The 112,832-nt window shown below is 66.1% G+C and carries 115 protein-coding genes and 2 tRNA genes (2 of these 117 running past the window's edge); 72 read left to right on the top strand and 45 right to left on the bottom strand.

The annotated features are described in order from the left end of the window. Together MF607_RS02145 and MF607_RS02140 are read right to left on the bottom strand one after the other, a co-directional pair. Nucleotides 1-406, bottom strand: partial view of a M48 family metalloprotease gene (locus MF607_RS02145; RefSeq protein ID WP_242115817.1) — the 5' portion only. It extends 1,013 nt beyond the left edge of the window; 406 of the gene's 1,419 nt are visible here — the first part of the coding sequence; its start codon is at nucleotides 404-406; its stop codon lies beyond the left edge, outside the window. 63 nt (nucleotides 407-469) lie between these two features. Then, complete coding sequence (locus MF607_RS02140) at nucleotides 470-1,540, bottom strand: PA0069 family radical SAM protein (RefSeq protein WP_242115816.1); 1,071 nt, start codon at nucleotides 1,538-1,540, stop codon at nucleotides 470-472. 56 nt (nucleotides 1,541-1,596) lie between these two features. On the opposite strand from MF607_RS02140, the gene MF607_RS02135 reads away from it, so the two are divergent. Then, nucleotides 1,597-1,926, top strand: coding sequence for a VOC family protein (locus MF607_RS02135; protein WP_242115815.1), 330 nt, complete (start codon nucleotides 1,597-1,599; stop codon nucleotides 1,924-1,926). Nucleotide 1,927: 1 nt separating this feature from the next. On the opposite strand, the gene moaB is transcribed toward MF607_RS02135, so the two are convergent. The 3 genes from moaB to MF607_RS02120 are packed head-to-tail and all read right to left on the bottom strand — an operon-like array spanning nucleotide 1,928 to nucleotide 4,930. Beyond that, a complete protein-coding gene (moaB, locus tag MF607_RS02130) occupies nucleotides 1,928-2,455 on the bottom strand; it encodes a molybdenum cofactor biosynthesis protein B (protein WP_242115814.1) in 528 nt (175 codons plus the stop codon). After that, on the bottom strand, nucleotides 2,445-4,184 hold the full coding sequence (locus tag MF607_RS02125; RefSeq protein ID WP_242115920.1) for a lytic transglycosylase domain-containing protein: 1,740 nt from the start codon (nucleotides 4,182-4,184) through the stop codon (nucleotides 2,445-2,447). The genes moaB and MF607_RS02125 overlap by 11 nt, the downstream gene beginning before the upstream one ends. Before the next feature lie 29 nt (nucleotides 4,185-4,213). Continuing rightward, nucleotides 4,214-4,930 (bottom strand): uracil-DNA glycosylase family protein, encoded by a 717-nt coding sequence (locus MF607_RS02120; protein WP_242115813.1) that lies wholly within the window; start codon nucleotides 4,928-4,930, stop codon nucleotides 4,214-4,216. A gap of 120 nt (nucleotides 4,931-5,050) precedes the next feature. Between MF607_RS02120 and MF607_RS02115 the strand changes: the two genes are divergently transcribed. From MF607_RS02115 to MF607_RS02075, 9 genes are all read left to right on the top strand, one after another. Further along, on the top strand, nucleotides 5,051-6,712 hold the full coding sequence (locus MF607_RS02115; RefSeq protein ID WP_242115812.1) for an electron transfer flavoprotein-ubiquinone oxidoreductase: 1,662 nt from the start codon (nucleotides 5,051-5,053) through the stop codon (nucleotides 6,710-6,712). A gap of 70 nt (nucleotides 6,713-6,782) precedes the next feature. Next, nucleotides 6,783-8,282 carry a tetratricopeptide repeat protein gene (locus tag MF607_RS02110; protein ID WP_242115811.1) on the top strand — a complete coding sequence of 500 codons (1,500 nt, stop codon included), beginning with the start codon at nucleotides 6,783-6,785 and terminating at the stop codon, nucleotides 8,280-8,282. A 4-nt stretch (nucleotides 8,283-8,286) separates the two neighbouring features. Next, nucleotides 8,287-9,114 (top strand): 4-(cytidine 5'-diphospho)-2-C-methyl-D-erythritol kinase, encoded by an 828-nt coding sequence (locus MF607_RS02105; protein ID WP_242115810.1) that lies wholly within the window; start codon nucleotides 8,287-8,289, stop codon nucleotides 9,112-9,114. 148 nt (nucleotides 9,115-9,262) lie between these two features. Continuing rightward, nucleotides 9,263-9,997: an enoyl-CoA hydratase/isomerase family protein gene (locus tag MF607_RS02100; RefSeq protein WP_242115809.1), complete on the top strand. Its 735-nt coding sequence runs from the start codon at nucleotides 9,263-9,265 to the stop codon at nucleotides 9,995-9,997. Then, a complete protein-coding gene (locus MF607_RS02095) occupies nucleotides 9,994-10,713 on the top strand; it encodes an N-formylglutamate amidohydrolase (RefSeq protein WP_242115804.1) in 720 nt (239 codons plus the stop codon). The genes MF607_RS02100 and MF607_RS02095 overlap by 4 nt, the downstream gene beginning before the upstream one ends. Nucleotides 10,714-10,722: 9 nt before the next feature. After that, entirely contained in the window at nucleotides 10,723-12,444 is a 1,722-nt protein-coding gene (ilvD, locus tag MF607_RS02090) for a dihydroxy-acid dehydratase (RefSeq protein ID WP_242115802.1), read from the top strand. Nucleotides 12,445-12,511: 67 nt separating this feature from the next. Beyond that, nucleotides 12,512-12,901: a hypothetical protein gene (locus MF607_RS02085; RefSeq protein WP_242115800.1), complete on the top strand. Its 390-nt coding sequence runs from the start codon at nucleotides 12,512-12,514 to the stop codon at nucleotides 12,899-12,901. Further along, the gene (locus MF607_RS02080) at nucleotides 12,898-14,286 is read left to right on the top strand and encodes an NAD(P)H-hydrate dehydratase (protein WP_242115797.1); all 1,389 of its coding nucleotides are present in this window, start codon (nucleotides 12,898-12,900) and stop codon (nucleotides 14,284-14,286) included. The genes MF607_RS02085 and MF607_RS02080 overlap by 4 nt, the downstream gene beginning before the upstream one ends. Continuing rightward, the gene (locus MF607_RS02075; RefSeq protein WP_242115795.1) at nucleotides 14,277-15,479 is read left to right on the top strand and encodes a class I SAM-dependent RNA methyltransferase; all 1,203 of its coding nucleotides are present in this window, start codon (nucleotides 14,277-14,279) and stop codon (nucleotides 15,477-15,479) included. The genes MF607_RS02080 and MF607_RS02075 overlap by 10 nt, the downstream gene beginning before the upstream one ends. Nucleotides 15,480-15,587: 108 nt before the next feature. On the opposite strand, the gene truA is transcribed toward MF607_RS02075, so the two are convergent. Next, complete coding sequence (truA, locus tag MF607_RS02070; protein WP_242115792.1) at nucleotides 15,588-16,331, bottom strand: tRNA pseudouridine(38-40) synthase TruA; 744 nt, start codon at nucleotides 16,329-16,331, stop codon at nucleotides 15,588-15,590. Continuing rightward, the gene (gene fmt, locus MF607_RS02065; protein ID WP_242115773.1) at nucleotides 16,328-17,233 is read right to left on the bottom strand and encodes a methionyl-tRNA formyltransferase; all 906 of its coding nucleotides are present in this window, start codon (nucleotides 17,231-17,233) and stop codon (nucleotides 16,328-16,330) included. Before fmt ends, truA begins: the two co-directional genes overlap by 4 nt. A 53-nt stretch (nucleotides 17,234-17,286) precedes the next feature. Between fmt and recR the strand changes: the two genes are divergently transcribed. From recR to MF607_RS02050, 3 genes are all read left to right on the top strand, one after another. Next, nucleotides 17,287-17,883: a recombination mediator RecR gene (gene recR / locus MF607_RS02060; RefSeq protein WP_242115765.1), complete on the top strand. Its 597-nt coding sequence runs from the start codon at nucleotides 17,287-17,289 to the stop codon at nucleotides 17,881-17,883. Nucleotides 17,884-17,914: 31 nt separating this feature from the next. Beyond that, a complete protein-coding gene (gene def / locus MF607_RS02055) occupies nucleotides 17,915-18,439 on the top strand; it encodes a peptide deformylase (RefSeq protein WP_242115754.1) in 525 nt (174 codons plus the stop codon). A 224-nt stretch (nucleotides 18,440-18,663) separates the two neighbouring features. Beyond that, nucleotides 18,664-20,088: a DNA recombination protein RmuC gene (locus tag MF607_RS02050; RefSeq protein WP_242115744.1), complete on the top strand. Its 1,425-nt coding sequence runs from the start codon at nucleotides 18,664-18,666 to the stop codon at nucleotides 20,086-20,088. 4 nt (nucleotides 20,089-20,092) lie between these two features. On the opposite strand, the gene MF607_RS02045 is transcribed toward MF607_RS02050, so the two are convergent. The 8 genes from MF607_RS02045 to MF607_RS02010 form a co-directional block, all read right to left on the bottom strand. Further along, nucleotides 20,093-21,037 carry an arginase family protein gene (locus MF607_RS02045; protein WP_242115732.1) on the bottom strand — a complete coding sequence of 315 codons (945 nt, stop codon included), beginning with the start codon at nucleotides 21,035-21,037 and terminating at the stop codon, nucleotides 20,093-20,095. A 30-nt stretch (nucleotides 21,038-21,067) separates the two neighbouring features. After that, on the bottom strand, nucleotides 21,068-21,865 hold the full coding sequence (locus tag MF607_RS02040) for a TrmH family RNA methyltransferase (protein WP_242115729.1): 798 nt from the start codon (nucleotides 21,863-21,865) through the stop codon (nucleotides 21,068-21,070). Between the two features lie 8 nt (nucleotides 21,866-21,873). Beyond that, the gene (locus MF607_RS02035) at nucleotides 21,874-22,095 is read right to left on the bottom strand and encodes a hypothetical protein (RefSeq protein WP_242115727.1); all 222 of its coding nucleotides are present in this window, start codon (nucleotides 22,093-22,095) and stop codon (nucleotides 21,874-21,876) included. Nucleotides 22,096-22,161: 66 nt separating this feature from the next. Then, nucleotides 22,162-23,415, bottom strand: coding sequence for an N-succinylarginine dihydrolase (locus MF607_RS02030; RefSeq protein WP_242115726.1), 1,254 nt, complete (start codon nucleotides 23,413-23,415; stop codon nucleotides 22,162-22,164). A gap of 2 nt (nucleotides 23,416-23,417) precedes the next feature. After that, nucleotides 23,418-24,431 (bottom strand): arginine N-succinyltransferase, encoded by a 1,014-nt coding sequence (locus MF607_RS02025; protein WP_242115725.1) that lies wholly within the window; start codon nucleotides 24,429-24,431, stop codon nucleotides 23,418-23,420. After that, nucleotides 24,428-25,633 (bottom strand): hydrolase, encoded by a 1,206-nt coding sequence (locus MF607_RS02020; protein ID WP_242115724.1) that lies wholly within the window; start codon nucleotides 25,631-25,633, stop codon nucleotides 24,428-24,430. The genes MF607_RS02025 and MF607_RS02020 overlap by 4 nt, the downstream gene beginning before the upstream one ends. A 27-nt stretch (nucleotides 25,634-25,660) precedes the next feature. Further along, nucleotides 25,661-26,557 (bottom strand): DUF481 domain-containing protein, encoded by an 897-nt coding sequence (locus MF607_RS02015; protein ID WP_242115723.1) that lies wholly within the window; start codon nucleotides 26,555-26,557, stop codon nucleotides 25,661-25,663. Between the two features lie 64 nt (nucleotides 26,558-26,621). Beyond that, on the bottom strand, nucleotides 26,622-27,101 hold the full coding sequence (locus MF607_RS02010; protein WP_242115722.1) for an RNA pyrophosphohydrolase: 480 nt from the start codon (nucleotides 27,099-27,101) through the stop codon (nucleotides 26,622-26,624). A gap of 62 nt (nucleotides 27,102-27,163) precedes the next feature. Between MF607_RS02010 and MF607_RS02005 the strand changes: the two genes are divergently transcribed. Genes MF607_RS02005 through MF607_RS01995 form a run of 3 tightly spaced genes read left to right on the top strand, consistent with a single transcriptional unit; the run spans nucleotide 27,164 to nucleotide 30,689 of the window. Continuing rightward, on the top strand, nucleotides 27,164-28,072 hold the full coding sequence (locus tag MF607_RS02005) for a histone deacetylase family protein (RefSeq protein ID WP_242115721.1): 909 nt from the start codon (nucleotides 27,164-27,166) through the stop codon (nucleotides 28,070-28,072). Nucleotides 28,073-28,082: 10 nt separating this feature from the next. Continuing rightward, on the top strand, nucleotides 28,083-29,447 hold the full coding sequence (locus MF607_RS02000; RefSeq protein ID WP_242115720.1) for a cryptochrome/photolyase family protein: 1,365 nt from the start codon (nucleotides 28,083-28,085) through the stop codon (nucleotides 29,445-29,447). Between the two features lie 42 nt (nucleotides 29,448-29,489). Next, a complete protein-coding gene (locus MF607_RS01995; protein WP_242115719.1) occupies nucleotides 29,490-30,689 on the top strand; it encodes an SAM-dependent methyltransferase in 1,200 nt (399 codons plus the stop codon). Here the strand turns inward: MF607_RS01995 and MF607_RS01990 are convergent. Continuing rightward, entirely contained in the window at nucleotides 30,678-31,145 is a 468-nt protein-coding gene (locus MF607_RS01990; RefSeq protein ID WP_242115718.1) for a hypothetical protein, read from the bottom strand. The genes MF607_RS01995 and MF607_RS01990 overlap by 12 nt on opposite strands. Further along, a complete protein-coding gene (hisI, locus tag MF607_RS01985) occupies nucleotides 31,142-31,501 on the bottom strand; it encodes a phosphoribosyl-AMP cyclohydrolase (RefSeq protein WP_242115717.1) in 360 nt (119 codons plus the stop codon). Before hisI ends, MF607_RS01990 begins: the two co-directional genes overlap by 4 nt. Nucleotides 31,502-31,617: 116 nt before the next feature. Here hisI and purF point away from each other — a divergent pair, with 116 nt between their 5' ends. The 3 genes from purF (at nucleotide 31,618) to MF607_RS01970 (ending at nucleotide 34,421) form a co-directional block, all read left to right on the top strand. Then, a complete protein-coding gene (gene purF, locus MF607_RS01980) occupies nucleotides 31,618-33,078 on the top strand; it encodes an amidophosphoribosyltransferase (RefSeq protein ID WP_242115716.1) in 1,461 nt (486 codons plus the stop codon). Then, nucleotides 33,075-33,782 (top strand): SDR family NAD(P)-dependent oxidoreductase, encoded by a 708-nt coding sequence (locus MF607_RS01975; RefSeq protein ID WP_242115715.1) that lies wholly within the window; start codon nucleotides 33,075-33,077, stop codon nucleotides 33,780-33,782. The genes purF and MF607_RS01975 overlap by 4 nt, the downstream gene beginning before the upstream one ends. Before the next feature lie 258 nt (nucleotides 33,783-34,040). Then, nucleotides 34,041-34,421, top strand: coding sequence for a hypothetical protein (locus MF607_RS01970; RefSeq protein ID WP_242115713.1), 381 nt, complete (start codon nucleotides 34,041-34,043; stop codon nucleotides 34,419-34,421). Between the two features lie 176 nt (nucleotides 34,422-34,597). Here MF607_RS01970 and MF607_RS01965 read toward each other — a convergent pair whose 3' ends face one another. From MF607_RS01965 to MF607_RS01950, 4 genes are all read right to left on the bottom strand, one after another. Then, nucleotides 34,598-35,290 carry a prolyl hydroxylase family protein gene (locus MF607_RS01965; protein WP_242115919.1) on the bottom strand — a complete coding sequence of 231 codons (693 nt, stop codon included), beginning with the start codon at nucleotides 35,288-35,290 and terminating at the stop codon, nucleotides 34,598-34,600. Between the two features lie 46 nt (nucleotides 35,291-35,336). After that, entirely contained in the window at nucleotides 35,337-35,753 is a 417-nt protein-coding gene (mce, locus tag MF607_RS01960) for a methylmalonyl-CoA epimerase (protein WP_242115712.1), read from the bottom strand. 141 nt (nucleotides 35,754-35,894) lie between these two features. Beyond that, entirely contained in the window at nucleotides 35,895-37,421 is a 1,527-nt protein-coding gene (locus MF607_RS01955; RefSeq protein WP_242115711.1) for an acyl-CoA carboxylase subunit beta, read from the bottom strand. A 75-nt stretch (nucleotides 37,422-37,496) separates the two neighbouring features. Continuing rightward, nucleotides 37,497-38,294, bottom strand: coding sequence for a DODA-type extradiol aromatic ring-opening family dioxygenase (locus MF607_RS01950; RefSeq protein WP_242115710.1), 798 nt, complete (start codon nucleotides 38,292-38,294; stop codon nucleotides 37,497-37,499). Between the two features lie 114 nt (nucleotides 38,295-38,408). Between MF607_RS01950 and MF607_RS01945 the strand changes: the two genes are divergently transcribed. From MF607_RS01945 to MF607_RS01900, 10 genes are all read left to right on the top strand, one after another. Beyond that, on the top strand, nucleotides 38,409-38,951 hold the full coding sequence (locus tag MF607_RS01945; protein WP_242115709.1) for a (2Fe-2S)-binding protein: 543 nt from the start codon (nucleotides 38,409-38,411) through the stop codon (nucleotides 38,949-38,951). A gap of 110 nt (nucleotides 38,952-39,061) precedes the next feature. Beyond that, nucleotides 39,062-40,039, top strand: coding sequence for an RcnB family protein (locus tag MF607_RS01940; RefSeq protein ID WP_242115708.1), 978 nt, complete (start codon nucleotides 39,062-39,064; stop codon nucleotides 40,037-40,039). A 101-nt stretch (nucleotides 40,040-40,140) separates the two neighbouring features. Next, nucleotides 40,141-40,917, top strand: coding sequence for an enoyl-CoA hydratase-related protein (locus tag MF607_RS01935; protein WP_242115707.1), 777 nt, complete (start codon nucleotides 40,141-40,143; stop codon nucleotides 40,915-40,917). Nucleotides 40,918-40,965: 48 nt separating this feature from the next. After that, nucleotides 40,966-43,095, top strand: a complete 2,130-nt coding sequence (gene scpA / locus MF607_RS01930) for a methylmalonyl-CoA mutase (protein WP_242115706.1) — start codon at nucleotides 40,966-40,968, stop codon at nucleotides 43,093-43,095. A gap of 2 nt (nucleotides 43,096-43,097) precedes the next feature. Beyond that, nucleotides 43,098-44,219, top strand: coding sequence for a biotin synthase BioB (bioB, locus tag MF607_RS01925; protein ID WP_242115705.1), 1,122 nt, complete (start codon nucleotides 43,098-43,100; stop codon nucleotides 44,217-44,219). A 33-nt stretch (nucleotides 44,220-44,252) separates the two neighbouring features. Further along, on the top strand, nucleotides 44,253-46,370 hold the full coding sequence (locus MF607_RS01920) for an acetyl-CoA carboxylase biotin carboxylase subunit (protein ID WP_242115704.1): 2,118 nt from the start codon (nucleotides 44,253-44,255) through the stop codon (nucleotides 46,368-46,370). Between the two features lie 34 nt (nucleotides 46,371-46,404). Beyond that, the gene (locus tag MF607_RS01915) at nucleotides 46,405-47,970 is read left to right on the top strand and encodes an alpha-amylase family glycosyl hydrolase (RefSeq protein WP_242115703.1); all 1,566 of its coding nucleotides are present in this window, start codon (nucleotides 46,405-46,407) and stop codon (nucleotides 47,968-47,970) included. Further along, nucleotides 47,970-48,980, top strand: coding sequence for a glycosyltransferase family 4 protein (locus MF607_RS01910; protein ID WP_242115702.1), 1,011 nt, complete (start codon nucleotides 47,970-47,972; stop codon nucleotides 48,978-48,980). Before MF607_RS01915 ends, MF607_RS01910 begins: the two co-directional genes overlap by 1 nt. 54 nt (nucleotides 48,981-49,034) lie before the next feature. After that, complete coding sequence (locus tag MF607_RS01905) at nucleotides 49,035-49,328, top strand: plasmid stabilization protein (RefSeq protein WP_242115701.1); 294 nt, start codon at nucleotides 49,035-49,037, stop codon at nucleotides 49,326-49,328. Further along, nucleotides 49,325-49,864, top strand: coding sequence for a CinA family protein (locus MF607_RS01900; RefSeq protein WP_242115700.1), 540 nt, complete (start codon nucleotides 49,325-49,327; stop codon nucleotides 49,862-49,864). Before MF607_RS01905 ends, MF607_RS01900 begins: the two co-directional genes overlap by 4 nt. On the opposite strand, the gene MF607_RS01895 is transcribed toward MF607_RS01900, so the two are convergent. Genes MF607_RS01895 through MF607_RS01885 form a run of 3 tightly spaced genes read right to left on the bottom strand, consistent with a single transcriptional unit; the run spans nucleotide 49,828 to nucleotide 52,819 of the window. Next, entirely contained in the window at nucleotides 49,828-51,075 is a 1,248-nt protein-coding gene (locus tag MF607_RS01895; RefSeq protein ID WP_242115699.1) for an adenosylmethionine--8-amino-7-oxononanoate transaminase, read from the bottom strand. The genes MF607_RS01900 and MF607_RS01895 overlap by 37 nt on opposite strands. Then, nucleotides 51,072-51,701 (bottom strand): dethiobiotin synthase, encoded by a 630-nt coding sequence (bioD, locus tag MF607_RS01890; RefSeq protein WP_431311888.1) that lies wholly within the window; start codon nucleotides 51,699-51,701, stop codon nucleotides 51,072-51,074. The genes MF607_RS01895 and bioD overlap by 4 nt, the downstream gene beginning before the upstream one ends. Continuing rightward, on the bottom strand, nucleotides 51,692-52,819 hold the full coding sequence (locus MF607_RS01885) for an 8-amino-7-oxononanoate synthase (protein ID WP_242115918.1): 1,128 nt from the start codon (nucleotides 52,817-52,819) through the stop codon (nucleotides 51,692-51,694). Before MF607_RS01885 ends, bioD begins: the two co-directional genes overlap by 10 nt. Nucleotides 52,820-52,982: 163 nt before the next feature. On the opposite strand from MF607_RS01885, the gene MF607_RS01880 reads away from it, so the two are divergent. The 4 genes from MF607_RS01880 (at nucleotide 52,983) to MF607_RS01865 (ending at nucleotide 55,910) form a co-directional block, all read left to right on the top strand. Continuing rightward, nucleotides 52,983-54,236, top strand: coding sequence for an AI-2E family transporter (locus tag MF607_RS01880; RefSeq protein WP_242115697.1), 1,254 nt, complete (start codon nucleotides 52,983-52,985; stop codon nucleotides 54,234-54,236). 21 nt (nucleotides 54,237-54,257) lie between these two features. Continuing rightward, a tRNA-Asp gene (locus MF607_RS01875) sits at nucleotides 54,258-54,334 on the top strand. Nucleotides 54,335-54,527: 193 nt separating this feature from the next. After that, complete coding sequence (locus MF607_RS01870) at nucleotides 54,528-55,754, top strand: carbohydrate porin (RefSeq protein WP_242115696.1); 1,227 nt, start codon at nucleotides 54,528-54,530, stop codon at nucleotides 55,752-55,754. 79 nt (nucleotides 55,755-55,833) lie between these two features. After that, nucleotides 55,834-55,910, top strand: a tRNA-Asp gene (locus tag MF607_RS01865). Nucleotides 55,911-55,930: 20 nt separating this feature from the next. Here the strand turns inward: MF607_RS01865 and MF607_RS01860 are convergent. The 4 genes from MF607_RS01860 to MF607_RS01845 form a co-directional block, all read right to left on the bottom strand. Continuing rightward, nucleotides 55,931-56,146 carry a DUF2842 domain-containing protein gene (locus tag MF607_RS01860; protein WP_242115695.1) on the bottom strand — a complete coding sequence of 72 codons (216 nt, stop codon included), beginning with the start codon at nucleotides 56,144-56,146 and terminating at the stop codon, nucleotides 55,931-55,933. Next, nucleotides 56,143-56,697: a 5-formyltetrahydrofolate cyclo-ligase gene (locus MF607_RS01855; protein ID WP_242115694.1), complete on the bottom strand. Its 555-nt coding sequence runs from the start codon at nucleotides 56,695-56,697 to the stop codon at nucleotides 56,143-56,145. The genes MF607_RS01860 and MF607_RS01855 overlap by 4 nt, the downstream gene beginning before the upstream one ends. A gap of 184 nt (nucleotides 56,698-56,881) precedes the next feature. Then, nucleotides 56,882-57,181 (bottom strand): cell division protein ZapA, encoded by a 300-nt coding sequence (locus MF607_RS01850; RefSeq protein WP_242115693.1) that lies wholly within the window; start codon nucleotides 57,179-57,181, stop codon nucleotides 56,882-56,884. Beyond that, entirely contained in the window at nucleotides 57,181-57,372 is a 192-nt protein-coding gene (locus MF607_RS01845; RefSeq protein ID WP_242115692.1) for a hypothetical protein, read from the bottom strand. The genes MF607_RS01850 and MF607_RS01845 overlap by 1 nt, the downstream gene beginning before the upstream one ends. Before the next feature lie 122 nt (nucleotides 57,373-57,494). On the opposite strand from MF607_RS01845, the gene tkt reads away from it, so the two are divergent. The 32 genes from tkt (at nucleotide 57,495) to MF607_RS01685 (ending at nucleotide 87,237) form a co-directional block, all read left to right on the top strand. After that, nucleotides 57,495-59,474 (top strand): transketolase, encoded by a 1,980-nt coding sequence (tkt, locus tag MF607_RS01840; RefSeq protein ID WP_242115691.1) that lies wholly within the window; start codon nucleotides 57,495-57,497, stop codon nucleotides 59,472-59,474. A gap of 13 nt (nucleotides 59,475-59,487) precedes the next feature. Continuing rightward, entirely contained in the window at nucleotides 59,488-60,495 is a 1,008-nt protein-coding gene (gene gap / locus MF607_RS01835; protein ID WP_242115690.1) for a type I glyceraldehyde-3-phosphate dehydrogenase, read from the top strand. Nucleotides 60,496-60,499: 4 nt separating this feature from the next. After that, the gene (locus MF607_RS01830; RefSeq protein WP_242115689.1) at nucleotides 60,500-60,976 is read left to right on the top strand and encodes an MOSC domain-containing protein; all 477 of its coding nucleotides are present in this window, start codon (nucleotides 60,500-60,502) and stop codon (nucleotides 60,974-60,976) included. An 89-nt stretch (nucleotides 60,977-61,065) separates the two neighbouring features. Next, a complete protein-coding gene (locus MF607_RS01825) occupies nucleotides 61,066-62,256 on the top strand; it encodes a phosphoglycerate kinase (protein ID WP_242115688.1) in 1,191 nt (396 codons plus the stop codon). Nucleotides 62,257-62,636: 380 nt separating this feature from the next. Next, entirely contained in the window at nucleotides 62,637-62,873 is a 237-nt protein-coding gene (locus MF607_RS01820; protein WP_055755878.1) for a ribbon-helix-helix protein, CopG family, read from the top strand. Between the two features lie 8 nt (nucleotides 62,874-62,881). Then, a complete protein-coding gene (locus tag MF607_RS01815) occupies nucleotides 62,882-63,196 on the top strand; it encodes a type II toxin-antitoxin system PemK/MazF family toxin (protein ID WP_200913147.1) in 315 nt (104 codons plus the stop codon). Between the two features lie 28 nt (nucleotides 63,197-63,224). Beyond that, on the top strand, nucleotides 63,225-64,130 hold the full coding sequence (locus MF607_RS01810) for a fructose bisphosphate aldolase (RefSeq protein WP_242115687.1): 906 nt from the start codon (nucleotides 63,225-63,227) through the stop codon (nucleotides 64,128-64,130). Between the two features lie 230 nt (nucleotides 64,131-64,360). Next, a complete protein-coding gene (gene thiE, locus MF607_RS01805) occupies nucleotides 64,361-65,044 on the top strand; it encodes a thiamine phosphate synthase (protein ID WP_242115686.1) in 684 nt (227 codons plus the stop codon). A gap of 58 nt (nucleotides 65,045-65,102) precedes the next feature. Next, entirely contained in the window at nucleotides 65,103-66,098 is a 996-nt protein-coding gene (locus MF607_RS01800) for a L,D-transpeptidase family protein (RefSeq protein WP_242115685.1), read from the top strand. Nucleotides 66,099-66,108: 10 nt separating this feature from the next. Further along, complete coding sequence (locus MF607_RS01795) at nucleotides 66,109-66,693, top strand: M23 family metallopeptidase (protein ID WP_242115684.1); 585 nt, start codon at nucleotides 66,109-66,111, stop codon at nucleotides 66,691-66,693. A gap of 38 nt (nucleotides 66,694-66,731) precedes the next feature. Next, nucleotides 66,732-67,295, top strand: a complete 564-nt coding sequence (gene efp, locus MF607_RS01790; RefSeq protein WP_242115683.1) for an elongation factor P — start codon at nucleotides 66,732-66,734, stop codon at nucleotides 67,293-67,295. 126 nt (nucleotides 67,296-67,421) lie between these two features. Next, nucleotides 67,422-68,237, top strand: a complete 816-nt coding sequence (locus tag MF607_RS01785; RefSeq protein ID WP_242115682.1) for an inositol monophosphatase family protein — start codon at nucleotides 67,422-67,424, stop codon at nucleotides 68,235-68,237. Nucleotides 68,238-68,443: 206 nt separating this feature from the next. Continuing rightward, the gene (locus tag MF607_RS01780) at nucleotides 68,444-68,818 is read left to right on the top strand and encodes an NADH-quinone oxidoreductase subunit A (protein ID WP_056400661.1); all 375 of its coding nucleotides are present in this window, start codon (nucleotides 68,444-68,446) and stop codon (nucleotides 68,816-68,818) included. Beyond that, nucleotides 68,809-69,378 (top strand): NuoB/complex I 20 kDa subunit family protein, encoded by a 570-nt coding sequence (locus tag MF607_RS01775; protein ID WP_055755898.1) that lies wholly within the window; start codon nucleotides 68,809-68,811, stop codon nucleotides 69,376-69,378. The genes MF607_RS01780 and MF607_RS01775 overlap by 10 nt, the downstream gene beginning before the upstream one ends. After that, nucleotides 69,375-70,232: an NADH-quinone oxidoreductase subunit C gene (locus MF607_RS01770; RefSeq protein ID WP_242115681.1), complete on the top strand. Its 858-nt coding sequence runs from the start codon at nucleotides 69,375-69,377 to the stop codon at nucleotides 70,230-70,232. Before MF607_RS01775 ends, MF607_RS01770 begins: the two co-directional genes overlap by 4 nt. Continuing rightward, nucleotides 70,232-71,455: an NADH-quinone oxidoreductase subunit D gene (locus MF607_RS01765; RefSeq protein ID WP_242115680.1), complete on the top strand. Its 1,224-nt coding sequence runs from the start codon at nucleotides 70,232-70,234 to the stop codon at nucleotides 71,453-71,455. Before MF607_RS01770 ends, MF607_RS01765 begins: the two co-directional genes overlap by 1 nt. Continuing rightward, nucleotides 71,452-71,784 carry a nuclear transport factor 2 family protein gene (locus tag MF607_RS01760; protein ID WP_242115679.1) on the top strand — a complete coding sequence of 111 codons (333 nt, stop codon included), beginning with the start codon at nucleotides 71,452-71,454 and terminating at the stop codon, nucleotides 71,782-71,784. Before MF607_RS01765 ends, MF607_RS01760 begins: the two co-directional genes overlap by 4 nt. Beyond that, a complete protein-coding gene (locus MF607_RS01755; RefSeq protein WP_242115678.1) occupies nucleotides 71,784-72,464 on the top strand; it encodes a complex I 24 kDa subunit family protein in 681 nt (226 codons plus the stop codon). The genes MF607_RS01760 and MF607_RS01755 overlap by 1 nt, the downstream gene beginning before the upstream one ends. Further along, nucleotides 72,461-72,631: a hypothetical protein gene (locus MF607_RS01750; RefSeq protein WP_242115677.1), complete on the top strand. Its 171-nt coding sequence runs from the start codon at nucleotides 72,461-72,463 to the stop codon at nucleotides 72,629-72,631. The genes MF607_RS01755 and MF607_RS01750 overlap by 4 nt, the downstream gene beginning before the upstream one ends. A 2-nt stretch (nucleotides 72,632-72,633) precedes the next feature. Continuing rightward, complete coding sequence (nuoF, locus tag MF607_RS01745; RefSeq protein ID WP_056452184.1) at nucleotides 72,634-73,938, top strand: NADH-quinone oxidoreductase subunit NuoF; 1,305 nt, start codon at nucleotides 72,634-72,636, stop codon at nucleotides 73,936-73,938. Further along, entirely contained in the window at nucleotides 73,938-75,953 is a 2,016-nt protein-coding gene (gene nuoG, locus MF607_RS01740) for an NADH-quinone oxidoreductase subunit NuoG (protein ID WP_242115676.1), read from the top strand. The genes nuoF and nuoG overlap by 1 nt, the downstream gene beginning before the upstream one ends. After that, a complete protein-coding gene (nuoH, locus tag MF607_RS01735; protein WP_242115675.1) occupies nucleotides 75,950-77,005 on the top strand; it encodes an NADH-quinone oxidoreductase subunit NuoH in 1,056 nt (351 codons plus the stop codon). The genes nuoG and nuoH overlap by 4 nt, the downstream gene beginning before the upstream one ends. After that, entirely contained in the window at nucleotides 77,002-77,487 is a 486-nt protein-coding gene (gene nuoI / locus MF607_RS01730; protein ID WP_242115674.1) for an NADH-quinone oxidoreductase subunit NuoI, read from the top strand. Before nuoH ends, nuoI begins: the two co-directional genes overlap by 4 nt. A gap of 112 nt (nucleotides 77,488-77,599) precedes the next feature. After that, a complete protein-coding gene (locus MF607_RS01725; protein ID WP_242115673.1) occupies nucleotides 77,600-78,211 on the top strand; it encodes an NADH-quinone oxidoreductase subunit J in 612 nt (203 codons plus the stop codon). After that, on the top strand, nucleotides 78,208-78,513 hold the full coding sequence (gene nuoK / locus MF607_RS01720) for an NADH-quinone oxidoreductase subunit NuoK (protein ID WP_055755914.1): 306 nt from the start codon (nucleotides 78,208-78,210) through the stop codon (nucleotides 78,511-78,513). The genes MF607_RS01725 and nuoK overlap by 4 nt, the downstream gene beginning before the upstream one ends. A gap of 34 nt (nucleotides 78,514-78,547) precedes the next feature. Then, complete coding sequence (gene nuoL, locus MF607_RS01715) at nucleotides 78,548-80,644, top strand: NADH-quinone oxidoreductase subunit L (protein ID WP_242115672.1); 2,097 nt, start codon at nucleotides 78,548-78,550, stop codon at nucleotides 80,642-80,644. Nucleotides 80,645-80,681: 37 nt separating this feature from the next. Further along, the gene (locus MF607_RS01710; RefSeq protein WP_242115671.1) at nucleotides 80,682-82,250 is read left to right on the top strand and encodes an NADH-quinone oxidoreductase subunit M; all 1,569 of its coding nucleotides are present in this window, start codon (nucleotides 80,682-80,684) and stop codon (nucleotides 82,248-82,250) included. Beyond that, on the top strand, nucleotides 82,250-83,695 hold the full coding sequence (gene nuoN, locus MF607_RS01705) for an NADH-quinone oxidoreductase subunit NuoN (RefSeq protein ID WP_242115670.1): 1,446 nt from the start codon (nucleotides 82,250-82,252) through the stop codon (nucleotides 83,693-83,695). The genes MF607_RS01710 and nuoN overlap by 1 nt, the downstream gene beginning before the upstream one ends. Then, complete coding sequence (locus tag MF607_RS01700) at nucleotides 83,662-84,390, top strand: biotin--[acetyl-CoA-carboxylase] ligase (protein WP_242115669.1); 729 nt, start codon at nucleotides 83,662-83,664, stop codon at nucleotides 84,388-84,390. Before nuoN ends, MF607_RS01700 begins: the two co-directional genes overlap by 34 nt. A gap of 98 nt (nucleotides 84,391-84,488) precedes the next feature. Beyond that, on the top strand, nucleotides 84,489-85,280 hold the full coding sequence (locus MF607_RS01695) for a type III pantothenate kinase (protein ID WP_242115668.1): 792 nt from the start codon (nucleotides 84,489-84,491) through the stop codon (nucleotides 85,278-85,280). A 45-nt stretch (nucleotides 85,281-85,325) separates the two neighbouring features. Continuing rightward, complete coding sequence (locus tag MF607_RS01690; RefSeq protein ID WP_242115667.1) at nucleotides 85,326-86,966, top strand: ribonuclease J; 1,641 nt, start codon at nucleotides 85,326-85,328, stop codon at nucleotides 86,964-86,966. Between the two features lie 10 nt (nucleotides 86,967-86,976). Further along, nucleotides 86,977-87,237, top strand: a complete 261-nt coding sequence (locus MF607_RS01685) for a DUF1467 family protein (RefSeq protein ID WP_242115666.1) — start codon at nucleotides 86,977-86,979, stop codon at nucleotides 87,235-87,237. A 577-nt stretch (nucleotides 87,238-87,814) separates the two neighbouring features. On the opposite strand, the gene MF607_RS01680 is transcribed toward MF607_RS01685, so the two are convergent. Next, complete coding sequence (locus tag MF607_RS01680; protein ID WP_242115665.1) at nucleotides 87,815-90,088, bottom strand: coiled-coil domain-containing protein; 2,274 nt, start codon at nucleotides 90,086-90,088, stop codon at nucleotides 87,815-87,817. A gap of 96 nt (nucleotides 90,089-90,184) precedes the next feature. Here MF607_RS01680 and MF607_RS01675 point away from each other — a divergent pair, with 96 nt between their 5' ends. After that, nucleotides 90,185-90,475: an Hpt domain-containing protein gene (locus MF607_RS01675; protein WP_242115664.1), complete on the top strand. Its 291-nt coding sequence runs from the start codon at nucleotides 90,185-90,187 to the stop codon at nucleotides 90,473-90,475. A gap of 3 nt (nucleotides 90,476-90,478) precedes the next feature. On the opposite strand, the gene MF607_RS01670 is transcribed toward MF607_RS01675, so the two are convergent. The 8 genes from MF607_RS01670 to MF607_RS01635 all read right to left on the bottom strand — a co-directional run bounded on the left by MF607_RS01670 (nucleotide 90,479) and on the right by MF607_RS01635 (nucleotide 99,927). Next, the gene (locus MF607_RS01670; protein WP_242115663.1) at nucleotides 90,479-91,657 is read right to left on the bottom strand and encodes a vWA domain-containing protein; all 1,179 of its coding nucleotides are present in this window, start codon (nucleotides 91,655-91,657) and stop codon (nucleotides 90,479-90,481) included. A gap of 10 nt (nucleotides 91,658-91,667) precedes the next feature. Further along, a complete protein-coding gene (locus MF607_RS01665) occupies nucleotides 91,668-93,053 on the bottom strand; it encodes a hypothetical protein (protein ID WP_242115662.1) in 1,386 nt (461 codons plus the stop codon). After that, complete coding sequence (locus MF607_RS01660) at nucleotides 93,053-93,595, bottom strand: CHAP domain-containing protein (protein WP_242115661.1); 543 nt, start codon at nucleotides 93,593-93,595, stop codon at nucleotides 93,053-93,055. Before MF607_RS01660 ends, MF607_RS01665 begins: the two co-directional genes overlap by 1 nt. A gap of 85 nt (nucleotides 93,596-93,680) precedes the next feature. Beyond that, nucleotides 93,681-94,526 carry an AAA family ATPase gene (locus tag MF607_RS01655; RefSeq protein ID WP_242115917.1) on the bottom strand — a complete coding sequence of 282 codons (846 nt, stop codon included), beginning with the start codon at nucleotides 94,524-94,526 and terminating at the stop codon, nucleotides 93,681-93,683. A gap of 50 nt (nucleotides 94,527-94,576) precedes the next feature. Next, nucleotides 94,577-95,236, bottom strand: coding sequence for a DUF6975 family protein (locus MF607_RS01650; protein ID WP_242115660.1), 660 nt, complete (start codon nucleotides 95,234-95,236; stop codon nucleotides 94,577-94,579). A gap of 188 nt (nucleotides 95,237-95,424) precedes the next feature. Beyond that, nucleotides 95,425-97,464, bottom strand: a complete 2,040-nt coding sequence (gene rpoD, locus MF607_RS01645) for an RNA polymerase sigma factor RpoD (RefSeq protein ID WP_242115659.1) — start codon at nucleotides 97,462-97,464, stop codon at nucleotides 95,425-95,427. Nucleotides 97,465-97,629: 165 nt separating this feature from the next. Next, nucleotides 97,630-99,435, bottom strand: a complete 1,806-nt coding sequence (dnaG, locus tag MF607_RS01640; RefSeq protein WP_242115658.1) for a DNA primase — start codon at nucleotides 99,433-99,435, stop codon at nucleotides 97,630-97,632. 39 nt (nucleotides 99,436-99,474) lie between these two features. After that, nucleotides 99,475-99,927 (bottom strand): GatB/YqeY domain-containing protein, encoded by a 453-nt coding sequence (locus MF607_RS01635; RefSeq protein WP_242115657.1) that lies wholly within the window; start codon nucleotides 99,925-99,927, stop codon nucleotides 99,475-99,477. Nucleotides 99,928-100,072: 145 nt separating this feature from the next. On the opposite strand from MF607_RS01635, the gene carA reads away from it, so the two are divergent. The 4 genes from carA (at nucleotide 100,073) to MF607_RS01615 (ending at nucleotide 106,122) form a co-directional block, all read left to right on the top strand. Continuing rightward, entirely contained in the window at nucleotides 100,073-101,269 is a 1,197-nt protein-coding gene (carA, locus tag MF607_RS01630) for a glutamine-hydrolyzing carbamoyl-phosphate synthase small subunit (RefSeq protein WP_242115656.1), read from the top strand. Between the two features lie 284 nt (nucleotides 101,270-101,553). Next, nucleotides 101,554-104,886, top strand: coding sequence for a carbamoyl-phosphate synthase large subunit (carB, locus tag MF607_RS01625; RefSeq protein WP_242115655.1), 3,333 nt, complete (start codon nucleotides 101,554-101,556; stop codon nucleotides 104,884-104,886). An 84-nt stretch (nucleotides 104,887-104,970) separates the two neighbouring features. Further along, nucleotides 104,971-105,447: a transcription elongation factor GreA gene (greA, locus tag MF607_RS01620; RefSeq protein WP_242115654.1), complete on the top strand. Its 477-nt coding sequence runs from the start codon at nucleotides 104,971-104,973 to the stop codon at nucleotides 105,445-105,447. Between the two features lie 6 nt (nucleotides 105,448-105,453). Then, complete coding sequence (locus tag MF607_RS01615) at nucleotides 105,454-106,122, top strand: rhomboid family intramembrane serine protease (protein WP_242115653.1); 669 nt, start codon at nucleotides 105,454-105,456, stop codon at nucleotides 106,120-106,122. A 156-nt stretch (nucleotides 106,123-106,278) separates the two neighbouring features. Here the strand turns inward: MF607_RS01615 and MF607_RS01610 are convergent, their stop codons facing one another. The 5 genes from MF607_RS01610 to MF607_RS01590 form a co-directional block, all read right to left on the bottom strand. Next, nucleotides 106,279-106,500: a DUF4170 domain-containing protein gene (locus MF607_RS01610; protein ID WP_242115652.1), complete on the bottom strand. Its 222-nt coding sequence runs from the start codon at nucleotides 106,498-106,500 to the stop codon at nucleotides 106,279-106,281. 92 nt (nucleotides 106,501-106,592) lie between these two features. After that, a complete protein-coding gene (locus tag MF607_RS01605) occupies nucleotides 106,593-107,039 on the bottom strand; it encodes a hypothetical protein (protein WP_242115651.1) in 447 nt (148 codons plus the stop codon). A 4-nt stretch (nucleotides 107,040-107,043) separates the two neighbouring features. Beyond that, nucleotides 107,044-107,355 carry a hypothetical protein gene (locus MF607_RS01600; protein WP_242115650.1) on the bottom strand — a complete coding sequence of 104 codons (312 nt, stop codon included), beginning with the start codon at nucleotides 107,353-107,355 and terminating at the stop codon, nucleotides 107,044-107,046. Next, the gene (locus MF607_RS01595; protein WP_242115649.1) at nucleotides 107,355-107,687 is read right to left on the bottom strand and encodes a phage holin family protein; all 333 of its coding nucleotides are present in this window, start codon (nucleotides 107,685-107,687) and stop codon (nucleotides 107,355-107,357) included. The genes MF607_RS01600 and MF607_RS01595 overlap by 1 nt, the downstream gene beginning before the upstream one ends. 8 nt (nucleotides 107,688-107,695) lie before the next feature. Then, the gene (locus tag MF607_RS01590; RefSeq protein WP_242115648.1) at nucleotides 107,696-108,229 is read right to left on the bottom strand and encodes a hypothetical protein; all 534 of its coding nucleotides are present in this window, start codon (nucleotides 108,227-108,229) and stop codon (nucleotides 107,696-107,698) included. A gap of 144 nt (nucleotides 108,230-108,373) precedes the next feature. Here MF607_RS01590 and eno point away from each other — a divergent pair, with 144 nt between their 5' ends. Beyond that, a complete protein-coding gene (eno, locus tag MF607_RS01585) occupies nucleotides 108,374-109,648 on the top strand; it encodes a phosphopyruvate hydratase (protein WP_242115647.1) in 1,275 nt (424 codons plus the stop codon). Nucleotides 109,649-109,785: 137 nt separating this feature from the next. On the opposite strand, the gene MF607_RS01580 is transcribed toward eno, so the two are convergent. Together MF607_RS01580 and MF607_RS01575 are read right to left on the bottom strand one after the other, a co-directional pair. Then, nucleotides 109,786-110,451, bottom strand: coding sequence for a DsbA family oxidoreductase (locus MF607_RS01580; protein WP_242115646.1), 666 nt, complete (start codon nucleotides 110,449-110,451; stop codon nucleotides 109,786-109,788). A gap of 2 nt (nucleotides 110,452-110,453) precedes the next feature. Further along, nucleotides 110,454-111,098 (bottom strand): NAD(P)-dependent oxidoreductase, encoded by a 645-nt coding sequence (locus MF607_RS01575; protein WP_242115645.1) that lies wholly within the window; start codon nucleotides 111,096-111,098, stop codon nucleotides 110,454-110,456. A 120-nt stretch (nucleotides 111,099-111,218) separates the two neighbouring features. Between MF607_RS01575 and MF607_RS01570 the strand changes: the two genes are divergently transcribed. Beyond that, the gene (locus tag MF607_RS01570; RefSeq protein WP_242115644.1) at nucleotides 111,219-111,593 is read left to right on the top strand and encodes a winged helix-turn-helix transcriptional regulator; all 375 of its coding nucleotides are present in this window, start codon (nucleotides 111,219-111,221) and stop codon (nucleotides 111,591-111,593) included. Nucleotides 111,594-111,636: 43 nt separating this feature from the next. Here MF607_RS01570 and MF607_RS01565 read toward each other — a convergent pair whose 3' ends face one another. After that, nucleotides 111,637-112,832 carry the 3' portion of a TonB-dependent receptor domain-containing protein gene (locus MF607_RS01565; RefSeq protein ID WP_242115643.1) on the bottom strand. 1,267 nt of this gene lie beyond the right edge of the window, so the window shows 1,196 of its 2,463 coding nt (coding positions 1,268-2,463); its start codon lies beyond the right edge, outside the window; it ends in the stop codon at nucleotides 111,637-111,639.

Raw genomic sequence — 112,832 nt, 5'->3', positions numbered from 1 at the left:
GGGTGCTGCGCGAATTGCTGTGCCGCGCGGCGACATGGCCGACCTCATGCCCCATCACCGCCGCGAGTTCCGCCTCGCTGTTCATCAGCGCCAGCAACTGCCGGGTGATATAGACATAGCCACCGGGAATGGCGAAGGCGTTCTCGACCGGCGAATTGAGCAGCGCCACCGTGAAGTCGCCGCTGGCGTTCGACAGGCCCGATTGCACCGCCACCCGCTTGCCGACGCGCTCGACATAGGCCGACTGCGGCCCCGAATATTTGCCGCCATATTGCGCCAGCAGCTGCGGATTGGCCTGTGCCCCCTGCGCCCGGTCGCTCTGCGAGATCGATCGCGTCTGCGCCGTCGCGGGAGCGGTGATCGTCGCGGCACACAGCATGGCCGCGGTCCAGATCCGTGTCGTCATCGTTCGGCAGTCCCCGTTCAGTCTCGTTCGGAATACGTTGCGATACGACAACGGTTCCGTCGCTCAGATGAACAACTCGCCCTGTGCGCCAGCAGGCGGGCGGAAAAGATCGCACCGCAACGGCGCATGACCGCCGGTCAGTCCGTGCCGGCGACAGGCGATGGCGAAGCGGGTCGCCAGCAACTCCCCCCACACCCCTTGCCCGCGCATCCGCGAATGAAAGTGGGGATCGTTATCGCGCCCGCCGCGCAGCGACCGGACGATCGCCATCACCTTGCCTGCCCGATCGGGAAAATGCGTTTCCAGCCAGGCACGAAACAACGGCGCGACCTCGTGCGGCAGTCGCACCGGCAGAAAATACGCGCCTCTCGCGCCCGCTTCGGCCGCCCGTTCGATCAGATGCTCGACCTCGTGATCGGTGATCGCGGGAATGACCGGCGAGATCGAGACATAGGCCGGGATCCCCGCCGCGCTCAGCTTCGCCACCGCCTCCAGCCGTTTGAGCGGATGCGGCGCGCGCGGCTCCAACGTCCGCGCGACGAGCGGGTCGAGCGACGTCACCGACAGGGTGACGCTGACCAGTCCCTTCGCCGCCATCGGAGCCAGCAGATCGATATCGCGCACCACCCGGTCCGACTTGGTCGTGATCGTCAGCGGATGATTCGTCTCCGCCAGCACCGCGATACAGTCGCGCGTGATCCGCCATTCGCGCTCGATCGGCTGATAGGGATCGGTGTTCGTCCCCATCGCGATCGGCCGTGCGACATAGCCGGGCTTGGCCAGTTCGCTCCGCAGCAACGCCGCCGCTTCGGGCTTGGCGAACAGCTTCGTCTCGAAATCCAGCCCCGGCGACAGGTCGTGATAGGCATGGGTCGGCCGCGCGAAACAGTAGATGCAGCCATGCTCGCAGCCCCGATAAGGATTGATGCTCCGGTCGAACGGCATGTCCGGCGAGCTGTTGCGCGCGATGATCGTGCGCGGCTGTTCGATCGTCGCCGTCGTGCGCAGCACCGGTGCCGCGCCGTCCACCGTCTCGCGCCAGTCGAGCCAGTCGCCGTTCGCATCCCGCACCGGCAGCGCGAAGCGACCGCTTACGGCATTCTCGGTCGCTCCACGGGCAGGACGGTTGCGCATTGCACGATGCTACCGGCTTCGATAGAACGAAGCAAGAACATCAACGGGTGGACGATATGGCGCGCCTGAACTATCTCGAACTGCCGGTCGCGTCGACCGGACCGGCGGCGGACTTCTATGCGAAGGTGATGGGCTGGACCTTCACCGATTACGGACCGGATTATGCGGCGACGACGACCGGCGATACCGATGTCGGGCTGGACGCCGATACGACGCTGAAGACCATGCTGCCGGTCATACAGGTCGACGATCTGGAAGCGGCGCTGGCTGCCGTCGAAGCCGCGGGCGGCATCATCGTCGAGCCGATCTTCGCCTTCCCCGGCGGGCGGCGGTTCCACTTCCGCGATCCCGACGGCCATGTGCTCGCAGCAATGGTGCCCGAATAAGCTACCGCTCGAGCAGGCGCGGCATCAGTTCGACAAAGTTGCAGGGTCGGTGGCGGCTGTCCAGCTGTTCGGCGAGGATGCCGTCCCACCCGTCCTTCACCGCCCCGGTCGATCCGGGCAGCGCGAAGACATAGGTACCGCGCGCGACACAGGCGATGGCACGCGACTGGATCGTCGACGTGCCGATCTTTGCATAGCTTTGCCAGCGGAACAGTTCGCCGAAGCCGGGGATCAGCTTGGTCGCGACCCGCTCGACCGCCTCGGGCGTCACGTCGCGTCCGGTGACTCCGGTGCCGCCGGTGGTGATGACGCAATCGATCGCCGGATCGTCGATCCACTGGTCCAGTTGCGCGACGATCGTGTCGATATCGTCGCGCACGATCGCACGGGCGGCGAGGACATGGCCCGCCCCCTCGACCCGCGCGACCAGCGTGTCGCCCGAACGATCCTCGGCCAGCCCCCGCGTGTCCGACACCGTCAGTACCGCGATCCGCACGGGCACGAACGCCCGGCTTTCGTCAATTGGCATCGGCGACCCGCGTCCGGCCGGTCTTGCTCACCCGTACGGCGGCGGCACCCGGCAGGCCGGGGAATTTCGGCCACATTCCCTGCGCCAGCGCCGACCGACTGGCCGACGGCTTGCCTGCCTGCTTTTCGTACATCCAGTAATTGCGCAGCACGGTCATGACGTAACCACGCGTCTCCCAATAGGGGATCGATTCGATGTACAGCAGCGGATCGCCGCCGTCCTTCAACTGCACGTTCCACGCCTCGACCGGGGTCGGCCCGGCATTATAGGCGGCGATGACCTTGGGCAGCAGCCCGCCGGTGAACGGCCGGTCGCGCAACTGTTCGAGATAGCTCTGCCCGACCGCCATATTGACCTGAGGCTTCGACAGCGAAGACTTCTCCAGTTGCAAGCCGTGCGCGCGTGCATAGTCGGTCAACGCACCCGGCCGGATCTGCATCAGCCCCGTCGCCCCGGCGGGGCTGACGACGCCGGCATCGAAGCGCGATTCCTGCAGCGTGTGTGCGAACACCAGCGCCTTGTCGACGCGCCACCCGCCTTCGGGCGTCCAGTCGGGGGCGGGATAGCGCGCCTCGACCAGCGGGCGCGCGCCCTGCGGCCCGTTATGCGAAAGCCAGAGCTGCGTCGCGGGCAGGTTCAGGCTGCCGCACAGCCGGGTCAGCGCCGCATAGTCGCTTGCCCCCCCGATCCGCGCCTGATGGCGCAGCAGCTTGTCGGCCAGCGCGCCTTCGCCGATTTCGGTCAGCGCGGCGGCGACCTTGACGTTCGAGCGCCGCTCCAGCGCGCGCCAGTCGTCGGTCGCGGGCGCGCGGCCATTGGCATCGGCCCCGTCGATCAGCCCCAGCGCCTGCCGCGCCAGCAACCCGTAATAGGTCTCGCCATATTGCGCCGCGGTCTGCAACCGGCCCTGCACCAGATCGGGCCGGCCGCAGGCGATGTCGGCGCGCGTCGCCCAGTACAGTCCGGCCGATCGCAATTCGGTATCGCCCGCGCGCTGCGCCACGCTGGCGAACGCACTCTGCGCCGCCGCGCAATCCTGTTGCCGCCATGCCGCCAGCCCCTGCGTCCAGTCGGCCTGCGCCGCCCAGTCGCCCGATCCGCGTTGCGCCACCGCCGCCAGCCGCCGGGCATTGGCATCGTCGCCCGCCACGAAATAGATCCACGCGACCCGCCCGCGCATTTCGGTCAATGCTTCGGGCGTCAATTCCGATTCGCGCGGGCCGATCAGCGCTTCGGCGGCGGCACCGTCATCGGCCTTCACGAACGGCTTCATCGCTTCGAGCAGTTGCGCGGCGGCGGCATCGCTGCGCGCCGCCTTCGCCCGCACGCGCACCGGCGCGGCATCGAACCACACCAGCTTCTGCGGCGTCGGCAGTTCGGGCACCGCGTCCGCTCCCCGCAGCTTCGCGAGCCGTGCCAGATCGGGCGCCTGCGGCAGGTCGGGTGCCTCGGCGAGCAGCGCCAGCAATTGCGGCAGTTCGACCTTGGGCGACCCCTTCGCCGTATAAAGTTCGGCGCGGGCCACGGCATGCAGCGGGCCCGGCTTCATCGCATCCAGCCGCAATTGCGCATCCGCCCAGCGCCCGCCACGAATCGCCGCGAACACCTGCGTATACGCGTCGCGGTCCTCGGCCGACAATTGCGGCGGCACCCGCGCCTCGACCGGTGTCCGCGCGACGCTCCCCAGCGTCGGGGCCTCGCCGGCATGAGCGGGAAGGGCGGGCAACATCAGCGCCGCGAACACGATGGGGGTCAGCTTCACGTGGTCGTTTCCCTGGTAAGCAACTGTAGGTGCCGCCAGCTTTCCGCCTTGGCCAAGGGCCGCTCCAACAGGAAGCGCGGATGGAAAGTGGCGATGGCGGGGCAGTCTATGCCATCATGATGAAGGGTGCGTAAACCACCGCGTTGCCCGTCTGGCCCCAGCAGCGCCCGGCACGGTTCCACCCCGAACAACAACAACTTGCGCGGAGCCACCAGCGTCACCAGCCGCTGCGCCAGATCGTCGAGCACGGCCTGCGCGTCGCCCGGTACGCGCCCGGTCAGCGGCCGTGCCTGCGCGACCCCGGCGATCGTCACCACATTCCGGTCCAGCCCGATCGCCGCCAGCATCCGGTCGAGCAACACCCCGACCGGCCCGGTCATCCACCCGGCCTCCGCCGAATCATCGGCTTCGGGCAGGTCGGTCAGAATCATCAGCGCCGGATTTTTTGTCGCGACGACCGGCATGCGTTCGGCATTCCATCCGGCCTCCGGCACGGCATCGCCCATCCGCCATGCCAGAAACGCATCGAGCGTGTCGGGTGGCAGGTCGGCGACCGGCGTCGACGCTACGGCAGCGGGCGCCCGCGCCGGTGCGGGCGCTGCGAACCAGTCGCGCAGTTCGTCCTCGACCAGCGTGTCGACACCGGCGTCCTGCCACCATTCGAGTGCGCTGGCTGCGGCTTCGTGCCACTGGATATGCTGGTCCGCCCCCATGCCGCCTTTAACGCTTGCCTTGACCTCCCCGTCAATCTGCCCAAATCGTGCGGGAGGACAGGGCGTGGCAGTAGCGCGACGAGGTTGGGGCGCTCGCGGCGCCCGCGATGAGGATGGAAGATGAGCGAACGGGAATCGATGCCCTATGACGTCGTGATCGTCGGCGCGGGGCCTGCCGGCCTGTCCGCGGCGATCCGGTTGAAGCAGATGGCGGGTGAGTCGGGCGACGAGATCGCCGTCTGCGTCCTCGAAAAGGGGTCGGAGGTCGGCGCCCATATCCTGTCGGGCGCGGTGTTCGATCCACGCGCGATGGACGAACTGCTCCCCGACTGGCGGACCATGGGCTGTCCGATGGCCGAAGTTCCGGTGACCGAGAACCATCACTGGCTGTTGTCCGAAACCGGCAGCAGCGAAGTGTCGCACCGCATCCTGCCGCCGTTCATGCAGAACAAGGGCACCTATACCGGCTCGCTCGGTAATATGTGTCGCTGGCTCGCCGAACAGGCCGAAGGGCTGGGCGTCGAGATCTTCCCCGGATTTGCGGCGGCGGAAATCCTCTATCACGAAGACGGTTCGGTAAAGGGCGTCGCGACCGGCGACATGGGCGTGGCGCGCGACGGCACGCGCAAGCCCGACTGGCAACCCGGCCTCGAACTGCACGCCAAATACACCTTCTTCGCCGAGGGCGTGCGCGGGCACCTGTCGAAGCAGATCATCCGTACCTTCGACCTCGCGCGCGACAGCCAGCCGCAGGTCTACGGCCTCGGCATCAAGGAATTGTGGGACATTCCCGCCGAAAACCACGTCCCCGGCCGGGTAATCCATACGCAGGGCTGGCCGCTCAGCGAAACGCGTGAGTCCAATGGCGGCGGTTTCCTCTATCATCAGGCGAACGGGCAGGTGGCCTTGGGCTTCGTCACCTGGCTCAACTATTCGAACCCCTATCTCTCGCCCTTCCACGAGATGCAGCGGTGGAAGACGCACCCGGCGATCGCCGCGATTCTGAAGGGCGGCAAGCGCGTGTCCTATGGCGCGCGCGCGATCAACGATGGCGGCTGGCAGTCGGTGCCGAAGCTGACCTTCCCCGGCGGCGCGCTGGTCGGCTGTTCGGCGGGTTTCCTCAATGTGCCCCGCATCAAGGGCATTCATACCGCGATGAAGTCGGGCATGATGGCCGCCGAAGCCGCCTTCACCGCCGTCCGCGACGGGCGGCAGGGCGACGAACTGACCGCCTACACCGCCGCCTATGAGGCGAGCTGGGTGTATGAGGAACTGCGCAAGGTCCGCAACGTCGTGCCGCTGGTCAAGAAATTCGGCGATTTCGTCGGGTCGGGCGTCGCCAATGCGACGATGTGGGCGGAACATTGGGGGCTGCGCATGCCCTTCACCATGGGCCACCATCCCGATCACGAAAGCCTGTGGCGCAAGGATCAGGTGCAGCCGATCGCCTATCCCAAGCCCGATGGGGTGCTGAGCTTCGATCGGCTTTCGTCGGTGTTCCTGTCGAACACCAATCACGAAGAGGATCAGCCGGTCCATCTGACGCTGAAGGACCCCGACGTTCCGGTCGCCTACGACCTGCCGCTCTATGACGAACCCGCGCAACGTTATTGCCCGGCGGGCGTATATGAAATCGTGGGGGCGGAGACGGATAGTCCGAAATTCGTCATCAACGCGCAAAACTGCGTCCACTGCAAGACGTGCGACATCAAGGACCCGACGCAGAACATCAACTGGGTCGTGCCGGAAGGCGGCGGAGGACCGAATTATCCGAACATGTAGTCTCGGCATCCTCGCGGCGGCGCTGTTCGCGTCGCCGGCCCTTGCCGCCGGTACTCCGCTCGCCGCCTATATGCGGGCGCGTGCCGCCGATGCCGATGGTCGGGCGACGATTGCGGCACAGGGCTATGCCCAGGCACTGGCGGCGCAGCCGTCCGATCCGGTCATTGCCGTGCGGGCCTTGCGGGAGGCGCTGGCGAGCGGCGACCTCGTGCTCGCACGCCGCGCCGGCGGCGTGTTGCGCGCTGCCGATGTGGCGCCGCCCGACCTAGATATCCTCGCCTTCGCCGATGCCGTCGACAAACGCGACGCCGCCGGCCAGCGTGTGGCGCTGGCCCGACTGGCGGGATCGCCGCTCGGCTTCCTCGCGCCGCTGCTGGCCGAATGGGTCGATCTGCCCGCGCCCGAAGTCGCCGGAGATGGCGGCGCGATCCCCCGTCGCTACGCCGCCGAAAATCGCGCGCTGCGGCTGCTCGCGACCGGACAGGTGACGGAGGGCATCGCCGCCGTTCGCACGCTGTTGACCGTTGGCGGCAACGATGCCGATTTCCGCCTGAACGCCGCGCAATTGCTGGCACGTGCAGGGCAGGGCGATACCGCTCGCGCCCTGCTCGCCGGCGACGATCCGGTCCTGTCGCGCAGCGCCGCCACGCTCGGCCGGGGCAGCAAGGGCGATGCCCGTTTCGGCATCTCGCGCCTGTTGACGCGCATGGCCGGCGACCTGTCGGCGGAAGGGACCGAGCCGCTGGCGATCATGCTCAGCCGGTCGGCGCTGCAACTCGACCCCCGATATACCCGCGCCCGCCTCGCGCTCGCCGACGCGCTGGCCCGCAACGACGCGACCGCAGAGGCACAGGCGACGCTAACGGCGATCCCGGCCGACGATCCCTTTGCCAGCAGCGCCGCCGCGCTCGCCATCGTCATACAGCAGCGCGCCGGCAATCTCGACGCCGCACTCGCACTGGCCGCTAAACAGGCCGAACGCAGCGACGCGACCACCGCCGGTTTGCGCCGCTACGCCGATCTGTTGCTCGAAACCGGTCGCGCGAAGGAAGCCGCCGCCATCTACGCCCGCGCCATGGCCCGGCCCGGCGCGGCCACCGACTGGTCGCTTTATCTGCAACGTGGCGCGGCGCTCGACCGCGCGGGCGACTGGGCGGCGGCGCTGCCGATGCTCCGCCGCGCCGTCGAATTGGCCCCGCAGGAACCCGCCGCGCTCAACTATCTCGGCTATGCCCAGGTCGATCGCGGCGAAAATATCGTCGAAGCGACGCGGATGCTCGAACGCGCCCATGCGCTTTCGCCGAAGGACCCGGCGATCGCCGACTCGCTCGGCTGGGCGCGCTTCCGCGCCGGTGACCTGAAGGCCGCCTTGCCGCTGATCGAAGGGGCGGCGCGCGAGGCGCCCGACGATGTCGAGATCAACGAGCATCTCGGCGATGTCTATTGGGCCGCCGGCCGCCGGGTCGAGGCGCGCTATGCGTGGCGCGCGGCTTCGGTCGAGGCCGAGGGCGCCGATGCCACGCGATTGGTCCGCAAGCTTGCGAACGGACCCGCTTCGTCGCAACGCTGATCCGATGATCGTCGAACCCGCCCCCGCCAAGCTCAACCTCGCGCTCCATGTCCGCGCGCGGCGGACCGATGGCTATCACGAACTCGAAACGCTGTTCGCTTTCGTCACCGATGGCGACACGGTGACCATTACCCCCGCCGAGCGCGACGGCTTCGCCATCACCGGCCCGTTCGCGGCGGGATTGAGCGGGGAGGGCGACAATCTGGTCACCCGCGCGCGCGACGCCTTCCGCGCCCGCTTCGGACCGGGCGACGCGCTCGCGATCGTGCTCGACAAGCATCTGCCGGTCGCCTCGGGCATCGGCGGCGGATCGGCCGATGCCGCCGCGACGCTGCGCGGAATGGCGCGGTTGCACGGCGTCGCGCTCGACGATCCCGCGCTGATGGCGATCGCCGATCGGCTCGGTTCCGACGTGCCCGCCTGTCTGGTCGGCCGCACCATGATCGGGCGCGGGCGCGGCGAGCGACTGACCCCGATCGATGCGCCGAACCTGCCGGTGCTGCTGGTCAATCCCGGCGTTGCCGTTTCGACAGCGCAGGTCTTTGCCGGCTGGGATCGCGTCGATCGCGGGGCGATCGGCGAAGGCGACGTGCTGTCGATCGCTTCAGCCGGCCGCAACGACCTCGAACCGCCCGCCCGCGCCCTGGCGCCCGCGATCGACGACGTGTTGGCGATGCTTCATGCCGTGCCGGGCGTGCGGCTGGCGCGCATGTCGGGATCGGGCGCGACCTGTTTCGCACTGTTCGATGACCCCGCCGCCCGCGCCGAAGCCGCCGTCACCATCCGCGCCGCACAACCCGGCTGGTGGTGTCTCGAAACGGCACTCGCGTGACGGCCCCTTGTGCCGAAGCGGGGCAGGGCGGGCGGCGCGCCCTCCGTGAAACGTCTGGCACGAAACTTGTAGTGGAGTGGGCGCGGATCAGACGCGAAGCGCGGATCGTCCGTGGGCGGTCTCTTCGGACGCCGCCCACTTTTTTCCCGTGATCGAGGTTACGCACGACACGCCCCTCGCCACCATCTGGCTGGCGCGCGGCGGTGCGAGGAACGCATTGTCGACCGGCAACTGGCGCGAACTTGCAGCCAGCGTCGCCCGCCTTGCCGCTTCGGACGCCCGCGCCGTGCTGATCGCATCCCGCGAACCCGGTATTTTTTCGGCCGGCGCCGACATCGCCGGATTTGCCGAACTGCAACGGGAACCCGCCCGCGCCACCGCCTTCCGTGAAGCGCTGTCCGGCGCGATCGAAGGCGTCGCCGCGCTGCCGATGCCGGTCATCGCCGCCGTCGATGGCGGCTGTTTCGGTGCAGCGGTCGCGCTGATCCTCGCCTGCGACATCGTCGTTGCCGGGGACGGCGCCCGCTTCGCCATACCGCCCGCCCGGCTCGGCATCCTTTATCCGCCTGCCGACGTCGACCGCCTGACTGCCGCCGTCGGTCGTGGCCACGCCGCCCGGCTGTTGTTCACCGGCGACGCCATCGCCGCGAACGAAGCGCTGGCGATCGGTCTGGTCCACCACCGCACGCCCGACGCATTGCCCTTCGCTACCGACCTCGCCGCCCGCATCGCTGCCAACGCGCCGCAGGCCGTTCGCGGCCTCAAGCGTATGCTGAACGCCGAACCCGGTGGCGAGGCGCGGTTCGATGCCGCCTTTGCCGGTCCCGAACTGCGCGAGGGGCTCGCCGCCTTCCAGTTTCGCCGCCCGCCGGAGTTTCCATGACCGACCATCTTCCCGGCCGCGATACGTCGTTGCTGCTGCTCTGCGACCATGCCTCGGCGTTCGTGCCGCCCGATATCGCCATCGCGCCCGAATTGCTGACGTTGCATATCGGTGTCGATATCGGCGCCGGCCCGCTGACCCGTGCGCTGTCCGCCCGTCTCGACGCACCCGCGATCCTCGGCACGGTTTCGCGACTGGTGATCGACCTCCACCGGCAGAGCGATCACCCCGGGCTGATCCCGACCGTGTCGGACGGCCACGCCATTCCCGCCAATATCGATGCCGACCGTGCCGATCGCATCGCCCGCTTCCACGCGCCCTATCACCGCGCGATCCGCGAACAGGTGCGGCGCGACCGCCCGCGCCTGATCGTCGCGATCCACAGCTTTACCCCGAAACTCGAACTGGGCGGCGGCCCGCGTCCATGGCAGGCCGGCATCCTCTACGGCCGCGACGACCGCGCCGCCCGCATCGCCATCGACTTCCTTCGCGCGCAGGGGATACCAACCGGCGACCAGGAGCCATATTCGGGCCGCCTGCTCAATGCTACCTTGGACCGTCACGCCGATGGGCAGGGCATCCCTTCGCTATCGGTCGAAATCCGCAACGACCTGATCGCCGATCCGGCCGGCGTCGCCCACTGGAGCGCAGTCTTGACCGACATGATCGCCGCAGTGCGTAACGGACTTGCGTTGAACGCCGCTCCTGCGCAATAGGCTGTCGCCATGACCCAGCAATTCGACAAGTCGCGGCTGCCGAGCCGCCATGTTTCCGTCGGCCCCGAACGCGCGCCGCATCGCAGCTATTACTACGCGATGGGCATCGCCGAAGAGGATATCGCCAAGCCCTTCGTCGCGCTCGCTTCCGCCGGCAACGACAGCGCGCCGTGCAACACGACGCTCGATTTCCAGGCCGATGCCGCGCGTGAAGGCGTGGTGGCGGGTGGCGGCATGCCGCGCCGGTTCAACACCATCACCGTCACCGACGGCATCGCCATGGGCCATCAGGGAATGAAGTCCTCGCTGGTCAGCCGCGAAGTCATCGCCGATTCGGTCGAACTGTCGGTGCGCGGCCATTGCTATGACGCGCTGGTCGGCTTCGCCGGCTGCGACAAGTCGCTGCCCGGCATGATGATGGCGATGCTGCGCCTGAACGTGCCGTCGATCTTCGTCTATGGCGGGTCGATCCTCCCCGGCCGGTTCGAGGACCGCGACGTCACCGTCGTCGACGTGTTCGAGGCGGTCGGCCGCTATGCCGCCGGCACCTGCCCGCTGCACGACCTGACCGCGCTCGAAAAGGTCGCCTGTCCTGGCCACGGCGCCTGTGGTGGCCAGTTCACGGCCAACACCATGGCCTGCGTCGGCGAGGCGATCGGCCTGTCGTTGCCCAATTCGAACATGGTGCCCGCACCCTATCGCAGCCGGGAAGAGATCGCGATCGCAGCCGGCAAGCAGGCCATGGAGCTTGTCCGCCTGAACCTGCGCCCGCGCGACATCGCCACCCGCGCCGCCTTCATCAACGCCGCGCGCGTCGTCGCCGCGACCGGCGGTTCGACCAACGCCGCGCTGCACCTGCCGGCAATGGCGTCGGAAGCCGGCATCGAGTTCGACCTGTTCGACGTCGCTGAAGCCTTCAAATCAACGCCTTACGTCGCCGACCTCAAGCCCGGCGGCAGATATGTCGCGAAGGATATGTACGAGGCCGGCGGCGTCTACATGCTGATGAAGACGATGCTGGCGAACGATCTGCTCGACGGCAGCTGCATGACCGTGACCGGCAAGACGCTCGGCGAGAATATCGACGAAGTGACGTGGAACCCGGACCAGAAAGTGATCTACGACGTGAAGACGCCGATCACCCCGACCGGCGGCGTGGTCGGCCTGCGCGGTACGCTCGCCCCAGATGGCGCGATCGTGAAGGTCGCTGGCATGAAGCGGTTGCAATTCACGGGAACTGCACGGGTTTTCGATTGCGAGGAAGATGCCTTCGCCGCGGTGGAAGCACGCAGCATCACCGACGGCACTGTCATCGTCATCCGTTACGAAGGGCCGAAGGGCGGTCCGGGGATGCGCGAAATGTTGTCGACGACCGCCGCCCTGTACGGACTGGGCATGGGCGAGAGCGTGGCGCTCATCACCGACGGTCGCTTTTCGGGCGGGACACGCGGCTTCTGCATCGGCCATGTCGGTCCCGAGGCGGCCGAGGGCGGCCCGATCGCGCTGGTCGAGGATGGCGACATCATCACGATTGATGCCGACGCGGGAACGATCGACCTCGACGTCGCGCCCGACGTGCTGGCGGATCGCCGCGCCAAATGGCAGCCGCGCGTCAACGACTATCAGGCAGGCGCACTGTGGCGCTATTCCACCACGGTCGGCCCAGCCTATCAGGGTGCGGTGACGCATCCCGGTGCCAAGGCCGAGCGTCACGTCTACGCCGACATCTGATGATGCGATCGACCGGTATCCGCTGACACGGGGATACCGGTTGCCCGGCTTGTGGTATCGATCGCCGATGATCGACAAGCGCCTCTTCCTCGTCCCCGTGCTGCTGCTCGGCGCCTGTGACCGGCGACCCGACCCCGATGTCCTTGCCAATGTCGAGGCGGAGCAGCGCAGCGCCGCCGCCGATGCCGGGCGCATCGAATGTGCGACCGGTACCGCGCCATTCGCGGCCGGTTGCACGATCGAACGTATCGCCGATGGCGGCGACACGATCCTGACACTGCGCCAGCCCGATGGCGGATTTCATCGGCTCCGCATCACCCGCGACGGACGCGGCGTCGTCGCGGCCGACGGTGCAGAGGCGGCGAGGGTGACCGTCATCGGCAATGACCGTATCGAGGTTGCGATCGGCGACGCACGCTACCGCCTGCCCGCCACTATCGGTCCGATCGCCCGATGACCCTGTTTCCCGCCAACGCCCCGATCCTGCGCGCGGCCGAAATGCGCGCGGCAGAGGCCGCCGCCTTCGCCTCCGGCGTGTCGCAGGACGCCCTGATGGAACGCGCCGGCACCGCCGTAGCGCAACAGGTGCAGCGTATTGCCTTTGGAAGACCGATCCTCGTCCTCGCAGGGCCAGGCAACAACGGCGGAGATGCGTTTGTTACCGCTCGACTTCTGGCGCAATGGGGTAACGATGTAACAGTCGCCACGCTCGCGGGAAAGCTGGATGGCGCCGCCGCTCGCATGCGGTCTGCATGGACCGGTTCGGTAACGTCGTTCGACGATGCAACGCCGCGACCGATCCTCGTCGACGGCCTGTTCGGTACCGGCGTCACCCGTTCGCTCGATCCCGCCCTTGGCCGTCGCTTCGCTGCCCTGTCGAGGAACGCCTTCGTCGTCGCGATCGACCTGCCGAGCGGCGTCGACAGCGATGCCGGGCAATGTTTTACCGGCGCCGGTCGGGCCGACCTGACGGTGGCACTGGGCGCGCTCAAACCGGCCCATGCGACCGGACCCGATGCGGAACGCATGGGCCATGTCGTCCTTGCCGACCTCGCCATTGCGCTGCCTGCCGACGTCCGGACGATCCGGCGTCCGGGCATCGACCCGCCGGCCCGTACCGCGCACAAATTTAGCCGGGGCCTGATCGCAGTGCTGGGCGGCGCGATGCCGGGAGCGGCGCGGCTTGCCGCACGCGCCGCGCTGTCTGCCGGCGCGGGCTATGTCGTGCTGACCGGCGACGCAGCGGGGCAGGGTGGTCCCGACGCGCTGGTCCGCCGCGACGATCTGGACGCGCTGTTGGGCGACGAACGACTGGCGGCGTTGCTCATCGGCCCCGGCCTCGGTCGCGACGACCGCGCCCATAGTCTGCTCGACCGGGCGCTTGCCGCCGACGTGCCGCTGGTGATCGACGGCGACGCGATCTCGCTGCTGGCCCAGACCGGCCCCGACCGCATCGCCGTCCGTTCCGCACCGACCTGGCTGACCCCGCACGAGGGCGAATTTGTTCGCATGTTTGCCGATAAGGGCGGCAACAAGATCGACCGCACCCGCAAAGCTGCGCTACAGGCGCGCGCGACCATCGTGCATAAAGGCCCCGATACCGTGATCGCTTGCCCGCAAGGCACCGCCATCGTCTCCACCCACGGCCCTTCGTGGTTGTCCACCGCCGGCACCGGCGACGTGCTCGCCGGCACGCTCGCCGCGCGCTTGCGTCCGGGTGGCGCCGCCGCTGCCGAACAGGCGGTCTGGCTGCACGGCCAAGCCGCGCGCCTCGCCGGGCCGGCCTTCGTCGCCGATGCGCTGATCGATCATCTGGGACAGGCGATTGCCGAATGTCGCTGATCGACGACGATGTGATCGTCCGCGTCGCGGCGCGGGGCGAAGGGGTGACCGGCGATGGCTGCCACGTCCCTTTCGCCGCGCCCGGCGATCGTCTGCTGGGGGATGGCTCGATCGAGCCGGGACCGCACCACGCCGATCCGCCCTGTCGCCACTTCCCAATTTGTGGTGGATGTCAGCTACAACATCTTGATCTAACAACGGAAAGCGATTTCGTCGTCGACCGTGTGGCCGGTGCGCTCGCCTCGCAATCGCTGACCGCGACCGTCCGGCCGGCGATCCTGTCCGCGCCCCGGACCCGCCGCCGCGCGACCCTCCATGCCGATCGGCGCGGCAAGCAGGTGACGCTGGGCTTCACCGAAGCCGGCAGCCATCGCATCGTCGACGTCCGCGAATGCCACGTCCTGCTGCCGGAATTGTTCGATGCGATCGCGCCGTTGCGCCGCCTGCTCGCTACTGCGCTCAAGGACCGCACGCGCGCCGACGTCCATCTCGCCCGCGTCGATCAGGGCGTCGACGTGCTCATCATCGGCAAGGTCGCCGAAGGGCTCGCGGCTGCCGAAGCATTGACGATCTTCGCTCAGGAACAGGGGCTTGCCCGGCTGTCGATCGACGACGGCATGGGTGCGGAGGCGCGGTGGGAGCCCGAACCGGTCACGGTGACGCTGGGCGGCGTGCCCGTCCCGTTCCCGCCCGGCAGCTTCCTGCAAGCGACCGGTGATGGCGAGGCGGCACTGATCGCGGCTGTCGACGAGGCCGTCGCCGGTGCGGGGATCGTTGCCGACCTGTTTGCCGGGCTCGGCACCTTCACCCTGTCGCGCGGCGTCAACATCCGCACCTATGCCGGCGAGGCGGGTCGCGAGGCGATCATGGCGCTGAAGCTCGCCGCCGCCCGCGCCGGTCGCCCGGTCGTCGCCGACCATCGCGACCTGTTCCGCCGTCCGCTGACCCCGGTCGAGATCGACCGGTTCGACGCCGTCATCCTCGACCCGCCCCGCGCCGGCGCGCGAGAACAGGCGGCGGCGCTGGCCGAGGCGAAGGTGCCGGTAATCGCCTATGTTTCGTGCAATCCCAGTAGCTTCGCACGCGATGCGAAGACATTGGTTCAGGCCGGCTACCGGCTGGATTGGGTGCAGCCGGTCGGCCAATTCCGCTGGTCGACCCATGTCGAACTGGTCGCGCGACTGGTCCGCTGACTTTCCTACTCGGTCCGGTGCTGTCATCCATGATCGGCGGCGGGGACAGGACCAAACCGCGCATGGCACGAACCGCGCACGAGTGTGAACTTCGTGAACTTTGACCTGTCAGCCCGGGTAATCGGCGCCGACGAAATACAGCCCATCGGGCGGCGCATTCAACCACAGCCCCGCCCGGTCGCGCGCGGCGAGGATGTCGGCTAGGTCGTCGGGCGTTCGCTTGCCCTGTCCGACCATCGCCAGACAGCCGACCATCGACCGCACCTGATGATGCAGGAACGACCGGGCGGCGGCATGGATCGCGATCCGGTCGCCATCGCGCTCGACCGCCAGCCGGTCGAGCGTTCGCAGCGGGCTGTCCGCCTGACAATGTGCCGACCGGAACGTCGTGAAGTCGTGCCGCCCGACCAGCCGCGCCGCCCCCTCGGCCATCGCCCTCGCATTCAGCTCCTGCGGTACCCGCCACGCCAGCCCCTGCTCGAACGTCAACGGTGCGCGCCGACAGACGATGCGATAGACATAGGCCCGCCGCACGCACGAAAAGCGCGCATGCCAGTCGTCGGCCACGACCTGGCAATCGAGGATCGCCACCGGATCGGGCCGCAACCGCGCGTTCAGCGCCTCCATCAGCCGGAATGGCGCGAACTCCTTGGCGACGTCGACATGCGCGCGCATCGCGGTGGCATGGACCCCGGCATCGGTCCGGCCGGCGGCATGGACGGCGGCGGTCTCGCCGGTTACCTCCAGCAGCGCGCGCTCGATCGACCCCTGCACGCTTACCCCTTCGGACTGGCGCTGCCACCCGACGAACGGCCGCCCGTCATATTCGACCGTCAATGCGAAGCGGGTCATGCCAGCAGCGTGCCCTCGGGGATCGCGAAGCCGCGCAGCAACTCGGCCGGGGTCATCGCGCCGCGCCCGGCACGCTGGACCAGCGTCGGCCGCAACGCGCCCTCGGCACAGGCGATGGTCAAGGCATCGTCCATGACCGTTCCCGGCACTCCGGCTCCGTTGACCACTTCCGCCGCCAGCACCCGCACGCGCTCGCCATTCAATTCGAAGAAGGCTCCCGGCGCCGGATTATACGCCCGCACCTGCCGCTCGGCATCGATCGCGCTGCCATCGAAGCGCAACCTGGCCTCGCTCTTGTCGATCTTGGCGGCATGGGTGACCCCGTCACTCGCCTGCGCGACCGGCGGATAGGCGTCCGGGTCGGCCAGCACCGCCAGCATCAGCCGCGCGCCCATCGCGCTCAGTTCCTCCGCCAGTTCGCCCGCAGTCTTGCCATCGATCGGCGTCCGCCCCTCCAGCCGCACCGGCCCGGTATCCATTCCCGCCGCCATCTGCATAATGCCGACCCCGGTCTCGGTATCGCCGGCAAGGATCGCGCGCTGGATCGGCGCCGCCCCCCGCCAGCGCGGCAGCAGCGAGCCATGGACGTTCAGACATCCCAGCCGGGGCGCATCCAGCACCATGCGCGGCAACAGCAGGCCATAGGCCGCCACCACCGCCACATCGGCCTCCCACGCCGCAAACTCCGCCTGCACCGCCGGGTCGCGCAAGGTTGCGGGTGTCCGCACCGCGACGCCTAGCGATTCGGCCAAGCGATGGACGGGGGAGGGGGTCAGTGCCTTTCCGCGCCCGGCCCGGCGCGGCGGCTGGCTATAGGCCGCGACGACGTCATGCCCGGCATCGACCAGCGCCTGAAAGATCGGCACCGCAAAATCGGGCGTGCCCATGAAGATGATCCGCATCCCCCCTCTCGACACCGTGGCGTCGGCGCACGCAACCCCCTATCTTGGTCGCGATGGCCTCTTCCGAAATCGACGCGCTGACGCAGGCGCTTTCCCGCCTTCCCGGTCTTGGACCCCGCTCGGCCAGGCGTGCGGTGCTGCATCTGGTCAAGAAGCGCGAGACGGCGCTCGATCCGCTGCTGGTCGCGCTCGACAGGGTGGCGCGCAATCTCGCCACCTGTTCCACCTGCGGCAATGTCGACACCACCGATCCGTGCGGCATCTGCACCGATCCGCGCCGCGATGATCGATCGCTGTGCGTGGTCGAAGAGGTCGCCGATCTGTGGGCGCTCGACCGGGCACGGCTGTTCCCCGGGCGCTTCCATGTCCTTGGCGGCCGGCTCTCCGCGTTGGAAGGCGTCCGGCCCGACCACCTCGCCATCGACGCGCTCATCGCCCGCGTCGCTGCCGGCGGCATCGACGAGGTCGTGCTGGCGATGAACGCCACGCTGGAGGGGCAGACCACCGCCCACTACATCGCCGAACGGATCGAGAAATATCCCGTCCGCCTCACCCAGCTCGCCCACGGCCTGCCGGTCGGCGGCGAGCTCGACTATCTCGACGAAGGTACGCTCGCCCAGGCGCTGCGGGCGCGACGCCCCGTCGCTTGACGCTCCGAACTATGTTACATAGCTAGCCGCTATGGCCATTCTTCCGATCATCGAAATCCCCGATCCCCGCCTCCGCCTCGTGTCCGAACCGGTCGAGGGTGTGACCGACGAGGTAAAGACCCTCATCGCCGACATGTTCGAGACGATGTACGACGCCCCCGGCATCGGCCTCGCCGCGATCCAGGTCGCGGTGCCCAAGCGCGTGCTGGTCATCGACCTGCAGGAGCAGGAAGACGAAGAGGGCAAGCCGGTCAAGGCGCCGAAGGCGTTCGTGAACCCGGTGATCGAGGAAGTGTCGGACGAGCTGTCGACCTATCAGGAAGGCTGCCTGTCGATCCCCGAACAATATGCCGAAGTCGTCCGCCCCGCGCGCTGCCGCGTGACGTGGCTCGATGAGCAGGGCGATGCCCATGACGAATGGCTCGATGGGCTGATGGCGACCTGTCTCCAGCACGAGATGGACCATCTCAACGGCGTGCTGTTCATCGACCATCTGTCGCGGCTGAAGCGCGACATGGTCATCAAGAAGCTGAACAAGGCGCGCAAGGCGGCGTAAGACGGTTCGCGCCGACCGTCCGGCCTCCCGCAATATACGGCACCCCAGCGCAGGCTGGGGTCTCCCCGTCATAGGGCGGGACAGGAGCCGCGAGAGACCCCGGCCTGCGCTGGGGTGACGGTGTGGGGCATGCGTTTCGCCAACGCGACGAACCGATCCCCGTTCGCCTTGTCGGGCGGGCGGGGCGGGGGTAGGTTCCGGGTCCGTTCCTCCCGGAGTATCGCATGGACCCGCTTGTCATCGTCATCGTCGCCGCCGTCCTGCTCGCGGGGTTGGCGATCGGCTGGCTGATGGGCAGCCGGCAGGTCCAGTCGCTGCGCGCCGAACGCGACAAGCGCGAGGACGATTTCAAACAGGCGATCGCGGACCTCGCGCTCGCCAGCGAACGTGCGAAGGAAGTGCCGGCGCTGCGCGAGGAACTCGCCGAAATCCGCGCCGATCGCGATGCGCTGCTGCTCGACCATGCCGCGCTCAAGGCCAATGCCGCAGCGTTCGAGGAACGGCTGACCGAGTTCAAGGACGCGCGCGAGGCAATGGCGTCGCAATTCCGCGAAACCGCGCAGATCATGCTCGACGGTGCGCAGAAATCCTTCCTGCAACGCGCGCAGGAACGCTTCGCCCAGGCCGGCGACACCAACGAGATGAAGCTCAAAGCGCTGCTCGCTCCGGTCGAGGCGACGCTCAAGCGCTACGAAGCCAGTATCGGCAAGGTCGAGAGCGAGCGGCAGGAAGCCTATGGCACGCTTAAGGGCCTGATGGACGCGATGCGCATCGGTCAGGAATCGGTGAAGAGCGAAGCGGCCAAGCTGGTCAACGCGCTGCGCTCCGCGCCCAAGGCACGCGGCCGCTGGGGCGAGCAGCAGTTGCGCAACGTGCTCGAAACCTGTGGCCTCGCCGAACACACCGATTTCCAGATGGAAGTCTCGGTCGACCATGACGGCGGCCGGCTGCGCCCCGATGCCATCGTCAAGGTGCCCGGCGGCAAGAGCCTCGTCCTCGACGCGAAGGTTTCGCTCAACGCCTATCAGGACGCACACGGGGCGGTCGACGAGGTCGAGCGCGCCGCCTTCATGACCGCGCACGTCGCGTCGATGAAGAACCATGTCAACGCGCTCGGCGCCAAGAGCTACCAGTCGCAGTTCGAGGATACGCCCGACTATGTGGTGATGTTCGTGCCGGGTGAGCATTTCCTCGCCGCCGCGCTCGAACATGCCCCCGACCTGTGGGACTATGCCTTCGACCGCCGCGTGCTGATCGCGACGCCGACCAACCTGATCGCCATCGCCCGTACCGTCGCGGCGGTCTGGCGGCAGGAGAAGTTGGCCGGCGAAGCGCGACAGATCGGGCAACTCGGCCGCGAACTCCATGCCCGACTCGCCAAGATGGGCGACCATGTCGCCAAGCTCGGCAAGAATCTCGAAGGCGCCAACACCGCCTATAACGCGTTCGTCGGCAGCCTCGAATCGCAGGTGATGACCTCGGCCAAGCGGTTCGAGACGCTCAACATCGATACCGCCGGCAAGTCGATCGAGCCGCTGCCGGTTGTCGAACAGTCGCCGCGCCCGTTGACCAAATTGGCAGTCGCTATTGCGCAGGCCGAGGAAGCGGTCGAGGAGCGCACCGAACAGGCGGAGACGGCGGCGGAGTAGCGGTTCAGGCTGGTCGAGGTGGCGTCTCTCCGTTGTTGCCGAGCGCCAGCCCTATCGTCACTGCCACGATCCGCGCCGCCATCGCCGCACATAGTCGATGCGGATCATCGCGTGCCGGTACATATTCCGCCAATACCAGCCCGGCGATCTCGCCCTTCTCGGCCAGCGCTCGAAGGAGCAGCACGACTTCCTCATAACGCAATCCCCCCGGCGTCGGCATCGCCACCGCCGGAAACGCTGCCGGATCGATCCCATCGCAATCGATCGACACCAGATAGCGCCCGTCCGCCGGCACTGCCTCGATCGCCGCGTCGATCCCGCCCCGGATCAGGTCATAGGCGGTAACGATCCGGCTGCCCCAGTTCCGCGCATCCTCGATCTGCCACGCGCCGCCGCTGCCGAGGCCCCGAACGCCGACCTGCACCATGCCGGTCACATGCGGCATCTCGGCCAGCCGTCGCATCGGCGATCCATAGCCCAGCATCTGCCCGCGGATCTCATCGCCCCAATCGACGTGCGCGTCGATCTGCACGACGGTCAGCGGCCCGCGATCGGCAAAGCCCGCCGCGAACGGGATCGGCACTGAATCGTCGCCGCCGAGCAGGATCGGCACGCCGCCGGCCGCAAGCACGGCGTCCGTCGTCGCCTCGATACGCTCGCGATTGCCTGCTGCATCTTCCGGTCGGGTATCGACATCCCCCAGATCGACGACACCGCGCGCATCGTCCGGATCGGGGAAGGGCGTGAAGCCGAGGTCGAAATCGATCTGCGACAATTGCCGCGCGAACCCCAGCGACGCGGCGCGGATCGCGGCGGGTGCATCGGCCGAATGGCTCGGTTCGCCATCGTCATAGGGCGTGGCCTCGCTCGCCCCGAACAGCACGATGCTGGGCCGTGCCAACGTGTCGAGGTCGGCGGCGGGCAGGGCGGCGAAGGTCGGGCGGGTCATCCCCGCTGAATGCGCCGCATGGCGAAAGGTTCAGGGGCGATGCTGCCCCAGCACGGTGTACGCCATCACCGCCGTCGCCACCGCCGCATTCAGGCTGTCGGCCTTGCCCAGCATCGGGATCTTGACCAGCAGGTCGCATTCCGCCGCCATATGCTCGGGCATGCCCTGCGCCTCGTTGCCGGTCAGCAGGAAGGTCGGATCGGGATAGGTCGCCGCGCGATAGTCGTGCGTCGTGTCGAGGCTCAGCCCCACCAGAGTCCCCGGACCGCTCCGCAGCCACCCCTTGAACGTCGCCCAATCTGCCCGTGCCACCGCGACGGTGAAGATCGCCCCCATGCTCGCCCGCACCGCCTCGACCGAAAACGGATCGACGCACTCGTCGATCAGGATCAGCCCGCCGGCACCGGTCGCATCGGCGGTGCGCAGGATCGTCCCCAGATTGCCCGGATCGCGCAGGCGTTCGGCGACCAGCCACAGCGACGCGTTGCGCCGGTCGATGCCCGTCAGTTCGGTCGAGAATTCGTCATAGACGCCGACCACCGACCCCGGATTGTCCTTCCCCGACAGCTTCGACAGGATGTCGACTGTCGTGGCGATGGCAACGCCCCCCGACGCCTCGGTCTCGTCGATCAGCGTTTCCAGCAGTGGATGCGGCGCGTCGCTCGCGAAATAGAGTTCAGCGGGCAGCCATCCCGCCTCGCGCGCTTCGGTCAGGATGCGCAGTCCCTCGGCAAGGAATCGGCGCTGATCGCGGCGATGGCGCTTTTCGCGCAGGTTGCGCGCGGCCTTCACCATCGGGTTCGAATAGGCGGTAATCTCGCGAGGCATGCGACGCCCTAGCGAACCTCGCGGTCCGCGTCGATCGAATCGAGAATGCGGCTGCCCGCCATGAACACAGCGATCGGGCAGACCGCGAACATCAGCTTGCCCGCGATCCCCGGATACATCTGCATGTAATGGAACCCGCGCTCCACCGCCCCCACGGCAAGGCCGTAGATGACGGGGAACGCCTCGAACTTCGACTTGATCGTGAACAGGTTCTTGAGCCGCATCAGCATGGTCCGAAATTATGCAATTTACGTACCAGCGGCGGTTTTCTGCCGATCCGGGGCGCTGCGATATGGTTAACTGTCAATTAACTCGACAAGGTCGAGCGCTTCGAGCAGCGCGCGGCGCGCCGTTACGATCTCCTCGATCAGCGCCGGATCGCCGATATCCGCCGGGTCGATCCGCTCGGGCCAATGCGCCTCGACCACTGCCGCGATCGTATCGAGCCTGGCATCGTCGACGAGGAACCGCGGATCGATCGTCGCCGGATCGGCCACCACCCGCAGCCGCAGACAGGCGGGGCCACCGCCATTCGCCATCGATTCGCGGACGTCGACGACTTCCAGCCGCCGGATCGGTCCGTTGCCCGCGACCAGTTCCTGCAACCACGACCATACCGGTCCGTTCGCCCGTGCCTCCGACGGCAGGACCAGCGCCATGCCGCCATCGGCCAACGTCACCAGTTGCGCGTTGAACAGATAGGAAGCGATCGCGTCCGCAAGACTGACCCGCGCCGCCGGCACCTCGACGATCTCGACCGACGGCATCGCCGCGCGCAGATCGGCAAGGAAGCCGTCACGGTCATGGAACGCCTGTTCGTGCGCGAACAGTACGCGCTCGTTGGCGACCGCAACCACGTCGTTGTGGAATGCCCCGGCCGCGATTGCTTCGTCGGATTGTCGCACGAACAGCGTCCGCGCCGGATCAAGGCTGTGCGCGCGCGCCACGGTCTCGCACGCCTCGCGATGCTGGCGGGCAGGGAAGGGGCCGCCGCTTACCCCATAGACGAACACCTCGATCCCCGCCGCGCCATGCGTCTCGCACAGCCGCATATGATTGGCCGCGCCTTCGTCACCGAACGGGGCGGGGACCGGTCCATGTACCGCGAAGGCCGGATCGGCAAAGGCGAGTTCGAGCTGCTTGAGCGTTGCAGGCCACTCGTGACTACGATGCGGCATGGTCACGAGGTTCGCGACGGTCAGGTGGCAGCGTCCGTCATCGCAATCCGCCGCAGGCGACACGGTCGCCGCATTGGCCGCCCACATCGCCGACGCCGACAACGCCTGCGCCCGCAGATGCGGTGCGGCACGCGCATAATCGGTTGCCAGTCGCGTCAGCCAGCGCACGTCCGGCCGCGGGTGCGGCAACAATATGCCCTGAGTCAGCCCGAGCGCGAGGTTCGCCCGCATCTTGGCGATACCCTGTAGCGCCGCCATGCGCGGGCGCGACATTTCGCCGGCATTGCGCGTCGCCGCCAGATTGCCGTGGCTCAGCCCGGCATAATTGTGGCTGGGACCAATGATCCCGTCGAAATTGATTTCGCGCACCATCGTCACCGCCCCACATGACACAGCGTGTCGCCGACCTTGACGCCCAGCGCGCGTGCCGCCTCCGCGTCGATGACGATGCCGTCGTCACGCACCGTCACCTCGCCAAGACAGGCGCGGAAATCGGACAGCCGCCCGGTCGACAGCAGCGACGCCCTGCCGCCGCCATTGTCGATGCCCACGACCTTGCCCTCGCGCCGGTCGCGGATCGTCATGATCTGGTCGGTGCGCGCGGTCATGGTCGGCCCGCCATCGAAGATGTCGACGTAATTCTCATACGCAAAGCCTTCATTCTCCAGCATCCGCATCGCCGCGCGCCCGGTCGGGTGGGGCAGGCCGATGACGGCGCGCGCCGCCTCGGGCAGCATCGCGATATAGACCGGATGGCGCGGCATCAGGTCGGCGATGAACTGGTTGCCATGGATCGCATTGAACTGGTCGGCGTCCTGGAACGTCATCCCGAAGAAACGCCCGGCCACCCCGTCCCAGAAGGGCGATCCGCCCGCTTCGTCGATGATCCCGCGCAGTTCCGCGAGCACCCGGTCGGCAAAGCGCCCGCGATGCCGTCCGATGAACAGATAGCGCGATCGGGCGAGCAACAGCCCCAGCCCGCCGGCCCGCTCGCCCGGATGAAGGAACAGTCCGCCGACCTCGCTCGACCCTTCCAGATCGTTGACCAGATTGAGGATATCGGCACGGAACGTCCGCCCCAGCGCCTCGCTATGCTTGGTCAGCGTCGCGACGCGATAGGAATAGAAGGGCCAGCGCTGCCCGACCTTCGTAAACACCTGACAGGTGCCGCGCACCTCGCCGGTATCGATATTCTCCAGCACCAGCACGAACACCTCGTCGCGCGGGGTGTCTTCCTCATGGCTGAAGGCGATGGCGCTGCGCTCCAGCCGGGTGGTCAGCGCATTGCGATCGGGCGGCAGGTTAGTGAACCCGCCCCCGGTCAGCTTCGCCATTTCATAGAGATATTTCAGGTCTTCTTCGCGAGCTGCGCGGATACGAAACGTCACAATCCCCCCTGTGCCACGATACGCGATATGGCGACCGCCGACAGCGCGGCACGTTCGGCCAGGCTGTCGACGATCATATATTCCTCCGCCGAATGGATCGCGCCGCCGCGCACCCCCATCGTGTCGATCACCGGCACGCCCTGCGCGGCGATGTTGTTGCCGTCGCACACCCCGCCGGTGTCGCGCCAGCCGATCGGAATCGACAGGTCGCGGCCGACCGCATGTACCAGCGCGAACAGCTTCGCGGCCCCGGCATCGATCGGCTTGGGCGGCCGGTTGAAGCTGCCATGCACCGCGACGCCGACGTCATGGGCGGCTGCGACCATCGCCGTCGCCGCGTCGATCTGCGATCGGGCGCGGGCGATCTCGTCGCTCCCATGCGGTCGGAAATTGACCCGCAGCACCGCATGGTCGGGCACGACATTGTTCGGCCCGCCGCCCTCGATCCGCGCCGGATTGACCGCCAGCCGCGGCCCCTTCGCCGCATGGAGCCTGAGCGCGATATCGGCGGCGGCGACGATGGCGTTGCGCCCTTCCTCCGGGTTGCGGCCGGCATGGGCGCTGCGCCCGCTGACCACGATCGAGAAATTGCCGGTCCCCCCGCGCGCGCCGGCCAGCGTCCCGTCGGGCAGCGCCGGCTCATAGGTGAAGGCCGCGACCTTGCCCGCCGCCATCGTCTCGATCAGCCTCGCCGATGCGAACGATCCGGTCTCTTCGTCGGAATTGATGACCACGTCATAGCCGAAGCGATCGCCGATCCCCGCCGCCTCGACCGCCTTCAGCGCGGCGAGCATCACCGACAAACCGCCCTTCATATCGGCGGCACCGGGACCGTTCAGTGCCCCGTCGGGCAGGTATCGCGCAGTCTGGAACGCATGATCCGCGCCGTACACCGTGTCCATATGCCCAGTGAACAGCATGCGGACGGGCGCCTCGGGCCGTACGCGCAGCAGCAGGTGGCGGCCATGGTCGATTGCCCGGACCTTGCCGTCGCTGTCGACCGTCTCCACGGGATCGGGATCGAGCAGTTCGACCGTGCCGGGCAGCGCTGCGAAGTCGTCGGTCAGCAGCCCCGCCATCGTCGCCAGTCCGGACAGGTTGCGCGTGCCGCTATTGACCGCGACCCATTGCTCGACCTGTGCCTGCATCGCCGCGGCGTCGATCCTATCGATCAGAGCGGCGTCTTCATACGTCCCAACCATGCCCCGGTGTAACCGGGATCGGTCGCTTCAGAAAGCATAGACCAAAGATGCACGCCCGGTGGTGTCGGTATTGACGCGCCCCACCGGCGGGCGGCTTTCATACTGGATGTTGTACGACAGCCGCGCCGATAATGGTCCCAGCAGCTTGGCATCGACCGCGGTCAGGCTGGTGACGGTGCTGTTCGCCGCCTGCACATAGGCCGACGTATCCTGCCTGAGCGTCAGGGCAGGGGTCATCCGCCAGTCGAAATCGACTGATCCGCGCGCCGCGAGATTGCGCTCGACATTGCCGGTGGTGAACGAGGTGTGCCGGAATGCCGGCCCGAGTTCGAGGTCGAGCGTCACCGGCCCCCGGGCGAGCGCGGTATAGCCCGCCCCGCTCGACGCCGAATAGCGGTCGTAATAGCCGAAGAACCTGTCCGACTCATATTGCGCGGCGCCGTAGATATAGAGCCGGTCGTCGACCTTGTAGTTGGGTTCGAACGCGCCGAGATAATGTTCGCGCGACGGAATGCCGTTATTTTCCTGATAGTCCGCCTGCAATTTCAGCTTGTGGCGCCAGCGATAGCCCTCACGCGACAGGTCGAGCACGGCGGTGATGCCGAGATTGTCCGAATTGCCGCTGTTCACCCAGCCGCCAACTTCGGCGCGTCCCTTGACCAGTGCCCCGAACGATGCGGTGCGCAGCCGCTTCTCGGTCTTTTCGGTCCGTTCGAACGTGTAATGCGACGCTAGGTCGGCGATCTTCTGCGAATGTTTCGGCGCTGCCTTGCGCGCATAGCGGACGATCGTCGCGACGTCGTTGTCGTTGCCCGACGCCATCGCCTCCTCCAGCATCGTCCGGATCTCGATCGGCAGATCGGGTTCGGGCGGCGGTTCCGCGAAATACAGGCCGAGCGGCAAGAGGAGCGCGGGATTGGGCATCACCGCTCGCTATAGCCGATCGCCTGTCGACCGGCTGAACCGTTCATCGCAGCTTTGGCGCGGTTCACCGATGCAGGTGCTCGGCGAAGGCCGCGAGAACCTGTTCGTATAAGGTCTTCTTGAACGGCACGATCATCGTCGGCAGATCGGCGGGATCGGCCCAGCGCCATGCGCGGAATTCCGGCTCGGGCGTCGCGATGTCGATATCGCCATCCTCGCCTTCGAACGCGAACAGGAACCAGCGCTGCCGCTGCCCGCGCCATTTCCCCTTCCAGATGCGGCGGATCATGTCGTCGGGCAGGTCGTAGACGAATTCGCCCGGTGCCTCGGCGATCAGCCTTACCTTGTCGGGCATCACCCCGGTTTCCTCGCGGAGTTCGCGGACCGCGGCGTCGATCGCTTCCTCGCCCTCGTCGATTCCGCCCTGCGGCATCTGCCATGCCTCCAGCGTCGAATCGAGCCGCTGTCCGACGAACACCTGTCCGTCGCGGTTCATCAGCATTACGCCGGCACAAGGGCGATAGGGGAGGCTGGTCTTGTCCATGCCCGCTTCCTATCCGCGCCTCGCCGCTTTTGCGAGGACCAACGGCATCTTATCTCTGCCATGTGATCCACGTTATCCACCACCCGCATTACGTCGCCGAAAGCCCGCCGGGCAGTCGCTATCGCTGGGGCAAGAATGGCCTCGTCCGCGATCTGCTGCGCGAGATGGGGCCGTCGATCGACTGGCACGAACCCGAACCGATGCCGCGTCGCTGGATCGAGGCGGTACATGACGACAGCTATGTCGCCGAGGTGATCGAGGCGCGCGTGCCCCCGGCCAAGGAACGCCGCATCGGTTTCGCCGTCACCCGGCCCATGGCACTGCGTGCGGTCGCGGTTCCCGGCGGCACCTATGCCGCCGCGCGCGTCGCGATGGCGCGGGGCTATGCTGCCAACACCGCCGGCGGCAGCCACCATGCGCTGGCCGATACCGGCGCGGGCTATTGCGTGTTCAACGACCTCGCCATCGCCGCGCACCGGCTGGTCGATGAAGGGACGTGCGACCGGGTGCTGGTGATCGATGTCGACGTGCATCAGGGCGACGGCACTGCCTCGCTGCTCGCCGGTCGTACCGGCCTCGCCACCTATTCGATCCATGCCGAAAAGAATTTTCCGGCGCGAAAGGCGCGCTCGACGCTCGATATCGGTCTGGCCGACGGGGTCGGCGACGACGAATATCTCTCGACGCTGGCGGCGACGCTTGTCCCGCTGATTGACAGTTTCGCGCCGTCGCTTCTGCTCTATCAGGCGGGGGTCGATCCCTTTGCCGACGACCGGCTGGGGCGGTTGTCGCTCAGCCAGGCGGGGCTGAACGAACGCGACCGCTGGATCGGACAGTTGGCGAAGGCGCGCGGTCTGCCGATCGCCAGTGCCCTGGGCGGCGGCTATGGCGACCTGCTCGAAGTCGCGCATCGCCATGTCGCGTCGATCGTCGCCGTGGCGCAGGGAACCGGGATCGTCGTGCAGGCGTAACGCCTTGCGCATGACCGAACCCGTCCTCCTCTGGCTCCGCCAGGACCTCCGCCTGCGCGACCAGCCCGCGCTCGTCGCCGCCGTCGAAGCAGACGCCGTCATCCCGGTCTATATCTTCGACGACCAAAGCCCCGGCGATTGGGCGATCGGCGGCGCGCAATGCTGGTGGCTGCACCACAGCCTCGCCGCCATGGACGATGCGCTGCAGGCGAAGGGATCGCGCCTGATCCTGCGCCGGGGCGAGGCCGTCACCGAACTGCGCAAGCTGATGCACGACACCGGTGCGAACCATGTCCACGCCATGCGCCATTACGAACCCTGGTGGGTCAAGGCGCAGGACGAACTGGGCGACGATCTGACGCTGCACGACGGCAACCATCTTCGTCCGCCCGAATGCGTCCGCACAGGCTCTGGCGGCATGTTCAAAATCTATTCCTCCTATTGGAAGGCGCTGAACCAAATGCTGCCTCCGGACGAACCTCTGGCGATGCCACGCGCCATCCCCGCGCCCTCGAAATGGCCCAAGTCCGACAAGCTTACCGACTGGAAACTGCTGCCGACCAAGCCGGACTGGTCGACCGCTTTCGGCAAATCGTGGCAACCGGGCGAGGACGGCGCGTTGAAAGCCCTCAAATCCTTCGCCTCCCGCCTCGACGACTATGCCGAGGCGCGCAACCTGCCCTCGATCGATGGCAGCTCGAACCTGTCGCCGCACCTCCATCATGGCGAGATTTCCCCGCGACAGGTCTGGGCTGCGCTCGACGAGCCGGGCGACAGCCTGACCACCTATCGCAAGGAACTGGCGTGGCGCGATTTTTCCAGCGGCGTCATCCTGTCGATGCCCGACTATGCCGACGCCAACGGCCGCCCGCGCTACGACAAGCTGAAATGGCGCAGCGGCGTAGCGGCGAACCGCGATTTGAAGGCATGGCAACAGGGCCGCACCGGCTATCCGCTCGTCGACGCCGGGATGCGTCAGCTCTGGCAGATCGGCTGGATGCACAATCGCGTGCGGATGATCGCCGCGTCCTTCATCATCAAACATCTGCTGATCGACTGGCGTGAGGGCGAGCGCTGGTATTGGGACTGTCTGGTCGATGCCGATTTCGGCAACAATGCCGTCAACTGGCAATGGGTCGCCGGCACCGGTGTCGATTCGAACATGTTCGGCCGGATCATGGCGCCGCTGACCCAGTCGGAGAAGTTCGACGCCGCCGACTATATCCGCCGTTGGGTGCCCGAACTGGCGCATCTGTCGGACGAGGTGATCCACGATCCCGATGCCGCCGGTTGCCGGCCGAAGGATTATCCCGAAAAGATCATCGACCATCGCGAGGCACGCGAACGGGCACTGGCGGCGGCGCGCGGCATCTGATCCCCCTTGCCGGCGCGCGTGCGTCGTGCATGAAGGCGCGCGATGTCGTCCGACCGCTACCGCATCCTTTCCCCCTTGTTTCGCCGGGCCTTGGCCCGGATCGATGCCGGCCTGACCACCGGCGCGATCCACGCGACCTTGCCTGATGGCAGCACCCGCCGGGTCGGCGGCCATGCGCCGGGGCCGGTGGCAGTGGTCGTCCTGCACCGCTGGCGGGCGATGTGGCGGTTGGCGCGGGGCGGATCGGCCGGCTGGTACGAAGCATGGGCCGATGGCGACTGGTCCAGCCCCGATCCGGTCCCGCTGTTCGACCTGTTCATGCGCAATGCCGAAACGCTCCGCAGTTCGGCTCGCGCGGGCGGCGTATCGCGCCTGCTGCGCCGCCTCGCCCACCGCGCGCGGCGCAACGACCGACCCGGCGCCCGCGCCAACATCGCCGCGCATTACGACCTCGGCAACGACTTCTACCGCGAATGGCTCGACCCGACGCTGACCTATTCCAGCGCGATGTTCGACGGCGCGACTGGGCTTGTCGCCGCGCAGCGCAACAAGCTGACCGCGATCCTCGACCGTACCGCTACCCGCCCCGGCGACCGCATCCTCGAAATCGGCTGCGGCTGGGGATCGTTCGCCCGGACCGCGGCGGATGCAGGGCGGCAGGTCGACGCCATCACCCTGTCGACCGAGCAGAAGCGCCATGTCGACGCCCTTGCGCTCCCCGGCGTCACCGTATCGCTGACCGACTATCGTGACGTCACCGGCACCTATGATGCGATCGCCAGCATCGAGATGGTCGAGGCGGTCGGCCGCGAATATTGGCCCGCCTATCTCGACGCCATCGCCGCGCGCCTGAAACCCGGCGGTCGCGCCGCGATCCAGTATATCGCCATCGCCGAGCCGCTGTTCGATGCCTATGCGCGCAATGTCGACTTCATCCAGGCGCATGTCTTTCCGGGCGGCATGTTGTTGTCCGAACCGCGCTTCCGTGCGCTTGCCGAGTCACGCGGCCTCGCTTGGCGCGACGTCCGCCGCTTCGGCCTCGACTATGCGGAGACGCTGCGCCTTTGGCGGCAGGCGTTCGACAAGGCCCGCGCCGAAGGCCGCCTGCCGATGATCGACGACCGCTTCGCCGATCTGTGGCGCTACTATCTGATGTATTGCGAAGGCGGCTTTCGTGGTGGCGGCATCACCGTGGCGCAGGTCACGCTGGTCAAACGACAGGGCGCCGAGTCACCCGCATAACTGCCGACCCTTGGGATCGCGCAGCGCCGCCGCCTCCGACCCACTGTCGCTCAGCCGGTCGACCTCGAACCCCGCCAGCGAAGCGCGCCGGGTACATAGCCGCCGGCACGCCGCCGGCACCGCGCCGGCAAGGCGGATATGGTCTCCGTCATACGCCGCCCCGAACGTACAGCCGCCGCCAAGGTCGATTCGCAGCGACTCTCCCTCGCGGGTGAAGCTTCCATGCCCGCTGCATCCGATATCGTCGCCATAATCGACGAACATCCCGATCCGATCGCCGGCAATGCACAGCCGGTCGTCCTCCCGCGCATACAGCCCGGTCGGCGTCGCCGTCGCCGGATCGCGCACCACGCCGCGCGCGATCGCTGCTTCCTCCAGCGTGGCTGTAGCGCTGTCGGTCGTAGCGGATGGCGAACATCCCGCCAGCAGCAGTGCCGCCGCGATCCACAGTCTCACGTCACGGGCACCAGCCGATCGCCCTCGATCCGCCGGAAGAAACAACTGTCCGCCCCGGTATGGCACGCCGGCCCCGCCGGCTCGCACCGCAGCCACAGCGCATCCTGATCGCAATCGATCCGCGCCTCGACCACGTGCAGGACGTTGCCGGACGTCTCACCCTTCTTCCACAGCCGCCCGCGGCTGCGCGACCAGAAGGTCGCCTCGCGCGTCTCCAGCGTCAGGCGCAGGGCTTCGTCGTTCATGAAGGCGACCATCAGCGGTTCGCCGCTGACGGCATCGACGGCGATGGCGGTCAACAGCCCGTCGGCATCGAATTTCGGGTTGAGCACCAGTCCGGTATCGCGATTGTCCATCGCCGCAACTCCTATCGCCGATCATGGTTCCGCCGCAATCGACGATCAAAGGGCGACAAATCGATTCCGCCTGCCTATATGGCAGCCGTGTGACACGCTTATCCCCGGAAGGGCCTATGTTCACCACCCATCCATTCGACGACGACAAGCTGCGTGAAGAGTGCGGCATTTTCGGTGTATCCGGCGCGGACGGCGCTGCGGCGCTGGTGGCTCTCGGCCTCCACGCGCTCCAGCATCGTGGGCAGGAAGCGGCCGGCATCTGCAGCTGGGACGGGGCGATGTTCCATACCCAGCGCGCGCAGGGCCATGTCGCGGGCAATTTCGATCGCCCCGACGTGATCGAATCGCTGCCCGGCGCCACCGCCTGCGGCCATGTCCGCTATTCGACCACCGGCGAGACGTCGAACCGCAACATCCAGCCGCTCTATGCCGAACTGGCGTCGGGTGGGTTCGCGGTGGCGCATAACGGCAATCTTTCCAACGCGATGCGACTGCGGAAGGATCTGGTCCGCACCGGATCGATCTTCCAGTCGACCAGCGATACCGAAGTCATCATCCACCTGGTCGCGACGTCCAATTATCGGACGCTGCTCGACCGGTTCATCGATGCGCTGAAGCAGGTCGAGGGCGCCTATTCGCTGATCTGCATGACGCCCGAGGGGATGATCGCCTGCCGCGACCCTCTCGGTATCCGGCCGCTGGTGATGGGCAAGCTCGGCGACGACGCCTATATCTTCGCCTCCGAAACCGTTGCGCTCGACGTGGTCGGCGCCGAGTTCGTCCGCGAGGTCGAACCCGGCGAACTGGTCATCGTCAAGAACGGTGAACTGCGCTCGATTCGCCCGTTCGCGCCGCTATCCCCGCGTCCCTGCATCTTCGAATGGGTCTATTTCTCGCGCCCCGATTCGATCAGCGACGACCGCTCGATCTATTCGGTGCGCAAGGCGATCGGTGCCGAACTGGCACAGGAAAACCCGGTCGAGGCCGATCTGGTCATCCCGGTCCCCGATTCGGGGGTCCCCGCCGCGATCGGTTATGCGCAGGCGTCGGGCATCCCGTTCGAACTCGGCATCATCCGCTCGCACTATGTCGGCCGAACCTTCATCCAGCCGGGCGACAAGGTCCGCCATCTGGGCGTCAAGCTGAAGCACAATGCCAACCGCAAGCTGATCGAGGGCAAGCGCATCGTGCTGATCGACGATTCGATCGTGCGCGGCACGACCAGCCTGAAGATCGTGCAGATGATGCGCGATGCCGGCGCGGCCGAAGTGCATATGCGCATCGCCTCGCCGCCGACCCGGCACAGCTGCTTCTACGGCGTCGACACGCCCGAACGCGCCAAACTGCTCGCCGCCAAATTCGATCTCGGCGGCATGACCGACTATATCCAGGCGGACAGCCTTGCCTTCGTTTCGATCGACGGGCTGTACCGGGCGCTCGGCGAAGCATCGCGCACCTCGGTCCGTCCGAAATATTGCGACGCCTGCTTCACCGGCGACTATCCGACCCCGCTGACCGATCAGGACGAAACCAGCTCGGTCGATCAACTCGCGGTGCTGGCCGAACGCGTCGGATGAGCGATCGTCTGAAGGGGCAGCTGGCCCTCGTCACCGGTGCCAGCCGCGGCATTGGTGCCGCCACCGCCATCGCGCTCGCGGCGGAGGGCGCCCACATCATCCTGACCGCGCGCACCACCGGCGGGCTGGAGGAGGTCGAGGACGCGATCTACGCCGCCGGCGGGTCGGCGACGATCGCGCCCGTCGACCTCTATGACCGCACCGCCATTCCGCAACTGGTGTCGGCGATCGCCGAACGCTGGCGCGCGCTGGACATGCTGGTGCTCAACGCCGGTGCGCTGGGTACGTTGGGGCCGGTGCCGTCGTTCGATCTCAAGGAATTCGACAAGGTGATGGCGCTCAACGTCACCGCCAATGCCGCGCTGATCGCCGCCTTCTCGCCGATGCTGCGCCTTGCCCGGTCGGGTAGGGTGGTCGGCGTAACCTCTTCGGTCGGCGCCGCCCCGCGTGCCTATTGGGGCATGTACGGCGCGTCGAAGGCGGCGTTCGACAACATTATCGCCAGCTACGGGCTGGAAATGGCGAACATCTCGCCGGTCCGCACCGCGATCGTCGATCCCGGTGCTACCCGGACGAAGATGCGCGAGCGTGCCTATCCCGGCGAAGATCCTCAGTCGGTAAAACCGCCCGAGCGCGTCGCCGATGCGATCGTGCGGTTGATGGCTGACGGTTTTGACAGCGGCACCCGTATCCGCGTCGACTGAAGCGCGGTTCGATATAGCTTGAGATCAAACGTCACCCCAGCGAAGGCTGGGGTCTCCCGGTAATAGCACACTGCAAGAGCCGCATGAGACCCTAGCCTACGCTGGGGTGACGTCCCTCTCGAAGGCGCAGTACGGCACCGTTCGCGCAAGGTTCCTCACCCCAGCGAAAACAAATAGTTGGTCCCAGCCGGGGCCGGCTCCGGCCTCGCTCGTTGTCCGGCGGCTGCGCGTGCAGCTTGCCGTTCGAGGAGCCTTTGCATGGCCGTTAAATTCGCTGGAACGATGAACGCGATCAATCGCGGACTGGACGAAACCAAGCCCGCCAAGGGCGCGACGATGATCGAGGATTGGGAAGCGGCGCTGGCCGACACCGATGTGCCGGGGGCCAAGGGCATCCTGCGCGACCTCGCCTCGCTGCGCAAGCAACTGGAAAAGGACGCACCCGACAGCGATCGGGTCCACGATCTGCTTCACCGCCTCGGCGCGGCGACCACCCGGATCGCCGAGAAATCCGACAAGCAGCAGGACAAGCTGCGCGCGCTTGGCGAAGCGTTGAGCGAAGCGGGCGAGGAAGCACCCGACGAGGAAGAAGACACCGAAGCCGCCGCCGCGCCGAAGCGGGCGCGCAAGAAGGCGTGAGGCTCAGGCGGCGGTTCGTTTCCCGACGATCTGCCGCCCCGCTTTCGCTTTCCTACAGCCTCACCAGGGGCCATCATCGTCACCCCGGACCCGGTCCGGGGTGGCGTGGTGCTTTGGGACAGAAGACAGTGCCACGCGAAATTGTGGCAAGTGTGAACTTCGTGAACTTTGGCGGCTCAGGGCTGTACCGTCGGCGTCCATGGCCGCTCGCGAAACCACTTGGTTATGATGTACTTGGTCCCTTCGACCACTGCCATGCCCTCGTGCAGCGTCGACAGATTGGGGCTGCCATCGGCGTTCATGTTGTTCCACGCGACCAGCATGCCCGGACGCGGGTTGAAGCGGACCCCGGCGATCGGAAACCACGTCGCGCCGCCTTGGTCGACCTCGTTCAGATAGACCATCGCCGTCCAGGTCCGCTGCCCGCCCTGTACCGCCATCGACGCCCAATAACGTTCGTTCTCGTTGAAATAATCGCCATGCGCCCGGAATTGCTGTCCCGGGGCGTAACGCTGCCCCTGCATCGTCTCGCCATATTCGGGCGGGATGCCCAACAGATGCGCGATCCGCTCGTCGATCGGTTGCAGCTCGGGGTGCCAGCGGTCGAGGTCGCAGCTGTCCGACGTCCGGAAATTCGGATCGTTGCTGCTCGTCAGCAACGTCGACTTGCGCCGTCCGGCATCGATCGTCGCCATCAGCAGCTCGCATTCATCCTCCGACAGAAAGTCGGGGAGCGCGAACAGCACCGCCGCCTCGGTCTTGGCACGGCGGATGCCCGGGATGGCGGCAAGCCTCGTCTCGACCGTCCGGCCCCATTCTGCCCGGACGGGGGAGGGGCCACCGGGCGCTTTGCGGACAGGGGTGTTCATCACCGGGGTTGAACCAGATAGCGGCCGGAGTGTCGAGGGGGACCGGTCAGTGACCGGCCGGTGTCTCCATCAACTCGATCAACACCCCGCCCATGTCGCGCGGATGGACGAAGACGATCGGCGTCCCGTGCGCCCCGATCCGCGGCATGCCCAGCACCCGCGCGCCCTTCGCCGTCAGGTCGGCGATAGCGGCATGGATATCGGCGACCTCGAAGCACAGGTGATGCTGTCCTCCCGCCGGATTCCTGGCCAGAAAGCCGGCGATCGGCGAGCTGTCGTCATACGGCTCGATCAGTTCGATCTGCGTATTAGGCGCATCGATGAAGCAGACCTTCACCCCTTGCGCGGGCAGGTCGAACGGCGCGCCAATGGCATCCGCGCCCAGAATATCGCGATACATCGCGATCGACGCGGTGATCGACGGCGTAGCGACCCCGACATGGTTCAACCGGCCAAGGCTCATAAATCCTCCCCGGCACGGGGAGGGGGACCGTCCGCGCAACGGATGGTGGAGGGGGATGTCAGCGAAGCGCAACCGTAGCGATGCAGGCCACCCCCCTCCACCAGCTGCGCTGGTCCCCCTCCCCGCAAAGCGGGGAGGATTTTAGAGCGGAATATTGTCATGCTTCTTCCATGGGTTTTCCAGCTTCTTGTTCCGCAGCTTGCGCAGACCCAGTGCCACCCGCCGCCGCGTCGAATGCGGCAGGATCACCTCGTCGATGAACCCCTTGCTCGCCGCCACGAACGGGTTGGCGAAGCGCGCCTCATATTCCGCCGTCCGCGCCGCGACCTCTTCCGGATCCTTCGACCGGAAGATGATCTCGACCGCGCCCTTCGCACCCATCACCGCGATCTCGGCGGTCGGCCACGCATAATTCAGGTCGCCACGCAGATGCTTCGACGCCATCACGTCATAGGCCCCGCCATAGGCCTTGCGGGTGATGACCGTGATCTTCGGCACCGTCGCCTCGGCATAGGCGAATAGCAGCTTCGCGCCATGCTTGATGATGCCCGAATGCTCCTGGCCCACCCCCGGCAGGAAGCCCGGCACGTCGACAAAGGTCACGATCGGTATCTCGAACGCATCGCAGAAGCGTACGAACCGTGCCGCCTTCTTCGACGAATTGATGTCGAGACACCCGGCCAGCACCATCGGCTGGTTGGCGACGATGCCGACGGTCCGTCCCTCGATCCGTCCGAAGCCGATGATGATGTTGCCGGCATGCGCCGGCTGCAGTTCGAAGAACTCGCCATCGTCCAGCGTCCGCACGATCAGCTCGTGCATGTCATAGGGCTGGTTCGCGCTCGGCGGGATCAGCGTGTCGAGGCTGGGTTCGATCCGGTCCCATGGATCGTCGCTCGGCCGCGCCGGCACGCCGCTGCGATTGTTGGCGGGCAGGAAGTCGACAAAGTCGCGCGCCGCCAGCAGCGCCTCGATATCATTTTCGAACGCGCAATCGGCAACCGACGACTTGGTGGTGTGGGTGATCGCCCCGCCCAGTTCCTCCTGGGTCACCACCTCGTTCGTCACCGTCTTCACCACGTCGGGCCCGGTCACGAACATGTAGCTCGAATCCTTCACCATGAAGATGAAGTCGGTCATGGCCGGCGAATAGACCGCACCGCCCGCGCATGGCCCCATGATCAGGCTGAGTTGCGGCACGACGCCCGACGCCAGCACGTTGCGCTGGAACACCTCGGCATAGCCGCCGAGCGATGCGACGCCCTCCTGGATGCGGGCGCCACCCGAGTCGTTCAGCCCGATGACCGGCGCGCCGACCTTCATCGCCATATCCATGATCTTGCAGATCTTCTGCGCATGGCGTTCGGACAGCGACCCGCCGAACACGGTGAAGTCCTGGCTGAAGACATAGACCAGCCGACCGTTGACCGTGCCCGACCCCGTCACCACCCCGTCGCCCGGAACGACCTGCGCCGGCATGCCGAAATCGACGCAGTTATGTTCGACATACATGTCGAGTTCCTCGAACGACCCTTCGTCGAGGAACACGTCCAACCGTTCGCGCGCGGTCAGCTTGCCCTTGGCATGTTGCGCGGCGACGCGTTTCTCACCGCCGCCGGCACGGGCTGCCTCGCGCCGCTGTTCCAACGCTTCGAGTGCTTCGAGCATCGTCTCTCCCTGGCCCCTTGATGGGCGTTTCCGCCCTTGTGCCAGCAGGACGCGGCAAAGCGCAACATTCTTGCGTCACCCGAAGCGATAGCCCGACACGACCCAGCCCATCACCGTATCGCGATAGTCGCAGATCGCGGGCCCGTCGCCGCCCGCTCCCAGCGCGACCATCAGCGGCAGCAGATGCTCCGCCTCGGGATGCGCGAAACGGGCATGGGGCAGGTGCTCCCAACCGGCGACCCGTGCCGCCCGCCGCGCCGGATCGGGATCGGTCACCGCCGCGGTCAGCGCCCGGTCCCATGCATCGGCAACCGGCGTGACCGATGGGCCGCGGGCGCGCAGGTTGTGAAAACTCATGCTCGACCCGACGATCAACACCCCTTCGTCGCGCAACGGGGCCAGCGCCCGTCCCATCGCGATATGCGCCGCCGGATCGAGCGACCGGTCGAGCGACAATTGCGCCAATGGAATATCGGCCCCCGGCACCGCGACCATCATCGGAATGAACACGCCGTGATCCCATCCGCGCTGTGCCTCCTCCGCCGTCGCGAAGCCCGCCGCCTGCAACAGCCCCGCCGCCCGTCGCGCGACGTCCGGAGCACCGGCAGCATCCCAGCGCAGGCGATAGGTGTGTTCGGGAAAGCCGTAATAATCGAACAGCAACACGGGCCGCTCGCCGACATGGACGGTCGGCACCGGCGCCTCCCAATGGCCGGAGATCATCAGGATCGCGCGCGGCCGTTCGGGCAGCGACGCGATCACTTTGGCAAGATAGGCCTGCATCGGACGCCACATCGGATCCGGCGCCTCGCCGGGATGCAGGAAGAAACAGGGGCCGCCGCCATGCGGCACGAATAGCGATGGTAAGGTCATGGCGAAAACATTGCCCCGCCCGGACAGACCGACAAGATCGCGGAATGAAACGACCCGTTTCCCGATCCATGGGGGTTGGCGCGGGCGCACGATCCTTCCTACAAGGCCGACGCCATGACCCGGTTCACCGTCAACAACCTGCCGCAGGAATACCGGCTCGACCCCGAAACGCCGCTGCTGTGGGCGCTGCGCGACGTGTCGAACCTGACCGGCACCAAATATGGGTGCGGCACCGGGCATTGCGGGGCCTGCACCGTCGATATCGACGGGCGCGCGCTAAAGTCCTGCCAAGTCACGATCGGCGGCATCGAGGGAACGTTCGTCACCACGATCGAGGGGCTGGCCCGCGACCGCAGCCACCCGGTCCAGGCCGCGTTCCTCGCGGCGCAGGTCGTGCAATGCGGTTACTGTATTCCCGGCTTCGTCATGGCGACTGCCGCGCTGCTGCGCGCGAACCGCGATCCGGACGAAGCGACGATCGCGGCGGCGCTCACCAATTTGTGTCGCTGCGGCATCTATCCCCGGCTGATCGATGCGGTGCGACAGGCGGCCGCCGCCGCGCGCGGCGACGCGACCCTCGCACCCCCGCCGCAGCCCGGGATCGACCCTGCCGAAGCGGCACGCGAAACGCCCGCACTGACCCCTCAGACGCCATAGCCGTCAATTCTTTCAATCGGCTGTCATCGCCATTCAGCCACGGTTGATCGCACTTGTCCTATGCCGGCATCATCGAAGCCGGCGACATCCGGCGGTGGAGGGAAGCCGAGATGAAGAACCGTTTCCTGCTGGCGTTGCTGAGCGTGACCGCCTTGGTCCCGAGCGCGGCGATGGCGCAGCCCGAGCGTGAGGGGCGGGGGCCCCGCATGCGCGAGCGGATCGAGCGTTCGCCGGGTGGCGAGACGCCGTCCGCCCGCGCCGAATTCCGCAACGACATTCGCGTAGAAGCACCCGCGCCGCGCCCCGAACAGCGCCGCGAATCGCCCCGCTTCGAACCGCGCGGCGACCGGCCCGATCGCGGTCCCGGCTTCGAACGGCGCGATCCGCCGCGCGACGGACAGGGGCAGATCGATCGCGACGTACTGCGCGGTCAGTGGCAACAGGGCCAACGCGAACAGCGCGAGGATCGCGGCTGGCGGCGCGCGCCGCAGCCGGGCCAGCCCGATCGTGGCTGGCAGCGTCCGCCCAAGTCCGACATGGCCGACCGTTTCGAACGCCGCGACCCGCCGCGTGACGCGCAGGGCCAGATCGATCGCGAGGCGCTGCGCCGCGAATGGCCGCGTCGCGACGGTCGCGGTGTGCAGGAACGCGATCGCCGCGAACAGTGGCGGCGCGAACAGCTCCGCCGCGACCAGTGGGATGGCAATGGCTGGGCGCAGCGCGACCGCGACTGGAATCGCGATGGCCGGGATCGTGGCGGCTGGGGCAATAACGGCCAATGGGATCGCGGCTGGCGGCGCGACGACCGCTATGACTGGAACCGCTACCGCGAACGCAACCGCAGTCTCTACCGTCTGCCGCGCTATTATGCGCCACAGGGCTGGGGCTATGGCTATCGTCGCTTCGGCGTCGGCGTCCGGTTGAATTCGTTCCTGTTCGGGTCGAACTACTGGATCAACGATCCCTTCTATTATCGCCTGCCCGAGGCGTGGGGACCGTATCGCTGGGTGCGCTATTACAACGACGCGCTGCTCGTTGATATCCGCTCGGGGCAGGTCGTCGACGTCGAATACGACATCTTCTGGTAAGTGGTCCGTGGCGGGGGTGTCCCCCGCCACGGTTCGTTTGCGCTGGCAATCGCCGTTACCTTTCCGCAGAACCGTATCAAATGATACGGGAGAGCGATTCGATGGCAGGCGATATCCGGGCGAAGCGCGATGGCGACGTGCTGCGCATCACGCTCGACCGGCCCGAGCGGCTGAACGCCGCCCCGCCGGCGATGTTCGATGCGATCCGCGATGCGCTGTCCAATCTAGGCGACGCGCGTGCGGTGCTGCTGACCGGCGAAGGGCGCGCCTTCTGCTCGGGCGCGGACGTTGCGGCGGTGCAGGCCGCCGGTGACGCACCCGCCGCGACCCATCATGCGCTGATCGATCATTACAATCCCTGTCTGCAGGCGATCGCGGACCTGCCGGTACCGATCGTCAGCGCGGTACGCGGTGCGGCGGCTGGCATCGGTTGCAGCCTTGCGCTCGCCGCCGATTTCTGCGTCGCGTCCGACGACGCCTATTTCCTGCAGGCCTTCGTCAATATCGGCCTCGTTCCCGATGGCGGCGCCAGTTGGATGCTGCCGCGCCTGATCGGCCGGGCGCGGGCGGCGCGGATGATGCTGCTCGGCGAGCGTGTGCCCGCCGCGACCGCGCTCGACTGGGGCATGATCCACACGGTGGTCGCCGCCGATGCGCTCGACGACGAAGCGACGGCGCTTGCCCGCCGGCTGGCGGCAGGGCCGACCGTCGCGCTCGGCCTGACCCGGCGCAACCTTAGTTACGCGCTCGACCACGACTATCCGGCGGCGATGGTCCGCGAGGCGGAGGCGCAGCGCAGCGCCGCCGCCAGCGCCGACGCCCGCGAAGGCACCGCCGCCTTCCTCGCCAAACGCACTCCCCGGTTCGAAGGGCGCTGACATGACCGACCTCGACTTGTCCCCCCACCGGGCGCTAGGGAAGCACGAATGACCGGCCCGACGATCGAAGACTGGCAGAAGCTCGCCGCGCGTGAGGTGAAGGACGCCGACCTCACCTGGCACACGCCGGAAGGGATCGCGGTCAAGCCGCTCTACACCGCCGCCGACGCGTCCGATCCCGGGCTGCCCGGTTTCGCGCCGTTCACCCGCGGGGTGAAGGCGTCGATGTATGCCGGCCGGCCATGGACCATCCGTCAATATGCCGGCTTCTCGACTGCCGAGGAATCGAACGCCTTCTACCGCCGCAACCTTGCCGCCGGGCAGAAGGGGCTGTCGGTCGCCTTCGACCTTGCGACCCATCGCGGTTACGACAGCGACCATCCGCGCGTGGCGGGGGATGTGGGCAAGGCCGGGGTCGCGATCGACACGATCGACGACATGAAGATCCTGTTCGACGGCATCCCGCTCGACACCATGTCGGTCAGCATGACGATGAACGGCGCGGTGCTGCCCTGCCTCGCCTTCTACATCGTCGCGGCGGAGGAGCAGGGGGTAGGCCCGGAGAAGCTGTCGGGCACGATCCAGAACGACATTCTCAAGGAGTTCATGGTCCGCAACACGTATATCTATCCCCCCGAGCCATCGATGCGGATCGTGTCGGACATTATCGCCTATACCGCCGAGCACATGCCGCGCTTCAACAGCATATCGATCAGCGGCTATCACATGCACGAAGCCGGGGCGACCGCGGTGCAGGAACTGGCGTTCACGCTGGCCGACGGCATGGCCTATGTCCGTGCGGCACTGGCGCGCGGGCTGGATATCGACGCGTTCGCCGGGCGGCTCTCCTTCTTCTTCGGCATCGGCATGAACTTCTTCATGGAGATCGCCAAGCTGCGCGCCGCACGCACCCTGTGGAGCCGGATCATCGCCGATTTCGGCGGCAGCGCCCGCAGCCAGATGCTGCGCACCCATTGCCAGACCAGCGGCGTGTCGCTGACCGAACAGGACCCGTATAACAACGTCATCCGCACTACCGTGGAGGCGATGGCCGCAACCTTCGGCGGGACCCAGTCGCTGCACACCAACTCGCTGGACGAGGCCGTCGCGCTCCCAACCGACTTCTCCGCCCGCATCGCCCGTAATACGCAGCTGATATTGCAGGAAGAGACCGGCATGACCCATGTCGTCGATCCGCTGGGCGGCAGCTATTATGTCGAGGCGCTGACCAGGGAACTGGCGGACAAGGCATGGGCCCTGATCGAGCAGGTCGAGGCGGCGGGCGGCATGATCGATGCCGTGAACAAGGGACTGCCAAAGGAGCATATCGAACGCGCCGCCGCCGCCCGCCAGGCCCGCGTCGACCGTGCCGAGGACGTGATCGTTGGCGTCAACAAATACCGGCTGGCCGAGGAAACGCCGATCGACATCCTGTCGATCGACAACGCCAAGGTCCGCGCCGACCAGATCCGCCGCATCGAACAGGTCCGCGCGACCCGCGACGAAGCCGCGACGCAGGCGGCACTCGGTGCGCTGCGCGACGGGGCGGCGGGCGATGCCAACCTGCTCGCGCTGTGCGTCGCGGCTGCCCGGGCGCGGGCGACGCTCGGCGAAATGTCGGCGGCGATGGAGGTCGCCTTCGGCCGCCATGCCGTGTCGGTCACGCCGGTAAAGGGCATTTACGGCCCGGCGCACGCCGATGATGATGGCTGGGTGCGGGCAGGCGAGGGGGTCGTTGCGGTCGAGCGGCGGCTGGGCCGAAAGCCTCGCATCCTCGTCGCCAAGATGGGGCAGGACGGTCACGACCGCGGCGCCAATGTCGTCGCCAGCGCCTTTGCCGATCTGGGGTTCGAGGTCGTGTCCGGCCCGCTGTTCCAGACGCCGCAGGAAACCGCCGATCTGGCGATTGCGGAAGCGGTCGACGTCGTCGGCGCCTCCAGCCTCGCAGCGGGGCACAATACGCTGATCCCCGAACTGATCGCGCGCTTGGCGGCGGCGGGTCGCGCCGATATCCGTGTCATCGCCGGCGGGGTCATCCCGCCACAGGATTATGCGCTGCTCCGCGAAGCCGGGGTGGCGGCGATTTTCGGACCGGGCACCAATCTGGTCCATGCAGCGGCGGAGGTGCTGAAACTGCTCGGCCACAACCTCCCGCCGGTCGGAGAAACTGTCGAATGAATGTGATGACTGCCGCTCAATCCGAAACCACCCGTACCCCGGCGAAGGCCGGGGTTCAGTTGGGCGACGTTGCGGCTCCTTCGAACCCGGTCGTTACTGGACGCCGGCCCGCGCCGGGGTACGACGGTGCTGCGGTACGTACCGACTGGACCCGCGCGGAAATTTCCGACCTCTTCGACCTGCCGTTCGACGAACTGATGTTCCGCGCCCAGACCGTCCACCGGGCGCATCATGCGGTCGGGCAGGTCCAGCTCTGCACGCTGCTGTCGATCAAGACCGGCGGCTGCCCGGAGGATTGTGGCTATTGCTCGCAATCGACCAGCGCCGACACGCAGCTGAAGGCCGAAAAGCTGATGGACGTCGACGCCGTCCTCGCCAGCGCGGCGGAGGCCAAGGCCGCGGGTTCGCAGCGTTTCTGCATGGGCGCGGCATGGCGCAACCCCAAGGACCGCGACATGGACAAGATCGTGGCGATGGTCGAGGGCGTGCGCGACATGGGCATGGAAACCTGCATGACGCTCGGCATGCTGACGCCGGATCAGGCGCAGCGGCTGGGGCAGGCGGGCCTCGATTACTACAACCACAATATCGACACCTCGCCCGAAAACTATGCCAACGTCATCACCACCCGGACGTTCGACGACCGGCTCGACACGCTGGCGCATGTGCGTGAGGCGGGAATCAACGTCTGCTGCGGCGGCATCGTCGGCATGGGCGAGACCCGCGCCGATCGCGTCGGCTTCGTCCATGCCCTCGCCACCCTGCCGCGCCATCCCGAAAGCGTGCCGGTCAATGCGCTGGTCCCGGTCAAGGGCACGGTACTTGGCAACATGCTCGCCGACACGCCGCTTGCCAAGCTCGACGATATCGAATTCGTCCGCACCGTCGCCGTTGCCCGCATCACCATGCCGATGAGCATGGTCCGCCTGTCGGCGGGTCGCGAGAGCATGTCGGATGCGACGCAGGCGCTGTGCTTCATGGCCGGTGCCAATTCGATCTTCACCGGCGACCGGCTGCTGACCACGGGCAATGCCGGCGACGACGCCGACGCGGCGCTGCTGGCCAAACTGGGCATGACGCCGATGGTCGCCGAGGAACCGATGCGCAAGGCGTCATGCTGCTGACCCTGTAAAAACAGGGCGGATTAGGAGAGCGATTTGTTCAAGAAGATTTTGGTCGCGAACCGGGGCGAGATTGCCTGCCGCGTGATGCGCACCGCGAAGCGGATGGGGATTGCCACGGTCGCGGTCTATTCCGATGCCGATGCACGCGCCCCGCACGTGATGATGGCAGATGAGAGCGTGCGGCTGGGGCCGGCGCCCGCCGCGCAAAGCTATCTCCTTCCCGAACGGATCCTCGCCGCTGCCAAGGCGACCGGCGCGGACTGTATCCATCCCGGCTACGGCTTCCTGTCGGAACGCGAAAGCTTCGCCCGCGCCTGTGCCGACGCGGGCATCACCTTCGTCGGCCCCCCGCCGAACGCCATCGCGGCGATGGGTGACAAGATCGAATCGAAGAAGCTGGCGCAAGCCGCCGGCGTCAATGCCGTCCCCGGCTTTCTGGGCGAGATCGCCGATACCGAGCAGGCGGTCCGCATCGCCACCGACATCGGCTATCCGGTGATGATGAAGGCGTCGGCCGGTGGCGGCGGCAAGGGCATGCGCCTCGCCTGGAGCGAGCAGGACGTCCGAGAAGGCTTCGAGGCGACCAAGCGCGAAGGGCTGGCCAGCTTCGGCGACGACCGCGTCTTCATCGAAAAGTTCATCGAAAGCCCGCGCCATATCGAAATCCAGGTGCTGGGCGACCAGCATGGCAACATCGTCTATCTCGGCGAGCGCGAATGCTCGATCCAGCGCCGCCACCAGAAGGTCGTCGAGGAAGCGCCGTCGCCCTTCGTCACGCCCGCGATGCGCAAGGCGATGGGCGAACAGGCGGTCGCACTGGCGCGTGCGGTCGGCTATTATTCGGCGGGCACCGTCGAACTGATCGTCTCCGGCGCGGATACGACGGGCGAAAGCTTCTACTTCCTCGAAATGAACACCCGGCTGCAGGTCGAGCATCCGGTGACCGAGGAAATCACCGGCCTCGATCTGGTCGAACAGATGCTCCGTGTCGCGGCGGGCGAACCGCTCACCTTTACGCAGGATGAGGTGAAGCTGACCGGCTGGGCGATCGAAAACCGCGTCTATGCCGAAGACCCCTATCGCGGCTTCCTGCCCAGTACCGGGCGCCTCACCCGCTACAATCCTCCCCGGCACGGGGAGGGGGACCGCGCCGCACCGCGGCGGGGTGGAGGGGGTGCTCCACAAACGATACCGCCAGAGGAAGCCCCCCTCCACCAGCCTGCGGCTGGTCCCCCTCCCCGTGCCGGGGAGGAGCTTCCCCGCACCCGCGTCGACGACGGCGTCGTCGAGGGGGGCGGGGTCAGCATGTTCTACGACCCGATGATCGCGAAGCTGATCACCTGGGCACCGACCCGCGAAGCCGCGATCGATGCGCAGGTCGCCGCACTCGACCGGTTCGAACTGGCCGGGGTCGGCAACAATATCGACTTCCTCTCGGCGATCATGCAGCACCCCCGCTTCCGCGCAGGGGCGCTGACCACCGGCTTCATCGCCGAGGAATATCCCGAGGGTTTCCACGGCGCCCCCGCCGACGAAGCGCTGCTCCGTAAGCTGGCCGCGATCGCGGTCGTCGCCGACATCGAACAGACGCACCGGGCGAGTTCGATCAACGGGCAGCTCGGCACGCGCCTGTATCCGTCGACCCGCCGCATCGTCATCGCCGGCGATCATCGCTACGACATCTGTGTCGATGGCTATGAAGGCGGATTGCTGGTCAACATCGATGACGCCGCCCCGCTCGACGTCGTCCTGCACTGGCGCCCTTCGCAACAGGTCGTGACCGCGCGTATCGACGGCGAGGAACTGACTGCCCGCATCGCCCGCACCATCGGCGGCTGGAAGCTGACGACGCGCGGCGCGACCCACACCCTCCGCGTCCTGCCGCCGCATGTCGCCGCGCTGACCCGGCACATGCTCGCCAAGGTCCCGCCCGACCTTTCGCGCTTCCTGCTCTGCCCGATGCCCGGCCTGCTGACCCGCGTCGAGGTGGCCGAAGGCCAGCGCGTCGAGGCCGGACAGCCGCTGGCGGTGGTGGAGGCGATGAAGATGGAAAACATCCTGCGCGCCGAACGTCCCGGCACCGTCGCCCGCATCGCCCATGCACCGGGTGACAGCCTTGCGGTCGATGCCGTCATCATGGAGTTCGAATAAGGGAACGTTTTGCCCGCTGGCGGCTTGTCCGCGGGTGATCGTTACTCCTCCGCAACCATGGTGGCACGCCGCCACCATCTACCAGATCTATCCCCGGTCCTTCGCCGACAGCGACGGCGACGGGATCGGCGACCTGCGCGGCATCGCCGACCGGCTCGACCATCTGGTGGCGCTGGGCGTCGACGCGTTGTGGATCTCGCCGATCTTCCCGTCGCCCATGGCCGATTTTGGCTATGACGTCGCCGACTATACCGGCATCGACCCGCGCTTCGGCACGCTCGCCGATTTCGACGCGTTGCTGGCAAAGGCGCATGGGTTGGGCCTGCGCGTGCTGCTGGATTTCGTGCCCAACCACAGCTCCGACCAGCATCGCTGGTTCGTCGAAAGCCGGTCGTCGCGCGACAATCCGAAGCGCGACTGGTATATCTGGCGCGATCCGGCGCCGGGTGGCGGGCCGCCCAACAACTGGATCAGCGACTTCGGCGGCCCGGCATGGACCTTCGATCCAGCCACCGGCCAATATTATTCGCGCGCCTTCCTGCCGCAGCAGCCCGACCTCAATTGGCGCAACCCCGATCTGCGCGCGGCGATGCTCGACGCGATGCGTTTCTGGTTCGAACGCGGCGTCGACGGCTTTCGGATCGACGTGCTCTGGCACATGGTCAAGCACGTCGATTTCCCCGACAATCCGCCCAACCCAGACTTTCGCGAGGGCATGGGCGAGATGCACCGCGTCCTCCAGCTGCATTCGACCGACCAGCCCGAGGTCCATGCCATCGCCGCCGACATGCGTGAACTGGCCGATCGCTATGACGCGGTACTGGTCGGCGAAATCTATCTGCCGGTGCCCAGGCTGATGACCTATTACGGGTCGGTTGACGCGCCCGAAGTCCACCTGCCCTTCAACTTCCAGCTGATCGAAGCCGGCTGGAACGCCGCCGAACTCGCCGACCGCATCACCGACTATGAGGCGGCGCTGCCGACAGGCGGCTGGCCCAACTGGGTGCTCGGCAACCACGACCGCCCGCGCATCGCGACCCGCGTCGGTGCCGCACAAGCGAGGGTCGCTGCGGTGCTGCTGCTCACATTGCGTGGTACCCCGACCTTGTATCAGGGCGACGAACTGGGCCTGCCCGATGCGCAGGTTCCCGCCGACAAGGTGCAGGACCCGCGCGAACTGCGCGAGCCGGGGCTGGGGCTCGGTCGCGATCCGGTGCGTACGCCGCTGCCATGGACCGGGGAGGGCGGCTTTACCAGCGGTGCGCCATGGCTACCGATCGACCCGGCGCATCTGCCACTGAACGTCGCGGCGCAGGCCGATGATCCGCACTCGATGCTGACCCTGTACCGCCGCCTGCTGGCCCTGCGCCGTGCGACCCCCGCACTGGCCACGGGCGCCATCCACGACGTCCGTGCCGAGGGCGACGTGCTGACCTATGTCCGCAACGACGGCACCGATCGCTACCGGATCGTGCTCAACCTTGGTCACCAGCCCGCCGCAATCGCCTTCGAACCCGGCACGGTCCTGCTGTCGACGCACGACACCGCGACCGCCGCCACCCTTCGCCCCGACGAAGCCCTGATCCTGAAAGTCGACTGATGCGCATCGCCATGCTCGCCCCCATCGCGTGGCGCACGCCACCGCGCCATTACGGCCCGTGGGAACTGGTCACCAGCCTGTTGACAGAGGCGCTGGTCGCGTGCGGACTCGACGTTACCCTGTTCGCGACGCTCGACAGCCAGACGTCGGGCACGCTCGCCGGGGTCGTGCCCGCGCCCTATAGCGAAGACCCGTCGATCGATGCGAAGGTGTGGGAGTTCGCGCATCTCGCCCATGTCTTCGAACGGGCCGGCGAGTTCGACCTGATCCACAACCAGGCCGATTTTCCCGCCCATGCCTTTTCGGGGCTGGTCGACACGCCGATGGTCACGACGATCCACGGCTTTTCCTCCGACCGCATCCTGCCGATGTACGCGCCCTATCAGGACCGGGTACACTATGTCGCGATCAGCGATGCCGACCGGCACTCGTCGCTGCGCTATGCCGCGACGATCCATCACGGCATCCCGCTTGCCGACTTTCCCTTCGATCCGACCGGCAGCAACGACCTCCTCTTCTTCGGCCGCATGCATCCCGACAAGGGCGCGGCGGATGCGGTCGCGGCGGGACAGGCCAGCGGTCGCCGACTGCACATGGCCGGCATCGTCCAGGATGAACGTTATTGGCGCGAACAGGTCGAACCGCATATCGATGGTGAGCAGATCGTCTATCACGGCGCGGTCGGCGGCACGGCGCGCACCGACCTGTTGGGCGGTGCCCGCGCGCTCCTGCACCTGATCGGCTTCGACGAACCCTTCGGCCTGTCGGTTGTCGAGGCGATGGCCTGCGGCACCCCGGTAATCGCCTATAACCGCGGATCGATGCCCGAATTGATCGAGGACGGCGTCAACGGCTTCCTCGTCGACAATCTCGATCAGGCCATCGCCGCGATCGACCGGATCGGGGAGATCGATCGCGCCGCCTGTCGCGCGCGCGTTGCCGAACGTTTCTCGGTCGAGGCGATGGCCGAACGCTATCATGCGTTATACACTTCGATCCTCGGCGGCTGAAACCACGCCAAGTCGTTGAGAGTTGATCCTTTCGTAAAGCGAGAGGAACCTGTCATGCCGCGCGGCGACAAGAGCAGCTATACGACCAAGCAGAAGCGCAAGGCCGAGCATATCGAGCAAGGCTATGAAGAACGCGGGCTGTCGGAGAAGGAAGCCGAACGCCGGGCCTGGGCGACGGTGAACAAGGATTCGGGCGGCGGCAACAAATCCGGCTCGGGTCGCGGCAAGCCCGACAGCCACGGATCGTCGCGCCGCGGCGGCCGTGCCGCTGCCGACCGGCCGGCGACCGACCGCTCCGCCGCTGCGAAAAAGGGTTGGGAAACCCGCCGAAAGAACGCCGCGAAATGACCGAGACGCTGTCCCCCGTCCTGCCCGACCACATCGATCGCGTCGCCGCCGACGTACTGGAAGCCGCGTGCAAGGCCGACCTCTCGCTTGCCACAGCCGAAAGCTGCACCGGCGGCATGCTCGCCGCGCTGCTGACCGATGTCGAGGGCGCGTCGCATGCCTTCGACCGTGGCTTCGTCGTCTATAGCGAAAAGGCGAAGTGCGAGCTGCTCGGCGTCGAGCGCAAGATGCTCGACGATTGCGGCGCGGTCAGCCGCGACGTCGCGCTCGCCATGGCGCGCGGCGCGCTGCGCGGGTCGGACGCCGATATCGCACTGTCGGTGACCGGCTTTGCCGGGGCAGGGGCGCCGGGCGACGAAGCCGGGTTGGTCCATTTCGGATGCGCCGTGCGCGACGGACCGGAAACGACTCGCGAATGCCATTTCGGCGATATCGGTCGCGGCGCGGTCCGCATCGCCGCGCTCGAACAGGGGCTGTCGATGATGACCGCCGCGATCGATCAGGCGTCGTCGCACGCCGCGCCGAGCGCCGCATAGATCGCGTCGAGATCGACATCGTCGATGCAATAGGGCGGCATGACATACAGCGTCGACCCGAGCGGCCGGAGCAACAGTCCCATCTCACGAAACCGCGCCAGCAATTTCGGCGCGCGGTCGGATAGATAGCCTTCGTCGCCGTCCAGTTCGAACGCCGCGATCGTGCCCAGTTGGCGGGCATCGGCGACGCGGGGATGGTCCGCGAGCGTCGCCAGCCGCTCCGCCTGTCGGGCCGCCAGCGACGCGATCCGTTCCCCGACCGGCTCCTCGCGCCAGATCGCCAGATTGGCATTGGCGGCGGCACAGGCGATCGGGTTGGCGGTGTAGCTCGACGAATGAAAGAACATCGTCGCCCGGTCCGGTCCGTAATGCGCCTGATAGATCGCCTCGGTCGCCATCGTTACCGCCAGCGGGATCGCCCCGCCGGTCAGTCCTTTCGACAGGCACATCAGGTCGGGCACCACCCCGGCCTGCTCGCACGCGGTCAGCGTGCCCGTGCGGCCCCAGCCGGTCATCACTTCATCGGCAATGAACAATACGCCGTAAGCTGAACAGATACGCTGCATTTCGGTGAGAACGGCCGGCGGATATATGCGCATTCCGCCTGCCCCCAGCACCAGCGGCTCGACGATGAACGCCGCCGCGCCAGCCGCGCACGCCGCCGCCAGCGCATCGAACGTCGTCTGTTCCTGCCCGGCATCGGGGAAGGGGATCGATCCGACATCGAACAGCAGCGGGGCATAGGCCTGGTTGAACACGCCCCGCGCCCCGACCGACATCGCCCCGATCGTATCGCCATGATAGCCGTGATCGAGCACGAGGATGCGGTGCCGATCCTCGCCCCGGTTGCGCCAATATCCGAGCGCCATCTTCAGCGCGACCTCGACGCTGGTCGAACCCGAATCGGAGAAGAACACGCGGGTCAGCGCATCCGGCAGCATCGCGCACAGCCCCGCTGCCAGTGCCTCCGCCGGTTCGTGCGTGTATCCGGCGAAGATGATCTGGTCGAGCCGCCCCGCCTGTTCGGCGATGGCGGTGGTGATGCGCGGATGATTGTGGCCGTGCGTCGTCACCCACCACGACGAAATCGCATCGACGATCCGCCGCCCGTCCGCCGTCCACAGCGCCGCCCCGTCGCCGCGTACGATTTGCGGGATCGGCTCCTGCAAGCCGTGCTGGGTGAAGGGGTGCCAGACGGGCGACGAACTCACCGAAAATCCTCCAGATCGAAATGGGTGGCGAACGCCTCGGCCAGCGTCGCCGGGTCGAGCGTTTCGAGCCGGGGCAGGCGACCCAGGCGCCGGGTATTGCCCAGCCGGACGATCGTATCCTCGCTGTCGGGAACGCTGTCGCCGATAAAGGCGATGCCGATTAACGGCACGCCGCGCGCGCGCAGCGCCTCGATCGACAACAGGCTGTGGTTGATCGTGCCAAGCGCCGTCCGCGCGACCAACACCACGGGCCGCTGCCATCGTGCGAACAGATCGCCGAAGGTCGTCCGCCCGACGATCGGCACCAGCACGCCGCCCGCGCCCTCGACCACCAGCGGTCCCTCGACCTCGGGCAAGGTCAGCCGGTCGAGATCGATCGTCACTCCGTCGATTTCGGCCGCGCGGTGTGGCGAACAGGGGGTGGCCAGCGCATATGCTTCGGGCAGGATACGCTCGGGCGCGATTCCGGCCAGCCGCGCGACGCGCTGGCGGTCGGTGCCGTCATCGGTCCCGGCCTGCACCGGTTTCCAATAGGATGCCCCCAGCGCCCCGGTCAGCGCGGCGGCGAACACGGTCTTGCCGACATCGGTATCGGTCCCGGTAACGACGATCACGTTCACTGCAATTGCTCCAGCCTGTCGGCCAACCCGTCGATCGCTGTTTCGTCGACGTTCAGCGTCACCGAAATGCGCAGCCGCGCGGTACCGGCCGGTACCGTCGGCGGGCGGATGCCCCGCACGTCGAACCCCGCCGCCTGCACCGCCGCCGCCAGCGCCATCGCCCGGCCGTCGTCGCCGACGATCAGCGGCAGGATCTGCGACCCGCTGACCGTCGCGCCGACCCGCCCCAGTCTCTCGCCGGCATGATCGACCAATGCCGCCAGCCGCGCCTGCCGCGCCGGTTCGTCCTGCAACACCCGCAAACCTGTCCGCACCGCCGCCGCCATCACCGGCGAAGGCGCGGTCGAAAAGATGAACCCGCGCGCCCGGTTGACGAGGAAATCGCACACCAGTGCCGGCCCGCACACTAGCGCGCCCTCGCTGCCCAGCGCCTTGCCGCAGGTTCTGAGCGTCACGACGTTCGGCCGCCCCTCATATCCCGCCGCCAGCCCACGTCCGTCCGGTCCGAACACACCGGTCGCATGCGCCTCGTCGATCAGCAGCATCGCCTCGTGCCGATCCGCCACCGCGATCAACTGGTCGAGCGGCGCCTGGTCGCCGTCCATGCTGTACAGGCTCTCGACCGCGATCCACGGCGATCCGGTTCCGCCCTCGCGCCGCCAACGCGCAATCGCATCCTCGATCGCCTGCGGATCATTATGGCCCGCCGCGACCGAAGGTGCCCGGGCCAGCCGCATGCCGTCATGCGCACTGGCATGGATCAGTGCATCATGGACGATGAGGTCGCCCCGCTGCGGCAAGGTAGCGAGGAGCGCCGCATTGGCCGCAAAGCCACTGCCGAACCACAAGGCCGCCTCGCTGCCGAAGAACGCCGCCGCCTCGCGCTCCAGCGCTTCGTGCTCGGCATGATTGCCGCGCAGCAGCCGCGATCCGCCCGATCCGACCGGCACGCCGCGTGCGATCGCATCCGCCACCGCCTCGCGCAGCTGCCGCGATTCGCTCAGCCCCAGATAATCGTTCGACGAAAAGTCCCGGCCCGCGATCGGGAGCAGCCGCCGCCGCCGGTCGATCGCCGACAACCGGTCGAGATCGGTCGCGATCGGGCGCAGCGCGCGCGCGGTCATCCGGTCCTGATCGATCATCCCCGCTCCCCGCCGGCGCCATGCCGGGGCGCTGCCCATATCCGTGACATCATCATGGCGCAAATTGACGCGTCGCGCGTTTAGGGCGGATGCGTCGGTCGTTGCCACCGGTACGGCATGCGACGGTGCAGGGGGGTTAGGGCACATGGCAGAATCGTTCGAAGAATCCACGCGCGTCGATCGGGCCGGCGCGACCGGCACCGCCGCGACGCCACCGTCCGATCCGGTCGATGCCGTCGTCGATGCCCCGACCGAGGAACTGCGCCGCGACCGGTTGTTGGCGGCGCTGACGCTGATCGCGGGGGTCGGGCTGGTACTGGCGCTGCCATTCGCCCTGCAGGCCGGGGCGCGTTTCTTCCTGCCGCTGACCGCCGCGATCGTCATCGCCATCGCGCTCGTGCCGCTGCTCGAATGGCAGGAGCGCCACCGGGTGCCGGCGCCGCTTGCCGCGCTGTTCTGCGTGCTGCTGTTCCTGATCGTCGCCAATGGCGCGCTGGCATCGATCGTCGTGCCGGCATGGGGATGGGCAGCGATCCTGCCCGATCGCATCGACCGGGTGCAGGAAAATGTCGCGCCGTTGATCGACTTCTATGCCAGCCTCGAAAAATTCGTGAACGGCCTGATCGCGAACGTCGCCAGTGCTCCGGCGCGGCAGACGACCAGCAGCGTCGCACCGCCGCAATCGCTGCTCGACGTGGTCACCACCTCGGCCCCCTCGGCCTTGCTGGAGATGTTCTTCGCGATCCTCGTCATCTATTTCTTTCTCGCCGGCTGGACCGACCTGCGCCGCGCCGCGATCACCGGGCGCAGCAGCTTCGGCGGAGCGATGGCGACCGCGCGTGTCATCCAGAACGTCGTCGACGATACCTCGGCCTATCTCGGCACGATCACCTTGATCAACCTGATGCTCGGCGTCATCGTCGCGCTGGCGCTGTGGTATGTCGGCATGCCGACGCCGCTGATGTGGGGCGGCATCGTCGCGCTGCTCAATTATGTGCCCTATCTCGGTCCGATCTTTGCCGCGCTGCTGCTTGCCGTCGGCGGACTGATGACCTTCACCGACATCTGGTGGGCGCTGCTGCCGGCTGCGATCATGATCGGCGCGCATCTGGTGGAAGCGAACGTCATCACCCCGCTCGTCGTCGGTCACCGGCTGACGATCAACCCGCTGATGATCCTGATAACGCTCAGCTTCTGGGGATGGGTCTGGGGCACGCCCGGCGCACTGCTGGCGGTGCCGCTCCTCATCATCATTCAGACGGTGCTGAAGGGCGCCGGCAAACCCGACATCGCCGGGTTCCTGTTCGAACACGGCACGCTGGTGCAGGACGTGCCGCCCGCGCAACGAAATGCGCCAAATGTCGCCGGAGCCGTTGACAGCCCCGGCACCGCTCCGTAAAGGCCGCCTCCTCGCTAGAGAGCGGGTGTAGCTCAGTTGGTTAGAGCGCCGGCCTGTCACGCCGGAGGTCGCGGGTTCGAGCCCCGTCACTCGCGCCATGGCGCATCGTTGGATGCGCCGGGCGCCTTGCCATCACGGCGTTATTTTCCAGATATCTTCGACGGATACGGCACATCGCGCCGAACCATGCTGGTCGATCGGCAGTTTCTTCGCGTCGGTCCCTTCATGATGCCGTCATCGAATCGGCGGGGCATGATGATCGGACGGCAGGGCAGGGCAGGAAGAATGCGCTTGGCGGGGTGGCTGCTGGGGTTGGGTTGCCTGTCCATCTCCGCCGCCCATGCCCAGGTTGCCGCGCCCAGCGTCGAACGCGCCCCGGGCAATGTCGAACCGCCCACTGTCGAACGCAACGATCCGTTACTGGTCCAGCTCGCCTATACCGGAGACCTTCTGACGTCGGTGGCGGGCGGCGCATCCGGCGGCAGTCGGTGGATTCACAATGCCAGTGCCATCGCGACAGCCGATCTCGAACAACTGGCCGGGCTGCGGCGCACCACTGCGCTGGTCCATGGCTTCTACAACAACGGCGCCAGCTTCAGCGGGGACGTCGTCGGCGACGCGCAGGTCGTGTCCAGTATCGAAGCGGGCATGCCGCTGCTGCGCGTGCTGGAGGCATGGGTCGAACATCGCGGCCCGGACGATCGCTGGTCGGCCAAGGCGGGGCTGTACGATATCAACAGCGAATTCGACGCGCTGGAAACCTCGCTGCTGTTCGTCAACAGCGCGTTTGGCATGGGTAGCGATCTGGGTACGAGTGGACGGAACGGCCCATCGACCTTTCCCAGCACCGGACTTGCGGTGCGTGGACAGGTGAAGATCGGTCAGGCGCTGACGCTGCGCGCGGCGGTGGCGGATGGCGTGCCGAACGACCCGGCCTTTCCGCGCCGCCTGAACGTCGGGCTACACAGCGGCGACGGCGCGCTGTTGATCGGGGAGGGCGATGTCGAACTCGGCAATTTACGCCTGCTGGCCGGCGTATGGGGCTATACCGCGCGGATCGACGATCGGTTCGATGTCGGCGTCGCCGCCGCCACGGAGCGCCAGGTTGCGAGCAACGGCGTCTACCTGCGCGGCGAGGCGCAGTTGATCGGTGATCGCGATCGCGGCGTGCGTGCCTTTGTCCGCCTGGGGTCGGCGAGTGGCCGGGCCAACATCTTCGACCGCTTCGTCTCGGGCGGCATCGTCGGCCACGGGCTTCTCCGCGGCCGCCCTGCGGATGACAGCGGCATCGCCATCGCATGGGCCGGGGCGGGCAGCGCCAGTCGCGAACTGGCATTTGCCCGTTTCGGCGAGGCGCCCGAGGCCGAGACCACGATCGAACTTACCCATCGCTTCGCGGTCACCGACTGGCTGGGCGTGCAGCCGCATGCCCAATATGTGCTCGATCCCGGCCTCGATCCGACGCTCGACAATGCGCTGATCTTCGGCGTCCGCCTGACTGCGAACTTCGCCCACTGACCCGGAAAAACCGGTCGCGACCAAATACCCGCTTTACAGCGGCGATTCGCTACCCTACACGCCGCCTCCTCGCTAGAGAGCGGGTGTAGCTCAGTTGGTTAGAGCGCCGGCCTGTCACGCCGGAGGTCGCGGGTTCGAGCCCCGTCACTCGCGCCATTGCTTGCGAAGCGATGGCGCTACCGCCAGTGGCCGGTCTCCATCCACCGCAGCATCGCCCGCATCGGCAGCACCCATAGCCATGCGATTCCGGCGATCAGGTAGAAGCCGAGCTGCAGCAACCAGTGCCAGCCGCCGATCACGCCCGACAGCATTGCGACCCCGATCGCCCAGAGGGTCAGCAGCACGAGGATCGCCAGCACTCCCGCCGGCTTGCGCCATGTCGGTTCGTTCATTCGGCGGCTCCCGGCAAGATCAGTTCGGTTTCGGTGACGATCGCGTCGAGCGGCATGTCCCACGGATCGCGCGGCAGTTCGTCGACCTGCTGCACCGACCAGGCGATACCGATGCGCAGCGCCTCCGGCCATGCGGCAAAGGCGCGATCGTAATGGCCTGCCCCCTGACCCAGTCGGTTGCAGCGCGAATCGAACCCCAGCAACGGCGTCAGGATGATGTCGGGCACGACCGGCGCACTATCGCCCGCCGGTTGTCGCAACCCGAACGGACCTTCGACCATCTGCCCGCCCGGCGCGGTGTGGAACTGGATCGGTGATTCGCGGTCGACGACCACCGGCCATGCGAGCGTCGCCCCGGCATAGACTGCCGCTGCCTCGAAACGGGACGGATCGGCTTCACTGCCGACCGGGACATAGCTGGCGACGATCATCCCTTGCCGCAACGCGTTCAGGAACAGCCCCGGCGGCACCAGCGGCGAACGATCACCCGCAACGAAGCTCCGCCGCAAGCGGCGCAATTCGCTGCGCAGCGCGGGTTTGTCGACCGTCATACGCGAAACATGGGGTGGCGGGACCACCATGGGCCGTTGGCCGCGTTATCCACTGACGCACGGTACGTCAGGTGGGGATCATGTACGTCAGACCAGGATCTGCGCAGGGACAACCCCCATGGATGAAGAAATAGCCTCAGGGATTATGCATGGCTCGCACCGGGCAGTTCCCGCCACCCCCTATTTAGCGATCCTGCGGCACTTCCTCAAGGGTCGCTGCAACCGTTTCGAGTCGCTCGGCAATTTGCGTGAGCACCGCTGCCGACAGTCCCGCCGCCGGATTCTCCTCACGTTCGGCCAGCTCGTCGGCGACCATCAGCGCGATGTACAGCAGCGTGCGTTCCGCCGATCCGCCCGCCGCCCGCTGTGCGGCGGCGGCGTGGCGTTCGAGCATCGCCCCCAGCGCGCGCAGCTTCGGCTCCTCGCCATCGCGGCAACCGACCTGATATTCGCGTCCGGCGACGCTCAGCGCGATCTGACCCATCAGTCGGCATCCGCTTCGCGTGCGATCACCGAATCCAGCGCGCCGATCGCATCGCCGATCCGCGACCGCAGCGCGGCATGGCGGGTGGCGAGCGTGTGGTTCTCGAACGCCCGCGATTGCGCCGCGCGTTCGATCCGCACCAGCGCATGTTCGATCCGCGCAATGGCATCGGCATGGGGGGCGTCGTTCATCGGATAAATCTCCGCTTGCTATACATGTTAAACAACCCTTCGTCTGGGCGGTTGACTGCGGGCCGCGACGGTTCCAAAGGCTCGCGCGAACCTTAGGACTCTGGCGCCCAACAGGAGTGCGCGTGACCATATCCCAGCTCGAACTCGCCAACGCCATCCGCGTTTTGTCGATGGACGCGGTCGAGGCCGCCAATTCCGGTCATCCGGGCATGCCGATGGGCATGGCCGATGTCGCCACCGTCCTGTGGTCGAACTATCTGAAATTCGATCCGACCGATCCGGACTGGGCCGATCGCGACCGCTTCGTGCTGTCGGCGGGCCATGGATCGATGCTGATCTATTCGCTCCTCCATCTGACCGGCTATGCCCGGCCGACGATCGACGACATCGCCGCCTTCCGCAAGCTCGGCAGCCCGTGCGCCGGCCACCCGGAGAATTTCGAGCTGCCCGGCATCGAATGCACCACCGGCCCGCTGGGGCAGGGGCTGGCGATGGCGGTCGGCATGGCGACTGCCGAGCGGCACCTCAACACCGTGTTCGGCGATGCTCTGGTCGACCATCGCACCTGGGTGATCGCCGGCGACGGCTGCCTGATGGAGGGCATCAACCACGAAGCGATCGGCCTAGCCGGACATCTGAAGCTCGGCCGCCTGAACGTGCTGTGGGACGATAACCGCATCACCATCGACGGGTCGACCGACCTGTCGACCAGCGAGGACGTCGCCGCCCGTTATGCCGCGACCGGCTGGCACGTCGTTGCCTGTGACGGCCACGACTTCGCCGATATCGATCGCGCGCTCGCCGAAGCCGCCGCCGATCCGCGCCCGTCGCTGGTCCGCTGCCGCACCGTCATCGGCAAGGGCGCGCCGAACAAGGGCGGCAGCCACAAGGTCCATGGCTCGCCGCTCGGCGCCGAGGAAATCCTCGCCACCCGCGCCGCTCTGCTATGGGAGCATGAGGCGTTCCACCTGCCCGAAGCGCTGACCGATGCGTGGAAGGCGATCGGTGCCCGGGGCGGTGCGGTTCGCGCCGAATGGCAGGATCGCCTTTCGGCCCATGCCGACCGCGCCGAATTCGAACGCCGCATGGCCAACAAACTGCCCGAGGGCTGGTCACTCAAGGCCCATATCGACGCGCTGCTCGCCGAGCCGAAGAAGATCGCGACCCGCGTCGCATCGTCGCTGGCGCTCGAAGCGATCAACGCCTCGCTGCCCGAGACGATCGGCGGCTCGGCCGACCTGACCCCGTCGAACAATACCCAGACCAAGGCGCAGGTCGCGCTCACCGCCCAAGACTATTCGGGCCGCTACATCCACTACGGCATCCGCGAATTCGGCATGTCGGCGGCGATGAACGGCATGGCGCTGCACGGCGGCGTGCTCGCTTATGGCGGTACCTTCCTGGTCTTTGCCGACTATGCCCGTCCGGCGATCCGCCTCTCGGCGCTGCAGAATGCCGGCGTCGTCTATGTGATGACGCATGATTCGATCGGTCTGGGCGAGGACGGCCCGACCCACCAGCCGATCGAGCATGTGATGAGCCTGCGCCTGATCCCCGGCCTCGACGTCTATCGTCCCGCCGATGCGGTCGAGACGGCGGAATGCTGGGAACTGGCGGTGCAACGCCGCGACGGTCCGTCGCTGCTCGCGCTGTCGCGCCAGAATCTGCCGCAGGTCCGCACCGATGCGGCCGAGAACCGCAGCGCGCGCGGTGCCTATCGCCTGAAGGGTGCCGATGCCGACCGCCGCGTCATCCTGCTTGCGACCGGTTCGGAGGTCGAGATCGCGCTCGGCGTCGCGGCGAAGCTGGAGGGGCAGGGGATCGGCGCCGATGTCGTGTCGATGCCGTGCTGGTCGCGCTTCGATGCGCAGGACGCCGCCTATCGTGAGGACGTCCTGCCGCACGCCCGCCCCGACGAGATCCTGCGCGTCTCGATCGAGGCAGGTACGACGGTCGGCTGGGAACGCTATACGATGGTCGACGGCCTGCGCTTCGGCATCGACCGGTTCGGGGCGTCGGCCCCGGCCGACAAGCTCTACGAATATTTCGGCCTGACCACCGATGCCATCACCGCGAAGGTGCTGGCGCGGCTCGGACATTGAGGGAGACGCGGATATGACGAAAGTAGCGATCAACGGTTTCGGGCGCATCGGGCGCCTGGTGGCGCGCGCGATCCTCGAACGGCCCGACAGCGGCCTCGAACTGGTCACGATCAACGACCTTGCCGATGCCAAGTCGAATGCATGGCTGTTCAGCCGCGACTCGGTCCATGGCAAATATCCGGGCGACGTGTCGGCCGAGGGTGACGATCTGGTCATCGACGGCAAGCGCATCCGCGTCACCGCCGAGCGCGATCCGGCGAACCTGCCGCATAAGGAACTGGGCGTCGAACTGGTCCTCGAATGCACCGGCTTCTTCACCGACCGCACCTCGTGCCAGAAGCATATCGATGCCGGTGCGAGGCGCGTACTGATCTCGGCACCCGGCAAGAATGTCGACCTGACCGTCGTCTACGGCGTCAACCACGACAAGCTGGAGGCCGGCCACACGATCGTGTCGAACGCGTCGTGCACGACCAACTGCCTCGCGCCGGTTGCCAAGGTGCTGAACGATTCGATCGGCATCGAACGTGGCCTGATGACCACGATCCACGCCTATACCAACGATCAGAAGATCCTCGACCAGATCCACCCCGATCTGCGTCGCGCCCGTGCCGCTGCGATGTCGATGATCCCGACCACCACCGGCGCCGCCCGCGCGGTCGGTGAAGTGCTGCCCGAACTGAAGGGCAAGCTCGACGGTTCGGCGGTCCGCGTCCCCGTGCCGGACGGCAGCCTCGTCGACCTGACCTTCACGCCCAAGCGCGACACGACCAAGGACGAGGTGAACTCGATCCTGAAGGCGGCGTCGGAATCGGGCCCGCTCAAGGGCGTGCTGGTCTATTCGGAGGACCCGCTGGTCTCGATCGACATCGTCCACACTCCCGCATCGTCGACCGTCGACAGTCTCGAGACCGCCGTGCTCGACGGTAAGCTGGTCCGCGTCGTGTCGTGGTACGACAATGAATGGGGCTTCTCGAACCGCATGGTCGACACCGCGACCGCGATGGCGAAGCTGGGCTGACCCGATGGCGGGCGGTATCCTGAAGGGCATCGCCCGCCACGCCTTTTCGCGCGGGCCGATCGAGCTGGTGCAGACGGTGCGCGTCACCGTCGAAACCGGTCTCGACGGCGATTTCCGCGGCGCGCTCAAACCCGGCCGCAACAACCGGCAGGTGTCGCTGATGGAAGTCGGCGACTGGGCGCAGGCGATGCGCGAGGTCGGCCACGACCTGCCATGGTGGGAACGCCGCGCGAACCTGCTTGTCGAGGATTTCGACCTGCCGCAGACGCGTGGGAGCCTCGTGCGCGTCGGCCCGGTGCTGCTCGAAATCACCAAGGAATGCGATCCGTGCAGTCGCATGGAGACTATTGTCGAGGGGTTGCGCGGCGCGCTGATCCCCGACTGGCGCGGCGGCGCGCTGGCGCGGGTGATCGAGGGCGGCCAGATCAGCGTCGGCGACCGGATAACTATCGAAAACAACGCCCCCGTTCGTGCTGAGTAGGGACTGAGCTTGTCGAAGGCCCGTATCGAAGCATCGGTTCGGCGCGATGGCTCCTTCAGGACGGCCGGGGGACCATCAGGGGAACTGACATGAGCCGTAATTTCAAGACGCTCGACGACATGGGCGACCTCACCGGCAAGCGCGTGCTGGTCCGCGAGGATCTGAACGTGCCGATGGCCGATGGCGCCGTCACCGACGACACTCGCCTGCGCGCCACCATTGGCACCGTCACCGACCTCGCGGATCGCGGCGCGATCGTCCTGATTCTCGCCCATTTCGGCCGTCCCAAGGGGCAACCCAACCCGACCATGTCGCTGGCCCCGGTCACCAAGCCGCTGTCGGACGTGCTCGGCCGCGAGGTTCGCTTCGTCGACTGGACCGGCGCTGCCGAAGCGGTGCGGATGATGCAGCCGGGTGACATCGCCGTGCTGGAGAATACGCGCTTCTTCGCGGGCGAGGAGAAGAACGACCCGCAACTGGTTGAAACCATGGCCGCGCTCGGCGACTATTATGTCAACGACGCTTTCTCTGCCGCGCATCGTGCACATGCCTCGACCGAGGGGCTGGCGCACAAGCTTCCCGCTTTTGCCGGCCGGCAGATGGAGGCCGAACTCGACGCACTCGACAAGGCGCTCGGCAACCCGCAGCATCCGGTCGCGGCGGTCGTCGGCGGGGCGAAGGTGTCGTCGAAGCTCGACGTGCTGAAGCATCTGGTCGGGCAGGTCGATCACCTGATCATCGGCGGCGGCATGGCCAACACCTTCCTCGCCGCGCGCGGCGTCGATGTCGGCAAGTCGCTGTGCGAGCATGAACTGACCGACACGGCGGACGAAATCTTCGCGGCGGCGGAAAAGGCCGGCTGCACCATCCATCTGCCCTATGACGTCGTCGTCGCGACCGAATTCAAGCCGAACCCGGCGACCCGCACCGTCAACGTCCATGAAGTCGCCGCCGACGAAATGATCCTCGACGTCGGCCCCGCCGCGACCGAGGCGCTGGGCGATGTGCTCAAGAACTGCCGGACTCTGGTGTGGAACGGGCCGATGGGCGCCTTCGAAACCCCGCCCTTCGACGTCGCCACCGTCGCGCTCGCCCGGACCGCGGCGGCGCTGACCGCCGACGGGTCGCTGGTATCGGTCGCCGGCGGCGGCGATACCGTCGCGGCGCTCAACCAGGCCGGCGTCGCCGACCAGTTCAGCTTCGTCTCGACCGCCGGCGGCGCGTTCCTCGAATGGATGGAGGGCAAGGAACTGCCCGGCGTCGCCGCACTGGCACGCTGATCCTGTCGGCAGCACGTCGCCCGGTATCGATGCCGGGCGACGTACTGGTTCACGCGAAGGCGCGAAGGCGCAAAGAAGAAAAAGATAAGAGGTTTCGCGCGGAGGCGCGGAGGCGCAGAGAATGTCGTCCTCGCCGCGCCAGCGGTGCTCAATCGGCTCGCTGCCGAATGCATGAAGGTCTCGCTGACGCGAGACGGCGCTACAAACGCAACTTCTCCGCGCCTCTGCGCCTCTGCGCGAACCAATTCTTCTCTTTGCGCCTTTGCGCCTTCGCGTGAAACCGACTTCTTCTTCTGAAACACCCATGCCGCAACAACCCGCTTGATCCTAACCCCAACCCAAGCTACCCGTTCAACACGTTAAACGGGAGGTGGCACCGGGTGCTAGGCGTACGACTCGATACCGAGCTGGAGGAGCGACTGGCCAATGTCGCTCGCTCGCAGGGACGCTCGAAGAGCGACATCGCCCGCGATGCCGTGCGCCGTTACGTCGAACTCCACGACGAAGCCTTTCGCGCCGAAGCCCGCCGCCAGTCCGAACGCGCCGCCGCCCGCGACGACGGCGCCGACTGGGCGTTTTTCGATCGCGTCGAGGCGGAGGACGGCCGGTGGAGATAAGGCGCGGCATGATCGTGCTGGTCGAAGGACCCGAGGCACTGGCCAACAAGCGCCGGCCCTTTCTGGTCGTGCAATCCGATTTGTTCAACGAAGCGCACGCCTCGGTCACGCTGATCCCGATGACCAGCCTGACCGGTGGCGAGACGCTGTTCCGCGTACCCTTCGCCCCCTCCGACACGACCGGCATCTCGGTCGAGAGCGAAGCGCAGGTCGACAAGATCAAGACGCTCCGCCGCAGCCGCATCGTCCGCGTGCTCGGTCAAGCGACTGCAACATCGATGGAGCAGGTGGATCAGGCGCTGCGGCGCTGGCTCGCGCTCTGATTTCTTTCCGAACCTAAGGGGAACGCCCATGAACACCGCTGACATGACTGCGAAGATTGCCGACGGACAGGGTTTCATCGCCGCGCTCGACCAGAGCGGCGGGTCGACGCCGAAGGCGCTGAAGGGCTATGGCGTCGAGGACGGCGCATGGTCGACCGATGAGGAAATGTTCGGCCTGATCCATGACATGCGCGCCCGGATCATCACCTCCGACGCCTTCACCGGGGACAAGGTGATCGGCGCGATCCTGTTCGAACGCACGATGGACGGGCAGGCGGGCGGCAAGCCGGTGCCCCAGGCGCTGGCCGACAAGGGCGTCGTCCCGTTCCTCAAGATCGACAAGGGTCTCGAGGACGAAGCGAACGGCGTGCAGCTGATGAAGCCGAACCCCGGCCTCGACGAACTGCTCGCCCGCGCCGCAAAGCTCGGCATCTTCGGTACCAAGGAACGCTCGGTCATCAACCTTGCGAATGCAGAGGGCATTGCAGCGGTCGTGAAGCAGCAGTTCGAGGTGGCGCAGCAGGTCCTCGCCGCCGGCCTGATGCCGATCATCGAACCGGAAGTGAACATCAAGAGCCCCGAGCGGGCCGAGGCCGACCAGATCCTGCTCGACGAGACGCTGAAGGCGCTCGATGCGCTGCCGGGCGATGACAAGGTGATGCTGAAACTGTCGCTGCCGGCCAAGCCTGGCCTGTTCCAGCCTTTGGTCGACCATCCGCGCGTGCTGCGCGTCGTCGCGCTGTCGGGCGGGTTCGGCCGCACCGAAGCCTGCGCCGAACTGGCCAAGAACCCCGGCATCATCGCTAGCTTCAGCCGCGCGCTGCTGTCCGACCTGCGCCAGCAGATGACCGGCGCCGAGTTCGACAAGGCTTTGGGCGACGCGATCGACGAAATTCACGCCGCCTCGACGCAGAAGGCGCTGGTCGCGGCGTAACGCTTTCCTACCGCCTGCGGGGCATGGCAAAAGGGCATCGGGCGTTTGCGCGTCCGGTGCTTTTTGTCATTGGTGGGTGAAGCCGGCGGCAGAGGAGTTCGTCCTCCTCGGGTCGACGAGCTGCCAGTCACTCGCAACTGTGCGTGCAAAAACGCGGCAAGTGTGAACTTAGTGAACTTTGGGGTCCGCACACCCTTCCACCGACCGCTGCACTGGGGCAGGGAGGGTCCATGACCCTCGACGAAGATCCGCTCGGCCCGCTGTCCCCCGATTTCGCGAAGCAGTTCGTCCGCGACGTGCGCCGTCCGCCGTGCCAGCTCTATCTGATCTCGCCGCTCGACGTGACCGGGACCTTCCCCGACCGCCTTGCCCGCGCGCTCGATGCCGGCCCCGTCGCCGCTTTCCAGTTCCGGGTGAAGGACGTCGACCAGCACGCCGCCGCGCGTCTGGCCGAACCGCTCCAGCGCATCTGCGCCGACCGCGACGTCGCCTTCCTCGTCAATGACAGCATCAGCCTTGCCAAGCGGCTCGGCGCCGATGGCGTCCATCTCGGGCAGGAGGATGGTGACCCGCGCGAGGCGCGCGACGTGCTCGGTCCGAACGCCCAGATCGGCGTGACCGCGCACGACAGCCGTCACCTTGCCATGGAAGCGGGGGAGGCCGGGGCCGATTATGTCGCCTTCGGTGCCTTCTATCCCACCACCACCAAGGAAGTGCGCCACGTTCCTGAACCGGTGATCCTGTCATGGTGGTCGGCCGTGTTCGAACTGCCCTGCGTCGCGATCGGCGGCATCACGCCCGCCAATGCCGCGCCGCTCATCGCAGCCGGTGCCGACTTCCTCGCGGTATCGGGTGCGGTGTGGAACGGCGACGAAGCCGCCGCCGTCCGCGCCTTTGCGGAAGTGCTCGGATAGTCGGAAACGTCTTTGCCGGCCGTTCGTTATCCAGCCTCAACGAATTCGAGGAGGGGTCATGAAGCGACTGGCATGGGCGGCGATTCTGTTGGGTGGCGCGGCGATGGCACAGGCGCCCGCGCCCGCACCACAGACGCTGCCGGCGATCGACCGGAATGTCCTGCATGCGCAGGTGCTGCTCGATCGCCATGGCTTCACCGTCGGGGTGATCGACGGTCGCGACAGCCCCGCCTTCGCCAAGGCGTTGCGCGGGTTCCAGTCGGCGCGCGACCTGCCCGTCACCGGCAAGCTCGACCCGGCGACCGTCCGCGCGCTCAATCCCAACATGCGCCCGGCTACCGTGACGCTGACCCTGTCCGACCGCGCGCTCGCCGGGCCTTACACCAACCCGATTCCGAAGGATTATGCCGAACAGGCGAAGCTGACGGTGATCGGCTATCGCTCGCCGCTCGAAAAGCTGGCGGAGATGTTCCACACCACGCCCGCCACGCTGGTCGCGCTGAACAGTCGCGAGACGATGCTCAGCCCCGGCACCCGCGTCGTCTTCCCCAACGTCCTGCCCGCATCGCGCAGCTATGCCGATACCTGGTCGCCCGAATATCGTCAGACGCTGGCCAATCTGAACATTGATGCGAATCAGCAGCAGGCCGACCGGGTCGTGGTCGACAAGTCGGAGGGCTGGCTGCGCGCCTATGCCGGCGACCGCATCCTCGCCCAGTTCCCGGCGACGATGGGTTCGTCGCACGATCCCCTGCCGATCGGCAAATGGACGATACAGGGCGTCGCCCCCAATCCCGACTGGCAATATAATCCCGCGATCCTGCGCCATGCCGACAAGTCGGACAGCAAGGAGATCGTGCCGCCAGGCCCGAACAATCCGGTCGGCGTCGTCTGGATCGATCTGTCAAAGGAGCATTACGGCGTCCACGGCACGCCCGAGCCGGAGAATATCGGCAAGACCGAAAGCAATGGCTGCATCCGCCTGACCAACTGGGACGCCGCCCGCCTGTCGCTGATGGTCAAGCCGGGCACGCCGGCGATCTTCCAGCCATAGGGCAGGGGCGATGAACCGGATCGGCTGGACCTTTCTCGGCCTGTTCGCGGTGATCGGCGCACTGGCGGCCTGGCTGGTCGACTTCGGCGGATCGGCAGCACCACGCCGATCCGCGCAGCAGGTGCGCCCGGCCGAACAGCTTGCGGCGGGCGGACTGGTAATGCCGGTACAGGGCGCGCGCTGGTCCGATATCCGCGATAGCTGGGGCGACAGCCGCGGCGGTGGATCGCGCGGCCATACCGGAACCGACATCATGGCACCGGGCGGCACGCCGGTCGTCGCAGCGGCGGACGGGGTGGTCGAAAAACTGTTCTACAGCGACGGCGGCGGCGGGATCACCGCCTATGTCCGCGCGCCCGACCGGCGGCTGTCCTATTACTACGCCCACCTCGCCGGCTATGCGCCCGGTCTGCGCGAAGGGGGCCGGGTGCAGGCGGGCGATCCGATCGGCCGGGTCGGCGACACCGGCAATGCCGGCGCCGGCAACACCCATCTCCATTTCGGGATCGAACGGCTGCTACCCGACGAGGCATGGCATCAGGGGCGGGCGATTGACCCCTATCCGCTGCTTGCCCGCGGCCGGGCGGAGCGGTAAGGGCGCAGCTTCGCTCTTTCCAACAGGTATAGTTCGTCATGAAGATCAGCGGCGTCGACATTCGCCCCGGCAACATCATCGAATATGAAGGCGGCATCTGGCGCGCGGTCAAGATCCAGCATACGCAGCCGGGCAAGGGCGGCGCCTATATGCAGGTCGAGATGAAGAACCTGCGCGACGGCCGCAAGAACAATGTCCGCTTCCGCTCGGCCGAGACGGTCGAGCGCATCCGGCTGGATACCAAGGACTTCCAGTTCCTGTATCCCGAAGGCGACATGCTGGTGTTCATGGACAAGGAAACCTACGACCAGGTATCGCTGCCGCGCGACCTGCTGGGCGATGCCGCCGCCTTCCTGCAGGACGGCATGGACGTCGTCATGGAACTCTATGAAGACGAAGCGATCAGCGTCCAGTTGCCCGACACGATCGAGGCGACGATCGTCGAGGCCGATGCGGTGGTGAAGGGCCAGACGGCGTCGTCGTCGTACAAGCCCGCCATGCTCGACAACGGCGTCCGCGTAATGGTCCCGCCGCATATCGCTTCGGGGACGCGCATTGTGGTCGATGTGTATGAGCAGACCTACGTCCGGCGGGCGGATTAAGCCGAGCGGCCGGACGAAATAGCGAACGCTATTTCGCCAGGCCGCCGGCTCGGCCGGCGCGCGTAGCTGCGACCGACGGCACGGGCTTTGCCCGTGTCGCTGCAATGAAGTCATAGGAAGTCCAACATGTCCGCCCAGTCCGGCCTCATCACCGTCCTCGAACGCGCCGTCCGCAAGACCGGCCCGCGCCTGCGCCGCGACTTCGGCGAGGTCCAGCATCTGCAGGTCAGCCGCAAGGGGCCGGCCGACTTCGTGTCGATGGCCGACAAGCGCGCCGAGGAAACGCTGGTTGAGGAACTGCGCAAGGCGCGTCCCGACTGGGGCATGTTGCTGGAGGAAGGTGGCGAGATCGCCGGCGATCCGACCAAGCCGCGCTGGATCGTCGATCCGCTCGACGGCACGACCAACTTCCTCCACGGCATCCCGCATTTCTCGATCTCGGTCGCGGTCGAGGAACGGAACGGCGTCGGCGGCAAGCCCGAGATCACGACCGCGATGGTGTATAATCCGATCACCGACGAAGGCTTCTGGGCCGAAAAGGGCCGGGGCGCGTGGTTGCAGGGCCAGCGGCTGCGCGTGTCGTCACGGCGCGATCTATCGGAAGCGCTGATCGCGACCGGCATTCCATTCCTCGGTCACGGCAACTTTAGCGAGTGGACCCGCATCTTCGGCGCGGTCGCGCCCGAGGTTGCCGGCATCCGCCGCTTCGGTTCGGCGGCCCTCGATCTCGCCTATGTCGCAGCCGGCCGGTTCGACGGCTTCTGGGAATCGGGCCTGAAGAAGTGGGATATCGCGGCGGGCATGTTGCTGGTGAAGGAAGCCGGCGGCTTCGTCACCGACTATCGCGGCGCCGACCGCGCCTATGAAAAGGGTGAGGTGCTGGCCAGCAACGAACAGATGCAGACCCGTCTGCACAAGCTGGTCGCCGGCGCGCTGCGCTGATCCGATAAGCATCGCGCCGGGCTGGTTGGCCCGGCGGAAAATACCACGGCAGGGCCTTTGCGCGACGATCGTGCAGAGGTCCGCCGTTGCACATGCCCGGCGCTGGCGGAATTGAGAGTGATTCTTATCCTGTTCCGCCCTTGATGCCCCCGCGGCATCGGCCTAAAGCCGGCTCCATTCATACCGCAACCGCGAGAGACCCTGCCTTGGTCGACCTGTCGCAATATCTGCCGATCCTGATGTTCCTGGGGATAGCCCTGGTGCTGTCGACGGCGTTCGTCGTGCTGCCGATGGTGGCATCGCGTTTCACCGGTTCGTACAAGCCGACGCCGGAAAAGCTGACCGAATATGAATGCGGTTTCCCCGCGTTCGAGGATTCGCGCAGCCAGTATGACGTGCGTTTCTATCTGGTCGCGATCCTGTTCATCATCTTCGACCTCGAAGCGGCGTTCCTATATCCTTGGGCAGTCTCGGTGTTCGACCTTGGCTGGACCGCGTGGGTGTCGATGATGGTGTTCATCGGCGAACTGGCGCTGGGTCTTGTATATGCTTGGAAGATGGGAGCTCTCGAATGGGAGTAGAACTCACGACGCCGCCGCACGGATTCGGCGCGGGTAACGCCGCCGGCGTGCCGGTACAGGCGCCCGATCAGGGCTTCTTCAACGACCTGAACGGCGAACTGACCGACAAGGGCTTTCTGGTCACCTCGACCGAAGACCTGTTCCAATGGGCGCGGACCGGTTCGCTGTGGTGGATGACCTTCGGGCTCGCCTGCTGCGCAGTCGAGATGATCCACGTCAACATGCCGCGCTACGACATGGAGCGTTTCGGTGCCGCCCCGCGCGCCTCCCCGCGCCAGTCGGACGTGATGATCGTCGCCGGCACGCTGTGCAACAAGATGGCCCCGGCGCTGCGTCGCGTGTACGATCAGATGTCGGAACCGAAATACGTCATCTCGATGGGCAGCTGCGCCAATGGCGGCGGCTATTATCATTATAGCTACAGCGTCGTGCGTGGTTGCGATCGCGTGGTGCCGGTCGACATCTATGTCCCGGGTTGCCCGCCAACCGCCGAAGCCTTGCTCTATGGCGTGATGCAGTTGCAGCGGAAGATTCGCCGTTCGGGGAGCATCGAACGGTGAGGGCGCCCGCACCCCGTTACGCCACGAATGACGGCATCATTGATGTGGCGACTGCTGCGCTGGGCGACATGCTGCTCGATGCGCAGGACAAGGTCGGCGAGGTTTCGCTGACCGTCGATCGCGACCGTCTGGTCATCGCGATGGAGGCGCTGCGCGACACACCGGGCCTGAAGTATGAGATGTTGGCGGAAATTGCCGGCGTCGACTATCCCGAGCGGCCCGAGCGGTTCGACGTCGTCTATCATCTGCTGTCGATGACCCGGAACCATCGCATCCGCGTGCGCGTGACGACCGATGAGGAACGGCCGGTGCCGTCGGTGACGGGCATCTGGTACAATGCCGGCTGGCTCGAGCGCGAGGTGTACGACATGTACGGCGTGCTGTTCACCGGCAATGCCGACCTGCGGCGCATCCTGACCGACTATGGCTTTCGCGGCCATCCGCTGCGCAAGGACTTCCCGCTGACCGGCTATGTCGAGATGCGCTATTCGGAAGAAGCCAAGCGCGTCGTTTACGAACCGGTCAAGCTGGCGCAGGATTTCCGCACCTTCGATTTCATGAGCCCCTGGGAAGGCGCCGAATATGTCCTGCCGGGTGACGAGAAGGCCGCGCAGCCCAAGCCCGCTGCGGGACAGGCACCGGGTGCGCAGTCGCCGGTGACTGCCGATCAGGTCACCCGCGCGCATGATTCGGAAAAGAAGGCCGAACCGAACGCGCCCGAGGTGAAGACGACCGAACACACCGGACAGACCGGCGCGGGCAAGCCGCACCCCGGCAACCTGTCGCATGAGAAGCCGGTTGATCCCGACGTGCCCTCGCCCGATGCGAAGGCTTCGTCGGCGGAGAACAAGTGATGGCCGATTACGATCCTCAGATCGACGCCGCGAACCCGACACCGGGCGATGTCGAGATCCAGAACTATACGATCAATTTCGGCCCGCAGCACCCGGCCGCGCACGGCGTGTTGCGCCTTGTCACCGAACTGGACGGCGAGATCATCGAACGCATCGATCCGCATGTCGGCCTGTTGCATCGCGGCACCGAGAAGCTGATCGAGTACAAGACGTACGCGCAGGCGCTGCCGTATATGGATCGGCTCGATTACTGCTCGCCGCTGTGCATGGAGCATAGCTATGTGCTGGCGGTCGAGAAGTTGCTCGATATCGAAGTGCCGTTGCGCGCCCAGTATCTGCGGGTGTTCTTTGCGGAGCTGACGCGCATCTGCAATCACATGCTGAACCTCGGTTCGCACGTGATGGATGTCGGCGCGATGACGCCGAACCTGTGGATGTTCGAGATCCGCGAAGATTGTATGGGCTTTTTCGAGCGCATGTCGGGCGCGCGGATGCACCATAATTATCTGCGGCCGGGTGGCGTTCATCAGGACGTGCCGCTCAAGCTACTGACCGACATCGCCGAATGGCTCGACACCCGTCTGCCGCGCCTGTTCGGGGATGCGATCAGCCTGGTGGCGGAGAACCGCATCTTCAAACAGCGCAACGTCGATATCGCCATCGTCAGCCGCGAGGATGCGGTGCGCTGGGGCTTCTCGGGTCCGATGATCCGCGGTGCGGGCATCCCGTGGGACATTCGCAAGGCGCAGCCCTACGATGCCTATGACCGCGTCGAGTTCGACGTTCCGGTCGGCACGCGTGGCGACTGCTATGACCGCTTCATGGTCCGCGTCGAGGAAGTGTGGCAATCGGCCCGCATCATGAAACAGTGTCTGGCGCAGATGCCCGAGGGTCCGATCGCCAGCGACGACCGCAAGGTCGTGCCGCCCAAGCGCGCCGAGATGAAGCAGTCGATGGAAGCGCTGATCCATCACTTCAAGCTGTATACCGAAGGCTATCATGTGCCCGCCGGCGAGGTCTATGTGGCGACCGAAAGCCCCAAGGGGGAGTTCGGCATCTACATGGTATCGGACGGCAGCAACAAGCCGTACCGCGTGAAGATCCGCCCGACGGCGTTCAGCCATCTCCAGGCGATGGACTTCATGTCGAAGGGGCATATGCTCGCCGACATCACCGCGATCCTGGGGGCGATGGACATCGTGTTCGGGGAGTGTGACCGGTGAGCCGTCTCGACACCGTGACGGCGATGATCGAGCGCTACAATGCGCGCGATGCGGCGGGTTATGCCGCTTTCTTCGCCGATGACGGCTGCGAGGCGCAGTATCGCGGCGACGTGGTGCGTGACGGACGTGCCGGCGTGGAAAGCGGGATGGCGGCGGTCTTCGCCGAATTTCCGCAGAATCATGCGGAAATCCTGCAATCGTTCGAACTGGGCGATCGTGTCGTGCTGCACGAAAGAGTCCAACGCTCGACCAATGCCGCTCCGTTCGACGTAATGACCATCTATTCGTTCAGCGGCGACAAGGTCAGCCGCGTGGAGTTTATTCGCTGATGGCCGATGCCCCCAACATCCCCGACGAAGCGGAAGTCCGCGCGCGCTGGGGTAACTTCGCATGGAATTCTGCGAACGCCGAAAAGGCGCGTGAGATCGTCGCGCGCTATCCCGAAGGACGGCAGCAGTCGTGCACCATCCCGTTCCTCGATCTTGCCCAGCGGCAGGTTGGGGCGGAGACGCATACCCAGGGTTGGCTGCCGGTGCCGGTGATCGAATTCGTCGCGCGCGAACTCGGGCTTCCCTATATGCGGGTGTACGAGGTCGCGACCTTCTACACGATGTTCAACCTCGCGCCGGTCGGCCGCTATCATGTGCAGGTCTGCGGCACGACGCCGTGTATGCTACGCGGTTCGGACGACGTGTTTGCGGCGTGCAAGAACCGCGGGCTGGTGAAGGGCAAGACCACGCCCGACGGCCTGTTCACGCTGACCGAGGTCGAGTGCATGGGCAATTGCGCCTCAGCGCCGATGGTCCAGATCAACGACGACAATTACGAAGATCTCGACTATGATCGCATGACCGTGATCCTTGAGGCATTGGGCAAGGGCGAAACGCCGAAGCCCGGCACGCAGGAACCGGGTCGTCATACGGTCGAGCCGGTCGGTGAGCCGACCAATCTGGTTGCCATGATGACAGACAACCATGATTACCGGCCCGAATGGGGCACGGCATCGTGAGGGCGCTTGGCAGCCTGTTGATCGCGGTGCTGGTCGGGATCGTCGTGTTGTGGATCGCGCTCGAATTGTTCGTCGGCGCACTGAAACTGCTCGGCATCGCGATCGGGATCGCGGCAATGGTTGCCGTTTATTTTGTCGCCGAGAAGGCGATCGGGAAGGGACGATAAGGATGCTGGCCGACAAGGATCGCATCTTCACCAACGTGTACGGGTTCCAGCCTTGGAACCTCGATGCCGCCGTGATGCGCGGCGATTGGGACAATACCAAAGCGCTGTTGCAGCTTGGTCCCGACACGATCATCGACCGGATCAAGGCATCGGGCCTGCGCGGGCGCGGCGGGGCAGGCTTCCCGACCGGGACGAAATGGTCGTTCATGCCGAAGGCGCCCAAGCCCGACCGGCCGAACTTCCTGGTCATCAACGCCGATGAATCCGAACCGGGTTCGTGCAAGGACCGCGAGATCATCCGGCATGATCCACACAAGCTGATCGAAGGCGCGCTGGTCGCGGGTTTCGCGATGCGCGCGCGCGCGGCCTATATCTACATTCGCGGCGAATATATTCGCGAGGCAGAAACGCTGTTCGCGGCGATCGCTGAAGCCTATGCCAAGGGTCTGCTCGGCAAGAACGCCTGCGGTTCGGGCTATGACTTCGACGTCTTCGCGCACCGTGGCGCTGGTGCCTATATCTGCGGCGAAGAAACCGCGATGCTCGAAAGCCTCGAGGGCAAGAAGGGCCAGCCGCGGCTCAAGCCGCCGTTCCCGGCGGGTGCGGGGCTTTATGGCTGCCCGACGACGGTCAACAACGTCGAGTCGATCGCGGTCGTGCCGACGATCCTGCGCCGCAGCCCCGAATGGTTCGCCAGCTTCGGCGCGGAGAATAACCGCGGGACCAAGCTGTTCCAGATCAGCGGGCATGTGAACCGTCCCTGCGTGGTCGAGGAAGCGATGAGCATCCCGTTTCGCGAACTGATCGAAAAGCATTGCGGCGGTATCCGCGGTGGCTGGGACAACCTTCTGTGCGTCATTCCCGGTGGATCGTCGGTGCCGTTGGTCAAGGCCGAGCATATCATCGACGCGCCGATGGATTTCGACGGGCTGAAGGCGGTCGGATCGGGCCTCGGCACCGCGGCGGTGATTGTGATGGACAAGTCGACCGACGTCGTCCGCGCGATCAGCCGACTGAGCTACTTCTACAAGCATGAGAGCTGCGGCCAATGCACGCCGTGCCGCGAAGGCACGGGCTGGATGTGGCGGGTGATGGAACGGCTGCGCACGGGCGACGCCGACATTTCCGAAATCGACATGCTGCAACAGGTGACCAAGCAGGTCGAAGGCCATACCATCTGCGCGCTCGGCGACGCGGCGGCGTGGCCGATCCAGGGCCTCATCAAGAACTTCCGTCCGGAAATCGAACGGCGGATCAACGAGAAGCGCGGCGGCGGCATGTCGCCCATGATGGAAGCGGCCGAATAATGCCGAAGGTAAAAGTAGACGGGATCGAGGTCGAGGTGCCGCAGGGCGCCACTGTCCTTCAGGCGTGCGAAGCGGCGGGGAAGGAAATTCCGCGTTTCTGCTATCACGAACGGCTGTCGATCGCCGGCAATTGCCGGATGTGTCTGGTCGAGGTGAAGCCGGGGCCGCCCAAGCCGCAGGCATCGTGCGCGCTGCCCGCCGCCGACAATCAGGAGATCCGCACCGACAGCGCGATGGTGAAGGCCGCGCGCGAGGGCGTGATGGAGTTTCTGCTCATCAACCACCCGCTCGACTGTCCGATCTGCGATCAGGGCGGCGAATGCGACCTGCAGGACCAGTCGATCGCTTATGGTCGCGGCACGTCGCGCTATGACGAGAACAAGCGCGCCGTCACCGAGAAATATATGGGGCCGATCGTCAAGACGGTCATGACCCGCTGCATTCAATGCACGCGCTGTATCCGCTTTGCGGAAGAGGTCGCGGGCGTGGAGGAAATCGGCGCGATCTATCGCGGCGAGAATATGCAGATCACCTCCTACCTCGAACAGGCGGTAACGAGCGAGCTGTCGGGCAATGTCGTCGATCTGTGCCCGGTCGGTGCGCTGACGTCGAAGCCCTATGCATTCGAAGCGCGTCCGTGGGAGCTGAAGAAGACGCTGGCCATCGACGTGATGGACGCGGTCGGCACCAATATCCGCCTCGACAGCCGTGGCCGGCAGGTCTTGCGCTGCGTCCCGCGCATCAATGAGGACGTGAACGAGGAATGGGCGCACGACAAAACGCGCCATGCGGTCGATGGTCTCGTTCGTCGCCGTCTGGACAAGCCCTATGTCCGGAAGGACGGAAGGTTGGTCGCAGTTGAATGGGACGATGCCTTTGCGGCGATCGCGGCGGTCAATGCGGGTTCGTCCGTTGCGGCGATCGCGGGGGACCTGCTCGATTGCGAAACGATGTTCGCTGCCAAGGCGCTGGTGAACGCGCTCGGCTCGTCGTTGCTCGAAGGGCGGCAGACGGGCATGGATTACGACGTCACCAATCTCGGCGCGGTCGCGTTCAATTCGACGATCGCCGGCGTCGAAGATGCCGATGCGATCCTCCTGGTTGGCACCGACCTGCGGCACGAAGCGCCGCTCATCAACACCCGCGTCCGCAAGGCAATCAAGAAGGGCGCGCGCGTCTTCGCGATCGGGCCGGAGGTCGATCTGACCTACAAGGCGGAATGGCTGGGTAACGATATGGGTCTGCTTGGCGGTCTGCCTGACCGCGCGGCCGAGGCGATGGATGCGGCCAAGCGGCCGATGGTCATCGTCGGTCCGGCGGCGCTCAAGAATGGCCATGGCGCTGCGTTGAAGCTTGCCAAGGACGGCAGTCTAGTCCGTACGCTGGAGGACGGCACGACGTGGAACGGCTTCAACGTCGTCCATCTCGCCGCCGCCCGGATGGGCGCGTTGATGCTGGGCTATGCGCAGTCGGGCGGGATCGCCGATATCCTCGCTGCGAACCCCAAGCTGGTGTTTTTCCTCGGTGCCGACGAAGTCGATTTCACCAAGTTCGCGGGCGCGACCAAGGTCTATATCGGCCATCATGGCGACAAAGGCGCGGCGGCAGCGGACATCGTGCTGCCGGGTGCGAGCTATGCCGAAAAGGCGGGCACCTATGTCAACATGGAAGGCCGCGTGCAGCGCGGCGACCGCGCCGTATTCCCGCCGGGCGACGCCCGCGAGGACTGGACGATCTTCCGGGCGCTGGCGGAAGTGCTGGGCGTGACGTTGCCGTTCGACGATTTCGCCGGCGTGCGTGCGGCGATGGCGGCGGCGGTTCCCGAACTCGGTCGCGAAGGACTGGTGCGGTTTGACTGGAACCCGCCGGCACTCGACGCTAAGGCGTCGGGCACGGTGACCTATCCGGTGACCGACTTCTACCTGACCAACGCGATCTGCCGGGCGAGCCCGACGATGCAGCGTTGTTCGGCCGAACTTGTCCATGGCCAGGATTTCGCGGAGGCCGCCGAGTGACCTCGTTCTTCGAAACTACCGTCGGTCTGCCCTATGGCTGGGCGTGGACCGTCGCCACGCTGGTCGGCATATTGGTCATTGCACTGCCGCTGATGTTGGCGGTGGCGATGATCATCTATGCCGATCGCAAGATCTGGGCGGCGATGGCGCTGCGTCGTGGTCCGAACGTCGTCGGTCCCCTCGGCCTGCTTCAGTCGTTCGCCGATGGTCTGAAGGTGTTCCTTCAGGAAACCATCGTGCCGTCCTCGGCCAATCGCGGTCTGTTCCTGCTCGCGCCGATCATCACCTTCACCGTGGCGCTGATCGTTTGGGCGGTAATTCCGTTCGACGTCGGCGTGGTTGTGGCGGATATCAATGTCGGCCTGCTCTATATCCTCGCGGCGTCGTCGCTGGGCGTGTATGGCGTGATCATCTCGGGCTGGGCCTCGAACTCGAAATATCCCTTCTATTCGGCGTTGCGTGCGGCCGCGCAGATGGTCAGCTACGAGGTCGCGATCGGTTTCGTCCTGATTGCGGTGGTGCTGTGGGCGGGGTCGTTCAATCTGACGACTATCGTGCTCGAACAGCGTGCGCATATTTTCGGGTTCATCAACGGCTTCGGTTTCAATCCGCTGCTTTTCCCGATGGCCGTCGTCTTCCTGATCTCCTCGCTTGCCGAAACCGCGCGTGCACCGTTCGATCTGACCGAAGCGGAATCGGAACTGGTTGCGGGCTATCAGACCGAATATTCGTCGATGGCGTTCGCGCTGTTCTGGCTTGGCGAATATGCCAACGTTATCCTGATGTGTGCGCTCAACGCGCTGTTGTTCTGGGGTGGCTGGCTGCCGCCGGTTGACTGGGCGCCGCTTTATTTCGTGCCTGGCATCATCTGGTTCCTCGCCAAGACGTTCTTCTTCTTCTTCGTGTTCAGCTGGATCAAGGCGACAGTGCCGCGGTACCGCTATGATCAGCTGATGCGGCTGGGCTGGAAGATCTTTCTTCCGCTGTCGCTGACCTTTGTTTTCCTCGTCTCGGGCTGGCTGATGCTCCAGCGCGTGGGAGTGCCTGCATGAGTATCGCCCAGACCATCCGATCGTTCACGCTGTGGGAGTTCGTGAAGGCGCACGCGCTGACGCTGCGGTACTTCTTCAAGCCCAAGGCGACGATCAACTATCCGTACGAAAAGAACCCGCTGAGCCCACGCTTCCGCGGCGAACACGCGCTTCGTCGCTATCCCAGTGGGGAGGAGCGTTGCATTGCGTGCAAGCTGTGCGAAGCGGTCTGTCCTGCGCTGGCGATCACCATCGAGGCCGAACCGCGCGAGGACGGCAGCCGCCGCACGACGCGCTACGACATCGATATGACCAAGTGCATCTATTGCGGCCTGTGTCAGGAAGCTTGCCCGGTCGATGCGATCGTTGAGGGGCCGAATTTCGAATTTGCCACTGAAACGCGCGAAGAGCTGATCTACCACAAGGACAAGCTGCTCGCGAATGGTGACCGCTGGGAACGCGCGATTGCCGCGAACCTTGCGAGCGACGCGCCCTATCGGTAATGGCGCGCATGTTCCGTACCGGCGGAGACGGGAAATCCCGCTGCGCCGGCCAATCGATTAAAGTTTCGTCCCGCAGCATTGCGCGGGGCGGGCAGGGGGAAGAGCAGCGCTCGTGATCCAGACACTCGCCTTCTATCTGTTCGCCACGATCGTGGTGGCATCGGCCGCGCTGACGATCACGTCGCGCAATCCGGTCCATTCGGTGCTGTGGCTGATCCTCGCCTTCTTCAACGCGGCGGGCCTGATGGTCCTGTGCGGTGCGGAATTCATCGCGATGCTGCTCGTCATCGTCTATGTTGGCGCGGTCGCGGTGCTGTTCCTGTTCGTGGTCATGATGCTCGACATCGACTTCACCGAACTGCGCGCCGGTTTCGTCCGCTATCTGCCGGCCGGGCTTGCGCTGGCGGTGCTGCTTGCGGTCGAACTGGTCGTTGGCGCCTATGCCTGGACGGCGGCCCGGATCGATCTCGCCAAGCGGATAGCGCCGACCGACGTCGCGGTGCCGAATATCGAAGCGATCGGGCGGCTGCTCTACTCGCGCTATCTGTACGTGTTCGAAGGTGTCGGATTGGTCCTGCTGGTCGCGATGATCGGTGCGATCGTGTTGACGCAGCGCAAGCGCGCGGACGCCAAGGCGCAGAACATCAACCGCCAGATCAACCGTCGCGCCAAGGATGCGATCCGTAACGTCAATCAGCCCATCGGGCAGGGGGTCGAGCTGTGATCGGTCTTACCCATTATCTGGTCGTCGCGGCGATCCTGTTCACGCTGGGGGTGCTTGGCATCTTCCTGAACCGCAAGAATCTGATCGTTATTCTGATGTCGATCGAACTGATCCTGCTCGCGGTGAACATCAATTTCGTCGCCTTCTCGGCGCAGCTGGGCGACCTCGTCGGCCAGATTTTCGCGATGTTCGTGCTGGCGGTCGCCGCCGGCGAAAGCGCGATCGGGCTGGCGATCATGGTCATCTATTTCCGTGGTCGCGGTTCCATCGCGGTCGACGACGTCAACCGGATGAAGGGGTGATGCCGGTGGCTTTTCGGGTTTCGGGGGTGCTCGCATGAGCGCCATCCATATCGTCGTGTTCCTGCCGCTGCTCGCGTCGATCGTCGCAGGGCTGTCGAACCGGGCGTTCGGTATCACGCTGCCAAAGATCGTGACGACGGCGGGGCTGTTCGTCGCCACCGCACTATCGTGGTCGATCTTCATTCCGTTCCTGACAGGCACCGCGCAGGCTGGCGTCGCGCCGGTGTCGACGTGGATCCTGTCGGGCGGCATGAACATCGCGTGGGAACTGCGCGTCGATGCGTTGACGGCGGTCATGCTAGTCGTCATCACCAGCGTATCAGCGTTGGTCCATCTCTATAGCTGGGGCTATATGAGCGAGGACGCCGACCAGCCGCGCTTCTTCAGCTATCTGTCGCTGTTCACCTTCGCGATGCTGATGCTCGTGACCGCGAACAACCTGGTACAGATGTTCTTCGGTTGGGAAGGCGTCGGTCTGGCGTCGTACCTGCTGATCGGTTTCTGGTTCCGCAAGCCGTCGGCCAATGCGGCGGCGATCAAGGCGTTCGTCGTCAACCGCGTCGGCGATCTCGGCTTCATGCTCGGCATTTTCGGCACCTATCTGGTGTTCGGCACGATCTCGATCCCGGCGATCCTCGAAGCCGCGCCGTCGATGGCCGGTTCGACGATCGGTTTCCTGTGGTTCCGCGCCGATACGATGACCGTGTTGTGCCTGCTGCTGTTCGTCGGCGCGATGGGCAAGTCGGCGCAGCTCGGTCTCCACACCTGGCTGCCGGACGCGATGGAGGGCCCGACCCCCGTGTCGGCACTGATCCACGCGGCGACGATGGTCACCGCGGGCGTGTTCATGGTGTGCCGCCTGTCGCCGATGTTCGAAACCTCGCCGACCGCGCTGGCGGTGGTGACGGCGGTCGGTGCCGCGACCTGCCTGTTCGCGGCGACGATCGGACTGGTGCAGACCGACATCAAGCGCGTCATCGCCTATTCGACCTGTTCGCAGCTGGGCTATATGTTCTTCGCCGCGGGCGTCGGTGCCTATGGCGCGGCGATGTTCCACCTGTTCACCCACGCCTTCTTCAAGGCGCTGCTGTTCCTGGGTGCCGGCTCGGTCATCCATGCGATGCACCATGAGCAGGACATGCGCTTCTATGGCGGCTTGCGTCGCCATATTCCGCTGACCTTCTGGGCGATGATGGTCGGGACGCTGGCGATCACCGGCGTCGGTATCTACGAAGTGGGCGGCTTTGCCGGCTATCACTCGAAGGATGCGATCCTCGAAGCGGCATGGGCGGCGGGTCCGCGCGGCTATGGTGCCTTCTATGTCGGGACCTTCGCGGCGCTGCTGACCAGCTTCTATTCGTGGCGGCTGATGTTCCTGACCTTCTTCGGTACGCCGCGTTGGGCGGGATCGGAGCATATCCAGCACGCAGTGCATCACCCGCACGGTCATCATGGTCATGACGATCATGCGCACGATGCGAATCATGACATGCATCCGGCGGCGGAAGACGCCGGGCACGCCCCGTCGACGCACGATCCGCATGCAAGCGACGTCGTCGAAGGAACGGCGGGCTATCATCCGCATGAAAGCCCGATCGTCATGCTGATCCCGCTGATCGTGTTGGCGGTCGGTGCGGTGGCCGCAGGCTATGTCTTCAACCACTGGTTCATCGGGGCCGATGGCGGCGAGACGTTCTGGAAGGGCAGCCTGTTCTTCAACGAACATCTGATGCACGAGATGCATGGCGTGCCGTTGCTGGTGAAGCTGGCAGCGACGATCGTGATGCTCATCGGGCTGGCCAGCGCTTTCTACGTCTATATTCTGCGGCCGGGCACGGCGGCGGGGATCGCGGACACGTTCCGCGTGCTGCATCGCTTCCTGCTCAAGAAGTGGTATTTCGACGAGCTGTATCATCTGCTTTGCGTCCGCCCGGCGTTCGCGCTCGGCCGCTTCTTCTGGAAGCGCGGCGACGAACAAACGATCAATCGCTTCGGCCCCGACGGGTCGGCGGCGCTGGTCGGCTTCTCCAGCCGCCTCGCGGTCAGGATGCAGACCGGCTATCTCTACACCTATGCCTTCGTCATGCTGATCGGCCTGACGGCGGCGGTTACCTGGGCGATCGCGTCGTGATGCGCGGTTTCAAGCAATTGGTTCGGGGGAATAACTCGTGAACGGCTTCCCGATCCTGTCGGTGATGCTGCTGGTACCGGCGGTCGCGGCGATGCTGTGCCTGTTCGTATCGGCGAATGCCGCGCGCTGGACGGCGCTGGCCGCAACGCTGGTCAACTTGGTACTCGGCGTGCTGCTATGGTCTAATTTCGACATCGGTGGTGCCCAGTGGCAGTTCGTTGAGGCGCCGGCGCTCGGCGACTTCGGCGTGTTCCGTTACGCATTGGGTATCGATGGCTTCGCGCTGATGCTTATCATGCTCAGCGTGTTCCTGATGCCGATCTGCATTGGTGCGTCGTGGAAGTCGGTGACCAACCGCGTGCCCGAATATATGGCGCTGTTCCTGACCGTCGAAATACTGATGATCGGTACCTTCGCGGCGCAGGACCTGTTGCTGTTCTACGTCTTCTTCGAAGCCGGCCTGATCCCGATGTACCTCATCATCGGCATCTGGGGCGGGGCGAACCGCATCTACGCGTCGTACAAATTCTTCCTGTACACGCTGCTCGGCTCGCTGCTGATGCTGATCGCGATGATCTACATGATCCGCACCGCGGGTACCTCGGACATCCCGACGCTGATGGCGTATGATTTCCCGGTGCAGGTGCAGACGTGGCTGTGGCTCGCCTTCTTCGCCTCGTTCGCGGTCAAGATGCCGATGTGGCCGGTCCACACCTGGTTGCCCGACGCGCACGTGCAGGCACCGACCGCCGGCTCGGTCATTCTGGCCGGCGTGTTGCTGAAGCTCGGCGGATATGGCTTCCTGCGCTTCTCGATCCCGATGTTCCCCGAGGCGTCGGGCGAGCTGACATGGCTGATCCTGACGCTGTCGGCGGTTGCAGTGGTCTACACCTCGCTGGTCGCGCTGGTGCAGTCGGACATGAAGAAGCTGATCGCCTATTCGTCGGTCGCCCACATGGCGATCGTCACCATCGGCCTGTTCGCCTTCAACCAGCAGGGTATCGAAGGCGCGATGATCGTGATGCTCAGCCACGGGCTGGTATCGGGCGCGCTGTTCCTGTGCGTCGGCATCATCTACGACCGGCTGCATACCCGTGAGATCGCACGCTATGGCGGTCTCGCGATCAACATGCCGCGCTATGCCGTGTTCTTCCTGCTGTTCACAATGGCGTCGATCGGTCTACCGGGCACGTCGGGCTTTGTCGGCGAGTTCCTGAGCCTTGCCGGCACCTACCGCGTGTCGACCTGGGCGGCGCTGATCTGCACCACCGGCATCATCCTCGGTGCGGCCTATTCGCTCTACCTCTATCGTCGGATTGCGCTGGGCGATCTGGTGCATGACGATGTGAAGGCGATGCCGGACGTATCGATGCGCGAGCTGGCGATGCTGGCGCCGATCGCTGCGGTCGTGCTGTGGATGGGCGTCTATCCCGAAAGCTTCCTCGCGCCGATGCGCAAGGATGTCGGGCTGCTGCTCGCACGGATCGAGCGTGCAGCACCGGTTTCGGACTCACGGCCGACCGCGGGCAATCCGGCGGCGGCAGCGGCGCACGCCGCGGAACATGGAACGGGCGGCGGTGAAGCGGCGCACGGGGAATCGCACTGATGAGCTACGCCGAACAACTTTCGATGACGCTGCCCGAGCTGGTGCTCGCGGTCGGGGCGATCGTCCTGATGCTGGTATCGGCATGGGGCAAGCAGGGCGCGACGCGCGGTGTCAGCATCGCGGCGGTGTTCGTGCTGGCTGGGGCCGGCGTGGCGCTGATCGGTAACGGCTCGTCGGGCGGTACCGCCTTTGGCGGGATGTACCGCGCCGATGCCTTCGCTGCCTTTGCCAAGGTGCTGATCTATCTCGCGTCGGCCGTAGCGATCATCATCGCGCCGCGCTTCTTCGAACGCACCAGCGGCGACGATCTCAAGCCCGAATATCCGGTGCTGATCCTGTTGTCGGCCTGCGGCATGGGCATGATGGTGTCGGCGTCCGACCTGTTGCTGCTCTATGTCGGTCTCGAACTGCAGAGCCTTGCCGCCTATGTCCTTGCCAGCTTCATGCGCCGCGATACGCGGTCGGCCGAGGCGGGGTTGAAGTATTTCGTGCTGGGCGCGCTGGCGTCGGGCATCCTGCTCTATGGCATCAGCCTGGTGTACGGTTTTGCCGGCACGACGCTGTTCGCGGATATCGCGACGGCCTATGCCGGACCGCGCAACATGGGCCTGTTGTTCGGGCTGGTGTTCGTATTCGCCGGGATCGCGTTCAAGCTGGCGGCGGTGCCGTTCCATATGTGGACGCCCGACGTGTATGAAGGTGCGCCGACCCCGGTCACCGCCTTCTTCGCTTCGGCGCCGAAGGTTGCGGCGATGGCGATGGCGCTGCGCGTCGCGGTCGAGGCGATGGGCCCGGCCGTCGACCAGTGGCGGCAGATCGTGATCTTCGCGGCGCTGGCGTCGATCGTGCTCGGTGCGGTTGGTGCGATCGGGCAGGCCAACATCAAGCGACTCTTGGCCTATTCGTCGATCAACAATGTCGGCTTCGCGCTGATCGGCCTCGCTGCCGGTTCGGCGCAGGGCGTGGCGGGCGTACTGTTCTACCTTGCCGTCTACATCGTCATGACGCTCGGTTCGTTCCTGATCGTGCTTCAGATGCGCGGCAGCGACGGGCAGCCGGTGGAGACGCTGGCAAGCCTGTCGGGCCTGTCGCGGACGCGGCCGGCGCTGGCGCTGGCGCTGGCGATCTTCATGTTCTCGCTGGCCGGTATTCCGCCGCTGTTCGGCTTCTGGGCCAAGTATGCCGTGTTCGACGCGGCGGTGCAGGCCGGGCTGTTCCCGCTGGCGGTGATCGGCATCGCCGCGTCGACGATCGGGGCCTATTATTATCTGCGCGTCGTCAAGACGATGTACTTCGACGAACCTGCGCCCGAGTTTCTGCGCGAGCCGGCGCTGGTCGAGGGTGGCCTAACCTTCGCTGCGGCGGTTGTGATCTCGCCGGTCAGCCTGTTCCTGATCCCGGCATTGTCGGCATGGACGCTGACCGCGGCACGGGCGCTGTTCTGACGATCCGCGTCGTCGGCGAGACAGGTTCGACCAACGCCGACCTGCTCGCCGCCGCCGCGACCGGAGCCGAAGAAGGGGTGTGGTTGCGGGCGGAACGGCAATCGGCCGGGCGCGGGCGGTTGGGCAGAGACTGGGTCGACGGCGCGGGCAATCTGTTCGCCAGCACGATCGTCCGGTTGCGGCCGCACGACCCGGCCGCGCATACGCTGACGCTGGTTGCGGCGGTCGCATTGGCGGACGCGATTGCCATGTCCGCACCGGGATTGGCGACGATCAAATGGCCGAACGACCTGATGGTCGGGGATGCCAAACTTTCGGGCATTTTGCTCGAGCGATCGGGCGATGCGGTGGTTATCGGCTTCGGGGTCAATCTGGCCTCACAGCCGGCCCTTCCCGATCGGCGGACAACGTCGCTGACGGCGTTGGGCGTCGCGCTGACGCCGGGAGCGCTGCTGGCCGGGCTCGTCGAACGGTTCGCGGCGTGGCTGGCGATCTGGCGGCGGGGCGATGCATCGGTCGTTCGGGCTGCGTGGGAGGAACGGGCGCATCCGCGCGGGACACCGCTGCGCGTGCGACTTCCCGACGGCAGCGAGCGATCGGGGCGGTTCGACGGGCTTGATGCCGATGGCGCGTTGCGGCTGATCGGTGACGACGGACGGACGGCTACCGTCCATGCCGGCGACGTTTCGGCATGAAGCAAACCAGCGGCGATCGTCGGCACCGCTTGTCGCGGAGCGCCGCACGCTCTAGCGGGAAGGGAAAGCGCGCCGGTCGGGCGTGACGGGGAAGTTCGATGCTGCTTGCGATCGATGCCGGCAATACCAACATCGTCTTCGCACTGGTCGATGGCGATATGATCGTCGCGCGCTGGCGGATCGTCACCGATCCGCGCCGCACCGCCGACGAATATGCGGTATGGCTCAGCCAGTTGCTGGCATTGGGCGGTCGGGATCGATCGGTGGTCGATGCGGTCATCATCGGCACGGTGGTGCCGCGCGCGCTGCATAATCTGGAAGTACTGGCGAGCAAATATTTCGGTGTCGAGGCCTTGGTCGCGGGACGGGGGCAGGCGGCGTTCGGCATTGCGCTGGATGTCGAGGAGCCGCATGCGGTCGGGGCCGATCGCGCGCTGAATGCGATCGCAGCACACGCCGCGCATCCGGGCGACCTGATCGTCGTCGATTTCGGAACTGCCGCAACGTTCGACGTGGTCGATTATACCGGAGCATATAAGGGCGGGATCATCGCGCCGGGGATCAACCTGTCGCTGGACGCGCTGGTGACGGCGGCGGCGAAGCTACCCCGAATCGCGATCGAGGCGCCGGCGTCGAAGACCGTCATCGGCCGCAATACCGCCGACCAGATGCATATCGGCATTTATTGGGGCTATATCGCGATGATCGAGGGGCTGGTCGCGCGGATGAAGGCGGAGATCGGCCGCCCGGTCCGCGTGATCGCCACTGGCGGTCTGGCGATCCTTTTCGAGAAACATACGCAGGTCTTCGATTCGATCGAACAGGACCTGACGATCACGGGACTGGCGATGTTGTGGCGCCGCACCCATATTTCCACAGCAACCGAATGAACGAAACCGAACCCGCGAATGGGCGCGGGCATTGAAAGAGATTGAGTGACACCAAAGAAAGAACTGTTGTTCGTCGCGCTTGGCGGGTCGGGCGAAATCGGCATGAACGTCAACCTGTACGGTACCGCCGGCAAATGGTTGATGGTCGATTGCGGCGTGACCTTCGCCGACCCCGCTTATCCGGGCATAGACGTGATGCTGCCCGACCTGCAATTCATCGAGGAACGCGGCGATCAGCTGCTCGGGATCGTCATCACCCACGGCCATGAGGACCATATAGGTGCGCTGCCCTATCTGGCTGCCGATCTGGGCGTGCCGATCTATGCCACGCCGTTCACTGCCGGGCTGATCCGCGGCAAGCTGGACGAAGAGGGCATTGCCGACCGGGTGAAGCTGAAGATCGTGCAACTGGGCGGCGACGTGAATGTCGGTCCGTTCGGCGTTCGTTTCGTGCCGATGGCGCATTCGATTCCCGAATCGACCTCGCTCGTGATTTCCACGCCGCATGGCAAGGTGTTCCATTCGGGCGACTGGAAGCTCGACGATCAGCCGATGGTGGCGACGCCGGCGAGCCCGGCGGAACTGACCGCGATCGGCGATCAGGGTATCCTCGCGCTGGTGTGTGATTCGACCAACGTCTTCAATACCGAGGCGTCGGGATCGGAAGCCGATGTCCGCAAGGGGCTGTTCGAACAGATCGCCTCCGCCGAAGGGCGGCGGGTGATGGTCACCAGCTTTGCGTCGAACGCGGCGCGGCTGCACACGCTGGGCGAGGTCGCGCGCGATACCAACCGCAAGGTGTGCGTCGCGGGCCGTTCGCTCGACCGCATCCTGAAGGTTGCGAAGGCGACCGGCTATCTGAAGGACTTTCCGCAGACCGTCGATTTCGATACGGCGATGCGGCTGCCGCGCGATCAGGTGCTCATCATCGCGACGGGGGGGCAGGGCGAACAGCGCGCGGCGCTGGCGCGGATTGCCAATCGCGAGCATCAGTTGAGCCTGCAATCGGGCGACCGTGTTATCTTCTCGTCGAAGCAGATCCCCGGCAACGAGGTCGCGATCGGTCGTATCCAGAACCAGCTCGCCGCGGCGGGAATTGAGATGGTGACCGATCGGCAGGCGCATGTGCATGTGTCGGGGCACCCGGGAAAGCCGGAACTGGCCAAGCTCTATGGCTGGCTGCGCCCGAAAATCCTGATGCCGGTTCATGGCGAGATGCGGCACCTGATGGAACATGCCCGTTTCGCCCTGTCGCAGGGGATCGATCAGACGCTGGTCCAGACCAATGGCGACATCGTGCGTCTGGCGCCGGGCAATCCGACCAAGGTCGGGCATGCGGTCGTCGGGCGGCTTGCGCTGGATGGCGACGTGATCCTGCCGGCCGATGGCACGACGATCAACGAACGGCGCAAGCTGGCGGCGTTCGGCCATATGTCGGTGGCGGTCGCGATCGATCGGCGCGGGCAGTTGATCGGCGAGCCGCAGATCCGGGTACAGGGCGTGCCGGTCGAGGAAGACCGCGAACCCTTCCTCGAGGAAGCGGTCGATGCGGCGGCGGAAACGGTAGCGGCGAAGGGACGCGAGCGGTCCAAGCTGCCGGAGGCGATCCGTCTGGCGGTGCGCCGGGTGGCGACGCGCTGGACCGGCAAGAAGCCGGTCGTCGACGTCCTCATCATCCCGGCCTGACGCGCGGCACATGGCCTGGCAATCGGCACTCGCCATCTACCTGTTGTTCTGGGTGCTGGCGATGTTCCTGGTGTTGCCGTTCGGGGTTCGCACGACGCACGAAGCGGGCGAACCCCCGGTACCGGGACAAGCCGACAGCGCGCCGTCGGGGTTCCGGTTCGGGCGGATGGCGTGGCGGACGACGTTGGTATCGGCGGTGTTGTTCGGCGCCTTCTATCTCAACTATGTCTATGGCTGGCTAACCGCCGACATGCTGAATTTTTATAACTGAGCCGCGTTCGATCGTTCTTGGTTTTGACAGGATCGTGGAGATAGTGGGTGACTTTGCGGTACAGGTGGAAATAGTGAGTGTCCTCAAGCGTCGTCGGGCGGGGAGAGGCATCGGCGTGCAGGAGGTGAGTGTAATCGGTGACCGAAATGGCCGTTCGCGCCGAATAGAAGTCACTTCGGACGAACTTGCTGCCCTCGCATCATCACGCTCCGCAGGGATTGCTATCGACGGGATAGGCTGCTGGACCGGCCCCATTCTCGACTGAGAGGGGAAGTTCGAAGCTTCCCTGAATGTGGATCGGTCCTAGAGTTGAAAATGGACCTGCGTCGCTTGCACGCACCCTTTCGCGGCTGCGCCGCTTTCTCCCTCTGCCGCTGGGAGAGGGAAAGGCGCCGCAGGCGGCGAAGGGGAAGGGCGAGCATATTTGATCGATCCTGCTCCTAGAGGCCGATCTATTTAGATCGAACCAGACGTCATCCCAGCGCAGGCTGGGATCTTCCGGTGATGGAGCGGGACAAGAGCCGCACGAGGCCCCAGCCTTCGCTGGGGCGACGTTTCCGGTTAGCTGGATCAGTCTCTAGTTGCGCAGCCGCTCGATCGCTTGTGCCAGCACTACGTACAGCTTGCCCATGTCCGACGACAACAGGGTCACCCCCATCGGCGATCCGTCGCGCAGGCCCAGAATCTGGCGCAGCATCGCTTCGAAATCATGGATGTAGCGGTTTACCTGATCGCGGAAGTCGGGATCGGTGTCGTACAGTGCCGCGATCTCGCGTGTCTGCGTGCCGTCAACCAACCGCACCGCGCGGCGGGTGAAGACGCCGCGATCGCCCTTCAGATACGCTGCCCATGCCGTGTCCGACACGTCGGTCGACAGCGAGCGGGCGATGTCGATCGCGGCGGAGTTCATCGCTTCGATGAGTAGCGAGACGCGACGCGAGAATTGGTCGCTGTCGGCGGCCTCGCGTTCGGCGCGGGCGGTAGCGATGCGCTCGTCGAGTTGCTTGCTGGTGTCGGCAATGTCGAGCATCTGCCGCGAAAGCCGTTCCGACGCCTCGATCGCCGAGGCGACGGCGTGGTTGGCGATGGCCGATAGTTCGGCGACCTGGCCCTTCACCGCGCTGTCGACGGCGTTGGCGAGCGCGCGGGCGCCCTTCGCTTCCAAATCTCGGGCCGCGTCGGGCAGGACCTTCGCCAGCGTCTCGCGCGCCTGTTCGCTGGCGGCTTCGGCGGTGTCGCGGATGCGCAGCATCGCTTCGGTCAGGCGGGGAGCGGCGTCTTCGGAGAAGTGGATCGTCGTGGCGATGGTTTCGTCGACGATGGTGCGGACATTCTCGATCCGGTCGGCACCGCGATCGAGCGTGTCGAGCAGCGATTGCTGGACGGTCGAGAGCGTGTCGCGCTGCATCGCCACCACCCCGGCAATCGCCTCGATCGCTTCGTGTGTGCTTTCGGCGGCGGTGACCAGCGCGAGCAGCTCGGGCTTCGACTGGGCGACGACCGCGCGACTGGCGGCGATGCGGTTGTCGAGGCGGTCAAGCGCGCCGGGCAGCGTCTCGTCCATCTCGCGCGCGGCGGCATCGAGCGCGGTCAATACTTCCTCGGCGCTGGCGATGACGCGGCGGGCGGTGACGTCGCCATTGGCGAGCGCCTCGGACAGGGCGTCGGCAACCTGGGTCAGCGCGTCGACCGACCCGGCCACCGCTTGCGTCCGTTCGACCCCGGTGATCCGCAACCGTTCGAACCGGTCGTCGACGCCGGCTAGCCCATCGTTGAGCAGCGTCAGCAACGCCTCGCCATCGCGGCGACGGTCGGTCAGCTGTCCGGCGAGCATCTGGATCGCCGCGTCGATTGCCGCCACACGGCTGGCAAGCTGTTCGGCGCCCTCGCGGCCAGCGCGTTCGATCGCCGATCCGTTCGCCTCGATCATGGCGATGGTCGCATCACCCTGTGCGGTGATCGCCTTGCGCGATTCATCGATCGCGGCAGCGGCGCGTTCGAGCACGGCGTCGATCGCTTCGGACATGGTGGCGATAACGGCTTCGAGGCGGGCACCGGCGCTTTCGCTGGTCGCCTCCATGCGGTTCATATGCGCCGCCAGCCGCTGTGCCGCGCCACCGGCCAGTTCGTCGGCCTCGCGCGAGCGTTGCGCAACGACGATCAGTTGCGCGTCGAGCGCAGCCACCCGTTCGCTGGCGGAAAGGCCGGTCTTCTCGACCATCGCGGCCATTTCCGCCGCTTCGGCACGCGCGCGGGGCAGCGAGGACAGCACGGTCGAAAGCCGCTGCTGCGTGGCATCGGCGACCCGGTCGAGCCGGCCGGCGGTGGTACCGATCGCCTCCACCTGCTCGCTCATGCCGGCGCTGACGCCGCGCAGCCGGTCGGTCGCATTGTCGCCCAGTGTCAGCAGCGACTGGGTCTGTTCGGCAAGTTCCCTGCGCGATTCCGCCAGCGTCTGTCGAACACGGGCGATAACGGCGTCGAGCGCCTGCGCCTCGGCCCGCATCGCCCGTGCGGTGGCGGCGAAGCGGCGTGCCTCGGCGCGACTGTTCCGGCGGACCAGCAACCAGCCTACACCCAGCAGCATCGGCGGCACGCACAGCGCGGCGATGAACGATACCAGTCCAATCGGACCCAGTGCCGGCAATGACGGGGCGCTCCATGCCAGCATGCCGCCGGTCCAGCCCGTCACGGCGATGGCGGCAAGGGTCGGTCCGATCCAGTTGCGCCCGATCGGTTCGGGTTCTGCGATCGCCTCCGCCAACCAGTGTTGCGCTTCCTCCTGTGCGACGTGGCCGTCGTCGGAATGCTGGTGCGGCTGTTCCAGCCCGCTGATCGAACCCCCATTCATGCGCCATCGTCTATCATGGACCTTCCCCCAGCGACAGAGCGGTCGGACGATCATCCGGCAACGCTTTATTAACCTTTGACCGCGTATCGTGCGGCCATGGTCTATGATCCCGGAGCAATCGATGCGGCGCTGGCGGCGGCGTTGGGCGACGAACCCCAACTGATCGCCGAGCTTCGCCGTGCCTTTGTCGACAGCGCCCAGAAGGCGCTCAGCATGTTGGAGGCGGCAGATGCGGAAGGCTGGCAGGCGGCAGCGTTCCGGCTGAAAGGGCTGGCTGCCAGCTTCGGCGCGGTCGATCTTATGGCGCTGTCCACCGCAGCCGCGTCGGCTCCGACGGGCGATCCGGTGGTGCTCGCCAAGCTGCGTGAGGCGATCGGCGACCTCTGAAGGCTATCGCCGGCGTGATAATTCGCGCATGGCGGCATCCAACCCGTCAAGGGTCAGCGGATACATCCGGTCGGCGAACAGGTCGCGGACCAGCTGCGTCGAATGCGACCATTGCCAATGGTCCTGCGGCGCGGGATTGATCCATGCCGCCGACCGCCAATGCGCGGTCAGGCGTTGCAGCCAGACGGCACCCGCCTCCGCATTCATGTGCTCGACCGATCCGCCGGGGTGCAGGATCTCATAGGGGCTCATCGCGGCATCGCCGACCACCACCAGCCGATAGTCGGGACCATAGGTCCGCAACAGTTCGGCAGTCGAAATCTGTTCGGCCCAACGGCGGCGATTGTCGCGCCATACGCCTTCGTAAATGCAGTTGTGGAAGTAGAAGAAGTCGAGATGGCGGAACTCCGCGGTGGCGGCGGAGAACAGTTCTTCCACCTGTGTAACGAACGGGTCCATCGACCCGCCGACATCGAGGAACAGCAGCAGTTTGACGGCATTGCGCCGCTCGGGCCGCATCGCGACGTCGAGAAAGCCGCGTCGTGCCGTTCCGGCGATCGTCGCGTCGAGATCGAGTTCGTCGGCGGCGCCTTCGCGAGCGAAGCGGCGCAAGCGGCGTAGCGCGACCTTCAGGTTGCGCGTGCCGAGTTCGCGTTGATGGTCTAGATTGCGAAATTCCCGCTGCTCCCAGACCTTGACCGCACGACGATGCCGGCTTTCGCCGCCGATACGGACGCCCTCCGGGTTGTAGCCGCCATGGCCGAACGGGCTGGTGCCGCCGGTGCCGATCCATTTTGATCCGCCTTCATGGCGTTCCTGCTGCTCGGCAAGCCGCTGGCGCAGCAGGTCCATCAGCGCGTCCCAGTCCCCGGTCGGGGTGATTTTCGCCCTGTCCTCGGGCGACAGATATCGCTCTGCGACACGCCGAAGCCATTCGTCGGGCAGGACGACGGGATCGACGCCGCCTGTATCCTGGATGCCGGCGAAGACCTGTCCGAACACGCGGTCGAACCGGTCGACCAATCCCTCATCCTTGACGAAGGTCGCGCGGGCGAGGTGGTAGAAGCTATCGAGGTTCGGGTCGATCACGCCGCGTTCGATCGCGTCGAGCAGCACCAGATGCTCGCGGATACTGACGGTGATGCCTGCACTGCGCAGCGCGTCGACGAACGAATGGAACATGGACCGGGGTTTAGCGCGGCAGGGCGTATAAGCGCCAGTGGCTGCCCGACAGGCCGGTCGGGTCGCCGCGTGCGATCTCGGCATAGAGTCGGCCGCAGCGGACCAAGGGGTCGGGAAAGGGGTTGTCGCCGTCGCGTTCGATGAAGCGGAACGGTGCGCAGGGACTGTCGGCGATGGTCAACGGGTAACGCTCCGACCGGGCGGCGGCTCTCAATATCGCTGTCGAGCGCGACAGCGCGACCGAAACGGCGGCACCATCGGGCGCGACCGCGACCAGCGTCCGGATCGCACGCGAAGGGTCCCCGCGCAGATTTCCGACGAGCGCCATATCCCGGTCGATCGCCTTCCAGCAAAAAACGGCGCCGACGACCAGGACCGGGAGACGCCAGCGCCGTCGCCCGGTCCAGAGCGCGGGCAGGGTCGTCGACGCCATCAGCAGCAACGGCGGGACGGCGATGATGTAATAACGGGCGGCGCCGCTGTTGGGCAGAGCGAGAAGGGCCACCGCCAAGGGCAACCCGACCGCACTCAACAGGACGAGGCTGATCAAGCGATCGCGAGCCTTCCATGCGGAAAGGACGACCAGCGGGGCGATGACCCAGAACCCGACGCTCCATGTCCATAATTGTTCGAGCGCGAGCAGCCACTTCGCCGCGTCATGCGGTTCGCGTGCGCCGAACTGAAACCCGGCCCGACTGGTCGCTGCCGCCGTCCAGGCGATGGCGATCAGCAACAGGACAAGAGTCGCGGCCGGCACGAACAGGCGCAACGTCGCCTGCATCGCGCGCTGCAAGCCGGCCAAGCGCCATCGTTCGAGCGCAACCCAAATCCCGAGCGCGGTCAGGCCGAACACCATGGTCGCCTGCGAAAGGCATCCGAACACTGCGGCCAAGGCGATGGCGGTCGCTGGTGGCGAGGCGGCAGGATCGGCAAGCCAGCGGTCGGCCACGCCGATTGCGGCGACCCAAGCGAGCAGCATCGGCGCATAGCCGCGTGCCTCCGATCCCAGTGTCCCTAGAAAGGGCGACATGGCAAAAGCGATGGCGGCGAGGATCGCCGCCGCCGGCCCCCGCCGCAACGCGATCGCCGCGGCAATCGGGATCGTCGCGGCGCCGGTGACGATCGACAGCGCACGCTGGAGTAGCGGCGGGGCGGTACTGCCGACCCATTGCAGCCACAGGCTGTTGAGATGGTGGTTATTGTCGTGGTTGATGCGGACGAACACCCCGGCCGGAGTCCCGACATCCTGCGCGACCACCGCCGACCAGGCTTCATCGAGCCACAAGCCGCCGCGTGCGGCAAGGATGCGCAGCGCCAGTCCGGCAAGGGTAATGAGCGCGATCGTCGTCGAGATACCGCGCCGTTGCCACGTCGTCATCGGCGACGGCGGGGGCATCAACGCGCGTAGGCGTCGATCAGCGACCCGACATAATCTGGCGCCTTGCCGCTGAGTTCAGCAGCGGGGCGGGGGCCGTAGATGAAGCCATGCGTCGGATATTCCGACCCGCCCAGCCCCTGCGTATCGCGATACCAGACCTTCACTTTCGTCCAGTCGCCCTTGGCCGATACGTCGAACACGGTCACGTCCTGCTCAACCCCGCCGCGCACGCCGTTGATGCGCGACCAGTTGGCATGGGTCACCATGGCGACGCGCGGTTCGACGACGCGGCTAATGACGAGGACATGGCCAAGCGGGAGGCGATCGGTCCGGGCGAAGGCGAGGACAGCGCCGACCTTCGGCTTATGTCCGCGCGGATAGCGGCCCTCGGCCTGATCCCACCATGTCCAGGCGTCGCCATAGATTTCGACGCCCGACGCCGCGCGGGCAAAGGGCACGCACTGTCCGACATAGTCGAGCAACGAGCGCGCGCCGACCGGCACGCTGACGATGGCGGCAAAGGCAAGGAGCAAAATGCCCCGGACAAGCGAACCGAACATGATGACGATCCTGCCGAACGATGGTCGCCAAGTGATTGCCGAACATGGTTAACAAATCGTCGACAGCAAGCAACCCCGGTTGCGATCAGCCGCCCTTGCGCCGGTGGAGAAAGGCCAGCCGTTCGAACAGCATCACATCCTGCTCGTTCTTGAGCAGTGCACCGTGCAGCGGTGGGATCGCCTTGGCCGGGTCGTGTGACGCCAGCACCTCAAGCGGCATGTCGTCGTGAAGGAGCAGCTTCAGCCAGTCGAGCAGCTCGCTGGTCGACGGTTTCTTCTTCAGCCCCGGCGTGTCGCGCACCGCGAAGAACAGGTCGAGCGCGCGATTGACCAGCAGCGTCTGGATGCCCGGAAAATGCACGTCGATGATCGCCTGCATCGTCGCACGGTCGGGGAAACGGATATAGTGGAAGAAGCAGCGGCGCAGGAACGCGTCGGACAGTTCTTTTTCGTTGTTCGACGTGATGACGACGATCGGCCGTTCGCGCGCGGTCACGCGCTCGCCGGTTTCGTAGACGTCGAACGCCATGCGATCGAGTTCGTGCAGCAGGTCGTTCGGGAATTCGATATCGGCCTTGTCGACCTCGTCGATCAGCAGCACGGGCAGGGTCGGGCTGACGAACGCCTCCCACAATTTGCCGCGACGGATATAGTTGGCAATATCGTGGACACGAGGATCGCCGAGCTGTCCGTCGCGCAGCCGCGCCACCGCGTCATATTCGTACAGGCCCTGTTGCGCACGGGTCGTCGACTTGACGTTCCATTCGATCAGCGGGGCGCCGATCGCCCGTGCGATCTCCTGCGCCAGTACGGTCTTGCCGGTGCCAGGTTCGCCCTTCACCAGCAACGGCCTGCGCAGCGTCACCGCCGCGTCGACCGCCACCTTCAGGTCGTCGGTCGCCACATAATTGCCGGTTCCTTCGAACCGCATCGCCTGTTTCTCGCCCATGGTCGAGCGATACGGGCAGATGGCGCTCGACGCTAGCCGCGGCTTTCGGCGCGCGCGGCGACCAGATCCCATAGGCCGCGATGCTGGGCGACCAACTGCTGGATGCCGAAGGTCATCGCCCGCTCCACCGCCGCGTTGACGGCGACCGCTTCGATCAACTGGCGGGTGTCGGCGGGCGAGGGCAGGGTGCAGGGGATGATGTCGATTCCCATCCGGTCGGCCGCCGCATCGAGCGTACGACGGATGACCGGCCAGTCGAGCGTGACCGCGATCGCGGCGCCCAGCGCGCAACCGGGGCGGATCGAGCGCGACAACTGATCGATCGCGTTACGCTGGGTGGCAAGGGCGGCTTCCGCCGCGGCCTGTCCGGGGGTTCCCGGCGGCGGTCCGGCGGCGGCGGCGACCCGGATCAGATAGGCGCGTTCCTCGACAAAGGCAGCGCCGGCATGCGCCAACCAGTCGTCGGCCGCGGCGTTGCTGGTGGCGCTGGTCGCCAGATCGACGACGCCTGGATGGCGTCCGTGCAGCGTGCAGAGCTGGTGCAGCGCATCGGCGACATCGCGGATCGGCACGCCGCCGCGCGACAACCGTTCGGGCGTGGCATGGGTGCCGCTTCCGTCGGCATGAACGATCTGCACCAGCCGGTCGGCGACGCCCCAATCATTCGTGTCGTTCGCTATCGCAACTGTCACCAATGGCTCCCAATTCCGTCCGGGCGGGCGATCCCCCGGTCGACAGATGGTATGCCTGCAAGAGATAACCCAAGCGCGTAGGAACAAGGTTTCCAGCGCTTTAACCGCGCTTAACGCGGGGATATGCGCTTCGGTCTGACGCCGAAACGAAACGCCCCGGCGCTTCTGCAAGGGCCGGGGCGGGTCGGTTACTGGTCGAGGAAAGAGCGCATCTTCCGACTGCGGCTCGGATGCTTCAGCTTGCGCAGCGCCTTCGCCTCGATTTGGCGGATGCGTTCGCGGGTCACGCTGAACTGCTGCCCGACCTCTTCGAGCGTGTGATCGGTGTTCATACCGATGCCGAAGCGCATGCGCAGCACGCGTTCCTCGCGCGGTGTCAGGCTGGCGAGGACACGGGTGACCGTTTCCTTCAAATTCGCCTGGATCGCGGCATCGACCGGGATGATCGCATTCTTGTCCTCGATGAAGTCGCCAAGGTGCGAATCCTCCTCGTCACCGATCGGCGTTTCGAGGCTGATCGGTTCCTTGGCGATCTTCATCACCTTGCGAACCTTTTCGAGCGGCATCGACAGCCGTTCGGCCATTTCCTCCGGCGTCGGCTCGCGGCCCTGTTCGTGCAGGAACTGGCGGCTGGTGCGGACCAGCTTGTTGATCGTCTCGATCATATGGACCGGGATGCGGATCGTCCGCGCCTGATCGGCGATCGAGCGGGTGATCGCCTGCCGGATCCACCAGGTCGCATAGGTGCTGAACTTGTAGCCGCGACGATATTCGAACTTATCGACCGCCTTCATCAGCCCGATATTCCCCTCCTGGATCAGGTCGAGGAATTGCAGCCCGCGATTGGTGTATTTTTTGGCGATGGAAATGACGAGGCGCAGGTTCGCCTCGACCATTTCCTTCTTGGCGATGCGCGCCTCGCGCTCGCCCTTCTGCACCATGTTGACGATGCGGCGGAATTCGCTGAGCGCCATGCCGGTCTGCTGCGCGATCTCGGCGATTTCGGTGCGGATGCGGTCTACGGCGCCGCCTTCGTTGTCGGCGAACGCCTTCCACTTCTTGTCGATCGTCGCGACCGAGGTCAGCCACTGTTCGTCGAGCTCGTGATCGACATAGCTGTCGAGGAACGCCTTGCGCGGCACCTTGTGACGCTCGGCCAGCCGCAGCATCTGTCCGCCAAGCGCGGTCAGGCGCCGGTTATAGGCATAGAGCTGGTCGACGAGATATTCGATCTTCGCCTGGTGGAACTGGACGCTCTCAACCTCGGCGGTCAGTTCCTCGCGCAGCTTCTGATATTTGCGTTCCTCCGCACCCGACAGGCCGTCGCCGGTCGCCATCGCGTCCAAGCGCTGCGACTGCATCTTCGAGAATTTCTTGAAGATGGCGGTGATGTTGGCGAACTTCTCCAACGCCTGTGGCTTGAGCTGTTCCTCCATCTGCGCGAGGCTGAGGGTGTTGTCCTCGTCATCGTCGTCGCTCGGACGCGGCGCACGGCGTTCGCCGTCCTCGTCCTCGTCGGCCGACGCTTCCTCGGGCTCCTCTTCTTCCTTGAAGCTGGGGCCGGCGTTCTTCGACGAGATTTCGCCATTGTCGTCGGCGTCCTCGTCGTCGGACAGCGATTCCGGCGCGGGATCCTTCGACAGCATCGCATCGAGATCGAGGATCTCGCGCAGCTGCATCGTGCCTTCGTTGAGCGCGGTCGACCAGCCGATGATCGCGTTGAAGGTGATCGGCGATTCGCACAGGCCGAAGATCATCGTGTCGCGACCGGCCTCAATCCGCTTGGCGATGGCGATTTCGCCCTCGCGGCTGAGCAGTTCGACCGCGCCCATTTCGCGCAGGTACATGCGGACCGGATCGTCGGTCCGGTCGACGGTTTCCTTCTTCTTGACCGGTTCGAACGCGGCGGACGCATCGTCCTGATCGGTCGACGCTTCGTCGTCGCCTTCCTCGTCCTGCTTGGCGCGTTCCTCGCTCTCGCCGTCCTCGCCCGCGTCCTCATTCTCGACGACGTTGACGCCCATGTCGTTCAGCGCCGACATGATGTCCTCGATCTGCTCCGAGGTCATCTGATCCTGCGGCAGCATTTCGTTCAACTGGTCGACGGTGATGTAGCCGCGCTTCTTGGCACGCGCGACCAGCTTCTTGATCGATCCTTCGTTCAGGTCGATCAGCGGCGCGTCGCCGGTATCGATCGTGTCGTCGCCGCCACCATTCGCCTTGGCCATCAATAACCCTCAGAAATATATGCAGCGCGTTCGCCTCGCGCTATTTTACCGGTCGTCTTCGTCCGACACCGCCGGATTTGCAAGCCAAGAGCGTGCATTCGGGGGATCCGGTCGCGGATTTCCGGCAATTCTACGACGGCGATATGGGAAAGACGGGCGGGGGGATCAAGCCGCCTCGTCCAGTTCCTCCATCCAGCTGCGGATGCGCGCCTGCACGGCGGCATGGTTCGACCGGGCCTGCTGATAGTCGGCGAAGGTCCGCTCGGTCGTATCCTGCCGACAGCGTTCGGCGGCGGCATTCTCGGCGCGGCGGCACGCCTGTTCGTCGACCAGAATCTGGATCACGCGGAGCAGGTCGGTCTCGGCCGTGTCGCGATCGGCCTCGCGCAGCCAGAAGCTGAAGGCAAGGTCGGTTTCCTTGTTGCGTCGCGCCATGTCGACCAGCTGCCGGTCGCTCGCGATCGTGTCGGTCAACAGGCTTTCGCTCAGGTCGTTGCGGTAGATGGCAAGATCGATCAGGTGGTTGCGCCAGCGTTGCAATTGCTGGTTCTTGATCGGCAGTTGCGCGATCAGTTCGCAGTGGCGGGTCAGCACGTCGACATGCTGCATCAGTCCCATCAATACCGCGCGCTGGAAGGCGAAGACCAGATCGACTTCCTTGACGTCCGCTGCTGCTGCCATGTCGTTGGCGACGATGCGCAGTCGGCGGTCCTTCGCCCCGAACAGCGCGAAGAACTGGTCCTTGAAGGTGCGGAAATATTCGCGGCGAATGCCTTCATGGGTGATGGTACCGGCAAGGCGCGCCAGCTCATGCTCGAACGCCGCACGCTCGTCGGGGCCGGCACCGGGCGGCAGGGTCGCCAACTCCAGCCGCCACAGGAAGTCGGACAGCGATTCGCGGCGGGCGAGCAGGTCTTCGAATGCCTGCGGCCCTTCGGCACGGACCAGATCGTCGGGGTCCATGCCGTCGGGGATGGTGACGATCGAAATGCTCTTGCCCGGTTGCAGCAGCGGTAGCGCGCGTTCCGCGGCGCGTCGAGCGGCCTTGATCCCGGCCGCGTCACCGTCGAAACACAGGATCGGACAGTCGGCCATGCGCCACAGCCGTTCAAGTTGATGTTCGGTCAGCGCGGTGCCGAGCGGGGCGACGACTTCATCGAAGCCGGCCTGCGCCAACGCGATGACGTCCATATAGCCCTCGACCGCGATCACCCGCTTCGCCTTGCGCGCGGCGGCCTGTGCCCGGTCGATATTGTAGAGGGTGCGCCCCTTGTCGAAGAGCGGCGTTTCGGGCGAGTTCAGATATTTCGGCTCGCCATCGCCAAGAATGCGTCCGCCGAACGCGATCGTACGTCCGCGCGCGTCACGGATCGGGATCATCAGCCGGCCGCGGAACCGGTCATACGGCTCCTTGCCCTCGACCGAGATCAGCATCCCCGATTCGACCAGCATTGGATCGCCGTACGACGCGAGCGCCGCCTTCAACCGGCCGCGCGCATCGGGGGCAAAGCCCATGCCGAAGGCGCGCGCCGTTTCGGGCTTGATCCCGCGCTTGGCGAGCGCGTCGCGGGCGATGCCGCCCTCGTCGCCCAGCCGGTCCGCAAACCATGTCTGCGCATCGGCCATCAGCTCGTGCAGGCCCTTGGCCCGCTCCGCCTGACGCGCCGAACGCGCGTCCTGCGCCGGCATTTCCATGCCGGCGGCGGCGGCCAGTTCCTTCACCGCGTCGATGAAGGGCAGGCCGCGCTGATCGGTCATCCAGCGGATCGCATCGCCATGCGCACCGCAGCCGAAACAATGGTAGAAGCCCTTGTCGTCATTGACCCAGAAGCTCGGCGTCTTCTCGGTATGGAACGGGCAGCACGCCTTATGTTCGTTGCCCGAGCGCTGAAGCTTCACCGATTTGCCGACCAGCGCCGACAGCGTCGTGCGGGTGCGCAACTCGTCGAGGAACTGGGGCGATAGGGTCATGGCTCTTTATGCCCCGAACGGAACGGGTACGGCAACCGATTAACTGAGGGCGGCCTTCACCGCCGCGCTGGCCTTGCTCATGTCGAGTTCGCTGCCGTGGCGCGATTTCAGTTCGGCCATCACGCGGCCCATGTCCTTCATGCCCGTGGCGCCCAGATCGGTCTTGATCGCCTCGATCGCCGCAGCGGTCTGTGCCTCATCCATCTGCTGCGGCAAAAAGCGTTCGATGACGGTCACTTCGCGCGCTTCACTGGCGGCCAACTCGGGGCGATTGCCTTTCTCGTACATCTCGATCGATTCGCGGCGCTGCTTGACCATTTTCTGCAGCACTTCGACCACCAGCGCGTCGTCGCTATCGGGAGCCTTGCCGGTGCGTGCCTCGATGTCGCGGTTCTTGATCGACGACTGGATCAGGCGGATGGTGGCCGTCGTCTCCTTGTCGCCGCCCTTCATGGCGGTGACGAGGGCGTCCTTGATGGTGTCGCGAATCATGGCGGTTCCAGTGTCTCTCATTCGGATAAGCGATCACGCATAGCCGCAATCGATCCGCGATCACAGGATTGACGGCGCGGGACGTTGGGACTAGCCGCCACCGCTTAGCGACATCATCAGACAAACCCAGGAGTGCCCGCCTATCATGGCCGACGCCAAGCCATTTGCCATGCCCGAAGGAGCCACCGGGGTCCTTGTCCTTGCCAATGGCGACGTGCTGTGGGGCCGTGGCTTCGGGGCCGAGGGCGCAGCGGTCGGCGAGGTGTGCTTCCACACCGCGATGACCGGCTATCAGGAGATCATGACCGATCCGTCCTTCGCCGGGCAGATCATCACCTTCACCTTCCCGCACATCGGCAATGTCGGCACCAACGTCGACGATGTCGAGGCGAACGACCCGCACGCGCTGGGCATGATCGTCCGCGAGGATGTGACCGCGCCGTCGAATTTCCGGTCGAACGAGCATCTTGACGCGTGGATGGCCCGCCACAACCGGATCGGGCTGGCCGGGATCGATACGCGAGCGCTGACCCGCCGCATCCGGCAGGGCGGGGCGCCGAACGGGGTGATTGCGCATTCGGCGAGCGGCGAGTTCGACATTCCGGCGCTGCTGGCACAGGCGCAGGCATGGCCGGGGCTTGAGGGGATGGACCTTGCCAAGACGGTGTCGTGCGAGACGCATTACGGCTGGGCCGGCGGGGCGTGGCATCTGGGGAAGGGCTATGACGACAGCACCCGGCCGGAAGGTGACGAAGGTGCCACGCAAAGCACATCGCGTCCGCATGTCGTTGCGATCGATTATGGCAGCAAACGCAATATCTTCCGCAACCTTGTTCACGCGGGCGCTGAAGTAACCGTGCTACCTGCGACTGCGACCTATGATGAGGTGATGGCGGCGAACCCCGACGGCATCTTCCTGTCGAACGGCCCGGGCGATCCCGCGGCGACCGGCGAATATGCGGTGCCGGTGATCCGCAAGCTGCTCGACACCGGCAAGCCGCTGTTCGGCATCTGTCTCGGACACCAGCTGCTCGGCCTCGCGGTCGGCGCGACCACGATCAAGATGCATCAGGGCCATCGCGGCGCGAACCATCCGGTCAAGCGGCTGTCGGACGGCGCGGTCGAGATCACCAGCATGAACCACGGCTTCGCGGTCGAACGCGACAGCCTGCCGGTGGGGGTGGTCGAGACGCATGTGTCGCTGTTCGACGGGTCGAACGCCGGCATCGAAGTGGACGGCGGCCGTGCGTTTTCGGTCCAGTATCACCCCGAGGCGTCGCCCGGACCGCAGGACAGCTTCTATCTGTTCGAACGGTTCGTGGGGATGATGAAGGCTCGCTGATTGTTCGCGCTGGCTTTGCTCTTCGCCGTTCAGGCTGGCGCATCGGTCGGCTCGACCGAGGCCGCCGCGGTGACGCAGGCGAAGCTCGATCGAATGACGCAGCGATGCAATGCTCCTCGGAGTTGGTTGAAGCATCTGGGCGGTAACCGAGTTCACGTACGGCCTTCCCGTGGCGGATCTTTCAAGCAGATCGATTGCGTACTTAGCCAATTGAAAAACAGCGGACTCCCGATGGACCTTGGGTTCGTCGGTAACGAGGCCCCAGCAAACGGACTGGATCACTAATGCCAAAACGCACCGACATTTCGTCCATCCTCGTCATCGGCGCGGGGCCGATCGTCATCGGCCAGGCTTGCGAGTTCGATTATTCGGGCGTGCAGGCGATCAAGGCGTTGAAGGAGGAGGGCTATCGCATCGTCCTCGTCAATTCCAACCCCGCCACGATCATGACCGACCCGGAACTGGCCGACGCGACCTATGTCGAGCCGATCACGCCGGCGGTGGTCGCCAAGATCATCGAGAAGGAGCGCCCCGATGCGGTGCTGCCGACGATGGGCGGACAGACCGCGCTGAACACCGCGCTGGCGCTGGCCAATGACGGCACGCTCGAAAAGTTCGGCGTGCAGATGATCGGCGCCGATGCCGAGGCGATCGACAAGGCCGAGGACCGGCAGAAGTTCAAGGTCGCGATGGAGAAGATCGGCCTCGAATCCGCGCGCAGCCATATCGCCCATACCGAAGCGGAGGCGCTGGCCGGGCTGGAGCATGTCGGGCTGCCCGCGATCATCCGCCCGTCCTTCACGCTGGGCGGGACCGGCGGCGGCGTCGCCTATAACCGCGACGAATTTCTGCGCATCGTCCGCGAGGGGCTGGATGCGTCGCCGACCACCGAGGTGCTGATCGAGGAATCGCTGCTCGGGTGGAAGGAATATGAGATGGAGGTCGTCCGCGATCGTGCGGACAATGCCATCATCGTGTGTTCGATCGAGAATATCGATCCGATGGGCGTTCATACCGGCGATTCGATCACCGTCGCCCCGGCGCTGACGCTGACCGATAAAGAGTACCAGATCATGCGCAACGCATCGATCGCGGTGCTCCGGGAAATCGGTGTCGAAACAGGGGGTTCGAACGTACAGTTCGCGGTCAATCCGAAGGACGGCCGCCTGATCGTCATCGAGATGAACCCGCGCGTGTCGCGGTCGTCGGCGCTGGCATCGAAGGCGACCGGCTTCCCGATCGCCAAGGTCGCGGCGAAGCTGGCGGTCGGATACACGCTCGACGAGATCACCAACGACATTACCGGCGCGACGCCGGCGTCGTTCGAACCGACGATCGATTATGTCGTCACCAAGATTCCGCGCTTCGCCTTCGAAAAGTTCAAGGGATCGCAGGCGGTGCTGTCGACGGCGATGAAGTCGGTCGGCGAAGTCATGGCGATCGGCCGCAATATTCATGAATCGATGCAGAAGGCGCTGCGCGGTCTGGAAACCGGGCTGTCGGGCTTCAACAGCGTCGAACGCCTGGCGGGTGCGCCGCGCGCGGAGATCGAGGCGGCACTGGCCGTCGCGACCCCCGACCGGCTGCTGGTCGCGGCACAGGCGCTGCGCGAAGGCTTCACCGTCGCCGAAGTCCACGCCATCGCCAAGTACGATCCGTGGTTCCTCGAACGCATGGCGGAAATCGTCGCGGCGGAAACCGAAGTTTGCACCAACGGGCTGCCGCAGGACGCGGCGGGGATGCGCCGGCTCAAATCGATGGGCTTCTCCGACAAGCGGCTGGCATGGCTGGCGCTGCAATCGGCCAATCTGCGCGGCATGGAGCGCGGCATCGCGCGCGGATCGGGCCTGATCCACGAGGTCGTCAAGATGATGACCGGCGGCGTGACCGAGGACGAGGTGCGTCAACATCGGCACAAGCTGGGCGTGCGGCCGGTCTTCAAGCGCATCGACACCTGCGCCGCCGAGTTCGAGGCGAAGACGCCGTATATGTATTCGACCTACGAAGCGCCGACCTTTGGCGAGCCGGAGGACGAGAGCCAGCCGACTGATCGGAAGAAAATCGTCATCCTCGGCGGCGGGCCGAACCGGATCGGGCAGGGGATCGAGTTCGACTATTGCTGCTGCCATGCGTGCTTCGCGCTGAGCGATGCCGGCTATGAAACGATCATGGTCAACTGCAACCCGGAGACGGTGTCGACCGATTACGACACGTCGGACCGGCTGTATTTCGAACCGTTGACCGCCGAGGACGTGCTGGAAATCCTGCATGTCGAGGCGTCGAAGGGCGAGTTGGTCGGGGTGATCGTGCAGTTTGGCGGACAGACGCCGCTGAACCTCGCCCGCGCGCTCGAGGCGGCTGGTATCCCGATCCTCGGCACCACGCCCGATTCGATCGATCTGGCGGAAGATCGCGAGCGGTTCGCCGATCTGGTCACCTCGCTGGGGCTGCTCCAGCCGGCCAACGGCCTGGCGCGCAGCCGCGACGAGGCGGCGGTGATCGCCGAGCGGATCGGTTATCCGGTGCTGATGCGGCCAAGCTATGTGCTGGGCGGGCGGGCGATGGAGATCGTTGATTCGCTCGGGCAACTCGACGACTATATCCAGACGGCGGTGCAGGTGTCGGGAGACTCCCCCGTCCTGATCGACCAGTATCTGCGCGACGCGATTGAGGTCGATGTCGACGCGATCGCGGACGGGGACGACGTCGTCGTCGCGGGGGTGTTGCAGCATATCGAGGAAGCCGGCGTCCATTCGGGCGACAGTGCCTGTTCGATGCCGCCCTATTCGCTGACCGCCGAGGTCATCACCGAGATCGAGCGGCAGACGGTGGCGCTGGCCAAGGCGCTGAACGTCAAGGGGCTGATGAACATCCAGTTCGCGGTCAAGGACGGCAAGGTCTATCTGATCGAGGTCAATCCGCGCGCCAGCCGTACGGTGCCGTTCGTCGCCAAGGCGATCGGCACGCCGGTCGCCAAGATCGCGGCGCGGGTGATGGCGGGCGAGAAGCTGGCCAATCTGCCGACGATCGATCGCGACATCGATCATGTCGCGGTCAAGGAAGCGGTATTCCCATGGGGCCGCTTCCCCGGCGTCGATCCAGTATTGTCGCCGGAAATGAAGTCGACCGGCGAAGTGATGGGGATCGATGGCGATTTCGCCACCGCCTTTGCCAAGGCGCAGATGGGCGCCAACATCGTCCTGCCCAAAAGCGGCACGGTGTTCGTGTCGGTCAAGTCGAGCGACAAGCCGGTGATCCTGCCGGGCGTGCAGTTGCTGGTCGAAATGGGCTTCAAAATCGTCGCGACCAGCGGCACCGCCGACTATCTCGCCGACCATGGCGTGCCGGTCGAACGCGTCAACAAGGTGGCGCAGGGTCGTCCGCATATCGTCGACAAGATTTTCGACGGCGATATCGCGATGATCTTCAACACCACCGAAGGCTGGCAGTCGTTGAAGGACTCCGAATCGATCCGGGCGTCGGCGCAGTCGCAGAAGGTGCCCTATTTCACCACGGCGCCCGCCAGCGTCGCGGTGGCTCAGGCCATTCAGGCGCTGGCTGCCCGCTCCCTTGAAGTGCGGCCGTTGCAGTCCTATTATTCGCAATCGCACAACTGATCCCCATCAGCGGAATGTTGCGCGCGGACGGGCAGGGAGGCCCGTCCGTGTGGCGGGGGTAATGACAAAAGGGACGCGCGCGCGATGGCGACGGTCGAAAAGATGCCGATGTTGCAAGAGGGCTATGATCGCCTGACGGCGCACCTCAAGCAACTGAAGGTCGAACGGCCGCAGATCATCGACGCGATCGAGGAAGCGCGCGCCCATGGCGACCTGTCCGAAAACGCCGAATATCATGCGGCGAAGGAGCGGCAGGGGCAGATCGAGGCGTCGATCGCCGATATCGAGGACAAGCTGAGCCGCGCGCAGGTCATCGATCCGAAGGACCTGTCGGGCGACAAGGTGGTGTTCGGCGCGACCGTTACGCTGCTCGACGAGGATGACAAGGCGGTCACCTACCAGATCGTCGGCCAGACCGAGGCGGACGCCAAGTCGGGCCGTATCTCGTACAACTCGCCGATGGGCCGCGCGCTGATCGGGCGGAAGGTCGATGACGATGTCGAGGTGACGGTGCCGTCGGGCGACCGTTATTACCAGATCTCGAAGATCGAATTCATCTAAACCCCTATGTTCGAACGGCGTCCTTCCCCGTCGATCCTCGTGATCGGCGGGTTGATCGCTTGCGTCAGCGCGTGGCTGATCCTGACCGGCGGCGTGTGGAGCGCGGCGATCGCGGCGGGCTTCGTGCCGCTGCGCATGACCAGCAATGTCGCCTCGATCGAGGGGTTTGCGCCGTTCGTGCCGCTATGGCTGACGCCGATCACCGCCGCGTTCATTCATGACGGATGGGTGCATCTGGCGTTCAACCTGCTGAGCCTTGCCATCGTCGGTACGCCGACGCAGCGGGCGGTGGGACTGCGCGGGGTGTTGGTGCTGCTGCTGATCGGTGCCTATGCGTCGGTCGCGGCGCAGTGGCTGGCCGGGCCGACTTCGCCCGCGCCGATGATCGGGGCGAGCGGGGCGATCTCGGCGCTGATCGGCGCCTATGCGCTGCTGTTCGGCGGGGGCAAGGCGAAGGCGATCGGGCCGGTGCCGGCGCATGTCGTCCATGCGGTGTGGCTGGGGGTGAGCTGGACCCTGCTAAACCTTGCCATCGGCTGGGCGAGTGCGGGGAGCGAGATGCCGATTGCCGGGGCGGCGCATGCCGGCGGGTTCATCGCCGGGATGCTGTTGCTCCGCCCGTTGTTGCGGTGGCGCTGGGGTGTGCGGCGAGTAGCCGCCGGCAGCCCTGACTGAGCCGCAACTCTCTCCTGCGCCCTCCGTTTGCTTCGAGCGGAGGTTCGAGCTTGTCGAGAACCGCAGTCGAGAAGGGGTGCCCTAGACGGACGTTCTCGACGGACGCTTCTCGACTTCGCTCGAAGCTGCTCGAACCCAACGGGAGCGGCTGGGGCCTTACGCCGGCGGCAGTTCCGGTTCGAGCAGACGGTGCAGATGCACCACCACATATTTCATCTCGGCATCGTCGACGGTCCGCTGCGCCGCGGCGCGCCATGCCTTTTCGGCGCTGGCATAGTCGCCGAAGATGCCGACGACGTCGATCGCCTTCAGGTCGGCAAAGTCGAGCGTGCGCGGATCGGAGACGCGGCCGCCGAAGACGAGGTGAAGTTTGCTCATGGTCGTTCCCGCAGTGCAAAAAAAGATACGCCCAGCCCGCATAGCGGACCGGGCGTACCCTTCAACCCAGAATCTGGGATTTGCGCGACCGATCAGTTCTTGACCGCGGCCTTGCCGCTGTCGGCGGCGGCCTGCACCACCGTGCTGAACGCCGAACGCAGCTGTTCCTTGGCGCCGTCCTTGCTCGGCAGGGCGGCGGTCAGCTGTTCCTTGCCGACGTCGCGCGCCGTGGCGGCAGCGGCGGTGGCGGCGGCGGCCAGCTTCTTGCCGAGCGGGGCAAGCGTCTTCGTTTCCTGCGCGGTACGCGGCAGCAGCGCGCCGACGACGGCACCGAGTGCGAGCCCACCGGCGAGGACCGCAAGCGGATTGGTCTCGATCGTTTCCGACGCGCGCTGGGCGGCGTCATGGGCGGCGTCCGAGGCGCGCTTGGCAGCGTCGTGCGCGGCGTCGCTGGTCGCATGGGCGGCGGTCGACGCCTTTTCCTTCAGCGTGTCGATGGTGCCGGTGGTTTCGTGCGGGGCGGTCTTGAGTTCGCTCATGATGTCATTCCTTGTTCGGGACGGGCGGGGGCGGGGCGATGGGGGCGGGCGGCGGCGGCGGTGCCTTGCGGAACAGGCGGGCGATGCGCTTGCGGGCGAGCAGCGCGACGACGCCGGTGGCGATACCCGCCGCGACGCCAGGACGCTCCATCACGACCGCGACGCCGTCCTCCGCCTTGTCGCGCAGGTCGTCGGCTACATTCGAGGCGATGGTCGCGGGCGACAGGCGATGCTTCGCTTCGGCAATGCTGGCCTGTAGCCGGGCGCGCTTGAGCAGCGCGTCGGCGCGGGCGGCGGCGAGGGTTGGCGGGATCATCAGCCGTCTCCCAGAGGCGCGACGACGCGCTTGAAGCTCGCCAATGCGATCCTGGCGAGAATGGCCGCGATCCCGAGCGCCACGACGACGACCAGCAACGTCGCCCAGCCCGGCCCCATCAACGGCCGCAGCGAAAGAATCGCCCCGACCAGCAGCGCGGTGACCGCCGACAGCGCGATGACCACGGCACCGACCGCAAGGCCGGCGGCGATGCCGGCCTGCGATCCGCGCGTGCTGGCGACTGTCTTCCACAGCGTCACCTCGGCCCGGGCATAGGCCTTCGCATCCTCGACGACGCGACCGACGACCGTTCCCAGCCCCTCGTCCCCCATGATCGGGGTCAGCCCTTGACCACGGGAGTGTCGGCGTCGGTGCCGGCCTTGACGATGCGCGCCAGCACGAAGCCGAGCGCGGCGGCGGTGCCGATCGCGATCGCCGGGCTCTTGCGGACGAAATCGCTGGCATCGGCGATCAGGTCGTCGACCTCCTTGCCGCGCAGATTGTCCGAGAAGCCCGAAATAGCCTGGGCGGCCGAACGGGCATATTGGCCATATTGCTCGCCGAGTTTCTCGTCGACGGTGCCGGCGGCGTCCTCCATCAGCTTCGAGAATTCGTCGAGGGCACCGGTCGCGCGCAGCTTGCCCTCATCGGCGAGGCCGCGTGCCTTATCGGTCGCCTTGGCGGTCAGTTTCGACGCTTCGTCCTTGAGCGTCTGCTTGGCGCTGCCGGTCGAGGTCGCTTCCGAATCGAACGAGGTCGTTGCGGCCGGGGTGAACTCGACGGTGCCACCCGTGGCGGGGGTGATGTCGGCATTGAAGTCGACGGCGGTGTCGCTGGTGGTCGGCGAGCCGCCGGTCCGATTGAAGTCGGTCATAACGAATCCTTTCTTCGTTTCGGGACGATAACCATGCGGCAATGGTCGGGTTCCGTTGCGCGCACAGGATTTGCGGGGCGCGGGCCGAATGTATACAGGGACCGCGACCACGCCGTTCCGCACGGACATAAAGGGAGTCGTTACGTGACCGCAATCATTCAGGTGCATGGCCGCCAAATCCTCGACAGCCGCGGCAATCCGACCGTCGAGGTCGACGTGCTGCTGGAGGATGGCAGCTTCGGCCGCGCCGCGGTCCCGTCGGGCGCGTCGACCGGCGCGCATGAAGCGGTCGAAAAGCGCGACGGCGACAAGTCGGTCTATCTCGGCAAGGGCGTGCTGGCCGCGGTCGAGGCGGTGAACGGCGACATCGCCGAAGCGGTGCTGGGCATGGACGCCGAGGACCAGAGCGACATCGACCATGCGATGATCCAGCTCGACGGCACCGACAATAAGGGCCGGTTGGGCGCGAACGCGATCCTCGGCGTCAGCCTTGCGGTGGCGAAGGCAGCGGCGGATGCGCGCGGCCTGCCGCTGTACCGCTATGTTGGCGGGGTGTCGGCGCATCTGCTGCCGGTGCCGATGATGAATATCATCAATGGCGGCGAACATGCCGACAACCCGATCGATTTCCAGGAATTCATGGTGATGCCGGTCGGTGCCGACAGCATCGCCGAGGCGGTCCGCTGCGGTTCGGAAATCTTCCACACGCTGAAGAAGGGCCTGTCGGAAAAGGGCCTTGCCACCTCGGTCGGCGACGAAGGCGGGTTCGCGCCGGCGCTCAGCAGCACGATCGACGCGCTCGACTTCATCATGCAGAGCATCGAGCGCGCCGGCTACAAGCCCGGCGACGACGTGATGCTCGCGCTCGACTGCGCAGCGACGGAGTTCTTCAAGGGCGGCCGGTACGAGATGGTCGGCGAGGGCAAGTCGCTGTCGCCGGTCGAGATGGCCGACTACCTTGCCGATCTCGCCGCGCGCTATCCGATCCTGTCGATCGAGGACGGCATGTCGGAGGACGATTTCGAAGGCTGGAAGGCGCTGACCGACAAGATCGGCGACAAGGTCCAACTGGTTGGCGACGACCTGTTCGTGACCAATCCGAAGCGGCTGGCGATGGGTCTGGAGCAGGGCCTCGCCAACTCGCTGCTGGTGAAGGTCAACCAGATCGGCACGCTGACCGAGACGCTGGAGGCGGTGAACCTCGCCCAGCGCAACCGCTATACCGCGGTCATGTCGCACCGTTCGGGCGAGACCGAGGACGCGACGATCGCCGACCTCGCGGTCGCCACCAACTGCGGCCAGATCAAGACCGGGTCGCTGGCGCGGTCGGACCGGCTTGCCAAGTACAACCAGCTGATCCGGATCGAGGAAGAGCTGGCCGGCGCGGCCCGCTATGCGGGGCGTTCGATCCTGCGTTGATCGCGGAATGAGGGAAGGGGGCGTCGGTGCGAACCGGCGCCCCTTTTTTGCGTCCGTCCGTTGGCGAAAGGCCGGCAAGCCTTTTCCCGCCGTGCGGCGGCGTTCGCGTTTCACCGCTCCGGCAACGTGATCGCGTCCTATCCGGTTGCAGCGATGGCAGACGCCTGACGGATGGCGGCGGCGAGTTCGTCCTCGCTGCGGCCGCCGTTGATGGCGATGCGGTCGCCGAAGACGAAATGGGGCACTGATCGGACTCCCGCTTCCGCGGATTGCGCCGCTGCTATGTCAACCCGGCGATGTTGCGCAGGGTCGAGGGCAATTGCGCGCGCTTCCTCGCCCTCGAACCCGTGCCGGGTCGCGATATCGGCGAGCACGTTGGCGTCCGATATATTCCGTGCATCAAGGAAATACGCCTTCGTGATGGCGACGGCGAGGGCATGTTGCGTCCCCCGTTCCCGGGCGGCGAGGATCAACCCATGCGCCGGCTGGGTTCGGTACATCCATGGCTGGCGGCCGAGATCGAGCGCAAGGCCCGACGCCCGTGCTTCCGCCTCGGGACGAGCGAACGCTGCCCGGACATCGGTCACGCCGTAGCGCGCGCGGAGCAGATCGGCGACATACAGGCCCTGCGGCGGGGCGTCGGGCAGCAGCAGCACCGGATGCTGGCGGATGTCCACCGAGAGGTCGGGAAAACGTTCCGCCAACACCTTGTCGAGACGGTGATGCCCGATGATGCACCACGGGCAGACAATATCGGTATAGAGGTCGATCCGCAGCACGATAGCGTCCTTTCGTTCATTCATCCTCATGGGCGATCCGCGATCCCGGGTGCGGCGCGGAGATAATCCGTGGCCGTCACTTGATCGACCAGGAACCTCGCCAGATTGCCCCGTGACAGCTTCATTCCGAGCTTCGTCCGGCCGTACCAGCCGATGGCGATCCGCCCCGTTGCCGGTCCGTCCCAAAGATTCGGGATCCGCACCAGCGTCCAGTCGCGCGAGGAGCGGCGCACCTGTTCGGCGGTCGCCCGGATATCGTCATAGGCGTTGCGGACGATGAGCCTGAACAGCATCACAAAGGCACGCGATGGCAGATCGAAACCGTCCTTCGGATCACGATAGGCGGGCGTCGAGACCTGGATCAGGCGGCGGACGTTCAATTCCTCCATGACCGAGATGATCGTGGCGACACCGCGCGTGATCGGCCGCTTTTCGCGCGCCTTCAGGCTGTTGGGTCCGAGGGCGCTGATGACGGCATCGGTGCCTGCGGTGCATGCCTTGATCGCGTCGCGATCGCGGAGGTCGCCGACCACGATCTCGACCCGGCCGACGAAGGCGGCGAGCTTTGCCGGGTCGCGCGCGAAGACGGCAAGCGCATACCCCCGCGCCAGCGCCGTTTCGATGATGTGCCGTCCGGTGGGGCCTGTCCCGCCGAAGAGAGCGATCTTCATCGCATATCCTTCCGATTCACGGTTCCGCCACGGGAACAGGGTGGTAACAAAATGTTACCGACACTATTAAAGTGACCGCACCGCCCCCTGCAAGAAGGCACGCCGATGAAACCAGGTGACATGGAATTTACCGCTCCGGGCGGTCACGACGACTGCGGCATGGTGCGCGAAATTCTCGACCGGATCGGCGATAAATGGAGCCTCTACATCATCGCGACGCTGAAGGACGGACCGGTTCGCTTCAACGCGTTGCGGCGGCGGATCGACGGCATCTCGCAGCGTATGTTGACGATCACGCTTCGCGGGCTCGAGCGTGACGGTATGGTGCGGCGGACCATGTTCCCCACCATCCCGCCGCGGGTCGAGTATGAACTGACGGATATCGGCAGGTCGCTGCTTGCGCCGGTCATGGCGCTGACGATGTGGGCCGATGCGAACCGGACGAATATTCGCGACGCTCGCCTGCGCTATGATGCGGCCGGGGATGGGGCGTAGCGAAGGACCCCGGGCCACGCGGATACGTGGCCCGGCGATCGGCTCAAAACAGGATACGTGCCGTCATCGACGTCGTGCGGCCGTTGATCGAGCGTGCGCGGACGATGCCGTTGGTCGGGATCACCGCATCCTCCGCCTCGGTAAAACCCTGTACGTCGAACAGATTGTTCGCGTTCAGCGACAGTAGCAGACGGCTGGTCGGGCGATATTGCACGAAGGCGTTGGCGACGGTGTAGCCGGGCAGCTTCAACTGGTTGCTGTCCTGCGCATAGCTGCTGGTCGTGCCGATGACATTGGCACCGATAGTGAACCGGTCGATCTCCACCTGCGGCGTCGCCTGGAAGATCAGCCGCGCCTGACGACGCGGCGTGTTGCCGATGACGCCGGGGTTGAGCGCGTCGCTGACGATCTTCGCATCGGTCCAGGTAGCGCCGCCGGTGATGCCGAACGCGCCGACCCGGTAGCCACCGTCGAATTCGAGGCCGACGGCACGATATTCGCGATCGATGAAGACCTGCCGCGTCGCTTCGTAATTCTGTTCCTCGGTCCGCGCCCAGAAGCCGGTCAGGTTCAGGACCAGCCCGTTGTGCCGATATTTGGCGCCTGCCTCCGCCTGGCGGACGAAGTCGACGGCGGCGGACTTGCTGAGCAGCGAGCCGTCGGTCGTGCTGACCGCCGGACCGAATAACAGCCGATCGGCATTGGCACGGCCGCCCCGGCTGTAGCGGGCGAAGACCGCGAACGGCTCGGCGATGCGGAAGTTGATGCCCGCCGAATAGGACAGGTAGTTCCAGCCATAATCGACCGGGGCCGGCTGGCCGAGCGGAATGACCGCCACCCGCCGTTCCGCCGCAGTGATTATGCCGTCGCCGTCAATGTCGCGCGCGACGACGCCGGTGCGTCCGCCGCCGAGGTCCGCACCGTAGATCGATCCCGATGCGTCGCCGAAATCGTAGCGGACGCTGGCGCCCAGCGCGACGCGGCCGACCTTGTAGTTCAGCGAGGCGAACGGCGCGTTGACGTCATAGGCGACGCGGTAGCTGCGGCGGCAACAGTCGCCGAAATAGCTGGCGCTGTACGCATAGAAGCCGTTCTGCGTCACCGGCGTGCCGCCCGCCGACACCACATCGACCAGCGCGGCGCGACCATCGCCGCGCACGTCGAGCAGCGTCGACGTCCACAGCCAGTCGGTATCGATCGCCTGGCGCGACTTGTAGAAGCCCGCCGTCGTCGTCAGGT

It is taken from the genome of Sphingomonas lacusdianchii, assembly GCF_022664395.1.
GTDB lineage: Bacteria > Pseudomonadota > Alphaproteobacteria > Sphingomonadales > Sphingomonadaceae > Sphingomonas > Sphingomonas lacusdianchii.
This window is presented reverse-complemented; position numbering and strand designations above follow the sequence as displayed.

Bases quoted from the DNA above. Each gene is read 5' to 3' on its own strand.
- MF607_RS02140 (WP_242115816.1), bottom strand. From the start codon at position 1,540: ATGCGCAACCGTCCTGCCCGTGGAGCGACCGAGAATGCCGTAAGCGGT.
- MF607_RS02135 (WP_242115815.1), top strand. From the start codon at position 1,597: ATGGCGCGCCTGAACTATCTCGAACTGCCGGTCGCGTCGACCGGACCG.
- moaB (WP_242115814.1), bottom strand. From the start codon at position 2,455: ATGCCAATTGACGAAAGCCGGGCGTTCGTGCCCGTGCGGATCGCGGTA.
- MF607_RS02125 (WP_242115920.1), bottom strand. From the start codon at position 4,184: ATGTTGCCCGCCCTTCCCGCTCATGCCGGCGAGGCCCCGACGCTGGGG.
- MF607_RS02120 (WP_242115813.1), bottom strand. From the start codon at position 4,930: ATGGGGGCGGACCAGCATATCCAGTGGCACGAAGCCGCAGCCAGCGCA.
- MF607_RS02115 (WP_242115812.1), top strand. From the start codon at position 5,051: ATGAGCGAACGGGAATCGATGCCCTATGACGTCGTGATCGTCGGCGCG.
- MF607_RS02110 (WP_242115811.1), top strand. From the start codon at position 6,783: ATGCGGGCGCGTGCCGCCGATGCCGATGGTCGGGCGACGATTGCGGCA.
- MF607_RS02105 (WP_242115810.1), top strand. From the start codon at position 8,287: ATGATCGTCGAACCCGCCCCCGCCAAGCTCAACCTCGCGCTCCATGTC.
- MF607_RS02095 (WP_242115804.1), top strand. From the start codon at position 9,994: ATGACCGACCATCTTCCCGGCCGCGATACGTCGTTGCTGCTGCTCTGC.
- ilvD (WP_242115802.1), top strand. From the start codon at position 10,723: ATGACCCAGCAATTCGACAAGTCGCGGCTGCCGAGCCGCCATGTTTCC.
- MF607_RS02085 (WP_242115800.1), top strand. From the start codon at position 12,512: ATGATCGACAAGCGCCTCTTCCTCGTCCCCGTGCTGCTGCTCGGCGCC.
- MF607_RS02080 (WP_242115797.1), top strand. From the start codon at position 12,898: ATGACCCTGTTTCCCGCCAACGCCCCGATCCTGCGCGCGGCCGAAATG.
- MF607_RS02075 (WP_242115795.1), top strand. From the start codon at position 14,277: ATGTCGCTGATCGACGACGATGTGATCGTCCGCGTCGCGGCGCGGGGC.
- truA (WP_242115792.1), bottom strand. From the start codon at position 16,331: ATGACCCGCTTCGCATTGACGGTCGAATATGACGGGCGGCCGTTCGTC.
- fmt (WP_242115773.1), bottom strand. From the start codon at position 17,233: ATGCGGATCATCTTCATGGGCACGCCCGATTTTGCGGTGCCGATCTTT.
- recR (WP_242115765.1), top strand. From the start codon at position 17,287: ATGGCCTCTTCCGAAATCGACGCGCTGACGCAGGCGCTTTCCCGCCTT.
- def (WP_242115754.1), top strand. From the start codon at position 17,915: ATGGCCATTCTTCCGATCATCGAAATCCCCGATCCCCGCCTCCGCCTC.
- MF607_RS02050 (WP_242115744.1), top strand. From the start codon at position 18,664: ATGGACCCGCTTGTCATCGTCATCGTCGCCGCCGTCCTGCTCGCGGGG.
- MF607_RS02045 (WP_242115732.1), bottom strand. From the start codon at position 21,037: ATGACCCGCCCGACCTTCGCCGCCCTGCCCGCCGCCGACCTCGACACG.
- MF607_RS02040 (WP_242115729.1), bottom strand. From the start codon at position 21,865: ATGCCTCGCGAGATTACCGCCTATTCGAACCCGATGGTGAAGGCCGCG.
- MF607_RS02035 (WP_242115727.1), bottom strand. From the start codon at position 22,095: ATGCTGATGCGGCTCAAGAACCTGTTCACGATCAAGTCGAAGTTCGAG.
- MF607_RS02030 (WP_242115726.1), bottom strand. From the start codon at position 23,415: ATGGTGCGCGAAATCAATTTCGACGGGATCATTGGTCCCAGCCACAAT.
- MF607_RS02020 (WP_242115724.1), bottom strand. From the start codon at position 25,633: ATGGTTGGGACGTATGAAGACGCCGCTCTGATCGATAGGATCGACGCC.
- MF607_RS02015 (WP_242115723.1), bottom strand. From the start codon at position 26,557: ATGCCCAATCCCGCGCTCCTCTTGCCGCTCGGCCTGTATTTCGCGGAA.
- MF607_RS02010 (WP_242115722.1), bottom strand. From the start codon at position 27,101: ATGGACAAGACCAGCCTCCCCTATCGCCCTTGTGCCGGCGTAATGCTG.
- MF607_RS02000 (WP_242115720.1), top strand. From the start codon at position 28,083: ATGACCGAACCCGTCCTCCTCTGGCTCCGCCAGGACCTCCGCCTGCGC.
- MF607_RS01995 (WP_242115719.1), top strand. From the start codon at position 29,490: ATGTCGTCCGACCGCTACCGCATCCTTTCCCCCTTGTTTCGCCGGGCC.
- hisI (WP_242115717.1), bottom strand. From the start codon at position 31,501: ATGGACAATCGCGATACCGGACTGGTGCTCAACCCGAAATTCGATGCC.
- purF (WP_242115716.1), top strand. From the start codon at position 31,618: ATGTTCACCACCCATCCATTCGACGACGACAAGCTGCGTGAAGAGTGC.
- MF607_RS01975 (WP_242115715.1), top strand. From the start codon at position 33,075: ATGAGCGATCGTCTGAAGGGGCAGCTGGCCCTCGTCACCGGTGCCAGC.
- MF607_RS01970 (WP_242115713.1), top strand. From the start codon at position 34,041: ATGGCCGTTAAATTCGCTGGAACGATGAACGCGATCAATCGCGGACTG.
- MF607_RS01965 (WP_242115919.1), bottom strand. From the start codon at position 35,290: ATGAACACCCCTGTCCGCAAAGCGCCCGGTGGCCCCTCCCCCGTCCGG.
- mce (WP_242115712.1), bottom strand. From the start codon at position 35,753: ATGAGCCTTGGCCGGTTGAACCATGTCGGGGTCGCTACGCCGTCGATC.
- MF607_RS01955 (WP_242115711.1), bottom strand. From the start codon at position 37,421: ATGCTCGAAGCACTCGAAGCGTTGGAACAGCGGCGCGAGGCAGCCCGT.
- MF607_RS01950 (WP_242115710.1), bottom strand. From the start codon at position 38,294: ATGACCTTACCATCGCTATTCGTGCCGCATGGCGGCGGCCCCTGTTTC.
- MF607_RS01945 (WP_242115709.1), top strand. From the start codon at position 38,409: ATGACCCGGTTCACCGTCAACAACCTGCCGCAGGAATACCGGCTCGAC.
- MF607_RS01940 (WP_242115708.1), top strand. From the start codon at position 39,062: ATGAAGAACCGTTTCCTGCTGGCGTTGCTGAGCGTGACCGCCTTGGTC.
- MF607_RS01935 (WP_242115707.1), top strand. From the start codon at position 40,141: ATGGCAGGCGATATCCGGGCGAAGCGCGATGGCGACGTGCTGCGCATC.
- scpA (WP_242115706.1), top strand. From the start codon at position 40,966: ATGACCGGCCCGACGATCGAAGACTGGCAGAAGCTCGCCGCGCGTGAG.
- MF607_RS01910 (WP_242115702.1), top strand. From the start codon at position 47,970: ATGCGCATCGCCATGCTCGCCCCCATCGCGTGGCGCACGCCACCGCGC.
- MF607_RS01905 (WP_242115701.1), top strand. From the start codon at position 49,035: ATGCCGCGCGGCGACAAGAGCAGCTATACGACCAAGCAGAAGCGCAAG.
- MF607_RS01900 (WP_242115700.1), top strand. From the start codon at position 49,325: ATGACCGAGACGCTGTCCCCCGTCCTGCCCGACCACATCGATCGCGTC.
- MF607_RS01885 (WP_242115918.1), bottom strand. From the start codon at position 52,819: ATGACCGCGCGCGCGCTGCGCCCGATCGCGACCGATCTCGACCGGTTG.
- MF607_RS01880 (WP_242115697.1), top strand. From the start codon at position 52,983: ATGGCAGAATCGTTCGAAGAATCCACGCGCGTCGATCGGGCCGGCGCG.
- MF607_RS01860 (WP_242115695.1), bottom strand. From the start codon at position 56,146: ATGAACGAACCGACATGGCGCAAGCCGGCGGGAGTGCTGGCGATCCTC.
- MF607_RS01855 (WP_242115694.1), bottom strand. From the start codon at position 56,697: ATGACGGTCGACAAACCCGCGCTGCGCAGCGAATTGCGCCGCTTGCGG.
- MF607_RS01850 (WP_242115693.1), bottom strand. From the start codon at position 57,181: ATGGGTCAGATCGCGCTGAGCGTCGCCGGACGCGAATATCAGGTCGGT.
- MF607_RS01845 (WP_242115692.1), bottom strand. From the start codon at position 57,372: ATGAACGACGCCCCCCATGCCGATGCCATTGCGCGGATCGAACATGCG.
- gap (WP_242115690.1), top strand. From the start codon at position 59,488: ATGACGAAAGTAGCGATCAACGGTTTCGGGCGCATCGGGCGCCTGGTG.
- MF607_RS01830 (WP_242115689.1), top strand. From the start codon at position 60,500: ATGGCGGGCGGTATCCTGAAGGGCATCGCCCGCCACGCCTTTTCGCGC.
- MF607_RS01825 (WP_242115688.1), top strand. From the start codon at position 61,066: ATGAGCCGTAATTTCAAGACGCTCGACGACATGGGCGACCTCACCGGC.
- MF607_RS01815 (WP_200913147.1), top strand. From the start codon at position 62,882: ATGATCGTGCTGGTCGAAGGACCCGAGGCACTGGCCAACAAGCGCCGG.
- MF607_RS01810 (WP_242115687.1), top strand. From the start codon at position 63,225: ATGAACACCGCTGACATGACTGCGAAGATTGCCGACGGACAGGGTTTC.
- thiE (WP_242115686.1), top strand. From the start codon at position 64,361: ATGACCCTCGACGAAGATCCGCTCGGCCCGCTGTCCCCCGATTTCGCG.
- MF607_RS01800 (WP_242115685.1), top strand. From the start codon at position 65,103: ATGAAGCGACTGGCATGGGCGGCGATTCTGTTGGGTGGCGCGGCGATG.
- MF607_RS01795 (WP_242115684.1), top strand. From the start codon at position 66,109: ATGAACCGGATCGGCTGGACCTTTCTCGGCCTGTTCGCGGTGATCGGC.
- efp (WP_242115683.1), top strand. From the start codon at position 66,732: ATGAAGATCAGCGGCGTCGACATTCGCCCCGGCAACATCATCGAATAT.
- MF607_RS01785 (WP_242115682.1), top strand. From the start codon at position 67,422: ATGTCCGCCCAGTCCGGCCTCATCACCGTCCTCGAACGCGCCGTCCGC.
- MF607_RS01775 (WP_055755898.1), top strand. From the start codon at position 68,809: ATGGGAGTAGAACTCACGACGCCGCCGCACGGATTCGGCGCGGGTAAC.
- MF607_RS01765 (WP_242115680.1), top strand. From the start codon at position 70,232: ATGGCCGATTACGATCCTCAGATCGACGCCGCGAACCCGACACCGGGC.
- MF607_RS01755 (WP_242115678.1), top strand. From the start codon at position 71,784: ATGGCCGATGCCCCCAACATCCCCGACGAAGCGGAAGTCCGCGCGCGC.
- nuoF (WP_056452184.1), top strand. From the start codon at position 72,634: ATGCTGGCCGACAAGGATCGCATCTTCACCAACGTGTACGGGTTCCAG.
- nuoG (WP_242115676.1), top strand. From the start codon at position 73,938: ATGCCGAAGGTAAAAGTAGACGGGATCGAGGTCGAGGTGCCGCAGGGC.
- nuoI (WP_242115674.1), top strand. From the start codon at position 77,002: ATGAGTATCGCCCAGACCATCCGATCGTTCACGCTGTGGGAGTTCGTG.
- nuoL (WP_242115672.1), top strand. From the start codon at position 78,548: ATGAGCGCCATCCATATCGTCGTGTTCCTGCCGCTGCTCGCGTCGATC.
- nuoN (WP_242115670.1), top strand. From the start codon at position 82,250: ATGAGCTACGCCGAACAACTTTCGATGACGCTGCCCGAGCTGGTGCTC.
- MF607_RS01700 (WP_242115669.1), top strand. From the start codon at position 83,662: ATGGACGCTGACCGCGGCACGGGCGCTGTTCTGACGATCCGCGTCGTC.
- MF607_RS01695 (WP_242115668.1), top strand. From the start codon at position 84,489: ATGCTGCTTGCGATCGATGCCGGCAATACCAACATCGTCTTCGCACTG.
- MF607_RS01685 (WP_242115666.1), top strand. From the start codon at position 86,977: ATGGCCTGGCAATCGGCACTCGCCATCTACCTGTTGTTCTGGGTGCTG.
- MF607_RS01680 (WP_242115665.1), bottom strand. From the start codon at position 90,088: ATGAATGGGGGTTCGATCAGCGGGCTGGAACAGCCGCACCAGCATTCC.
- MF607_RS01675 (WP_242115664.1), top strand. From the start codon at position 90,185: ATGGTCTATGATCCCGGAGCAATCGATGCGGCGCTGGCGGCGGCGTTG.
- MF607_RS01670 (WP_242115663.1), bottom strand. From the start codon at position 91,657: ATGTTCCATTCGTTCGTCGACGCGCTGCGCAGTGCAGGCATCACCGTC.
- MF607_RS01665 (WP_242115662.1), bottom strand. From the start codon at position 93,053: ATGCCCCCGCCGTCGCCGATGACGACGTGGCAACGGCGCGGTATCTCG.
- MF607_RS01660 (WP_242115661.1), bottom strand. From the start codon at position 93,595: ATGTTCGGTTCGCTTGTCCGGGGCATTTTGCTCCTTGCCTTTGCCGCC.
- MF607_RS01655 (WP_242115917.1), bottom strand. From the start codon at position 94,526: ATGCGGTTCGAAGGAACCGGCAATTATGTGGCGACCGACGACCTGAAG.
- rpoD (WP_242115659.1), bottom strand. From the start codon at position 97,464: ATGGCCAAGGCGAATGGTGGCGGCGACGACACGATCGATACCGGCGAC.
- dnaG (WP_242115658.1), bottom strand. From the start codon at position 99,435: ATGACCCTATCGCCCCAGTTCCTCGACGAGTTGCGCACCCGCACGACG.
- MF607_RS01635 (WP_242115657.1), bottom strand. From the start codon at position 99,927: ATGATTCGCGACACCATCAAGGACGCCCTCGTCACCGCCATGAAGGGC.
- carA (WP_242115656.1), top strand. From the start codon at position 100,073: ATGGCCGACGCCAAGCCATTTGCCATGCCCGAAGGAGCCACCGGGGTC.
- carB (WP_242115655.1), top strand. From the start codon at position 101,554: ATGCCAAAACGCACCGACATTTCGTCCATCCTCGTCATCGGCGCGGGG.
- greA (WP_242115654.1), top strand. From the start codon at position 104,971: ATGGCGACGGTCGAAAAGATGCCGATGTTGCAAGAGGGCTATGATCGC.
- MF607_RS01615 (WP_242115653.1), top strand. From the start codon at position 105,454: ATGTTCGAACGGCGTCCTTCCCCGTCGATCCTCGTGATCGGCGGGTTG.
- MF607_RS01610 (WP_242115652.1), bottom strand. From the start codon at position 106,500: ATGAGCAAACTTCACCTCGTCTTCGGCGGCCGCGTCTCCGATCCGCGC.
- MF607_RS01605 (WP_242115651.1), bottom strand. From the start codon at position 107,039: ATGAGCGAACTCAAGACCGCCCCGCACGAAACCACCGGCACCATCGAC.
- MF607_RS01600 (WP_242115650.1), bottom strand. From the start codon at position 107,355: ATGATCCCGCCAACCCTCGCCGCCGCCCGCGCCGACGCGCTGCTCAAG.
- MF607_RS01595 (WP_242115649.1), bottom strand. From the start codon at position 107,687: ATGGGGGACGAGGGGCTGGGAACGGTCGTCGGTCGCGTCGTCGAGGAT.
- MF607_RS01590 (WP_242115648.1), bottom strand. From the start codon at position 108,229: ATGACCGACTTCAATCGGACCGGCGGCTCGCCGACCACCAGCGACACC.
- MF607_RS01580 (WP_242115646.1), bottom strand. From the start codon at position 110,451: ATGAATGAACGAAAGGACGCTATCGTGCTGCGGATCGACCTCTATACC.
- MF607_RS01575 (WP_242115645.1), bottom strand. From the start codon at position 111,098: ATGAAGATCGCTCTCTTCGGCGGGACAGGCCCCACCGGACGGCACATC.
- MF607_RS01570 (WP_242115644.1), top strand. From the start codon at position 111,219: ATGGAATTTACCGCTCCGGGCGGTCACGACGACTGCGGCATGGTGCGC.